Origin of the sequence: Streptomyces sp. NPDC001544 (genome assembly GCF_042894285.1) — a bacterium.
Taxonomy (GTDB): domain Bacteria; phylum Actinomycetota; class Actinomycetes; order Streptomycetales; family Streptomycetaceae; genus Streptomyces.
In genome coordinates this window covers 1-114,467 of sequence record NZ_JBIAVN010000009.1, presented here as the reverse complement: position 1 = coordinate 114,467, position 114,467 = coordinate 1, and the positions used below count along the sequence as shown (strand labels likewise).

100 protein-coding genes and 2 pseudogenes (1 of these 102 running past the window's edge) are annotated in these 114,467 nt (G+C 71.4%); 53 read left to right on the top strand and 49 right to left on the bottom strand.

Going from position 1 to position 114,467, the window contains the following annotated elements; translation table 11 throughout:
- The 4 genes in view from opcA to tkt are tightly spaced (at most 19 nt apart) and all read right to left on the bottom strand, a layout consistent with a single transcriptional unit that may run on beyond the window.
- Window positions 1-68, bottom strand: partial view of a glucose-6-phosphate dehydrogenase assembly protein OpcA gene (gene opcA, locus ACFY0F_RS23130; protein ID WP_388797355.1) — the beginning only. It extends 862 nt beyond the left edge of the window; the window shows 68 of its 930 coding nt (coding positions 1-68); its start codon is at window positions 66-68; its stop codon lies off the left edge, out of view.
- A complete protein-coding gene (gene zwf, locus ACFY0F_RS23125) occupies window positions 65-1,651 on the bottom strand; it encodes a glucose-6-phosphate dehydrogenase (RefSeq protein ID WP_388797352.1) in 1,587 nt (528 codons plus the stop codon). Before zwf ends, opcA begins: the two co-directional genes overlap by 4 nt.
- Window positions 1,651-2,793 (bottom strand): transaldolase, encoded by a 1,143-nt coding sequence (gene tal, locus ACFY0F_RS23120; RefSeq protein WP_388797349.1) that lies wholly within the window; start codon window positions 2,791-2,793, stop codon window positions 1,651-1,653. The genes zwf and tal overlap by 1 nt, the downstream gene beginning before the upstream one ends.
- A 19-nt stretch (window positions 2,794-2,812) precedes the next feature.
- Complete coding sequence (tkt, locus tag ACFY0F_RS23115; protein ID WP_388797346.1) at window positions 2,813-4,888, bottom strand: transketolase; 2,076 nt, start codon at window positions 4,886-4,888, stop codon at window positions 2,813-2,815.
- A gap of 156 nt (window positions 4,889-5,044) precedes the next feature.
- On the opposite strand from tkt, the gene ACFY0F_RS23110 reads away from it, so the two are divergent.
- The gene (locus ACFY0F_RS23110; protein ID WP_388797344.1) at window positions 5,045-5,965 is read left to right on the top strand and encodes an AraC family transcriptional regulator; all 921 of its coding nucleotides are present in this window, start codon (window positions 5,045-5,047) and stop codon (window positions 5,963-5,965) included.
- Window positions 5,966-6,037: 72 nt separating this feature from the next.
- On the opposite strand, the gene ACFY0F_RS23105 is transcribed toward ACFY0F_RS23110, so the two are convergent.
- The 4 genes from ACFY0F_RS23105 to ACFY0F_RS23090 form a co-directional block, all read right to left on the bottom strand.
- A complete protein-coding gene (locus ACFY0F_RS23105) occupies window positions 6,038-7,438 on the bottom strand; it encodes a glycoside hydrolase family 16 protein (protein ID WP_388797341.1) in 1,401 nt (466 codons plus the stop codon).
- Between the two features lie 173 nt (window positions 7,439-7,611).
- The gene (locus tag ACFY0F_RS23100; protein ID WP_388797338.1) at window positions 7,612-8,874 is read right to left on the bottom strand and encodes an Ig-like domain-containing protein; all 1,263 of its coding nucleotides are present in this window, start codon (window positions 8,872-8,874) and stop codon (window positions 7,612-7,614) included.
- Between the two features lie 158 nt (window positions 8,875-9,032).
- Window positions 9,033-9,788, bottom strand: a complete 756-nt coding sequence (locus ACFY0F_RS23095) for an IclR family transcriptional regulator (RefSeq protein WP_388797335.1) — start codon at window positions 9,786-9,788, stop codon at window positions 9,033-9,035.
- Window positions 9,789-9,815: 27 nt separating this feature from the next.
- A complete protein-coding gene (locus ACFY0F_RS23090; RefSeq protein ID WP_388797907.1) occupies window positions 9,816-10,241 on the bottom strand; it encodes a MarR family winged helix-turn-helix transcriptional regulator in 426 nt (141 codons plus the stop codon).
- 281 nt (window positions 10,242-10,522) lie between these two features.
- Here ACFY0F_RS23090 and ACFY0F_RS23085 point away from each other — a divergent pair, with 281 nt between their 5' ends.
- Genes ACFY0F_RS23085 through ACFY0F_RS23070 form a run of 4 tightly spaced genes read left to right on the top strand, consistent with a single transcriptional unit; the run spans window position 10,523 to window position 14,318 of the window.
- On the top strand, window positions 10,523-11,440 hold the full coding sequence (locus ACFY0F_RS23085; protein ID WP_388797332.1) for an SDR family NAD(P)-dependent oxidoreductase: 918 nt from the start codon (window positions 10,523-10,525) through the stop codon (window positions 11,438-11,440).
- 11 nt (window positions 11,441-11,451) lie between these two features.
- Complete coding sequence (locus ACFY0F_RS23080; RefSeq protein ID WP_388797904.1) at window positions 11,452-12,327, top strand: amidohydrolase family protein; 876 nt, start codon at window positions 11,452-11,454, stop codon at window positions 12,325-12,327.
- 12 nt (window positions 12,328-12,339) lie between these two features.
- Window positions 12,340-13,848, top strand: a complete 1,509-nt coding sequence (locus ACFY0F_RS23075) for a long-chain fatty acid--CoA ligase (RefSeq protein ID WP_388797329.1) — start codon at window positions 12,340-12,342, stop codon at window positions 13,846-13,848.
- 14 nt (window positions 13,849-13,862) lie between these two features.
- Window positions 13,863-14,318: a MaoC family dehydratase gene (locus ACFY0F_RS23070; RefSeq protein WP_388797327.1), complete on the top strand. Its 456-nt coding sequence runs from the start codon at window positions 13,863-13,865 to the stop codon at window positions 14,316-14,318.
- A gap of 40 nt (window positions 14,319-14,358) precedes the next feature.
- Here the strand turns inward: ACFY0F_RS23070 and ACFY0F_RS23065 are convergent, their stop codons facing one another.
- The 7 genes from ACFY0F_RS23065 to ACFY0F_RS23035 are packed head-to-tail and all read right to left on the bottom strand — an operon-like array spanning window position 14,359 to window position 25,073.
- The gene (locus tag ACFY0F_RS23065) at window positions 14,359-16,029 is read right to left on the bottom strand and encodes a PHP domain-containing protein (protein WP_388797324.1); all 1,671 of its coding nucleotides are present in this window, start codon (window positions 16,027-16,029) and stop codon (window positions 14,359-14,361) included.
- A gap of 27 nt (window positions 16,030-16,056) precedes the next feature.
- On the bottom strand, window positions 16,057-17,907 hold the full coding sequence (locus ACFY0F_RS23060; protein WP_388797321.1) for a LamG-like jellyroll fold domain-containing protein: 1,851 nt from the start codon (window positions 17,905-17,907) through the stop codon (window positions 16,057-16,059).
- Between the two features lie 33 nt (window positions 17,908-17,940).
- On the bottom strand, window positions 17,941-20,880 hold the full coding sequence (locus tag ACFY0F_RS23055; RefSeq protein WP_388797318.1) for a glycoside hydrolase family 2 TIM barrel-domain containing protein: 2,940 nt from the start codon (window positions 20,878-20,880) through the stop codon (window positions 17,941-17,943).
- Window positions 20,877-21,740, bottom strand: coding sequence for a carbohydrate ABC transporter permease (locus ACFY0F_RS23050; protein ID WP_388797315.1), 864 nt, complete (start codon window positions 21,738-21,740; stop codon window positions 20,877-20,879). Before ACFY0F_RS23050 ends, ACFY0F_RS23055 begins: the two co-directional genes overlap by 4 nt.
- 13 nt (window positions 21,741-21,753) lie before the next feature.
- Window positions 21,754-22,716: a carbohydrate ABC transporter permease gene (locus ACFY0F_RS23045; protein ID WP_388797312.1), complete on the bottom strand. Its 963-nt coding sequence runs from the start codon at window positions 22,714-22,716 to the stop codon at window positions 21,754-21,756.
- Entirely contained in the window at window positions 22,716-24,002 is a 1,287-nt protein-coding gene (locus ACFY0F_RS23040; RefSeq protein WP_388797309.1) for an ABC transporter substrate-binding protein, read from the bottom strand. Before ACFY0F_RS23040 ends, ACFY0F_RS23045 begins: the two co-directional genes overlap by 1 nt.
- A gap of 51 nt (window positions 24,003-24,053) precedes the next feature.
- Window positions 24,054-25,073 carry a carbohydrate kinase family protein gene (locus ACFY0F_RS23035; protein WP_388797306.1) on the bottom strand — a complete coding sequence of 340 codons (1,020 nt, stop codon included), beginning with the start codon at window positions 25,071-25,073 and terminating at the stop codon, window positions 24,054-24,056.
- A 128-nt stretch (window positions 25,074-25,201) separates the two neighbouring features.
- On the opposite strand from ACFY0F_RS23035, the gene ACFY0F_RS23030 reads away from it, so the two are divergent.
- From ACFY0F_RS23030 to ACFY0F_RS23015, 4 genes are read left to right on the top strand one after another with little or no spacing between them, the layout of a single operon-like run.
- Window positions 25,202-25,966, top strand: a complete 765-nt coding sequence (locus ACFY0F_RS23030) for a DeoR/GlpR family DNA-binding transcription regulator (protein WP_388797303.1) — start codon at window positions 25,202-25,204, stop codon at window positions 25,964-25,966.
- Window positions 25,963-27,300: a 6-phospho-beta-glucosidase gene (locus ACFY0F_RS23025; RefSeq protein ID WP_388797300.1), complete on the top strand. Its 1,338-nt coding sequence runs from the start codon at window positions 25,963-25,965 to the stop codon at window positions 27,298-27,300. Before ACFY0F_RS23030 ends, ACFY0F_RS23025 begins: the two co-directional genes overlap by 4 nt.
- 53 nt (window positions 27,301-27,353) lie before the next feature.
- Window positions 27,354-30,407 carry an alpha-mannosidase gene (locus ACFY0F_RS23020; RefSeq protein ID WP_388797297.1) on the top strand — a complete coding sequence of 1,018 codons (3,054 nt, stop codon included), beginning with the start codon at window positions 27,354-27,356 and terminating at the stop codon, window positions 30,405-30,407.
- 3 nt (window positions 30,408-30,410) lie between these two features.
- Entirely contained in the window at window positions 30,411-31,661 is a 1,251-nt protein-coding gene (locus tag ACFY0F_RS23015; protein ID WP_388797294.1) for an alpha-L-fucosidase, read from the top strand.
- Window positions 31,662-31,710: 49 nt separating this feature from the next.
- Here ACFY0F_RS23015 and ACFY0F_RS23010 read toward each other — a convergent pair whose 3' ends face one another.
- Window positions 31,711-33,399: a carbohydrate binding domain-containing protein gene (locus ACFY0F_RS23010; protein ID WP_388797291.1), complete on the bottom strand. Its 1,689-nt coding sequence runs from the start codon at window positions 33,397-33,399 to the stop codon at window positions 31,711-31,713.
- A 176-nt stretch (window positions 33,400-33,575) separates the two neighbouring features.
- Window positions 33,576-34,721: an ATP-grasp domain-containing protein gene (locus ACFY0F_RS23005; protein ID WP_388797288.1), complete on the bottom strand. Its 1,146-nt coding sequence runs from the start codon at window positions 34,719-34,721 to the stop codon at window positions 33,576-33,578.
- Window positions 34,722-35,017: 296 nt separating this feature from the next.
- Between ACFY0F_RS23005 and ACFY0F_RS23000 the strand changes: the two genes are divergently transcribed.
- Window positions 35,018-35,926, top strand: a complete 909-nt coding sequence (locus ACFY0F_RS23000; RefSeq protein WP_388797285.1) for a metallophosphoesterase family protein — start codon at window positions 35,018-35,020, stop codon at window positions 35,924-35,926.
- Window positions 35,874-36,554: a 4'-phosphopantetheinyl transferase gene (locus tag ACFY0F_RS22995; protein ID WP_388797282.1), complete on the top strand. Its 681-nt coding sequence runs from the start codon at window positions 35,874-35,876 to the stop codon at window positions 36,552-36,554. Before ACFY0F_RS23000 ends, ACFY0F_RS22995 begins: the two co-directional genes overlap by 53 nt.
- Window positions 36,555-36,618: 64 nt before the next feature.
- Here the strand turns inward: ACFY0F_RS22995 and ACFY0F_RS22990 are convergent, their stop codons facing one another.
- The 3 genes from ACFY0F_RS22990 to ACFY0F_RS22980 form a co-directional block, all read right to left on the bottom strand.
- Complete coding sequence (locus tag ACFY0F_RS22990; RefSeq protein WP_388797279.1) at window positions 36,619-36,846, bottom strand: hypothetical protein; 228 nt, start codon at window positions 36,844-36,846, stop codon at window positions 36,619-36,621.
- A gap of 137 nt (window positions 36,847-36,983) precedes the next feature.
- Window positions 36,984-37,523, bottom strand: a complete 540-nt coding sequence (locus ACFY0F_RS22985; RefSeq protein WP_388797901.1) for a toxin-antitoxin system, toxin component — start codon at window positions 37,521-37,523, stop codon at window positions 36,984-36,986.
- Window positions 37,524-37,555: 32 nt separating this feature from the next.
- Window positions 37,556-38,212: a helix-turn-helix domain-containing protein gene (locus ACFY0F_RS22980; protein ID WP_388797275.1), complete on the bottom strand. Its 657-nt coding sequence runs from the start codon at window positions 38,210-38,212 to the stop codon at window positions 37,556-37,558.
- 235 nt (window positions 38,213-38,447) lie between these two features.
- Between ACFY0F_RS22980 and ACFY0F_RS22975 the strand changes: the two genes are divergently transcribed.
- On the top strand, window positions 38,448-39,110 hold the full coding sequence (locus tag ACFY0F_RS22975; protein ID WP_388797272.1) for a hypothetical protein: 663 nt from the start codon (window positions 38,448-38,450) through the stop codon (window positions 39,108-39,110).
- A 57-nt stretch (window positions 39,111-39,167) separates the two neighbouring features.
- Here the strand turns inward: ACFY0F_RS22975 and ACFY0F_RS22970 are convergent, their stop codons facing one another.
- A complete protein-coding gene (locus ACFY0F_RS22970) occupies window positions 39,168-39,950 on the bottom strand; it encodes a cache domain-containing protein (protein WP_388797269.1) in 783 nt (260 codons plus the stop codon).
- Between the two features lie 34 nt (window positions 39,951-39,984).
- Window positions 39,985-40,713, bottom strand: a complete 729-nt coding sequence (locus ACFY0F_RS22965; protein ID WP_388797898.1) for a FadR/GntR family transcriptional regulator — start codon at window positions 40,711-40,713, stop codon at window positions 39,985-39,987.
- Window positions 40,714-40,834: 121 nt separating this feature from the next.
- On the opposite strand from ACFY0F_RS22965, the gene ACFY0F_RS22960 reads away from it, so the two are divergent.
- The 4 genes from ACFY0F_RS22960 to ACFY0F_RS22945 are packed head-to-tail and all read left to right on the top strand — an operon-like array spanning window position 40,835 to window position 44,821.
- On the top strand, window positions 40,835-41,872 hold the full coding sequence (locus ACFY0F_RS22960) for an ABC transporter ATP-binding protein (RefSeq protein WP_388797266.1): 1,038 nt from the start codon (window positions 40,835-40,837) through the stop codon (window positions 41,870-41,872).
- 26 nt (window positions 41,873-41,898) lie between these two features.
- On the top strand, window positions 41,899-43,095 hold the full coding sequence (locus ACFY0F_RS22955) for an ABC transporter substrate-binding protein (RefSeq protein WP_388797263.1): 1,197 nt from the start codon (window positions 41,899-41,901) through the stop codon (window positions 43,093-43,095).
- A gap of 3 nt (window positions 43,096-43,098) precedes the next feature.
- Window positions 43,099-43,989, top strand: a complete 891-nt coding sequence (locus tag ACFY0F_RS22950) for an ABC transporter permease (RefSeq protein ID WP_388797261.1) — start codon at window positions 43,099-43,101, stop codon at window positions 43,987-43,989.
- 16 nt (window positions 43,990-44,005) lie between these two features.
- Entirely contained in the window at window positions 44,006-44,821 is an 816-nt protein-coding gene (locus tag ACFY0F_RS22945) for an ABC transporter permease (protein ID WP_388797258.1), read from the top strand.
- Window positions 44,822-44,837: 16 nt separating this feature from the next.
- On the opposite strand, the gene ACFY0F_RS22940 is transcribed toward ACFY0F_RS22945, so the two are convergent.
- Genes ACFY0F_RS22940 through ACFY0F_RS22930 form a run of 3 tightly spaced genes read right to left on the bottom strand, consistent with a single transcriptional unit; the run spans window position 44,838 to window position 47,022 of the window.
- Complete coding sequence (locus ACFY0F_RS22940; RefSeq protein ID WP_388797255.1) at window positions 44,838-45,773, bottom strand: PDR/VanB family oxidoreductase; 936 nt, start codon at window positions 45,771-45,773, stop codon at window positions 44,838-44,840.
- Window positions 45,770-45,958, bottom strand: a complete 189-nt coding sequence (locus ACFY0F_RS22935; protein ID WP_388797252.1) for a hypothetical protein — start codon at window positions 45,956-45,958, stop codon at window positions 45,770-45,772. The genes ACFY0F_RS22940 and ACFY0F_RS22935 overlap by 4 nt, the downstream gene beginning before the upstream one ends.
- Window positions 45,955-47,022, bottom strand: coding sequence for a Rieske 2Fe-2S domain-containing protein (locus ACFY0F_RS22930; protein ID WP_388797249.1), 1,068 nt, complete (start codon window positions 47,020-47,022; stop codon window positions 45,955-45,957). The genes ACFY0F_RS22935 and ACFY0F_RS22930 overlap by 4 nt, the downstream gene beginning before the upstream one ends.
- A 301-nt stretch (window positions 47,023-47,323) precedes the next feature.
- Between ACFY0F_RS22930 and ACFY0F_RS22925 the strand changes: the two genes are divergently transcribed.
- Window positions 47,324-49,378 (top strand): phosphocholine-specific phospholipase C, encoded by a 2,055-nt coding sequence (locus tag ACFY0F_RS22925; protein ID WP_388797246.1) that lies wholly within the window; start codon window positions 47,324-47,326, stop codon window positions 49,376-49,378.
- Between the two features lie 66 nt (window positions 49,379-49,444).
- Complete coding sequence (locus tag ACFY0F_RS22920; protein ID WP_388797243.1) at window positions 49,445-50,278, top strand: phospholipid scramblase-related protein; 834 nt, start codon at window positions 49,445-49,447, stop codon at window positions 50,276-50,278.
- Window positions 50,279-50,409: 131 nt separating this feature from the next.
- On the opposite strand, the gene ACFY0F_RS22915 is transcribed toward ACFY0F_RS22920, so the two are convergent.
- Together ACFY0F_RS22915 and ACFY0F_RS22910 are read right to left on the bottom strand one after the other, a co-directional pair.
- Window positions 50,410-51,360 (bottom strand): hypothetical protein, encoded by a 951-nt coding sequence (locus tag ACFY0F_RS22915; protein WP_388797241.1) that lies wholly within the window; start codon window positions 51,358-51,360, stop codon window positions 50,410-50,412.
- Window positions 51,357-52,163 carry a phosphatase PAP2 family protein gene (locus tag ACFY0F_RS22910; RefSeq protein ID WP_388797238.1) on the bottom strand — a complete coding sequence of 269 codons (807 nt, stop codon included), beginning with the start codon at window positions 52,161-52,163 and terminating at the stop codon, window positions 51,357-51,359. Before ACFY0F_RS22910 ends, ACFY0F_RS22915 begins: the two co-directional genes overlap by 4 nt.
- Before the next feature lie 197 nt (window positions 52,164-52,360).
- Between ACFY0F_RS22910 and ACFY0F_RS22905 the strand changes: the two genes are divergently transcribed.
- Window positions 52,361-52,975, top strand: a complete 615-nt coding sequence (locus ACFY0F_RS22905) for a TetR/AcrR family transcriptional regulator (RefSeq protein WP_388797235.1) — start codon at window positions 52,361-52,363, stop codon at window positions 52,973-52,975.
- Between the two features lie 154 nt (window positions 52,976-53,129).
- Here the strand turns inward: ACFY0F_RS22905 and ACFY0F_RS22900 are convergent, their stop codons facing one another.
- Window positions 53,130-54,158 (bottom strand): DUF2510 domain-containing protein, encoded by a 1,029-nt coding sequence (locus ACFY0F_RS22900; RefSeq protein WP_388797232.1) that lies wholly within the window; start codon window positions 54,156-54,158, stop codon window positions 53,130-53,132.
- 370 nt (window positions 54,159-54,528) lie between these two features.
- Between ACFY0F_RS22900 and ACFY0F_RS22895 the strand changes: the two genes are divergently transcribed.
- Entirely contained in the window at window positions 54,529-57,207 is a 2,679-nt protein-coding gene (locus tag ACFY0F_RS22895) for an ATP-binding protein (protein ID WP_388797229.1), read from the top strand.
- Between the two features lie 129 nt (window positions 57,208-57,336).
- Here the strand turns inward: ACFY0F_RS22895 and pcaD are convergent, their stop codons facing one another.
- From pcaD to ACFY0F_RS22870, 5 genes and pseudogenes are all read right to left on the bottom strand, one after another.
- Window positions 57,337-58,464 carry a 3-oxoadipate enol-lactonase gene (gene pcaD / locus ACFY0F_RS22890; RefSeq protein WP_388797226.1) on the bottom strand — a complete coding sequence of 376 codons (1,128 nt, stop codon included), beginning with the start codon at window positions 58,462-58,464 and terminating at the stop codon, window positions 57,337-57,339.
- Window positions 58,461-59,795 carry a 3-carboxy-cis,cis-muconate cycloisomerase gene (gene pcaB, locus ACFY0F_RS22885; RefSeq protein ID WP_388797223.1) on the bottom strand — a complete coding sequence of 445 codons (1,335 nt, stop codon included), beginning with the start codon at window positions 59,793-59,795 and terminating at the stop codon, window positions 58,461-58,463. The genes pcaD and pcaB overlap by 4 nt, the downstream gene beginning before the upstream one ends.
- Window positions 59,792-60,397, bottom strand: coding sequence for a protocatechuate 3,4-dioxygenase subunit alpha (pcaG, locus tag ACFY0F_RS22880; RefSeq protein ID WP_388797220.1), 606 nt, complete (start codon window positions 60,395-60,397; stop codon window positions 59,792-59,794). The genes pcaB and pcaG overlap by 4 nt, the downstream gene beginning before the upstream one ends.
- Before the next feature lie 6 nt (window positions 60,398-60,403).
- Window positions 60,404-61,177 (bottom strand): protocatechuate 3,4-dioxygenase subunit beta, encoded by a 774-nt coding sequence (pcaH, locus tag ACFY0F_RS22875; protein WP_388797217.1) that lies wholly within the window; start codon window positions 61,175-61,177, stop codon window positions 60,404-60,406.
- 9 nt (window positions 61,178-61,186) lie between these two features.
- Window positions 61,187-61,354: pseudogene (locus ACFY0F_RS22870) on the bottom strand (3-oxoadipyl-CoA thiolase); the annotation flags it as partial.
- A 296-nt stretch (window positions 61,355-61,650) separates the two neighbouring features.
- On the opposite strand from ACFY0F_RS22870, the gene ACFY0F_RS22865 reads away from it, so the two are divergent.
- Both ACFY0F_RS22865 and ACFY0F_RS22860 read left to right on the top strand, forming a co-directional pair.
- Window positions 61,651-62,115, top strand: a complete 465-nt coding sequence (locus tag ACFY0F_RS22865) for a MarR family winged helix-turn-helix transcriptional regulator (protein WP_388797895.1) — start codon at window positions 61,651-61,653, stop codon at window positions 62,113-62,115.
- Between the two features lie 139 nt (window positions 62,116-62,254).
- Window positions 62,255-63,436 carry a zinc-dependent alcohol dehydrogenase gene (locus ACFY0F_RS22860; protein ID WP_388797214.1) on the top strand — a complete coding sequence of 394 codons (1,182 nt, stop codon included), beginning with the start codon at window positions 62,255-62,257 and terminating at the stop codon, window positions 63,434-63,436.
- A 21-nt stretch (window positions 63,437-63,457) separates the two neighbouring features.
- On the opposite strand, the gene ACFY0F_RS22855 is transcribed toward ACFY0F_RS22860, so the two are convergent.
- Complete coding sequence (locus tag ACFY0F_RS22855) at window positions 63,458-64,522, bottom strand: ATP-dependent DNA ligase (protein WP_388797211.1); 1,065 nt, start codon at window positions 64,520-64,522, stop codon at window positions 63,458-63,460.
- 73 nt (window positions 64,523-64,595) lie between these two features.
- On the opposite strand from ACFY0F_RS22855, the gene ligD reads away from it, so the two are divergent.
- Window positions 64,596-65,615: a non-homologous end-joining DNA ligase gene (ligD, locus tag ACFY0F_RS22850; protein WP_388797208.1), complete on the top strand. Its 1,020-nt coding sequence runs from the start codon at window positions 64,596-64,598 to the stop codon at window positions 65,613-65,615.
- Window positions 65,616-65,721: 106 nt separating this feature from the next.
- Window positions 65,722-66,762: a LacI family DNA-binding transcriptional regulator gene (locus ACFY0F_RS22845; protein ID WP_388797205.1), complete on the top strand. Its 1,041-nt coding sequence runs from the start codon at window positions 65,722-65,724 to the stop codon at window positions 66,760-66,762.
- Window positions 66,763-66,778: 16 nt separating this feature from the next.
- Here ACFY0F_RS22845 and ACFY0F_RS22840 read toward each other — a convergent pair whose 3' ends face one another.
- Complete coding sequence (locus ACFY0F_RS22840) at window positions 66,779-67,567, bottom strand: VOC family protein (protein ID WP_388797202.1); 789 nt, start codon at window positions 67,565-67,567, stop codon at window positions 66,779-66,781.
- A gap of 281 nt (window positions 67,568-67,848) precedes the next feature.
- Here ACFY0F_RS22840 and ACFY0F_RS22835 point away from each other — a divergent pair, with 281 nt between their 5' ends.
- Window positions 67,849-68,094: a WhiB family transcriptional regulator gene (locus ACFY0F_RS22835; protein ID WP_388797200.1), complete on the top strand. Its 246-nt coding sequence runs from the start codon at window positions 67,849-67,851 to the stop codon at window positions 68,092-68,094.
- Window positions 68,095-68,289: 195 nt separating this feature from the next.
- Here ACFY0F_RS22835 and ACFY0F_RS22830 read toward each other — a convergent pair whose 3' ends face one another.
- The 4 genes from ACFY0F_RS22830 to ACFY0F_RS22815 all read right to left on the bottom strand — a co-directional run bounded on the left by ACFY0F_RS22830 (window position 68,290) and on the right by ACFY0F_RS22815 (window position 73,112).
- Entirely contained in the window at window positions 68,290-69,264 is a 975-nt protein-coding gene (locus tag ACFY0F_RS22830) for an acyl-ACP desaturase (RefSeq protein ID WP_388797197.1), read from the bottom strand.
- Window positions 69,265-69,502: 238 nt separating this feature from the next.
- Complete coding sequence (ddaH, locus tag ACFY0F_RS22825; RefSeq protein WP_388797194.1) at window positions 69,503-70,279, bottom strand: dimethylargininase; 777 nt, start codon at window positions 70,277-70,279, stop codon at window positions 69,503-69,505.
- A gap of 134 nt (window positions 70,280-70,413) precedes the next feature.
- Window positions 70,414-72,039: an ABC-F family ATP-binding cassette domain-containing protein gene (locus ACFY0F_RS22820; protein ID WP_388797192.1), complete on the bottom strand. Its 1,626-nt coding sequence runs from the start codon at window positions 72,037-72,039 to the stop codon at window positions 70,414-70,416.
- 656 nt (window positions 72,040-72,695) lie between these two features.
- Complete coding sequence (locus ACFY0F_RS22815) at window positions 72,696-73,112, bottom strand: SsgA family sporulation/cell division regulator (protein WP_388797188.1); 417 nt, start codon at window positions 73,110-73,112, stop codon at window positions 72,696-72,698.
- 251 nt (window positions 73,113-73,363) lie between these two features.
- On the opposite strand from ACFY0F_RS22815, the gene ACFY0F_RS22810 reads away from it, so the two are divergent.
- Window positions 73,364-74,416, top strand: a complete 1,053-nt coding sequence (locus ACFY0F_RS22810) for a WD40/YVTN/BNR-like repeat-containing protein (protein ID WP_388797892.1) — start codon at window positions 73,364-73,366, stop codon at window positions 74,414-74,416.
- A gap of 71 nt (window positions 74,417-74,487) precedes the next feature.
- Window positions 74,488-74,826, top strand: coding sequence for a plasmid stabilization protein (locus ACFY0F_RS22805; protein WP_388797185.1), 339 nt, complete (start codon window positions 74,488-74,490; stop codon window positions 74,824-74,826).
- 9 nt (window positions 74,827-74,835) lie between these two features.
- Here the strand turns inward: ACFY0F_RS22805 and ACFY0F_RS22800 are convergent, their stop codons facing one another.
- Window positions 74,836-75,132: a YciI family protein gene (locus ACFY0F_RS22800; RefSeq protein ID WP_388797182.1), complete on the bottom strand. Its 297-nt coding sequence runs from the start codon at window positions 75,130-75,132 to the stop codon at window positions 74,836-74,838.
- Between the two features lie 62 nt (window positions 75,133-75,194).
- On the opposite strand from ACFY0F_RS22800, the gene ACFY0F_RS22795 reads away from it, so the two are divergent.
- Together ACFY0F_RS22795 and mmpA are read left to right on the top strand one after the other, a co-directional pair.
- Complete coding sequence (locus ACFY0F_RS22795; protein ID WP_388797179.1) at window positions 75,195-75,893, top strand: endonuclease V; 699 nt, start codon at window positions 75,195-75,197, stop codon at window positions 75,891-75,893.
- Window positions 75,894-76,003: 110 nt separating this feature from the next.
- A complete protein-coding gene (gene mmpA / locus ACFY0F_RS22790) occupies window positions 76,004-76,150 on the top strand; it encodes a morphogenic membrane protein MmpA (RefSeq protein ID WP_388797889.1) in 147 nt (48 codons plus the stop codon).
- Window positions 76,151-76,161: 11 nt separating this feature from the next.
- Here the strand turns inward: mmpA and ACFY0F_RS22785 are convergent, their stop codons facing one another.
- Window positions 76,162-77,340: a saccharopine dehydrogenase family protein gene (locus ACFY0F_RS22785; RefSeq protein WP_388797176.1), complete on the bottom strand. Its 1,179-nt coding sequence runs from the start codon at window positions 77,338-77,340 to the stop codon at window positions 76,162-76,164.
- Window positions 77,341-77,548: 208 nt separating this feature from the next.
- Here ACFY0F_RS22785 and ACFY0F_RS22780 point away from each other — a divergent pair, with 208 nt between their 5' ends.
- From ACFY0F_RS22780 to ACFY0F_RS22770, 3 genes are read left to right on the top strand one after another with little or no spacing between them, the layout of a single operon-like run.
- Window positions 77,549-78,694 carry a CaiB/BaiF CoA transferase family protein gene (locus tag ACFY0F_RS22780; protein WP_388797173.1) on the top strand — a complete coding sequence of 382 codons (1,146 nt, stop codon included), beginning with the start codon at window positions 77,549-77,551 and terminating at the stop codon, window positions 78,692-78,694.
- A 38-nt stretch (window positions 78,695-78,732) separates the two neighbouring features.
- Complete coding sequence (locus ACFY0F_RS22775) at window positions 78,733-79,947, top strand: acetyl-CoA C-acetyltransferase (protein WP_388797170.1); 1,215 nt, start codon at window positions 78,733-78,735, stop codon at window positions 79,945-79,947.
- 41 nt (window positions 79,948-79,988) lie between these two features.
- Window positions 79,989-82,172 (top strand): 3-hydroxyacyl-CoA dehydrogenase NAD-binding domain-containing protein, encoded by a 2,184-nt coding sequence (locus tag ACFY0F_RS22770; protein ID WP_388797167.1) that lies wholly within the window; start codon window positions 79,989-79,991, stop codon window positions 82,170-82,172.
- Here the strand turns inward: ACFY0F_RS22770 and ACFY0F_RS22765 are convergent.
- On the bottom strand, window positions 82,167-82,889 hold the full coding sequence (locus ACFY0F_RS22765; protein WP_388797164.1) for a MerR family transcriptional regulator: 723 nt from the start codon (window positions 82,887-82,889) through the stop codon (window positions 82,167-82,169). The genes ACFY0F_RS22770 and ACFY0F_RS22765 overlap by 6 nt on opposite strands.
- 222 nt (window positions 82,890-83,111) lie before the next feature.
- On the opposite strand from ACFY0F_RS22765, the gene ACFY0F_RS22760 reads away from it, so the two are divergent.
- Complete coding sequence (locus ACFY0F_RS22760; protein WP_388797161.1) at window positions 83,112-84,578, top strand: amino acid permease; 1,467 nt, start codon at window positions 83,112-83,114, stop codon at window positions 84,576-84,578.
- A gap of 37 nt (window positions 84,579-84,615) precedes the next feature.
- Window positions 84,616-85,111 (top strand): annotated as a pseudogene (locus ACFY0F_RS22755) (Appr-1-p processing protein).
- 140 nt (window positions 85,112-85,251) lie between these two features.
- On the opposite strand, the gene ACFY0F_RS22750 reads toward ACFY0F_RS22755, so the two are convergent.
- The gene (locus ACFY0F_RS22750; RefSeq protein WP_388797158.1) at window positions 85,252-86,742 is read right to left on the bottom strand and encodes a M1 family metallopeptidase; all 1,491 of its coding nucleotides are present in this window, start codon (window positions 86,740-86,742) and stop codon (window positions 85,252-85,254) included.
- Between the two features lie 174 nt (window positions 86,743-86,916).
- On the opposite strand from ACFY0F_RS22750, the gene ACFY0F_RS22745 reads away from it, so the two are divergent.
- Window positions 86,917-88,872, top strand: a complete 1,956-nt coding sequence (locus ACFY0F_RS22745; protein ID WP_388797155.1) for a Xaa-Pro dipeptidyl-peptidase — start codon at window positions 86,917-86,919, stop codon at window positions 88,870-88,872.
- A 237-nt stretch (window positions 88,873-89,109) separates the two neighbouring features.
- Complete coding sequence (locus ACFY0F_RS22740) at window positions 89,110-90,750, top strand: ABC-F family ATP-binding cassette domain-containing protein (protein WP_388797152.1); 1,641 nt, start codon at window positions 89,110-89,112, stop codon at window positions 90,748-90,750.
- A gap of 176 nt (window positions 90,751-90,926) precedes the next feature.
- Here the strand turns inward: ACFY0F_RS22740 and ACFY0F_RS22735 are convergent, their stop codons facing one another.
- The 3 genes from ACFY0F_RS22735 to ACFY0F_RS22725 all read right to left on the bottom strand — a co-directional run bounded on the left by ACFY0F_RS22735 (window position 90,927) and on the right by ACFY0F_RS22725 (window position 94,373).
- On the bottom strand, window positions 90,927-93,302 hold the full coding sequence (locus ACFY0F_RS22735; RefSeq protein WP_388797149.1) for a Tex family protein: 2,376 nt from the start codon (window positions 93,300-93,302) through the stop codon (window positions 90,927-90,929).
- A 103-nt stretch (window positions 93,303-93,405) separates the two neighbouring features.
- Window positions 93,406-93,537 (bottom strand): LPFR motif small protein, encoded by a 132-nt coding sequence (locus ACFY0F_RS22730; RefSeq protein ID WP_388797146.1) that lies wholly within the window; start codon window positions 93,535-93,537, stop codon window positions 93,406-93,408.
- A gap of 80 nt (window positions 93,538-93,617) precedes the next feature.
- Window positions 93,618-94,373 (bottom strand): enoyl-CoA hydratase/isomerase family protein, encoded by a 756-nt coding sequence (locus ACFY0F_RS22725; RefSeq protein ID WP_388797143.1) that lies wholly within the window; start codon window positions 94,371-94,373, stop codon window positions 93,618-93,620.
- A 210-nt stretch (window positions 94,374-94,583) separates the two neighbouring features.
- Between ACFY0F_RS22725 and ACFY0F_RS22720 the strand changes: the two genes are divergently transcribed.
- Entirely contained in the window at window positions 94,584-95,078 is a 495-nt protein-coding gene (locus ACFY0F_RS22720) for an ATP-binding protein (RefSeq protein WP_388797886.1), read from the top strand.
- 6 nt (window positions 95,079-95,084) lie between these two features.
- On the opposite strand, the gene idi is transcribed toward ACFY0F_RS22720, so the two are convergent.
- The 3 genes from idi to galE form a co-directional block, all read right to left on the bottom strand.
- Window positions 95,085-95,678 carry an isopentenyl-diphosphate Delta-isomerase gene (gene idi / locus ACFY0F_RS22715; RefSeq protein ID WP_388797140.1) on the bottom strand — a complete coding sequence of 198 codons (594 nt, stop codon included), beginning with the start codon at window positions 95,676-95,678 and terminating at the stop codon, window positions 95,085-95,087.
- Between the two features lie 326 nt (window positions 95,679-96,004).
- Window positions 96,005-96,946 carry a cation diffusion facilitator family transporter gene (locus ACFY0F_RS22710; RefSeq protein ID WP_388797137.1) on the bottom strand — a complete coding sequence of 314 codons (942 nt, stop codon included), beginning with the start codon at window positions 96,944-96,946 and terminating at the stop codon, window positions 96,005-96,007.
- Between the two features lie 118 nt (window positions 96,947-97,064).
- Window positions 97,065-98,063: a UDP-glucose 4-epimerase GalE gene (galE, locus tag ACFY0F_RS22705; protein ID WP_388797134.1), complete on the bottom strand. Its 999-nt coding sequence runs from the start codon at window positions 98,061-98,063 to the stop codon at window positions 97,065-97,067.
- Window positions 98,064-98,353: 290 nt separating this feature from the next.
- Between galE and ACFY0F_RS22700 the strand changes: the two genes are divergently transcribed.
- The 16 genes from ACFY0F_RS22700 to ACFY0F_RS22625 all read left to right on the top strand — a co-directional run.
- Complete coding sequence (locus ACFY0F_RS22700) at window positions 98,354-100,150, top strand: DUF5941 domain-containing protein (protein WP_388797131.1); 1,797 nt, start codon at window positions 98,354-98,356, stop codon at window positions 100,148-100,150.
- Window positions 100,147-100,899, top strand: a complete 753-nt coding sequence (locus ACFY0F_RS22695; RefSeq protein ID WP_388797128.1) for a sugar phosphate nucleotidyltransferase — start codon at window positions 100,147-100,149, stop codon at window positions 100,897-100,899. The genes ACFY0F_RS22700 and ACFY0F_RS22695 overlap by 4 nt, the downstream gene beginning before the upstream one ends.
- Window positions 100,887-101,948 carry an iron-containing alcohol dehydrogenase family protein gene (locus tag ACFY0F_RS22690; protein WP_388797125.1) on the top strand — a complete coding sequence of 354 codons (1,062 nt, stop codon included), beginning with the start codon at window positions 100,887-100,889 and terminating at the stop codon, window positions 101,946-101,948. The genes ACFY0F_RS22695 and ACFY0F_RS22690 overlap by 13 nt, the downstream gene beginning before the upstream one ends.
- A gap of 13 nt (window positions 101,949-101,961) precedes the next feature.
- A complete protein-coding gene (locus ACFY0F_RS22685) occupies window positions 101,962-102,705 on the top strand; it encodes a CDP-alcohol phosphatidyltransferase family protein (RefSeq protein ID WP_388797122.1) in 744 nt (247 codons plus the stop codon).
- 8 nt (window positions 102,706-102,713) lie between these two features.
- Complete coding sequence (locus ACFY0F_RS22680) at window positions 102,714-103,586, top strand: glycosyltransferase family 2 protein (RefSeq protein ID WP_388797883.1); 873 nt, start codon at window positions 102,714-102,716, stop codon at window positions 103,584-103,586.
- A gap of 98 nt (window positions 103,587-103,684) precedes the next feature.
- Window positions 103,685-104,614: an ABC transporter permease gene (locus ACFY0F_RS22675; protein WP_388797119.1), complete on the top strand. Its 930-nt coding sequence runs from the start codon at window positions 103,685-103,687 to the stop codon at window positions 104,612-104,614.
- Complete coding sequence (locus ACFY0F_RS22670; RefSeq protein WP_388797116.1) at window positions 104,607-105,398, top strand: ABC transporter ATP-binding protein; 792 nt, start codon at window positions 104,607-104,609, stop codon at window positions 105,396-105,398. Before ACFY0F_RS22675 ends, ACFY0F_RS22670 begins: the two co-directional genes overlap by 8 nt.
- A 370-nt stretch (window positions 105,399-105,768) precedes the next feature.
- Window positions 105,769-106,665, top strand: coding sequence for a squalene synthase HpnC (hpnC, locus tag ACFY0F_RS22665; RefSeq protein ID WP_388797113.1), 897 nt, complete (start codon window positions 105,769-105,771; stop codon window positions 106,663-106,665).
- Window positions 106,662-107,624 carry a presqualene diphosphate synthase HpnD gene (gene hpnD, locus ACFY0F_RS22660; protein WP_388797110.1) on the top strand — a complete coding sequence of 321 codons (963 nt, stop codon included), beginning with the start codon at window positions 106,662-106,664 and terminating at the stop codon, window positions 107,622-107,624. Before hpnC ends, hpnD begins: the two co-directional genes overlap by 4 nt.
- A complete protein-coding gene (locus tag ACFY0F_RS22655) occupies window positions 107,624-107,764 on the top strand; it encodes a DUF6380 family protein (RefSeq protein ID WP_388797107.1) in 141 nt (46 codons plus the stop codon). Before hpnD ends, ACFY0F_RS22655 begins: the two co-directional genes overlap by 1 nt.
- Window positions 107,761-109,197, top strand: coding sequence for a hydroxysqualene dehydroxylase HpnE (gene hpnE / locus ACFY0F_RS22650; protein ID WP_388797104.1), 1,437 nt, complete (start codon window positions 107,761-107,763; stop codon window positions 109,195-109,197). Before ACFY0F_RS22655 ends, hpnE begins: the two co-directional genes overlap by 4 nt.
- On the top strand, window positions 109,197-110,330 hold the full coding sequence (locus ACFY0F_RS22645; protein WP_388797102.1) for a polyprenyl synthetase family protein: 1,134 nt from the start codon (window positions 109,197-109,199) through the stop codon (window positions 110,328-110,330). Before hpnE ends, ACFY0F_RS22645 begins: the two co-directional genes overlap by 1 nt.
- 119 nt (window positions 110,331-110,449) lie before the next feature.
- Window positions 110,450-112,552: a squalene--hopene cyclase gene (shc, locus tag ACFY0F_RS22640; RefSeq protein ID WP_388797099.1), complete on the top strand. Its 2,103-nt coding sequence runs from the start codon at window positions 110,450-110,452 to the stop codon at window positions 112,550-112,552.
- Window positions 112,552-113,193: a 1-hydroxy-2-methyl-2-butenyl 4-diphosphate reductase gene (locus tag ACFY0F_RS22635; RefSeq protein WP_388797096.1), complete on the top strand. Its 642-nt coding sequence runs from the start codon at window positions 112,552-112,554 to the stop codon at window positions 113,191-113,193. The genes shc and ACFY0F_RS22635 overlap by 1 nt, the downstream gene beginning before the upstream one ends.
- Before the next feature lie 5 nt (window positions 113,194-113,198).
- A complete protein-coding gene (hpnH, locus tag ACFY0F_RS22630) occupies window positions 113,199-114,221 on the top strand; it encodes an adenosyl-hopene transferase HpnH (protein ID WP_388797093.1) in 1,023 nt (340 codons plus the stop codon).
- A 4-nt stretch (window positions 114,222-114,225) separates the two neighbouring features.
- Window positions 114,226-114,467: flavodoxin-dependent (E)-4-hydroxy-3-methylbut-2-enyl-diphosphate synthase (locus ACFY0F_RS22625; protein WP_388797090.1), on the top strand; the 242-nt coding region annotated here is incomplete at its 3' end.

Here is a 114,467-nt window from a genome sequence, read left to right as displayed (position 1 = left end):
GCGCGGCGGCCCTGCACCAACGCCTTGTTGATCTTGCTTGCCGTGGTGTCGGTCAGGTCGATCTTCATGGCCTGCGCCAGCTCCGTCCGTCTCGTGCGAGCATCTCGTCGGCTTCCTCGGGTCCCCAGCTGCCCGACGCGTACTGCGCCGGCCTGCCGTGTGCCGCCCAGTACTCCTCGATCGGGTCGAGGATCTTCCAGGACTCTTCCACTTCCTGGTGGCGGGGGAACAGGTTGGCGTCGCCCAGCAGCACGTCCAGGATGAGCCGCTCGTACGCCTCCGGACTCGACTCGGTGAACGACTCGCCGTAGGCGAAGTCCATGGACACGTCCCGGATCTCCATCGAGGTGCCCGGCACCTTGGAGCCGAACCGGACGGTCATTCCCTCGTCGGGCTGGACGCGTATGACGATGGCGTTCTGCCCGAGTTCCTCGGTGGCCGTAGAGTCGAACGGGGAGTGCGGGGCCCGCTTGAACACCACCGCGATCTCGGTGACCCGGCGGCCCAGCCGCTTACCGGTGCGCAGGTAGAACGGGACGCCCGCCCAGCGGCGGTTGCCGACCTCCAGCTTGATCGCCGCGTATGTGTCGGTCTTCGAGCTCGGGTCGATGCCCTCCTCCTGCAGGTATCCGGGCACCTGCTCGCCCCCCTGCCAGCCCTCGGCGTACTGTCCGCGGACGGTGCTCAGGCCCAGGTGCTCCGGCAGCCGCACCGACTTCAGCACCTTCAGCTTCTCGGTGAGCAGCGCCTCGGCGTCGAAGGCGATGGGTTCCTCCATCGCGGTGAGGGCCATGAGCTGCAGCAGGTGGTTCTGGATGACGTCACGGGCGGCGCCGATGCCGTCGTAGTAGCCGGCCCGGCCGCCGATGCCGATGTCCTCGGCCATGGTGATCTGCACATGGTCGACGAAGGACCGGTTCCAGATCGGCTCGTACATCTGGTTGGCGAAGCGGAGGGCCAGGATGTTCTGGACGGTCTCCTTGCCGAGGTAGTGGTCGATGCGGAAGACCTGGTCCGGGTCGAACACGTCGTGCACGATCGCGTTCAGCTCCCGGGCGCTCGCCAGATCGTGCCCGAACGGCTTTTCGATGACCGCCCGGCGCCAGGCGCCCTCCGGCGGACTCGCCAGGCCGTGCTTCTTCAGCTGCCGCACGACCTTCGGGAAGAACTTCGGCGGCACCGAGAGGTAGAAGGCGAAGTTGCCGCCCGTCCCCCGGGAGGCGTCCAGCTCCTCGACGGCCTCGCGCAGCTGCTTGAACGCGGTGTCGTCGTCGAAGTCGCCGGGGATGAACCGCATGCCCTCGGCGAGCTGCTGCCAGACCTCCTCGCGGAACGGGGTGCGCGCGTGCTCGCGGACGGCGTCGTGCACCACCTGGGCGAAGTCCTGGTCCTCCCAGTCGCGGCGGGCGAAACCCACCAGGGAGAAGCCCGGCGGAAGCAGCCCGCGGTTGGCGAGGTCGTAGACGGCCGGCATCAGCTTCTTGCGGGACAGGTCACCGGTCACCCCGAAGATGACCAGCCCCGACGGGCCCGCGATGCGGGGCAGGCGGCGGTCGCGCGGATCGCGCAGGGGATTGTCCCAGTCGGCCGCCGGTTCGACGGGCACCAGCACCTGCTCCGGTGCCGCCCCCTGCTCTTCGTTGGTGGTCATTACGCGTCAACTCCCTTGCTGTTCAGGGACTTCGTGACCGCGTCCAGCAGGTCCTGCCAGGCCGCCCCGAACTTGGCGACGCCCTCGGCCTCGAGCTGCCGGACGACCTCCTCGTAGGAGATCCCGAGCCGTTCGACGGCCGCGAGGTCGGCGCGGGCCTGCGCGTAGCCGCCGGTGACCGTGTCGCCGGTGACGGCGCCGTGGTCGGCGACCGCGTTCAGGGTGGCCTCCGGCATGGTGTTGACCGTGCCGGGCGCGACCAGATCGTCTACATACAGCGTGTCCTTGTATGCGGGATCCTTCACACCGGTGGACGCCCACAGCGGACGCTGCTTGTTCGCCCGGTCCCCGGCCAGCGCGAGCCAGCGTGCGCCGGAGAAGACCTCCTCGTACGCCTCGTAGGCCAGCCGCGCGTTGGCCAGCGCGGCCCGGCCCTTGAGTGCGAGGGCCTCCTCGGTGCCCAGGACCGTCAGCCGCTTGTCGATCTCGGTGTCGACGCGGGAGACGAAGAAGGAGGCCACGGAGTGGATGGCGGACAGGTCCAGGCCCTTCGCGCGTGCCTTCTCCAGACCGGCGAGGTAGGCGTCCATCACCTCGCGGTAGCGCTCCAGGGAGAAGATCAGCGTGACGTTGACGCTGATGCCCTGGCCGACGACCTCGGTGATGGCGGGCAGACCCGCACGGGTCGCCGGGATCTTGATCATGACGTTCGGGCGGTCCACGAGCCAGACGAGCTGGCGTGCCTCGGCGATCGTGGCCGTCGTGTCATGGGCGAGCCGCGGGTCGACCTCGATGGAGACCCGGCCGTCCCGGCCGCCGGTCCGCTCGTATACAGAATGCAGAATGTCGGCGGCGGACCGTACGTCCGCGGTCGTCAGCATCCGCACCGCCTCGTCGACCGTCACACCCCGCACGGCCAGGTCGGCCAGCTGCTCCTCGTAGTCCGCGCCGGAGCCGATGGCGGCCTGGAAGATCGACGGGTTGGTGGTGACGCCGACGACCTTCCCGGCCTCGACGAGCTCGGCGAGGCCGCCGGACTCGATCCGCCCGCGGGAGAGGTCGTCCAGCCAGACGGACACCCCCTCCTCGGCGAGGCGCCCAAGTGCTCCCGCGATCGCGGTCGCTTCGGTCACTGTGATCATCTTCCTTCGTGCGTTCGGATCAACCGCGGGCGGCGGCAAGGGATTCGCGTGCCGCGGCGGCGACGTTCTCGGGGGTGAACCCGAACTCGGCGAACAGGGTCTTGGCGTCGGCGGAGGCGCCGAAGTGCTCCAGGGAGACGATGCGTCCGGCGTCGCCCACGAAGCGGTACCAGGTCAGACCGATACCGGCCTCCACGGCGACCCGTGCCCGTACCTCCGGCGGCAGCACCCGGTCGCGGTACTCGCGCGGCTGCTCCTCGAACCACTCCACGGACGGCATCGACACCACCCGCGTACCGACGCCTTCGGCTTCCAGCAGCTCGCGGGCGGCCACCGCGACATGCACCTCCGAGCCGGTGGCGATCAGGACGACGTCCGGTGCCCGGGTGGAGGACTCCTCGAGGACGTAGCCGCCGCGCGCCGTGTCCGGGTTGGGCGCGTAGGTCGGCAGCCCCTGCCGGCTCAGCGCCAGGCCGTGCGGGGCCGGGTGGGTGGAGTGCCGGCGCAGGATCTCCGTCCAGGCGAGGGCGGTCTCGTTGGCGTCCGCCGGACGCACCACGTTCAGACCCGGGATGGCGCGCAGCGCGGCCAGGTGCTCGACGGGCTGGTGGGTGGGGCCGTCCTCACCGAGACCGATGGAGTCGTGCGTCCACACGTACGTCACCGGCAGCTGCATCAGCGCGGACATCCGCACGGCGTTGCGCATGTAGTCGGAGAACGTGAGGAAGGTGCCGCCGTAGACACGGGTGTTGCCGTGCAGGGCGATGCCGTTCAGATCGGCGGCCATCGAGAACTCGCGGATGCCGAAGTGGACGGTACGGCCGTACGGATCGGCCTCCGGCAGCGGGTTGCCCTCCGGCAGGAAGGAGCTGCTCTTGTCGATGGTCGTGTTGTTGGACCCGGCCAGGTCGGCGGAACCACCCCACAGCTCGGGGACGACCGGTCCGAGGGCCTGCAGGACCTTGCCGGAGGCCGCGCGGGTGGCGACGGACTTCCCGGGCTCGAACACCGGTACGAAGTCCGCCCATCCCTCGGGCAGCCGGCCCGCGACGACCCGGTCGAACAGCTCGGCACGCTCGGGCTGGGCCTCGCGCCACTCGGCGATCCGCTTGTCCCAGGCGGCGTGCTCCTCGGCCCCCCGGTCCAGGGCCCGGCGGGTGTGGGCGCGGACGTCGTCCGCGACCTCGAAGGTCTTCTCCGGGTCGAAGCCGAGGACGCGCTTGGTGGCCGCGACCTCGTCGTCGCCGAGCGCCGAGCCGTGGGCGGCCTCGGTGTTCCGCGCGTTCGGGGCGGGCCAGGCGATGATCGTGCGCATCGCGATGATGGAGGGGCGGCCGGTCTCCGCCTGGGCGGCCTTCAGCGCCGCGTACAGCGCGGGCACGTCGATGTCGCCGTCGTCCGTGGGCTCGATCCGCTGGGTGTGCCAGCCGTACGCCTCGTACCGCTTCAGCACGTCCTCGGAGAAGGCGGTCGCGGTGTCGCCCTCGATGGAGATGTGGTTGTCGTCGTAGAGGAAGACGAGGTTGCCCAGCTTCTGGTGGCCGGCCAGCGAGGAGGCCTCCGCGGAGACGCCCTCCTGCAGGTCGCCGTCGGAGACGATCGCCCAGATCGTGTGGTCGAAGGGGGAGGTGCCCGCCGGGGCGTCCGGGTCGAACAGGCCGCGCTCGTAGCGGGCCGCCATCGCCATGCCCACGGCGTTGGCGACGCCCTGGCCGAGCGGGCCCGTCGTGGTCTCCACACCCGCGGTGTGCCCGTACTCGGGGTGGCCGGGCGTCTTGGAGCCGTAGGTGCGGAACGACTTCAGGTCGTCCAGCTCCAGCTCGTACCCGGCGAGGTGGAGCTGGGTGTACAGGGTCAGCGAGGTGTGGCCGGGGGAGAGCACGAAGCGGTCGCGGCCCGTCCACTCCGGGTCGGCCGGGTCATGGCGCATCACCTTCTGAAAGAGGGTGTATGCCGCCGGCGCCAGACTCATCGCGGTGCCGGGATGACCGTTGCCGACCTTCTGCACGGCGTCCGCCGCCAGCAGACGGGCCGTGTCGACGGCACGCCGGTCGAGTTCGGTCCATTCGAAGCTGTCCGGTGTCTGCGTGGTCATCTTCAAGAAATCCTCTATCCGAGCGGTGGATTGCTCTGACGCGTTCGAACTTAAAAGTCAGACTTTTACGGGGGAAGGTCGCCGTGTGTCAGCCTGTGGTGAAAGTGGGACACCCCAGTGCGCTGCGACGCGCGACCGAGGCGGCACGAGAAGGACATGGCAGACAGAACCACCCAAGGCGGAGACGGCGGCGGTGTGGACGACGACGGCGGCGTGGACGGGATCAGAACCTTCCCCTTCCCGGTCGAACTCAGCGCATGCGGTGTCGGCATGCAGATCGGCCCCATGGGGACCGGCCGCACCTGGCACGCCGAGGCCCCGCTGGAGCGCGTGCACCGCATCGACTTCCACGTCGTGATGCTCTTCACCGACGGCCCCGTACGGCACATGATCGACTTCGCCGAGTACGAGGCGACGGCCGGCGACCTGCTGTGGATCCGCCCGGGGCAGGTCCACCGCTTCTCGCGCAGCTGCGAGTACCGCGGAACCGTCCTGACCATGCAGCCCGGCTTCCTGCCCCGCGCCACCGTCGAGGCCACCGGCCTGTACCGCTACGACCTCCCGCCGCTGTTGCGCCCCGACGAGGACCAGCTCGCCGGGCTCGAGGCGGCCCTCGTCCAGTTGGGGCGCGAGTACCAGGACACCACCACGCTCCCCCTCACCCTGCACACCGAGGTGCTGCGCCACTCCCTCACGGCGTTCCTGCTGCGCCTGGCGCACCTCGCGGCCGGCTCGGCCCAGGCGGCCCGGCAGCAGGCCGACACGACGTTCACCCTCTTCCGCGAGGCGGTCGAGAGGGGCTTCACCGCCAACCACAGTGTCAGCGCCTACGCCGACGCCCTCGGTTACTCACGCCGCACCCTCGTCCGCGCGGTCCGCGCCGCCACCGGACAGACCCCCAAGGGCTTCATCGACAGACGCGTGATCCTGGAGGCCAAACGCCTGCTCGCCCACACCGACCTGCCCATCGGCAGAGTGGGCGCGGCGGTCGGCTTCCCCGACGCGGCCAACTTCTCCAAGTTCTTCCAGCAGCACACGGACATGACCCCGGCGGCGTTCCGGGCGGAGCTGCGCTGAGCGTCTCGCCCGCCACTCGCGCGGAAAAGGGGCTCCACGCGTGCGTGGAGCCCCCTTTGCGCAAGCGCGCGGTCAGTGGCCGAAGTCGAACCAGTTCACATTGACGAAGTCCGACGCCTGGCCGCTGGTGAACGTCAGATAGACGTCATGGACTCCGGTCACCGAGGTGACGTTCGCCGGGACCGTCCGCCAGCTCTGCCAGCCGCCCGTATTGGCCACCGCGAAGCTGCCGACAGGGGGGTTGCCCCGGCTGTCCAGGCGTACCTCGACCAGTCCGCTCACGCCGCTCGCCGCTCCGCTCGCCACCCGGCCGTAGAACTGCCGGGCCGCCGTGGAGCCGAAGTCGACGCCCTTGTACAGCGCCCAGTCGCCGTTGGCGAGTGAGCCGATGTCCTGGCCGCCGCCGGTGTCCGTGGTGGTCTCGGTGGCCGTGCCGGACTGGCTGTCGTAGGACTCCGCCTGAATGGCACCGTAGGCGTCCCGGTTGCCGGACGGCGGGGGAGTGGTACCGCTCCCACCGGTCGACTGCGACACCTGCACGTAGTCGACGACCATCGGGGCGCCGGACCTTGTGTCGCCGTCGAGTCCGCCGCCGAGGGCGTCCGGGAAGGCGCCGCCCATCGCCACGTTCAGGATGAGGAAGAACCCGTGGTTGGTGGCGTTGGCCCAGGTGGTGGCGTCCATCTGGTTCGCCGTGACCGTGTGGTAGTCGACTCCGTCGACGTAGAAGCGGATCGCCTCGGGGCTGACCGAGCGGTCCCATTCCAGCGCGTAGGTGTGGAAGCCGGACTGGCAGGTCGTGTTCGGGCAGGCGGTGGAACTGCCGATGCCCGTGGTCTCGTTGCAGGGCCCGCCCGGGTTGGTGCCGCAGTGCATCGTCGCCCAGACCTTGTTCAGGCCCTGGACGTTCTCCATGACGTCCAGTTCGCCGACGCCCGGCCAGTTCTGGTAGTTGCCGCGGTAGGGGGCGCCCAGCATCCAGAACGCGGGCCAGTAGCCCTCGGCCGCGGTGCCCGTGACGTCCGGCATCTGGATACGGGCCTCGACGCGCAGCTTGCCGCCGGCCGGCGGCTGGAAGTCGGTGCGGTTGGTCTCGATGCGGCCCGAGGTCCAGTTGCCGGAGGAGTCGCGCACCGGGGTGATGCGCAGGTTGCCGTTGCCGTCGAGTGAGACGTTGCTCGTGCTGCTGGTCATCCTCTCGACCTCGCCGGTGCCCCAGTTCCCGGGGCCGCCCGGATATGCAGTGCCGGTGTCGTACTGCCAGTTGCGGGTGTCGACGCCGGAGCCCGCGGCGCCGTTGAAGTCGTCGAGGAAGACCTGGGTCCAGCCCGACGGGGGTGTGGGGGCGGAGGCGTGCGCGGACGGTGAGGCGACCGTGGTGGCGGCCGCCGCGAGGCCCAGCGTGCCGATGACGGCGAGGAGCGCCCGCCGCAAGGGGCGCGGTCTGCGGTGTATGCCGGAGGTGTCACTCATGGGGAGCCTCTCGGGTACGGGGATGTGCGCGGGGATGCCTTCGGGAGCGCGTGGCTTGAGAGCGCTCTCAAAGTGGGCCCAATGTGCTCCGCGTCACCGAGACCGTCAAGAGTTGTAGCGAGGAAAGTCCTTGCGGCGCTGATGAGTTCAGTGCATGAATGCCGCGGATCGGGCTAGAGCGCGCTCCCCGCCCTCCACTCCGGCCAGGAGAGGTTCCAGCCGTTGAGGCCGTTGGCAGGGTCGACGGTCCTCTCGCCCGAGTTCCTGACGATCACGACGTCACCGAGCATCGAGCTCTCGTAGAACTCGTAGCCCGGCACCGAACTGTCGTTGGCGCCCTTCGCGTCGTGCAGACCGACGCAGCCGTGGCTGGTGTTCTGGTGGCCGAACACGGCCGTCGACGCCCAGTAGTTGCCGTGCACGAAGGTGCCGGAGGTGGTCAGACGCTGGGCGTGCGGCACGTCCGGGATGTCGTACTCGTCGCCGAGCCCGACCGTCGAGGACTCCATCCGCGTCTGCTTGAACCGCTCGCTGATCACCATGATCCCCGACCAGGTGGTGTGACCGGAGTCGCCGCCGGTGACGGGGTAGGTCGCGAAGGTCCGGCCGCCCCGTTTGACGACCATCTGCTTGGTGGCCAGGTCGACCGTGCTGATCTGCTCGCGGCCGATGTGGAAGATGACGTCCTTCGACTCCACACCGTAGACACCGTCCGAACCCTCGACGTCCTTCAGGCGCAGGCTGAGGGTGATCTTCGTGCCCGCCGCCCAGTACGTCTCGGGCCGGAAGTCCAACCGGGTGTCGCTGAACCAGTGCCCGACCACCTCGACGGCGGGTTCGGCGGTGACGGTGATGGCCTTCTGCACGGCGGTCCGGTCCGTGACGGCGTGCGTGAAGTTGATCGACACCGGCATGCCGACACCGGAGGTGGAGCCCGCCTCGGGTGTGAAGTAGCCGACGAACGTCTCACCGGGCGACTTTGTGGTGAAGGCGGCCACTGTCTCCTCGGTGTCCCCTTCGGCCCTGGCCGTCACCGTGTACTTCGTGCCCGAGTACGGGTTCTTCGCCGATGTCCATTTCGTGCGGGCCTCGTTGTAGGAACCCGGCAGCGCGGAGCCGTCGTTGCCGGTGACCTCGACGGAGGCCAGGGCGCCGCCGGTGGCGGTGACTTCCACCCGGCTGGTGAAGTCGGCCTTCCTGGTGCCGGCCGCGGGCGTGACCGTGATCGTCGCCTTCTTCGCCGTCGCCCGCCGTGCCGACGCGCCCCCGCCGTCCCCGGCCCCCGCGGTACTGGTCGCGTCAGAGGCGACCGGCGAGGATCCGCAGCCGGTGAGGAGGGCGGCGGCGGGCACGGCGCCGAGGACGCCGAGGATGCCGCGCCGGGACCACTTCCGTGCCCGCTGTCCTGCTCGGTTCGATAGGTGCGAGACGCCCACGACGCGCCTTTCCGGAGTTGTCCGTCTGCTGTGTGGGCATCCTGCGCCGGTTGTCTGGGGCCACTCTTTGAATCCGAGGGGTGCTCCCTGAGATTCCGGTGAGGACAGGAGGATGCCGGCCGCCCGGCGGGAAGTGGGGGGGGCGGGGAGCGGCGAGCTCAGGGCGTGCGCTCCGGCTGCCAGCCCAGCGCCCGGGATATCCCGCGCGCCGCCAGCCGTACCGCCGGGGCCAGCACCGGCACCTGCGCGGCCTGCTGGGGTACGACGACGGACACGGCGGCGACCACGGCTCCGCCCGGCCCGCGCACGTCGGCCGCCACCGACAGCGCGTCGTCCGTCACCTGACGGTCGCTCACCGCCACGCCGGACCGCCGTACCTCGGCGAGCACCCGGCGCAGCCGTGCCGGATCGGTGATCGTGTACGGGGTGAAGGAGGTGAGCGGACCGGCGCAGTACTCCTCCTGGAAGGCGGTGTCGGCGTGCGCCAGCAGCGCGAGCCCGACCCCGGTGGCGTGCAGGGGCCAGCGCGCGCCGACCCGGATGTGCACGCCGACCGCCGAACGCCCCGAGATCCACTCGATGTAGACCACCTCGGACCCGTCCCGTACCGCCAGCTGCACGTTCTCGTGCGTCGCCTCGTACAGGTCCTCCAGATACGGCAGCGCGATCTGACGCAGCGCCAGGCCGCGCGGTGCCAGGGCCGCGATCTCCCACAGCCTGAGACCCACGTGGTAGACGCCGTCGGGGTCCCGTTCCAGGGCGCCCCAGCCGGTGAGCGCGGCGACCAACCGGTGCGCGGTGGTGAGGGTGAGCCCCGCCCGGCGGCTGATGTCCGTCAGGCACAGCGCCGGATGCTCGTGGTCGAACGCGGCGAGCACCGACAGCAGCCGGTCGGGAGCGGAGCGGGCGGTCATCACGAAGTGCCCTCCAGTGGTGCGGCCCTACGAGAGCCCGTCCTCGGCGACGCGCAGCAGCAGGGCGTGCAGTGTCTCGCGTTCGGCCGCGTCCAGGGGGCCCAGCAGTTCCCCGGTGACGCGCAGGCCCGCCTCGTCGGTGTCGCGCAGGAAGGCACGGCCCGCGCCGGTGAGGACCACGATGCGGCTGCGGCGGTCGTCAGGGGCGGGGCGGCGCTCGGCGAAACCCAGCTTCTCCAGGTCGTCGACCAGGCCGACGATCGCACTCGGGTCGTAGCCGAGCCGGGTGCTCAGCTCACGCTGCAGGGCGCCCTCGGAGGTGGCGAGGAAGCGCAGTACCGCGTAGTGGCGCAGGCGCAGGCCGGACTTCTCCAGGAAGGCGTTGAACAACTGCCCGGAGCGCAGGCCCAGCCGGTAGAGCAGATAGCCGGTGTCGGCGTGCAGCCCGCGCATCCACGGTTCGTGCTCGTCGAGGCCGGGGTCCGTGGCGTGCTGGCGGGTGATGGCTCTCTCCCTCGTCTCGGCCGGCCGGGACCTCATTCCCGGAACCTGGGAGGCCAGGATGCCCCACGCGCAGGTTCGGGACAACTATTGACGTCGACAATTATTGCTCTTAGCTTCGATCTCGTAGCCGCGCCATCCGCATGGCCGCGCCACCCGCATAGCCGCACCCGCATTGCCGCAGCACCCGCATCGCCCGTAGCCACCCGCACAGCCTTGTGAAGGGACTCCGCGTGTCCAGCATCGATCTCACCGGCAAGGCCGCCGTCGTCACCGGCAGCGGCCGGGGCCTCGGCCTCGCCTATGCCCACGCCCTCGCCGCCCACGGGGCGTCCGTGGTCGTCAACGACATCGACGAGACAGTGGCCGAGCAGGCGGTGAAGTCCATCACCGAGGCCGGCGGAACGGCCGTCGCCGAAGTCGTCCCCGTCGGCACCACCGAGGCCGCCGACCGGCTCGTCGGACGTGCGGTCGAGGAGTTCGGGCGGCTGGACATCCTGGTCACCAACGCGGGCATCCTGCGCGACAAGGTGCTGTGGAAGATGACCGACGAGGACTTCGACGCGGTGATCACCACCCATCTGAAGGGCACCTTCACCTGCGCCCGCGCCGCCGCCGTGCGGATGCGCGAGCAGGGCGAGGGCGGCACCCTCATCCTGGTCGGCTCCCCGGCCGGGCAGCGCGGCAACTTCGGCCAGACGAACTACGCCGCCGCCAAGGCCGGCATCGCCGCCATGGCCCGTACCTGGTCGATGGAGCTGGGACGGGCGAACATCACCGTCAACGCGATCGTGCCGGTGGCCGCGACTGCCATGACCGAGACCATCCCCGCCTTCGCCCCGTACGTCGAAGCCCTGAAGAACGGCGAGCCGCTGCCGGACTTCCTGCGCAAGGGCGAGGGCTTCGGCACGCCCGAAGACTGCGCGGCCCTCGTCCCCTTCCTCGCCTCCGAGGCCGCGCGGGGCATCACCGGCCAGGCCATCGGCATCGGCGGCGACAAGGTGGCACTCTGGTCGCATCCGCAGGAGGTCCGGGCGGCCTACGCCGACGGCGGCTGGACGCCCGACTCCCTGGCCGACGCGTGGGCGACCTCGGTCGGCGCCGAGCCGCAGACCGTCGGTATCCCGGCACCCAAGTTCCCGGAGGCGTGATGGACCCCGCCATGAACGTCGAGGAACTCGTCGCGATCGACGTCCACACCCACGCGGAGGTGTCCACCAAGGGCCACTCCTCGCTGGACGACGACCTGCACGACGCCTCCTCCGCCTACTTCAAGGTCGAGGGCAAGCGCAAGCCCACCCTCGCGGAGACCGCGGCCTACTACCGGGAGCGGAGGATGGCCGCCGTGATCTTCACGGTGGACGCCGAGTCCGCCACCGGCACCCCTCCCGTCCCCAACGAGGAGGTCGCCGAGGCGGCGGCCGCCAACGCGGACGTGCTCATCCCCTTCGCCTCCGTCGACCCCTTCCGGGGGAAGGCGGGCGTGAAGCAGGCGCGGCGGCTGGTCGAGGAGTACGGGGTGAGGGGCTTCAAGTTCCACCCCAGCATCCAGGGCTTCTTCCCCAACGACCGCTCGGTGGCCTACGACCTGTACGAGGTCATCGAGGAGACGGGCACCATCGCCCTGTTCCACACCGGCCAGACGGGCATCGGCGCCGGAGTCCCCGGCGGAGGCGGGATCAGGCTGAAGTACTCCAACCCGCTGCACGTGGACGACGTCGCCGCCGACTTCCCGCATCTGAAGATCATCCTGGCGCACCCGTCCTTCCCCTGGCAGGACGAGGCGCTCGCCGTCGCCACGCACAAGCCGGGTGTGCACATCGACCTGTCCGGCTGGTCGCCGAAGTACTTCCCGCCGCAACTGGTGCAGTACGCCAACACGCTACTGAAGGACAAGGTCCTCTTCGGCTCCGACTTCCCCGTCCTCACTCCCGACCGCTGGCTCGCCGACTTCGAGAAGCTGTCGATCAAGGAAGAGGTCCGGCCGAAGATCCTCAAGGAGAACGCCGCCCGTCTGCTCGGACTGACGAAACCGTGAGAGGGGCGTCAGATGCGCAATGAGGGACTGGGGTCGTGGCCCGCCCGCCGGGCCCGCAAGACCCCGCACCGCACCGCCCTGGTGCACGGTGACCGGTCCACCGACTACCGCACACTGTATGCACGCACCACGCGCCTGGCCCACGCCCTGCGCGCCCGGGGCGTCCGCCGCGGTGACCGCATCGCCTACCTCGGCCCCAACCACCCCGCCTACCTGGAGACACTGTTCGCCGCGGGCACCCTGGGCGCGGTCTTCCTCCCCCTCAACACCCGCCTGGCCGGCCCCGAGATCGCCTACCAGCTCGCCGACTCCGGCGCCAAGGCCCTCGTCTACGGGCCCTCCCACGCCGGACTCGTCGCGGGACTGCCCGGGGACACCGACGTACGGACGTACCTGGAGGTGGGCGCCGAGTACGAGGAGGCGGTGGCCGCCGCCCCCCAGGAGCCCATCGACGAGCCGGTCACCGCCGACGACACCTGCCTCATCATGTACACCTCGGGGACGACCGGCCGGCCCAAGGGCGCGATGCTCACCCACGGCAACATCACCTGGAACGCCGTCAACGTCCTCGTCGACCACGATCTGATCGCGGACGAACGCGCCCTGGTCTCCGCCCCGCTGTTCCACACGGCCGGCCTCAACATGCTCACCCTGCCGGTGCTGCTCAAGGGCGGCACCTGCGTCCTGGTCGAGTCCTTCGACGCCGAGGCGACCTTCGACCTGGTCCAACGGCACCGCATCACCTTCATGTTCGGGGTGCCGACCATGTTCGACCAGCTGGCCCGGCACCCTCGCTGGGCGAACGCGGACCTGTCCTCCCTCAGGATCCTCACCTGCGGCGGCTCGCCCGTCCCCTCCCCGCTGATCGACGCCTACCAGCAGCGCGGCCTGACCTTCCTGCAGGGCTACGGCATGACCGAGGCCTCGCCCGGCACCCTCTTCCTGGACGCCGAACACGCCGTGAGCAAGGCGGGCTCGGCGGGCGTGCCGCACTTCTTCAGCGATGTGCGGGTGGTCGGGCCGGACCTCGCCCCGGTGAGCGTCGGCGAGACCGGTGAGGTCGTGGTGCGCGGACCGCACGTCATGCCCGGCTACTGGGGGCTTCCCGAGGAGACCGCCGCCTCCTTCGCGGACGGCTGGTTCCGCAGCGGGGACGCGGCACGGGTCGACGAGGACGGCTACGTGTACATCGTCGACCGTATGAAGGACATGATCATCTCCGGTGGGGAGAACGTCTACCCCGCCGAGATCGAGGACCGGCTGCTGGCCCACCCCGACATCGTGGAGTGCGCGGTCATCGGAGTGGCGGACGACAAGTGGGGCGAGGTGCCCCGCGCGGTCGTCGTGCCCCGGGAGGGCGTCGCCCTCGACCCCGACGAGGTCCTCGCCTCCCTGGCCGGCCGTCTCGCCAAGTACAAGATCCCCAAGTCCGTGGTGGTCGCGGAGGGACTCCCGCGCACCGCCTCCGGAAAGCTCCTCAAGGCCCGGGTGCGTCAGCGCTACGGCAACCAACTCCCGTAAGGAACACGGTATTCATGAGCGTCACCGTCAACGGCCTGGACGAACTGAAGAAGCTGGCCGGCAGCGACCTCGGCACCAGCGAGTGGATCGAGGTCACCCAGGAGCGCATCGACACCTTCGCCGACGCCACCGGCGACCACCAGTGGATCCACGTCGACCCCCAGCGGGCCGCCGAGGGGCCGTTCGGGGCGCCCATCGCCCACGGCTACCTGACGCTGTCCCTGTTCATCCCGCTGTTCACCGAGCTGTTGGACGTCCAGGGCGTCACTACCAAGGTCAACTACGGGCTGAACAAGGTCCGTTTCCCCGCACCCGTCAAGGTCGGCTCCCGGATCCGCCTGGTGGCGAGGCTGGCGGAGGTCGAGGAGGTGCCCGGCGGGGTGCAGATCGCCGTGGACGGCACGATAGAGATCGACGGCGGCGGGAAACCCGCCGCCGTCCTGCAGAGCCTGTCGCGCTTCTACGCCTGACGTCTCAGGGGTCTCGGACGCCTCAGATGCCCCGGATGTCTCAGGCGCCCACCACGTCGACGAAGACCGGGTTCGAGTAGAACCAGGTGTCGGCCCACGGGTCGCCGTTCCCGAGCTCGTGGGGGACCGGACCGTGCGGGTCGACGGCCGCGCCCAGGTAGCCGGTCCCGTGCCGGTTGCCGTCGCTGCCGCGCAGCCGCACGTAGAAGGACTCCTCGCCGACGGCCAGCGGGAAGCACAGGGTGTACGTTCCCTTGCGGCCGGACACGTCCTTGGCGTGCACGACCTTCGTGTCCGGCGCCTTCCAGGTGTCGCGGTCGGCTGCCGGGCCGCGCACGGCACCCCGGATCACGTCCACATGGGCCAACTCCGGAAGGATTCCCCGTGGGTTGGCCCGGGAGGCGGTCGTCACCGTCACGTACAGGGTGATCTTCTCGCCCTTGCGGACCCGCAGCCGCCCGCCGAGGGCGACACCCCGTCCGGCGTCGCAGTCACGCTTCACCCGCACGTCGAGCCCGTCCAGCAGATGCCCGTGGTCGACCCAGACTCGGCCCGCGCGCAGCCCCGCCATCACGGCGCGGTAGCCGTACCGGGTGACGCCGACGTGGGTGCGGCTGAACTCGCCGGGCCAGAAGTCGCTGCCCGGCTGCGGGGTGTCGGTGTTCACCGGGTCGGGCAGCCTGCCGGTGTTGTCGAAGTTCCGGCCGGCCGGCCAGTCACCGTTCTTCCAGGTGTCGAAGACGGTCCGGTGGTTGTCGGAGTTGGTGGTGACCGAGAACAGCCGGCCCTCGGCCAGCATCGAGTCCCACAGCCCGCCGACGGTCGCGGTCGCCCAGTCGAAGCCGCCGTAGGTGAGGTAGGCGCCCGTCGGGTAGCCCGGCCACGACTGCGCGGACGGACTGTTCTGGTATTCGCCGCGGATCGCCGTGGGGCCGCCCCAGCCGGGGATGGCCGCGCCCTGGGCGCCGGGTGCGCCCTCCATGCCGATCATGATCTCGGGGGCGGCGTCCCGCCAGTTGCGCATCTCGTGCGGTGAGTCGATCCCGAGGCGCAGCGGGTGGTTGGCGAGGACCAGGACGTCATCGACGTACCCGGTGCGGCGTTGCTCCGCCAGCCACTGGATGGCCTTGACCGCGTGGGCCTCGTTGCGGGCGGTGTCGGTGGCTCCGGCGGAGCCCTCGGTGTAGCCGAGCAGCTTGCCGTCGTAGGCGAGCTCGAACCGCGTGAGCAGGTCCACCTCGTGCGGGCCGGGCGCGGCGAACACGGTGCAGTGCTCGGCGGCCGGGATGTACCACTCCAGGCCCTGGAAGATCAGCTGGCGCGGGTTCTCGGCGCGGGCCTTGAGGATCTCCTTGTGCTCCATCTCGGCGCCGTACTGGGCGTGTCCGAAGTTGGAGTGCTCGTTGAACACCATCCAGTCCAGGCCGTACTTGGCGGCAGCCCTGGCCTGCTGGGAGAAGGTGTACTTCGCGTCGTGGCTGTAGACGGAGTGCACGTGGTGGTCGCCGACGACGAAGGCGAGTCGCGGATCGTCGCCGCCGAGACCGCGCTGTGCGGAGGCGAGCGCGGGGGTCGCCGCCGGACCGAGGGCGAAGGCGGCGCCGAACAGGCCCGCCCGCCTCAGGAGTTGGCGACGGGACACACCCTGGGGGTCGAGGGAGGCGGGGGAGACGGCAGGGTCGGCCCAGTCGGGCAGCTGCTGCTCGGTCATGATCGTGAGGAGTCCTCTTCGAGGGCGTCAGTGGGTCATGAAGGAGGTGACGGGCAGCGCCCGCGCGACGATCCGGACGTCACCGAGGCGACCGTGCAGGATCTGGTCGATCTTCCCGGCGTACTCGTAGCCGCCGAGCAGCCAGGGCAGTCCCACGGAGGTGATGCCGACCGCGGAGGCCTTCGGGTTGCGGACGACCGGGCAGCCCTCGACGTACAGAGTGGTGTGGGTGCCGTCGTTGACGACCGCGAGGTGCCACCAGGTCTCCAGCGGGGTCTCCTGTCCCCAGTTGGTGGCGATGCCCTGCTGGTTGAGCGGGCGCATCGCCCACTGCGGCTCACGGTCGTTGGACAGCGACAGCGTGGCGAGGGGCTCGTCGGGGTCGTCGGCGGTCTTGCCGGCGGCGCCTCCCGTGCCGGTGCGGCTGACGATGCCGGACCAGGCGTTGTGGCCGGGGTCCCAGTCGGCGGGCAGCCGGTAGAACGCCTCGATGGTGTAACCGTCCGCGAAGGTGGCCTTGTTGAGCGGCGCGCCGTCGACGGTCCTCAGGTACGCGCCCTTCAGCGGGGACTTGTAGCCCTGGAACTCCAGGCTCCCGTGGCCGGGCTGGTCGGGGTGGTGGTCGGCGGACCAGTTCAGTGCGCCACTCGCCACGGTGACGAGGGTGAGGTCGTTGCCGCGCCCGGACAGGTCGCGGACGGTGCCGCCGACCGCCGTCCCGTCGTCGTGTCCGTCGAAGCGCCAGTAGGCGACCGTGCCGGGGATCAGCATCCGGGACGCGGGGCGGGCCGGGCGGGCCGGGACCGGCGCGAACCCGGCGAAACGTTTCTCGAAGTCGATCTCCACCGAGAAGCGGTCGGCGTCGCCGCTCAGCTCCATCTCCTGCCGCTCCAGCTCGTTGAGGCCCTTGGCGGCCCGGCCCAGGATCCACGGCGAGACCGTCTCCACGTCGATGACGTTCCGGTCCAGGTCGAAGTGGTAGAGGCGGATCATCGCCGCGCCGCCGAAGTAGCGGTTCTGGTAGTTCGTCAGGTGCAGGTGGACGTCGTTGCCCGCGGCGTTCTTGCGGGTCGCCCTGCCCGCGGGCCAGTAGTGGCCGTTCAGGGTGAGGAAGATCTGGTCGTGGTCCTCGACCAGCTGGTCCCACAGCTGCTGCCCGTAGGCCGACAGGGAGTCGTCCTCGACGACCAGTTCGTGCGTGGTGAGGACGACGGGCGTCTTCGGGTGCCGCGCGAGGACGTCCTTCGCCCAGGCGTACCCCTTCGCCGACAGCCGCCAGTCCAGCGCGAGCACCATCCACTCGCGCCCGGCGGCCCTGAACAGGTGGTAGGTGTTGTAGCCGTCCGGAGAGGCGCCCCCGAACGTCGGCTTGCCCTTGAAGCGCTGCGGCCCGAAGGCGTCCAGGTACGGTGTCGAGCCGCGCTGGTCGTCCGTCGACGAGTTCACGTCGTGGTTGCCGGCCAGGACGCTGTAGCCGACGCCCCGCCGGTCGAGGATCCCGAAGGCCGCGCCGATCGCGGCGAACTCGTCCTTCGCACCGTTCTGGGTGAGGTCACCGAGGTGGGACAGGAACACGATGTTGTCGTCCCTGCCGTGTTCGAGGAGATAGCGCAAGGACGCCTCCACCGGCGCCTTGTCGATGCTGGGGCCGTCGAAGAGGTACTGGGTGTCCGGCATCACGGCGAGGGTGAAGCGCTGGCTGTCGGGGTCCGGACGCCGACCGGCCGCCGGCGCCGTGGCCGCCTCGGCTTCGGCGGCCGGCAGCGCGACCCCTGCCGTGGCGGCGGCGCCGAGCAGCGCGGTGGCCCTGAGGAAACTGCGTCTGCCGGCGCCGGCCTGCGCGGCCTCGCCCTGGGGGTGGTCATGCGTCTTGCACATGTGTGCTCCGTGAGGATGGTGAAGCCGGGGAACTCAGAGAACGCGCAGCGTCCAGCTCCAGTGGTGGACACCCGCGGGAATCAGGTAGGAGGGCGCGGTGTCGGGCCCGCAGGACGCCGTGCCCAGGCCGCGGTGCGCCGCGTCGATGTGCACCACGCACCCGGGGCGCGGCACCAGTTCGTCGTGGTGGGCGGCGGCGGCCAGATCCTCGGCGCGGTAGCGGGTGACGGACACCTGGCGCGGCTCGTCCAGCTCGACCGCGAGTCCGGTGGCGTCGGGCGCCGACAGTGTGAAGCGCCGTACTCCGTGCCGGCCGCCGCTCTCCTGCGGCCGCAGGTACGGGGTGAACAACTCGTCGACGGGGGCTGAGTGGTGGGCGACGGGCGCACCGGTGCTGCGGTCCGGGTAGGACTCCCAGGGGCCCTGCCCGAACCACTCCAGCAGGTCCAGGCCGGCCACCGTCTCGAAGACCGACCCCACCCGGGCCACGTCGTCGAAGCCGTCCGGCAGTTCGGCCCACTCCGCCACCAGGATGCCGCCCTCGACGGGCGTGAACTCCTGCCGGTGCCGGATGACGCCGACGGTGCCGGCGTACTCGGCGAGCACGCTCACCCGGCCGTCCGCCCGGTCCACGGAGACCAGCTTGCGGACCAGGGCGTCGAGCCCCCACGTCCGCCAGCGCCGCGCCATGCCGCCCAGTTCGTCGTTGTCGGTCGGGGCCCGCCACAGGGACAGGGCGGGCGCCGCGGTCAGCAGCGGATGGATCAGAAGGCCTTCGGCGTCGACCTCGACGCGTCGCCGTGAGGCGGCCGGGGCAGGCAGCTCGGGGGTCGGCGGAGGCTCAGCCGCACGCAGCCGCACCTGCGGTGCGCACACCTGCGTACCACGCGGCGCCCACGCCTCGTCCCGGGCCGTCGTCACCCGCAGCGTCAGCCACGCCTCGCCGCCGTCCTCCGGCAGTTCCAGGGGCAGCGGCACCGCCGCCGTCTCGCCCGGCCGCAGATCGGGCAGTTCGGCCGGCGCGGTCAGGGTCCGGCCGTCGGCCAGGGAAAGCTCCCACTCGGCGGCCAGCCAGTCCAGGCCGCGGAAGTGCTGATGGTTGGCGAGCACCAGCCCCTCGTGCCGGAAGCACCGGATACGGACCGGGGCCGCGATCTCCCTGTGCTCGTGCAGGGCTGGCTTCGGGGTGCGGTCCGGGAAGACGACCCCGTCCGCGACGAACGCGCCGTCGTGGATGCTCTCGCCGAAGTCACCGCCGTACGCCCAGCGGTGGCCGGGCGCGGCGACACCGTTCGCATACAGCCCGGCGCCCGCGCGCCCGGCCGGTCTTCCATCGCTCACGCGCTGCAGGATTCCGTGGTCCCAGAACTCCCAGATGAAGCCGCCCTGAAGACCCGGGGTGGACTCGATGGCCGCCCAGTGGTCGGCGAGGGTGCCGTTGCTGTTGCCCATGGCGTGCGAGTACTCGCACTGGATCAGCGGTTTCGTCTGCTCGCCGGACAACGCATGCGCAACACAGTCCTCGATCGGCGCATACATCGGACAGGCGATGTCGGAGGCCACGTCCGGGTCCGCCCAGCCGCGCTTGGCGGCGCCCTCGTACTGCAGGGGCCGAGTGGGGTCGTGCCGCCGCACCCAGCCGGCCGCCGCGTCGTGGTTCGCTCCGTAGTCGGACTCGTTGCCCAGCGACCAGATGATCACCGACGGGTGGTTCTTGTCCCGGAGCACCATCCGCGAGACGCGGTCGACGAAGGCGTTCAGGTAGCGCGGGTCGTCGGCGATCTCATGGGCGTGGTCGTGCGACTCGATGTCCGCCTCGTCGACGACGTAGAAGCCCAGTTCGTCGGCGAGGTTGTACAGGGAGGGATCGTTGGGGTAGTGGGAGGTGCGGATCGCGTTGAAGCCGAAACGCTTCAGCAGGGCGAGGTCCGCGCGCATGTCGTCGTACGACACCGTGCGGCCGGTCAGCGGATGGAAGTCGTGCCGGTTGACTCCCCGGATGAACACCCGCTCGCCGTTGACCAGCAGGTCCCGGCCGACGACGGCCACGTCGCGGAAACCGATCCGGTGGCGGTAGGTGTCGGCGACCGTGCCGTCCGCGTGGTGCAGCCGGACGGTCAGGCCGTACAGCTCCGGCAGCTCGGCGTTCCAGGTGCGTACCTCGGGCACGGTGGCCCGCAGCCGCGCCTCGCCGAGGAAGTCGGAGACCCGCTCGTCCGCGGCGTTGACCCGGTCGAACCCGGCGTCCTGGGCGATGGGCTGTTCGTCGAGGTCCCCGCTGACGTACCACCCCTCGGGCAGCGCCCCGCCCCCCGCGTCCCGCACCTGGCAGTCCACGGTGAGCTCACCGTCCTGCCGTGCCCGCACGGTGACGTCGGCCAAGTGCAGCGGGTCCGTCGCGTACAGCAGCACCGACCGGGTGATCCCGCCGTGCCACCAGTGGTCCTGGTCCTCGATGTGCGAGGCGTCCGACCACTTCACCACCGTCAGCCGCAGCACCGCCGTCGAGCCGGGACGTACCAGGGCGGTCAGGTCGAAGTCGGCCGCCAGGTGGGAGTCCTTGGAGATGCCGACGGGCTGTCCGTCCACATGCACGAGCAGCACGCTCTCGGCGGCGCCGACCTGCAGGACCACCCGGCGCCCGGCCCACTCGGCGGGGACGTCGATCTCACGTTCGTAGACGCCCGTCGGGTTGGCGGCGGGCGACAGCGGAGGGTATTCGGTATACGGCATACGGACGTTGGTGTACTGCGGCAGGTCGTCCGTGTCCTGCAGGGTCCAGGCGCCGGGAACGTGTACCGACGACCAGGCACCGGCGAGCGGCGCGTCCGGTGCGGGCAGCAGCTGGAAGCGCCACTCCCCGTCCAGGGACACCGCACCCGGACGCCGGTCCACGGCGTGCATCGGCAGCCGTCCCCAGGAGGTCACCTCGGGGGCCGCCCAGGGCCGCAGGGCGAGCAGTGGATCCGTCATTTGATCGCTCCCTTGGCGAGGTCCCCGATCATCTGCCGGGCGCCGATCGCGAACACGATCAGCAGAGGGATCAGCGCGAGCAGCGCGCCGGACATGACCATTCCGTAGTCGGTGGTGCCGTGCACGCCGTTGAGCTGGGACAAGGCCACCTGGAGCGTCACGTTGTCCGGGTTGGTGAGTGCGATGAGGGGCCAGGCGTAGTCGTTCCACTGGCCCATGAAGGTGAAGATGCCGAGGAAGGCGAGACCCGGACGGACGACGGGGAGCGCGACGTGCCAGTACTGCCGCATGAAGTTCGCCCCGTCGAGCTTCGAGGCGTCGAGCAGCTCGTCGTGGATGGCGCTCTTCATGTACTGGCGCATCCAGAAGATGCCGAACGCGTTGGCCGCCGCGGGCACGATCAGCGCGGTCATCGAGCCGATCCAGCCGAGCTTCGCCATGATCACGAACTGCGGGATGACCTGGAGCTGCGTCGGCACCATGAAGATCGCCATCAGCAGCGCGAACAGCACGTTGCGGCCCGGGAACTCGAACTTGGCGAAGACGAACGCGGCCAGGGAGTCGAAGAACAGGACCAGGAAGGTCACCGAGCCCGCCACCAGCAGCGAGTTGAACATCGAGCCCAGGAAGTCGATGCTGTCGAAGAGATGGCGGACGTTCTCCAGGAAGTGCGAGCCCGGCAGCAGCTTCGGCGGATAGGAGAAGATCTCCGACGACGTGTGCGTCGACATGATCACGGCCCAGTAGAACGGGAAGGCCGACAGCAGTACGCCGACGACCAGCACCGTGTGCAGTGCGACGCCCCGGCTCCGGGTCCCCTTGACCGGCCTTGGGCGACGCGTGCCTTGGATGGATGCCATGGTGACGGCCTCCCTAGTCTTCGCCCCGGCGCTGCACCAGGCGCCAGTTGATGATCGAGAAGATGATGACGACGAGGAAGATGCCCCAGGCCACGGCCGCGCCGTAGCCGAAGTCGTTGTTGTCGAAGGTCTGCTGGAAGAAGTAGAGGACCATCGTCCGGCCCGCGTGCCCCGGACCGCCCGCGAACGTCGAGTCGTTCGAGGTGTTCTGCAGCAGGACCTGCGGTTCGGAGAAACTCTGCAGACCGGTCACGGTCGAGACGACCAGCACGAACAGCAGCGTCGGCCGCAGCAGCGGCAGCGTCACCCGGAGGAACGTCTGCACGGGCCCCGCTCCGTCGATGCGCGCCGCCTCGTACAGGTCACCGGGGATCGTCTGCAGACCGGCCAGGAAGATGATCGCGTTGTAGCCGGTCCACTGCCAGGTCATCAGGGTCGCGATGGCGACCTTGATGCCCCACGGTGTGTTCAGCCAGGCCACCTGGTCCAGGCCGACCGCCTGCAGCAGGGCGTTGACCAGGCCGAAGTTGGTGGAGAAGACCGAGCCGAAGATGATGGCGATCGCGACCACCGAGGTGACGTTCGGCAGGAAGTAGGCGATGCGGTAGGCGTTCTTGAAACGGACGGCCGAGTTCAGCATGACGGCCGTCACCACCGCCAGGGCGATCATGGGGAAGGTGGACAGCGCCCAGATGACGATCGTGGTCCCGATCGACTGCCAGAAGTCGCCGTCGCCCAGCAGGTACTGGTACTGCGCCAGGCCCGCCCACTCCATCGAGCCGAGGCCGTCCCAGCGGTGGAAGGACAGATAGAGCGAGAAGCCCACGGGTATCAGCCCGAAGGCGAGAAAGAGCAGGTAGAAGGGCGAGATCGCGGCGTAGAGATGCCAGTACTCGCGCAGGCCGCCGCGGGGGCGCGGGGGAGCCGTCTGCGCCGTCACCACCGGAGGTTCCTGCAGCGCGGGAAGGGCTGCCATCAGTAGCTCACCCCCAGGTGCTGAGCGATGCGCCGGCACTTGCTCATGGCGTCCTTCCAGGCCTTTCGGGGATCCTTGCCGAGGACGCCCACGTTCTTGATCTCGTCCTTGACGGGCTGCCCGAGCGCGATGTCGTACGGGCTGTTGTAGGCGATGGCGATCTTCTGCGCGGCGGGTCCGAAGACGTCCGTCGTGATCTGGCCGCCGAAGAAGGGGTCCGGCTCGCGCAGCTGCTTCAGGCCGTACGAGGCGGGGGTGGAGGGGAACAGGCCCGCGTCGACGTAACCCTGCGCCTGGTTGGCCGCGTTGAGCATCCAGGCGATGATCTCGAAGGCCCGCTCGGGCTCCCGGCACGCCTTGGTGATCGACAGGAACGAGCCGCCGTTGTTCGCGGGCCGCACGGGCATGTCGGCGACCCGCCACTTGCCCTTGGTCTTCGGCACGCCGTTCTTGAGGTCGTAGGTCGCCCAGGAGGCGCCCAGTTGGCTGGGCAGTTTGCCGTCCTCGACGGCCGAGAGCTGGTCCGGGGTCCCGGTCACCAGGTTCGAGACGAGACCCCGCCGCTTGGCCTCCACGGCGAGCGCCCAGGCGTGCCGCACGTGTTCCTGGTCGCCGATGAAGTGGCGGTCCTTGTCGACGTACCGCTTGCTGCCCTGGTTCACCGCGTTGTCGAAGACGCTGCCCACGTCGGTGAGCAGGGAGGCGCCCGGTATGTGCTTGCGCAGCCGCTCGCCCGCGGCGAAGAACTTCTCCCAGGTGTCCAGCTCCTTCGACACGTCCGCGGGCTCGTACGGCAGCCCCGCCTTGCGGAAGACCTCGTACTGGTAGAGGTGCGCGACGGGGCCGCAGTCGATCGGAAAGCCGATCATCGAACCGTCGTCGGCGATGCCCTGCTCCCACTTCCAGGGCAGGTACTGGCTCTTGTACTTGTCCGCCCCGAGGGTGCGGAGGTCCACGAACTGGTCGGCGTTGGGCAGGTAGGACGCCATGTCCTCGCCCTTGAGGCCCGCGACGTCGGGGACGTGGGCCCGGCCGGCCATGGTGGTGATCAGCTTGGAACGGTAGTAACCGCCGATCTTGATGGCCTGCAGGTCCACCGTGTTGCCGTAGCGGGCCTTGGCTCTCTTGACGACCGTGTCGCCGAGGCCGCCGTCCCAGTACCACAGGACCATGTTCCGGCCCGTCGAACCAGTGGGAACGGCACAGCCGGACGCCAGGCCGCCGAGCGCGGTGGCGGCCGTACCGGCCAGGCCCGCGCGCAGCAGGCCCCTTCGTGAGAGCCGCAAAGCTCCCACCGCCTTTCGGAATCGTTTCGCGACTTCGCAGATGTACGGGGGTCAGTGCGGGCGTGCGGGAGGGGTGACGGGGGCGTGTGCGACGGGAGGGCCGGGGTCGGCCGGCAGCCGGTCCGCGAGGAAGCCGTACGCCCGCCGCAGTCCGGGGTCGGCCAGCGAGCGCCACCACCGGCCGACGCCGTACCAGCCGGGGGCCGCCAGCGCGCCGCCGTGGTGCCGCACGGACAGCCCGGCGGCCAGGACGGCGAACCGCAGTCGTTCCTCGAGCGGCCAGCCGCCGAGCGAGGCGGCGACGAAGCTCGCGCCGAACACGTCGCCGGCGCCCGTCGCGTCGAGCACGTCGACGCCGAGGGCCGGGACCTCCGCGAACTCGCCGGTGGTCTGGTCGACGGCCACCGCCCCGTCGCCGCCCCGCGTGACCACGGCCACCGGCACCAGTTCGGAGAGCGCGCCGAGCGCGGCGACCGCGCTGTCGGTGCGGGTGTACGCCATCGCCTCGGCCTCGTTGGGAAGGAAGGCGTGGCACAGGGCGAGCTGGTCCAGGAGGTCGGCGGACCACTGCTGGGTGGGGTCCCAGCCGACGTCGGCGTAGATCTTGGTGCCGTTCGCGGCGGCCTTGGCGAGCCACTCGTGCGGTTCGGCCTCGATGTGCACCAGGGCCGTGCGCGCCTCGGGCGGGTCGCCCACCAGAGCGTCCTGCGAGTACGGGGGCTCCTGGCCGTGGGTGACCAGGGCCCTGTCGTGGCCGTAGGCGAGGGCCACGGTCACGGGGGTGGGCCAGCCGGCCGCCGTACGGGACAGGGTCAGGTCGACGCCTTCCTGGCCGGCGAGGACCTCGTGGCAGTGGACGCCGTAGAAGTCGTCCCCGAAGACGGTGGCCAGCGAGGTACGCAGCCCGAACCGGGACGCGGCCACCGCCAGGTTGGCTATGCCGCCGGGACCGCAGCCCATCCCCGCGGTCCAGATCTCCTCGCCGGGCGTCGGTGGTCCGCCCAGGCCGGTGAGGACAAGGTCGTAGAAGAGCAGCCCGGTCAGCAGCACATCGGGCCGGTCGTCGCCCACGGCACCGTCCTCTCGTCAGAGCTCTGCAAATTCAATGCCCGGAATCGTGCGCTGCTCCGCGAGTTTGGTCAATACCCGAGCAGAATCGAGCATAGAAATGATTGAAGATGACGAGTACTGTTCATGGCGTGCTGGCAGAACGACGACACCAACTCATCCTGCGGGCCCTGCGCTCCGGCGGGCCCGCGGCCGTGACCGATCTCTCCGAGCAGCTCGGTGTGAGCCCGGCCACGGTCAGGCGCGACCTGGTCAAACTCGAGGAGGACGGCCTGCTCACGCGCGTCCACGGCGGCGCCGTCGTCGAGGACGGCGACCAGCCCTTCGCCGAGGTCGCCGAGGTGCGGGTGCAGGAGAAGGACGCGATAGCGGAGTACGCCGCGGCGATGGTGCGGGACGGTCAGTCGGTGCTGCTCGACATCGGCACCACCGCCTACCGCCTGGCCCGCCAGTTGCACGGGCGCCGCCTGACGGTGATCACCAGCAACCTGGTGGTCTACGAGGAACTCGCCGACGACGAGGGCATCGAACTGGTGCTGCTCGGAGGCATGGTGCGCCGCGAGTACCGCTCCCTGGTCGGCTTCCTCACCGAGGACAACCTGCGCCAGCTGCACGCCGACTGGCTCTTCCTCGGCACCAGCGGAGTGCGCCCGGGCGGTCAGGTGATGGACACGACGGTCGTCGAGGTGCCGGTGAAGCGGGCCATGATCAAGGCCGGTGACAAGGTCGTCCTGCTCGCGGACTCCGCCAAGTTCCCGGGTACGGGAATGGCGAAGGTCTGCGGTCCCGAGGACCTGGATGTGCTGGTGACGAACGCGCCGGTCGACCCGGCGACCCGCTCCTCGCTGGAGGAGTCGGACGTCGAGGTGGTCGTGGCAGGAAAGGTGCAAGGGTGAGGCTGACGATTCTGGGCGGCGGCGGGTTCCGGGTGCCGCTCGTGTACGGTGCGCTGCTGTCGGACCGCGCCGAGGGCCGGGTCACGCAGGTGGTGCTGCACGACCTGGACGCCGGGCGGCTGTCGGCCGTGACCCGGGTGCTGGCCGAGCAGGCGGCGGAGGTGCCCGACGCGCCCCGGGTGACGGCGACGACCGACCTCGACGAGGCCCTGCGCGGCGCCGACTTCGTGTTCTCCGCGATCCGGGTCGGAGGCCTGGAGGGACGGGCGAACGACGAGCGGGTGGCGCTCGCGGAGGGGGTGCTCGGGCAGGAGACGGTCGGCGCGGGCGGGATTGCATATGGTCTGCGAACAGTGCCTACAGTCGTCGACATCGCGCGGCGCGTCGCCCGTCTCGCCCCGGACGCCTGGGTCATCAACTTCACCAACCCGGCCGGCCTGGTCACCGAGGCCATGTCCCGCCACCTCGGTGACCGCGTGATCGGCATCTGCGACTCCCCGGTCGGCCTCGGCCGCCGCATCGCCCGGGTGCTCGGCGCGGACCCGAAGGAGGCGTGGATCGACTACGTCGGCCTCAATCACCTCGGCTGGGTCCGGGGTCTGCGCGTCGCCGGCCGCGACGAACTCCCCCGTCTGCTCGCCGACCCCGACCTGCTCGGCTCGTTCGAGGAGGGCAAGCTCTTCGGCGTCGACTGGCTGCAGTCGCTCGGCGCCGTCCCCAACGAGTACCTGCACTACTACTACTTCAACCGCGAGGCCGTACGCGCCTACCAGGCCGCCGCTCGGACCCGCGGCGCCTTCCTGCGCGACCAGCAGGCCCGCTTCTACGAGGAGATGGCGAACCCGGACGCCGCGGCCCTGAAGACGTGGGACAGCACCCGCGCCGAACGGGAGGCGACCTACATGGCCGAGAACCGGGAGACCGCGGGCGCCGGCGAGCGTGACGCCGACGACCTCTCCGGCGGCTACGAGAAGGTGGCGCTCGCCCTGATGCGGGCCATCGCCCGCGACGAGCGGACCACCCTGATCCTCAACGTCCGCAACCGCGGCACCCTGTCCGTGCTGGACTCCGAGGCCGTCATCGAGGTCCCGTGCCTGGTGGACGCCAACGGCGCGCACCCGGTCGCCGTCGACCCGCTGCCCGGCCACGCCACCGGCCTGGTCTGCGCGGTGAAGGCCGTCGAGCGCGAGGTGCTCACCGCCGCCGAGTCCGGCTCCCGTGCGACAGCCGAGAAGGCCTTCGCGCTGCACCCGCTGGTGGACTCCGTGAACGTGGCCCGCAGGCTCGTCAAGGGCTACACGGAGGTCCACCCGGGCCTGGCGTACCTTAGGTAGACCCTCGCCGGAAAGCGCTTTCCATCCGCTTGCTCCCCTCCCTGGAGACCCTCATGCACGACGAACGCCGCAGGATCGAGGAGCGCGTGACACGCCTCCACGACCAGCGCATCAAGCCCGCGATCTACGCGGCCACCGTCCCCCTCGCCGTCGAGGCCTGGCAGGCACCGGGGGAGCCGGTCCCGTTCCAGGAGGCCGCGGCCGCTTCGTACGAGTCCTTCGAGATGGGCACCCCGTGGGGTCCGCCCTGGGGGACCACCTGGTTCCGGATGCGCGGGCAGGTTCCCGCCGAGTGGGCCGGCCGGCATGTCGAGGCGGTCATCGACCTGGGCTTCGTGGGCGACTGGCCGGGCAACCAGGCCGAGGCCCTGGTCCACCTCACCGACGGGACGCCGCTGAAGGCGGTCAACCCGCTCAACCAGTACGTGGCGATCGCCAACCCGGCGGCGGGCGGGGAGAGCGTCGACTACCTGGTCGAGGCGGCCTCCAACCCCGACATCCTGGCGAACGACTTCGCGGCGCCGACACCGCTGGGCGATGTACTGACGGCAGGCGACCGTCCACTGTATACATTCCGCCGTGCCGACATCGCCGTGCTGGACGAGGAGGTCTGGCACCTCGACCTCGACATCCAGGTGCTGCGCGAGCTGATGCTGGAGCTGGGAGAGCACGACCCGCGCCGGCACGAGATCATGCACGCGCTGGACCGCTCCCTCGACCTGCTGGACCTGGACGACATCGCCGGCTCGGCGGCGGATGTGCGCGCGGTGCTCCGGCCGGTGCTCGCCAAGCCCGCCCACGCCAGCGCACACGTGATCTCCGGCGTCGGGCACGCGCACATCGACTCCGCGTGGCTGTGGCCGATCCGCGAGACCAAGCGAAAGACCTCCCGGACCTTCTCCAACGTCACCTCCCTCGCCGACGAGTACGAGGAGTTCGTCTTCGCCTGCTCGCAGGCCCAGCAGTACGAGTGGGTGCGCGACAACTACCCGCACGTGTGGGCCCGCATCCAGGAGTCCGTGAAGAAGGGCCAGTGGGCGCCGGTCGGCGGCATGTGGGTGGAGGCCGACGGCAACCTGCCCGGCGGCGAGGCCCTCGCCCGCCAGCTCGTCCACGGCAAGCGGTTCTTCATCGAGCACTTCGGCGTCGAGACCAAGGGCGTCTGGCTGCCGGACTCCTTCGGCTACACCGCCGCCTACCCCCAGCTCGCCCGGCTCGCCGGCAACGAGTGGTTCCTGACCCAGAAGATCTCCTGGAACCAGACCAACAAGTTCCCCCACCACACCTTCTGGTGGGAGGGCATCGACGGCACCCGCATCTTCACCCACTTCCCGCCGATCGACACCTACAACGCCCGCTTCAGCGGCGAGGAGATGTCCCGCGCGGTCCGCAACTACAGCGAGAAGGGCGGCGCCACCCGGTCCCTGGCCCCCTTCGGCTGGGGCGACGGCGGTGGCGGCCCGACCCGCGAGATCATGGAGCGGGCGCGACGGCTGAAGAACCTGGAGGGCTCCCCGAGGGTCGAGGTCGAGCACCCCGACGCGTTCTTCGCCAAGGCCCGCGAGGAGTACCCGGACGCCCCGGTGTGGGTCGGCGAGCTGTACCTGGAGCTGCACCGGGCCACGTACACCTCGCAGGCCCGGACCAAGCAGGGCAACCGGCGCAGTGAACACCGGCTGCGCGAGGCGGAGTTGTGGGCGACCACGGCCGCACTGCACGCCCCGGGCTACACCTACCCGTACGAGAGCCTGGACCGGCTGTGGAAGACGGTGCTGCTGCACCAGTTCCACGACATCCTGCCGGGGTCGTCCATCGCCTGGGTGCACCGCGAGGCGGAGGCCGAGTACGCGCGGGTCGCCGAGGAACTGGAGGAGCTGACGGCGCAGGCCGTCACCGCGCTGGGCGGCGGCGGGGCCCGTGTGTTCAACACCGGTCCGTTCGCCCGTGGCGAGGTCGTCCGTACGGCCGCCGGCGCACCGGCGTACGTCGAGGTGCCGGCGGGCGGCAGCGCCCCCCTCACGGCCGTCGAGCCGCCGCAGCCGGTGACGGTGAGCGGCCGGATCCTCGACAACGGGCTGATCCGCGTGGAGGTGGCGGAAGACGGCACACTGTCGTCCGTGTACGACCTGCGTGCGCAGCGCGAGGTCCTCGCCGACCGTGGCAACCTCCTGCGCCTGCACACCGACCTCCCCAACTACTGGGACGCCTGGGACATCGACAAGCACTACCAGAACCGCTACACGGACCTGCTGGAGCCGGACTCCGTGACGGTGGTCGAGGAGGACCCGCTGGTCGGCGCCATCCGCGTGGAGCGCGGCTTCGGCAAGGGCTCCAAGATCACCCAGACGATCACCCTGCGCGCGGGCAGCCCCCGCGTCGACTTCGAGACCGACATCGACTGGCACGAGGCCGAGAAGATCCTCAAGGCGGGCTTCCCCGTGGACGTGCGCGCCCCGCACTCCAGCGCGGAGATCCAGTTCGGCCACATCCAGCGGCCCACGCACACCAACACCAGCTGGGAGGCGGCCCGTTTCGAGGTCTCCGGCCACCGTTGGGTGCACATCGGCGAGCCCGGCTACGGCGTCGCGGTCATCAACGACTCGACGTACGGCCACGACGTCTCCCGCACGGTCCGAGAGGACGGCGGTACGACGACCACGGTCCGCCTGAGCCTGGTGCGCGCCCCGCGCATCCCGGACCCGGGGGCCGATCAGGGCCGCCACCGCTTCACCTACTCCCTCCTGCCCGGCGCGAGCATCGCGGACGCGGTCGCCGAGGGCTACGCCCTCAACCTCCCCCTGCGGGTGGCGGAATCGGCGGGCGAGCCGCAGCCCGTCGTCTCGGTGGAGGGCGAGGGCGTCACCGTCGAGGCGGTCAAGCTCGCCGACGACGCCTCCGGTGATGTCGTGGTCCGCCTGTACGAGTCCCTGGGCGGCCGTGCCCGGGGCGTACTGCGCACCGGCTTCCCGCTCGCGGGCGCCCAGGTGACCGACCTGCTGGAGCGACCGCTCGAGGACGCGGAGACCGACGCCGACGGCGCGGTGACCGTGGCCCTGCGGCCCTTCCAGGTCCTGACGCTGCGGCTCAGGCGGGCGGAGGTGGACTGACCCGTGCCGATGCAGTCCTGGTTCACCGACGCCAAGTTCGGGATCTTCGTCCACTGGGGTATCTACGCCGTCGACGGCGTCCAGGAATCCTGGTCCTTCTACGACGACATCGTGCCCTACGACCAGTACATGTCCCAGCTCGAACGGTTCACCGGCGCCCACTACGACCCACGGGCCTGGGCCGACCTGTTCGCCCGGGCGGGCGCGAAGTACGCCGTCCTCACCAGCCGGCACCACGACGGTGTCGCCCTGTGGGACACCGCGTACGGCGACCTGAACCTGGGCCGCGACTACATCTCCGGTTACGCCGAGGCACTGCGCGAGAAGGGACTGAAGGTCGGCCTCTACTACTCGCACTCCGACTGGAGCCATCCCGACTACGCCACCACCCGCAAGCCGGGCCGTCCTCCCGAGCTGGAGGACAACCGGTACTCCGAGTGCTCGGCCGAGGACGAGGATCTCGATGCCTGGGAGCGGTACATCGCCTACCGTGACGGCCAGGTCCGTGAACTGGCCTCCCGCTACCGGCCCGACCTGATGTGGTTCGACGGCGAGTGGGACCGCAGCGAGGAGCAGTGGCGGATCAAGGAACTCGCCGCGCTCATCCGCTCCTACGTCCCCGACGTCGTCTTCAACGCCCGCATGCTCAGCGAGGGCGACTACGCCACCCCCGAGCAGGGCGCCCCCATAGTGCCGCCGGAGGGCCCCTGGGAGCTGTGCCTGACGATCAACGACTCATGGGGTCACCAGCACCACGACCACAACCACAAGTCGCCGGCGCAGCTCATCCGGTACTTCACCGAGACCATCGGCGGGGGCGGCAACCTGCTGCTCAGCGTCGGCCCGATGGAGGACGGCACCATCCCGCAGCCGCAGGTCGAGCGCCTCGAAGTGATGGGGGAGTGGATCCGCAAGCACTCCGAGGCGGTGTACGGGACGGTGCGCGGGCTGCCGGCCGGGCACCACTACGGGCCCAGCACGCTCTCCGCCGACCGTCGCACCCTCTACCTGACCGTGTTCGACGCCCCGCGCGCCGAGATCGGTGTCCGGGGCCTGGCCACGAAGGTCCGCAGGGTCACGGTGCTCGGCACCGGTGCCGAGCTGGGCCACCGGGTCGTCGGAGGCCTGCACGAGGCGGTCGGCGTGCTGTGGATCGACCCGCCCGCCGAGTCCGACCTCGACCCGTACGCGACCGTGCTCGCCGTCGAATTGGACGGCGAACTGGAGTTGTACCGGGGTTCAGGCCGGTTCTGACCTGCCGAGGCGGCCGGCCCTGGTGGGACCGGCCGCCGAAGCGGGGCTCTCAGCCGGTGAATCCGGCCGTGATCGAGGTGAACTGCCAGTTGTTCTGGCTGATGCCGGAGCAGTTGCTCACCACGCCGCCGCCCGCGCACGGCCGATCACGGTTGACCGACCAGAAGGCGAGCCGGGCTATGTGGTGGGAGTTCGCCCAGTCCCGGATCTGGGTCCAGATCGCCGGGGCGGTGTTCTCCTGCTGGTCGGACAGGCCGTTCATGCCGGAGATGCCGATGTGGGAGTAGGCGGTCGCGTCGTCCCACCCGAAGGTCGACTTGAGTTTGGCCTTCAGGCCCTCGGCGGCGTTCACCGTGCTGCCGTACATGTCCGAGCCGCCGCCGAAGTCGAACGGCATGATCGTGAAGACGTCGATGTTCGCGTTCAGTGACTGCGCCTGCTCGATGAGGCGGTTGCCGTAGTAGGTCGGGCCGGTGGTCGACGTGCCGAAGGTGACGATCGTCCTCAGGCCGGGGTTGGCCGCCTTGACGGTCTTCAGCGCGGTGAGGATCCTCGCCTGCACGGCCTCGTTCTCGAACTCGTCCGAATTCTCGATGTCCATGTCGATCGCCTTCAGGGAGTAGGCGTCGATCACCTTCTGCAGGGCCCCGGCGAGCGCGCTCGCGGAGGAGCAGTTGGCGCCGAGCTTGCTGCCCTGCCAGCCGCCGAACGAGGGGACGATGTCGCCGCCGGCGGAACGGATGGCGTTGACGGCGCTCTGGTCGGCGCCGCCGGTCAGCGGCCGGCTCCCGTCCCAGGCGGGGGTGCAGCCGCCGGAGTCCAGTACGAACGCCATGGTGAACCACTTGACGCCGGTCGCGCTCATCACCGTGCTCGGGTTCGGCGGATCGCCCCAGCCCTCGTACAGGTACGGCGCGGCCTGCTTGAAGCCGCTGCCACCGCCGCTGCCCGCGTCCGTGGTGACCGTCACGGAGTTGGAGGCCGCCGACACGTTACCGGCCGCGTCACGTGCCTTCACCGTGAAGGTGTACGCGGTGTTCGGCGACAGTCCGCCGACCGTCGCGCTCGTACCGGAGACGCTGAGTACCTGGTTTCCCCCGCTGTAGACGTCGTACGCGCTCACGCCCACGTTGTCCGTCGACGCGTTCCATTTCAGCGACACGCTCGAGGAGTTCTTCCCGGTGGACGCCAGGCCGGTGGGCGCGGTCGGCGCCTGGGTGTCCGAGCCGTTGCCCCCGCCGCCGGGTCCGTCCAGGCTGAAGTCGTCGGCGTAGTAGGTGCCCTGGGAGTACCAGCCGTGGACGTAGACGGTGGCGCTGGTCTGCGTGGCGCCGGTGGTGAAGGACACCGACAGTCGACTGTATGCGGAAGGCGATGTCGTCCAGGTGGAGGCGCCGCCGCTCACGCCCAGATAGACGTAACTGCCGCGCACCCAGCCGCTGAGGCTGTACGTGGTGTTCGGCTGGACGGAGACCGTCTGGCTGCACTGGGCGTTGTCGCTCGAAGTGACGGCTCCCGCAAGGGCCTTGGAGCCGCCGTGCACGGGGGAGGAGACGATCGAGCCGAGGTTCCCGCTGCAGGTCCAGGGGGAGAGGCCGCCCGATTCGAAGCCGGAGTTGGTGAGGATGTCGGCCGCGTGGGCGCTCACGGGGAGGGCGATGGCCCCGGCCAGCGCCAGGGTCGCGGAGCCGAGCAGGGCGAGGAGACGGCGTCTGGAACGCCGGAGTGTGTTGCGCACGCGATCTCCCTGAAGTGATGGGGGGTTTCGGGAGTGCACGAGGTGTGCGGGGAGTGCGGAAAGAGGTGCGCAACCAAGTTGGTATGGACCAATCATGGTGTCAAGAGGATGCGCCATGATTGGTCCAGACCGGTGGACGGTGTGCTTCAGGCCGATGCGATGCGGGCCCTCGCGGCTCAGGCCGGTGCCGCCGCGGAGGCACCCGTCTGTGCCGCGACTTCGGTGGCGGGCGCCGCCGCGGGCGAGGGCATCGTCGGCAGCAGCGGCCCGGCCTCCTCCGTGCGCTGCCGCGGGAACGACACCGGCCGCACCGGACGCGGCCCGGACACCACGGCGTAGTCCTGGCCCAGGAACGGTGGCACGATCTCGCCGGTTTCCTCACCCAGCGCCAACTGCACCGCCGCCCACGGCGCGTTGACCCCGCACAGCGACAGCTGGTGCAGGCCGCCGGCTGGGCGGGTGTTGACGTCGAGCAGCACCGGCTGCTCCCCGAACAACCGGAACTGGATGTTGGACAGGTAGTGCAGCCCGAACCCCTCCGCGATCAGCCGCGCCGGTGCCAGCCACTGCTCGTCGAGGGTGAAGCCGCGCCGCCGCCCGTTCTTGGTGCGGCCCACGGCCAGCCGGACACGGTTGTCCGGGCCCGTCAGACAGTCCACCGACACCTCCGGCTCCGCCAGGCGCGGCATCACCAGCCAGTCCACCGGCTCCTCGGCCTCTCGCACCGCCGCCACCACCAGCTCCAGCGGCACATTTGGACCCGGGAAACCGTTCAGCTGCGCCAGCGAGAACGGCGCGCGCGTGATCACCCGGAAGCCCACGCCGCCCGCTCCGGCGGCCGGCTTGAAGCATGCCTTGTGCCCGGCCGCCTCCAACTCGTCGACGGCTGCGAGGAGTTCGTCCGCCGTACGCACCCGCCACCACGGCGGCACCGGCACGCCGACCGAGGTGACCGCCTCGTACGCGGTCGCCTTGTCCTCGAACACGGCGACCCCCTCGGGGGTCGGCGCCAGCAGCACCGTGCCGGCCGCCTCGAACTCGGCCCGCTGCGCCACGATCGCCGCCTGGTGCAGGCGCGGCACGAACACGTCGATACCGCGCCGCGCGCACTGGTCCAGGGCGTACTCGACGTACCCGGCCGGGGACAGTCCCTCCGGCTCCAGGTCGGCGGTGTCGGCGGCGGCCAGCACGGGGGAGTCCGGGTCACCGTGCGTGGCATGGATCTCCACCGCGCGGTCGCTGGGATTTCTCCGCAGCTGTTCCATGAAGAACACGTTCTCCGCGTACGTGCGGTTGAGCCAGACGCGTACGCGAGAGAGCATGCATGCCGCCTTTCGGGGTTTCGGGCAGGGCGCAGCGGCCCGTGCCCGGGCAGGGGAGAGGGAGGTACACCAAACCGCCCTGCGCGAAGGGCGTTCCTGGCGGTGGTGTTGGGGCGATCATACGGCTTTCAACGGCCCCTGCGTGCAACGCCCGTGTTACGGATGCACCGGTCCCGCGCGGCGGCGCCGTGAAGCAGCGACTGAAGTGGCGCGCCCCGCGCTGGCGCGGATTGTCCTTGTCCGGCGGCCGTGCATGTGTTCTCGTGGTGTCACTGACATGATCGGAAGGGGCCAGGGTGGAGTCCACGGCCGGCGGGGCCGGGCAGTTGCTGGCCATCAGCGACCTGCACATCGGATACGCCGAGAACCGTGCACTCGTCGAGCGGATGCGCCCCGGCTCGGACGACGACTGGCTGATCGTGGCCGGCGACGTGGCCGAGACGGTCGCCGACATCCGCTGGGCCCTCGGGACCCTCGCCGGTCGCTTCCGCAAGGTCCTGTGGTCCCCCGGCAACCACGAGCTGTGGACCCACCCCCGTGACACCGTCACCCTGCGCGGCGTCCCCCGCTACGAGCACCTGGTCGAGCTGTGCCGTGAGCTGGGCGTGACGAGCCCCGAGGACCCGTACCCCGTGTGGCACGGCTCCGGCGGTCCGGTGGTCGTCGCACCGCTGTTCCTGCTGTACGACTACTCCTTCCTGCCCGACGGATGCGCCACCAAGGACGAGGGCCTCGCCTACGCGCACGGCACCGGCATCGTCTGCAACGACGAGCACCTGCTGCACCCGGACCCCTACCCCAGCCGAGAGGCATGGTGCCAGGCCCGGGTGGCCGGGACGGAACGCAGGCTGGCCGAGCTGCCCGAGGACCTGCCCACCATCCTGATCAACCACTATCCGCTGGACCGGCACCCCACGGACGTGCTGTGGCACCCCGAGTTCGCCATGTGGTGCGGCACCCGGCGCACCGCCGACTGGCACCGCAGATTCCGCGTCGCCACCATGGTCTACGGTCATCTCCACATCCCGCGGACCACCTGGCACGACGGCGTCCGCTTCGAAGAGGTGTCCCTCGGGTATCCCCGCGAATGGCGGGGGCGCCCACAGGCGCCGGGAATTCCGCGTCGTATCCTGCCGAGGGAGGTCGAGTCCGGTGATCGAGGAGCTGCTTCCGCACTCCGTCGTGGCCGTGGAACTGCACGGTGACGAGGAGCTGCGGGACGCCCCGCTCTACCCCGGGGAAGCGGCACTCATGACCCGGGCGGTGGCCAAGCGCCGCCGCGAGTTCTCCGCCGTGCGCGCCTGCGCCCGGATCGCCATGGAGAAGCTCGGAGTGCCCCCGCAGCCCGTGCTGACCGGCGAGAGCGGCGCGCCGCTGTGGCCGGACGGCCTGGTCGGCAGCATGACCCACAGCGACGGCTACTGCGCCGCCGCCCTGGCCCGCGCCACCGACCTGGCCTCCCTCGGCATCGACGCCGAACCGCACGAGGTGCTCCCGGAGGAGGTCGTCTCCTACGTCTTCCTGCCCGCCGAGGCCGAGCGGCTGGGCCGGCTCGCCGAGGAGCGGCCCGACGTGCACTGGGACCGGATCCTGTTCAGTGCCAAGGAGTCCGTCTACAAGGCCTGGTTCCCGCTCACCGGCCGGTGGCTGGACTTCTCCGAGGCCGACATCGACATCGTCCCCGAGCCCGGCCCGGACCCGGGGGGCCGTCTGCACGCCGAACTCCTCGTGCCGGGGCCCTGGGTGGGTGGTCGCCGCGTCGGCCGGTTCGAGGGCCGCTGGGGCGTCCGGCGCGGGGTGGTCATGACGGCGGTCGTGGTGCCGCATTCCTGAGCGCGCCCAGGGCCCGGGAACACCGGCCGTGCGGTCGAACGCCGCGTCCCCGGGCCCGGCCGGCTCAGGACCGCGGGCGCCGGTCGTGCAGCAGCCGGAAGAACTCTCCCTCGTTGCCCGCGAGGCCGGCGTCCGCCAGCGCCCGGTCGGCTTCGGCCAGCACGGCGGGCGGGACGGCGACCGGCCGGGGTTTGTCCGGCGGCCCGTCCAGGGCGGCGCGCACGGTGTGCAGCAGCCGCAGATATGCCTGGACGGCGGCGCGCTCACGGTCGGTCAGTACGGTGGTGGGCATCGGTCGGCTCCCCGTGGAGTGTCATGGTCCACGCGCTGCGCGGCGCGTACGCCGCTCACGGCTGCGGCGCACCTCCAGCTTGCCCCCCGCCACTGACAACGCCGCCCTGCCGCACGCCGGCCACGGTCCGGCGCGCCTCAGGCCTGGCGACGCAGATACCCCAGCGACGCCTCGATACGGCCCGCCACGTCGTCCCGCGGCACCGGGCCGCGCAGTGACGAACCCGCCAGCCGGGTACGGCACTTGCTGGCCAGCAGCAGGCCGAAGGCTTCGGCCTGCCGCTCCTCGGCCAGGTCGAAGCGGGTACGGGCGGCCACCTTGTGCACGGCGGCCTCCAGGGCCTCCTGGTCCCGGTCGTCGCCGAGCAGCCGCGACGCCACCCGTACGCCCTCGAGGCGGTGGCCGCTGTGGTCGGCCTGCATGTGCCACAACTCGTGCCCGAGGATGACCAGCTGGTGGTCGGGCGCGGTGCGCTCCTCCACGACGATCAGATCCCGGTCGGCCATGTCGAGCCACAGCCCGCTGGCGGTGCCGGGCGGGAAGGCGGCCGCACGGAACAGCACGGGCCGGCCGCGGCGGCGGCTCATCGCATCGCACAGTGCCGTGTACAGGTCGTTCGGCCGCGCCGGGGCGGGAAGGGTCAGTTCGGCGACCAACTCGCCGCACAGGCGGCGCATCCGCCGGGCGGTGCCCACTCTTCCGCGCGGTTTCACGACTCGGGCCGCTTGACGCTCTCCAGGAGCATGTCCAGCCACTCGGCGACCTTGTCGCGGTGCTGGTCGGTGGGCAGCTGCGCGGCCCGCCAGGCGATCCCGCGGACGCCGTGGTCCTGCAGCAGCCGCTCCAGCGGATCCTCGGCGAGCCGGGCCGCCGCCCGTTCACGGTCGGCCAGCTTCTGCAGCAGTTCCTGCTCGGTGCGCTGCAGGGCACCCGCGAGGGCCTCGGGGTCCTCCGCGGTGAGGAAACCGGCGTGCACGCGGAAGAAACGCTGCAGCGCGTCGCAGTGCTCCATCGTGGGACGCCGGTCGCCGTTGATCAGCGCGCCCGCCTGCTGCCGGGACATGCCCGCGCCGTCCGCGATCTCCTGCTGGGTGTACCTGCGCCCGTTGGGCTTCAGCCGGGTGCGGCGCAGCAGGTCCAGGCGCTGCAGAAACCTCGCCTGCACATCGGGCTCGCCCGCGGCCCGCCCGCCGAGCAGGGCCCTGATCACGGGGTCGGGGACGCCGCAGGCGACGGACAGCCGCCTGACGTCGAAGACCTCGGCGTGCGGCACACCGAGCCGGTCGGCGAGCGCGGTGACGCGGGCGACGACGGCCGGCAGCTGGGCGGTCGCCGTGGCGCCCGGATCCTCGTAGCCATCCGTCACCGACAGATCTCCTACGTCTCTCAGAGGCTCAACACGAGACTCACCACAAACAGTTGCCGTGAACTTCCCGGAGAGTAGCGGGTGCTTCGAACTCACATCCAGGTCTCGCCACAACTGTGGCCAATTTCAGCCGTCAACAGGCATGAAATGCCACGATAGTTGACATGACTCTTGTCGGAGCAGCAGGATCAGGGCGCCGCGTGAAGGCCGCATAGGCAAGAGGGGTGACCTCCCGATGGCACATCAGGCAGGTGGGCAGCGGCCGGCGCCGCGGCCCGTCCCCGAGGGTCTCGAGGCCCAGGCGTATCTCCAGGACTACGCCACGCTCCTGGAGGCTGTCTCCTTTCCGTCCTTCGTCGTGGACCACAGCTGGGACGTCGTCCTGGCCAACAGCGCGTATCGGACACTTTTCCGGGGCGTCGGCCCGCATCCGACGGCCATGCCGGGCGACAACTTCCTGAGGTTCGTCCTGTTCCACCCCGACGCGGCCACCGTCCTCGGTGAGCACGAGCCGAGCTGGTGCCTGCCGATGCTGGCCCACTTCAAGGCCGCCTGGGAGCGCAGCGTCCATGATCACGGGCTGCAGGCGATCCGCCGGGACATCGCCCAGGACCCGCTCATGGAGGCCGCTTTCCGGCAGGGCCTGCCGCACTGGATCCGCACCGTCGGCGAGAACGCCGGCGAGCCCGACGGGGCCGTCCGTCCGCTGCTCCACCCGGACCCGCGCTGGGGCGCCACCGAGTGCCGGATCGTCGTCGAGACCCCGAGAGCCCTTCAGGCCTTCGGCTACGCCCGTCTCACCCTGGTCCTGCGCGACTCCCGCCGCACCGCCGCGGCCCCGCGCCGCGCCCGCGCCGCGGCGAGCCATCTGACCGTCGTTCCGGCACCGGAGGCCTGACCCGGCACCGTCGGCGTTCAGGTCGCCGACGGCGCCGGGCCGACCGCCGCACGGACCTCATCCCGTCGCCACCACCAGCACCAGCGGCACACCCCGGCAGGGCACCAGTCGGGTCGCTCCACACATCTGCGCCCGCCCCCGCTCCAGCACCGCGGTGAAGTCCGGCCCCCGGGTGAGGGACCCGGCGAGGTGGGCGGGGTCCGCGGAGGCCGCCACCCGGCCGCGGGCGTTGACCAGATGGGCGGGCCCGGGCAGTCGGCGCAGCAGGGGCAGTACGACCGCCTCGAAGTGCCGCAGATAGACATCGGCCGCGGCCACGCCCGCGAACCGGCCCGCCACCCGCACGGGCGCGGACAGCGTCAGGCTGTACTCGTCGGAGCAGAGGTAGTCGACGTACGGCCCGGAAAGGGCCCGCCGTCCGGCGTCGCGGGGCAGGGCGAACCAGTCCCAGTGCGTGTAGTCCGAGTACGCCGACCGGCCCGGGTCGAGGTCGGGCAGCAGCGGCCGCAGGACGCCCTCGGCGGAGGTCTGCCACCACTCCAGCCACGCCGGCACGTCCGTGAGCAGTCCCGGCGCGGTGATGAAACCGGCCCCGGATACCAACTCGTCCCGGGCCAGCCGCAGATGCAGTCCCGGGCGCAGCGCGGCGAGGTCGGCGGTCACGGGCCTGCGGCCTTCGGCGGCCACCCGGACCAGCAGCTCCGCCGTGTCGGCGCAGGTCTCGGCGACGGAGTCGAACACCGCTTCGAGCCGGCGGGCCACCTGGGCCGAGACGCCTTCCTCCGCGCTGCCGGCCGACGTCGTGGCCGCGTCGCCGACGAGACCTGGGCTCTGGCTCATGGCGCACTCCAGCGGACGGGCCCGACCGGCCGTGCTACAGGGTCAGGCGCAGCGCGATGAGCCGCGCCGCCGACTCCTGGACGCACCGTTCGGCCTGCGTGCGGGCGGTTTCGGGGTTGCCATCCTGCACGGCCGAGATCACGGCCCGCTGACGGTCCGCCACTTCTTCACGATATTCGTCGTCGCCGAGCACGAGGCACAGCAGCGCCCCGATCTCGGTCTGCAGCGCCACCTGTTCCCGGGTGAGCCGGGCGGACTGCGCGGCCGCCGCCAGCTCCACATGGAACCGGCCGTACACCCGGCTGCGTGCCGCTGCGTCCTCGGCACGGGCCAACTCCGCTGTGGTGCGACGCAGTTGGGCGAGGTCGTCGGGTTCGGTACGGTCGGCCGCGAGGCGGGCCGCGGTACCCGACAGGGCGGCCCAGTGGTCGCCGAGGTCGCGCAGCTCCTCGGTGCTCCAGCCGCGCAGCCTGGTCTTCAGCCGTTCCTCGCCGGGGACGTCGGGCAGCGAGACGAAGCTGCCGCCGCCGCGGCCCCTGCGCGTGGTGACCAAGCCCTGCTGCCGCAGTGCCATGAGCGCCTCCCGCAGGGTCACCGTGGACACGCCGAGCCGTCCGGCCAGTTCACTCTCGCCGGGCAGCTGCTCGCCGTCGGCGAGCAGTCCGAGCTCTATGGCGTCGCCCAGCCGGTGGACGACCGCCTCGACGCGCGCCAGGTTGTCGACCGGTGCGAAGACGGCTCTACGAGCCCCGCCGTCAGTCATTCGCTTCACGGCCACCACCTTGCCCGTTGACTCAAGCTTTGCCTTGAGGGGGGTCTTGAGATCTGAACTATGACTTCATAGTTTTACTGAAACGTACCGGCCGCCAGAAAGGTTCCCGTCCATGGGGGGAAGCGCGATCCTGCTGCAGGGCCTGACGAAGTCGTTCGGGGAGACCACCGCCGTGGCCGGGGTCGACCTGGAGATCCGGGACGGGGAGTTCTTCTCCATGCTGGGCCCATCCGGTTCGGGCAAGACGACCGTCCTGCGGCTGATCGCCGGCTTCGAGACCCCGACCGAGGGCCGGATCGAACTCGCCGGACAGGAGGTCACCCGGCTCGCCCCCTTCGAGCGGGACGTGCACACCGTCTTCCAGGACTACGCCCTCTTCCCGCACATGACAGTCGAGCAGAACGTCGCCTACGCCCTCAAGGTCCGCAAGGTGCCCAAGGCCGAACGCCTGGTCCGCGCCCGCAAGGCCCTCGCCGAGGTCCGCCTCGACGGCTACGGCAAACGGCGCCCGGACCGGCTCTCCGGGGGCCAGCGCCAGCGCGTCGCCCTCGCCCGGGCCCTGGTGGGCCGTCCCCGGGTGCTGCTGCTCGACGAACCGCTCGGGGCCCTCGACCTCAAGCTGCGCGAGCAGATGCAGGTCGAGCTCAAGGCACTCCAGCGCGAGGTCGGCATCACGTTCGTCTTCGTCACCCACGACCAGGAGGAGGCCCTGACGATGAGCGACCGCATCGCCGTCTTCCACGAAGGCCGCATCCAGCAGGTCGGCACCCCGGCCGAGATCTACGAGCGCCCCGCCACGCCCTTCGTCGCCTCCTTCGTGGGCACCTCCAACCTGCTCGTCGGCGAATCCGCCCAGCGCATCACCGGCGCTCCGGGCACCTACAGCGTCCGTCCCGAGAAGATCCGGGTGCTGAAGGAGTCCGCCGACGTGGACGCACCCGACCACGCCACTGCCACCGGCACCGTCGCCGAGGTCGTCTACCTGGGCGACAGCACCCGCTTCCTCGTCGACCTCGACGCCGGCGGCCGCCTCACCGCGCTGCAGCAGAACCTGGAGACCTCCGCCGAGGACGTCGCCGCCTACCGCGGCATCCGCGTCCGTCTCCAATGGCACCGCCGCCACACGATCCAGGTCCCCGACGCCCACTGATCGCTCTTCACCACAGGGAGTACGTCGTGCGTCTCACCCGAACCCTCCAGGTGGCGGCAGCCGCCGCGTTGCTCGTGGCCGCCACCGCCTGCGACTCCTCCGACGGGGGCGGCTCCCGGGCCGCCGGCCTCAACCCGCCCGACCTCAAGGCGCGGTCCAGCATCGGCAAGGCCGAGGGCCAGGTCGATCTGATCGCCTGGGCCGGTTACGTCGAGGACGGGTCCAACGACCCCAAGGTCGACTGGGTCAGCGACTTCGAGAAGCGGACCGGCTGTCAGGTCCGCTCCAAGGTCGCCGCCAGCTCCGACGAGATGGTCAAGCTGATGAAGACCGGCGAGTACGACGCCGTCTCCGCCTCCGGCGACGCGTCCCTGCGTCTCATCGCCTCCGGTGACGCGGCCCCCGTCAACACCTCTCTCGTGCCCCACTACAAGGACGTCTTCAGCGGCCTGAAGAACGGCGCCTGGAACTCCGTCGACGGCCGGATGTACGGCATCCCGCACGGCCGCGGCGCCAACCTGCTGATGTACAACACCGAGAAGGTCGACCCGGCGCCCACCTCCTGGTCGGCCGTCTTCGACGACGCGGCGAAGTACAAGGGCCACGTCACCGCGTACGACTCGCCGATCTACATCGCCGACGCGGCCCTCTACCTCAAGGCGACCAGACCCGAGCTGAAGATCAAGAACCCGTACGCGCTCGACCAGAAGCAGTTCGACGCCGCAGTAGCCCTGCTGAAGAAGCAGAACGCCAGCATCGGCGAGTACTGGAGCGACTACCTCAAGGAGGTCTCCGCCTTCAAGAGCGGGGACTCGGTCGTCGGCACCACCTGGCAGGTCATCGCGGGCCTCGCCGCCGGCGAAGGCGCCAAGGTCAAGGCGTTCGTACCCAAGGAGGGCTCGACCGGATGGTCCGACACCTGGATGGTGTATGCGAAAGCCAAGCACCCGAACTGTGCATACAAGTGGTTGGACTGGATCGTATCCCCGAAGGTCAACGCCCAGGTCGCCGAGTACTTCGGCGAGGCCCCGGCCAACGCCAAGGCGTGCGAGGAGACCAGCGACAAGAACTTCTGCACCACCTACCACGCGGATGACGAGAAGTACTGGAAGAACATCGCCTTCTGGAACACGCCCATCGAGCAGTGCCTCGACGGCCGCACCGACGTCAGGTGCGTGCCGTACGCCAAGTGGGTGCAGGCCTGGACCGAGATCAAGGGCTGAGCGATGACCACACAGGCGAACGCCGCCGGGCACAGGACCGTCCGGCGGCTCGCCGGGACGCTGCACCGCCGCCCCCGGCTCCGGCTGGCCCTGCTGCTGACCGCCCCGCTGCTGTGGCTGGCCGTGCTCTACCTCGGCTCGCTGACCGTCCTGTTCGTCTCCGCGTTCTGGACGACGAACTCCTTCACCTCCCAGGTGGTGAAGGTCTTCTCCACCGCCAACTTCCACGCCCTGGTCACCACACCCGTCTACCGGCAGGTGATCCTGCGCAGCGTGGGCGTGGCCCTCGCGGTCACCGTCATGTGCGCGGTGGTCGCCTTCCCGCTGGCCTTCTACACCGCCCGGGTCGCGCGACCGAAGCGGCGCCCCCTGCTCGTCGTCGCCATCCTGACCCCGCTGTGGGCCAGTTACCTGGTCAAGGTGTACGCCTGGCGGCTGATCCTGTCCGAGGGTGGACTCGCCGACTGGACGCTGCGGCCGTTCGGTCTGAGCGGACCCGGCTTCGGGCTGCCGGCGACCGTGCTGACGCTCACCTACCTCTGGCTGCCGTACATGGTCCTGCCCATCCACACGGCGCTCGAGCGGCTCCCCGCCGGTCTGCTGGACGCCTCGGCCGACCTCGGGGCGCGTCCCGGGCGCACCTTCCGGTCGGTCGTCCTGCCGATGGTGCTGCCGTCGGTGGCCGCCGGGTCGGTCTTCACCTTCTCGCTCAGCCTCGGTGACTACATCACCGTGCAGATCGTGGGCGGCAAGACCCAGCTGATCGGCAACCTCGTCTACTCCGACATCGAACTCAACCTGCCCATGGCCGCGGCGCTCGGCACGGTCCCGGTGGCCGTGATCGTGCTGTACCTGCTGGCGGTGCGCCGCACGGGCGCCCTCAGCAGCCTCTAGAGAGGTCATCACCGTCATGCAGCTCTCGCGTTCCGCGCGCATCGCGCTGCGCGTCGCCGCCGGATTCGGTTTCGCAGTGATCTACGTGCCGTTGTTGCTGGTCCTCGTCAACTCCCTGAACCCGGACCGCAGCGCGAGCTGGCCGCCGCCCGGCCTGACCGCCCACTGGTGGTCGGTCGCCTGGCGGAACACGGGAGCGCGCGAGGCGCTGTGGGTGTCGGTGAAGGCGGGCCTCGGCGCCACCGCCGTCGCGCTGGTCCTCGGCACGCTGATCGCGTTCGCGGTGGCCCGGTACCGCTTCTTCGGCCGGGGCACCGTCTCCTTCGTCGTCGTCCTGCCGATCGCGCTGCCCGGCATCGTCACGGGCATCGCCCTCAACTCCGCCTTCGGTACGGTCCTCGCGCCGCTCGGGATCGGCCTCGGTCTGTTCACCGTGATCGTCGGCCACGCCACCTTCTGCATCGTGGTCGTCTTCAACAACGTCGTCGCCCGGCTGCGCCGCACCGCCCGCTCGTACGAGGAGGCGGCCATGGACCTCGGCGCGCACACGTTCCGTGCCTTCGCCGACGTCACCTTCCCGCTGGTGCGCTCGGCTCTGTTCGCGGGCGGGCTGCTCGCCTTCGCATTGTCCTTCGACGAGATCGTGGTGACCACGTTCACCGCCGGGCCGGGCATCGAGACCCTGCCCATCTGGATCTTCGCCAACATGACCCGGCCGCAGCAGGCTCCCGTGGTGAACGTGGTGGCGGCGGTCCTCGTACTGCTGTCGGTCGTCCCGATCTACGTCGCCCAGCGGCTGTCGGCGGACACGGCGACCGGAAGCCGGGTGTGAAGCCGGCCGAGCGGGGTCAGAGGTCGAGGACGAGCCTCCCGCCCCGGCAGCGGGACACGCAGATCATCATGGTGTCCCCGGCCGCCCGCTCCTCGTCGCTGAGCACCGAGTCGCGGTGCTCGGGGGTGCCCTCGAGCACGTCCGTCTCGCAGGTGCCGCAGGTGCCCTCGGTGCAGGAGTAGAGCACTTCCACGCCCGCGGCGCGCACGGTGTCGAGCACCGAGACGCCCGCGGGGACCGTGAGGGTACGACCGCTTCTGGCCAGCTCCACCTCGAACTCGCCGTCGTCGCCGACGGGTTGCGCCTTCGGCTGGAACCTCTCCACGCGCAGCACTCCGGCCGGGCACCGCGCCTCGACCGCGTCGAGCAGCGGGCCGGGACCGCAGCAGTAGACCAGGGTGCCGTCGGGCAGGCCGTCGAGCACCGGACCGAGGTCGAGCAGCCCCGTCTCGTCCTGCGGGGCGATGGTCACACGGTCCGCGTAGCGGGCCAACTCCTCGGTGAACGCCATGGACCGGCGCTCCCGCCCGCCGTACAGCAGTGTCCACTCGGCGCCCGCCGCCTCGGCCGCGGCCAGCATCGGCAGGATCGGAGTGATGCCGATACCACCGGCGACGAACCGGTAGCGGGCGGCGGACTGGAGCGGGAAGTTGTTGCGCGGTCCGCGCACCCGCACCTTGTCGCCCGGCCCCAACCGCTCGTGCACGTAAGCCGATCCGCCCCGCCCGTCCGGCTCGCGCAGCACCGCGATGCGCCACACGGCACGGTCGTCCGGGTCGCCGCACAGCGAGTACTGCCGCTCCAGGTCCGGGCCGAGGAGCACGTCGACGTGGGCGCCCGGCTCCCAGGCGGGCAGTTCCTCGCCCAGCGGGTGGCGCAGGGTCAGGGCCACGACGCCCTCGGCGGCAAGCTCCAGCCGGTCGACCACGAGTTCGGTCTCGTACACGTTCATGAGCCGGCTCCTTGCGGCGGGTGGTGGTCTTCGGGGTGGCCGAGCATCCACTCCCACATCGCGACCGGGTCCTGCGCGGTGTGCTCGGCGCCGCAATGGCAGGTGCCGTGCAGGACGTCGGTGCCCGGCAGCCAGTCGATGCGGTAGACCTCACCGGTGGCGGCCGGGTGGGCAGGCGTCGTCACTGGACCTTCTCCATGGGCTTGTCCCCCTCCTCGACCAGCCGGGCGAGGATGCGGCGGGCGGCCAGGCCGCCGGTGTCGATGTTGATGCTCAGCTCCTGGTAGCCGGTCCGCTCGGTGCCGAGCGTCCTGTGCAGCAGGTTGAGCGCGTCCACGTCCTGCATGACGACGGTGTGGTTGTTGCCCCGCAGGAACTCGGTGACCTCCTCGTCGTCGACCGCCCAGTCCCGGGAGACCATCCAGAAGTCGTACACGTGACCCTCGGCGGACGGGGTGATCGCGTAGGTGATCTCGGTGTGGAAGCCGTTCGGGTCGCTGCCGTCCTCCTGAGGCAGCACACCGACCGGCGCGATGCGGCTGTGCAGCAGGTACAGGCACGGCGCGTGGTACTCGATGTCCTGCCAGCGGGTGATGCGGCCCTCGATGCCGGTGGAACGGGCGTAGAACGGCGGACAGGCGGCGTCGTCCATGTGCCGGCCGACCCGCACGATCCCCGCGCCCTCGTCGACCTCGGTCGTGATCGGTGTCTCGGCGACCTCCGGGGTGCCGATGTAGCCGCCGTGCAGATACGTCTCGTGAGAGAGGTCGAGGAGGTTGTCGACGAGGAGGCCGTAGTCGGCGTCGATCGGCTCCATGCCGCGGACGGTGACCCAGCCCGGGGCGTCGAGGTGCCGGGCGCGCGGGATGGTCAGCGGGTCCGCGAGCGCCGGGTCACCGATCCACACCCACACCAGCGAGTCCTGCTCGACGACCGGATAGGAGGCGACGCGGGCCGTGCGCGGGACGCGCTTCTGCCCCGGCACGTACACGCACGTACCGGTGGTGTCGTAGGTGAAGCCGTGGTAGCCGCACACGATCCGGTCGCCGTCCAGCCTGCTCTCGGACAGCGGGAAGCGGCGGTGCACGCAGCGGTCGTGCAGGGCGACCGGCGTGCCCTCCTGCTCGGTGCGGTAGAAGACGAGCGGCTCGCCGAGGATGGTGCGTCCCAGCAGCTCCTCCCGGCCGACCTCATCGCTGTAGGCGGCGACGTACCACTGGTTCCTGGCGAAGGCGGTCATGTGGGGCATGGCAGCGGCTCCCGTCTCTGTGTCGTGGCAGCATCGTCGGGAAGGGCTTCACAGGGCCGCAATACGGCTTCCGCCTCACGGAAGCGCCAGTCGGCAAGGGGCGGTCGACCGACCGGGCGGACACCGTCCGCGTCACCGTGCGGGGTTTTCTTGGTGAGGTCTTGGCCCGCCGTACGGTCGCCCGTCACATGACAGCCACCGCACCCTTCCCAGACGTTCGGTGCCCTTGGAACACTCGCACCGCGCTTCCGTTGGTCACGTTCCGGCCATCCCGTGCGCCAGGATGAGAGGTCCCTCAGCCATGCCCGAAGTCAACCGGCGTCGATTCCTCCAACTCGCGGGCGCCACCTCGGCGTTCACCGCACTGTCCAACAGCATCGAGCGCGCCGCCGCGCTGCCCGCCAACCATCGCACCGGGTCGATCGAGGACGTCGAGCACATCGTCGTCCTGATGCAGGAGAACCGTTCCTTCGATCACTACTTCGGCTCACTCAGAGGTGTCCGCGGATTCGGCGACCCGCGCCCGGTGGTGACCCGCCAGGACGGGAAGCCGGTGTGGTACCAGTCGGACGGCACGAAGGACCTGCTGCCCTTCCACCCCGACGCCGACGACCTCGGGCTCGCGTTCGTCCAGGACCTCCCGCACGGCTGGAACGACGGACACGCCGCCTTCGACCAGGGCAAGTACGACAAGTGGGTGCCGTCCAAGGGCTCCACGACCATGGCCTACCTGACGCGTGAGGACATTCCCTTCCACTACGCGCTCGCCGACTCGTTCACCGTCTGCGACGCGTACCACTGCTCGTTCATCGGCTCGACCGACCCGAACCGCTACTTCCTGTGGACGGGATACACCGGCAACGACGGCAAGGGCGGCGGCCCGGTCCTCGGCAACGACGAGGCCGGCTACAGCTGGACCACCTACCCCGAGCGCCTGGAGAAGGCCGGGGTCTCGTGGAAGATCTACCAGGACGTCGGCGACGGCCTCGACGCGAGCGGCTCCTGGGGCTGGATCCAGGACGCCTACCGCGGCAACTACGGCGACAACTCGCTGCTCTACTTCAAGCAGTACCAGGACGCGAAGCCCGGTGACCCGCTGTACGACAAGGCCCGCACCGGCACCGACGCCCGCAAGGGCGAGGGCTTCTTCGACCAGCTCAAGGCCGACGTCAAGGGCGGCAAGCTGCCGCAGATCTCCTGGATCGTGGCCCCCGAGGCCTTCACGGAGCACCCCAACTGGCCCGCGAACTACGGTGCCTGGTACGTCGCCCAGGTGCTCGACGCCCTCACGGCGGACCCGAAGGTGTGGGCGAAGACGGCCCTGTTCATCACCTACGACGAGAACGACGGCTTCTTCGACCACCTGGTCCCGCCCTTCCCGCCGGCCTCCGCCGCGCAGGGCGGCTCGACGGTCGACGTCGGACCCGACCTGTTCAAGGGCGACGGCAGCCATGTCGCCGGGCCCTACGGACTGGGACAGCGGGTGCCGATGCTCGTCGTCTCCCCGTGGAGCAAGGGCGGTTACGTCTGCTCGGAGACGCTGGACCACACCTCGATCATCCGGTTCATGGAGCGCCGCTTCGGTGTGCACGAGCCGAACATCTCGCCCTGGCGGCGCGCCATCTGCGGCGACCTGGCCTCGGCGTTCGACTTCTCCCGCACGGACACCCGGCCGGTCTCCCTGCCGGACACCGACGGCTACCGGCCCCCGGACCACGACCGCCACCCCGACTACGTGCCGACCCCGCCCGCGAAACCGGCGCTGCCCAGGCAGGAGCGCGGGCACCGGGTCACCCGGCCGCTCAAGTACGCGCCGCTGGTGGACGGTTCGGCGGACACGGCGACCGGCAGGCTGACGCTCACCTTCGCCTCCGGTGCCCACGCGGGCGCCGCCTTCCTCGTCACCTCCGGCAACCGCGCCGACGGCCCCTGGAGCTACACCACCGAGGCCGGCAAGTCGGTCTCCGGCACCTGGGACGCGGCGCAGTCCGGCGGCACCCACGACCTGACCGTGCACGGCCCGAACGGGTTCCTGCGCGTCTTCAAGGGCCGCGGCAAGGGCGCCGGGCCCGAGGTCACGGCCCGGCACACCGGCGACGACGTCGAGCTCACCTTCACCAACCGGGGCACCGGCACCGCCCGGCTGAAGCTGGCGGACGGCTACGGCGGACGACCGCGGACGGTGACCGTGCGCTCCGGCGCGCACGTCCGGCTCACCGTGGACCTGTCGGCGAGCCGCCGTTGGTACGACCTCACCGTCACGTGCGACACCGATCCGGCGTTTCTGCGACGGTTCGCCGGACATGTCGAGAACGGGCGCCCCGGTGTCAGCGACCCGGCGATCGTCACGGAGTAAACGGACGATGAATACCGCATCGTGGGGACTGGTCAGGTACCGGTCAGCTCAGGGTAGTGTGCCCCGGTGACCACGCAATCGAACACTCCTGCAGGTTGGTACCCCGATCCGCACGGTGCGCCCCAGACGCTCCGTTACTGGGACGGTGCGCAGTGGACGGACCACACCAACCCGGACCAGCGGGGCGCCCAGCAGGCCGCTCCGCAGGCGGCCGTCTTTCCGCAGCAGCCGGCCGGTGACGCCAAGGTGCAGCGGCAGGTGCAGCAGCAGGCCGGAGTCGCCGCCGGCGGCCCCGGCGGTGGCACTCTGTTCACCGAGCCGGTGCTGGTGGTGAACCAGAAGGCCAAGCTGATCGAGGTGACCAACGAGTACAAGGTCATGGATCAGAACGGCCGGGAGATCGGCTCGGTGGTGCAGGTCGGTCAGAGCTTCCTCAAGAAGGTCGTCCGTCTCCTCTCCAGCCTCGACCAGTTCATGACGCACAAGCTGGAGATCCGCGACGCCTACGGCCAGCCGCAGCTGCTGCTGACCCGGCCGGGGAAGATCTTCAAGTCCAGGGTGATCGTGGAGCGCCCGGACGGCTCACCGGTGGGCGAGATCGTCCAGCAGAACATGATCGGCAAGATCAACTTCGCGATGAACGCCGGCGGCCAGAAGGTCGGTGCCATCAAGGCGGAGAACTGGCGGGCGTGGAACTTCGCCATCGTCGACCACGCGGACAACGAGGTCGCCCGGATCACCAAGACCTGGGAAGGTCTCGCCAAGACGCTGTTCACGACGGCGGACAACTACGTCCTGCAGATCCACTACCAGCTGCCCGAGCCGCTGCTGAGCCTCGTGGTGGCGACGGCCCTGACCGTCGACACGGCGCTGAAGCAGGACTCGCGGGGGCTGGGCTGACCGCGGTCTCCTGTATGCAATCCCGTATGCAGGAGACGGTCGGCGGTGAGACGGTCGGCGAGAGGCAGGCAACGGCGGCCGGTGTGTACAGAATCCCGTACACACCGGCCGCCGCCTTCGTGTCCGAAGCCCTACAGCGGAGTCAGGCGTCCTGAGCGCGACCGACGGGGCACCAGCGCCGGCTCCAGCGACGCCGTCACCGGCTTCAGCGCCAGGACGGCCGCCACGGGATGGTCCTCCTCCGCCTTGAAGGCCGATTCCGCCGCCGGTGTCACCCGGGTCAGCAGCACCACACCCCAGGACGCCAGCCCCGCCCCGGCGAGGGCGAGCAGCACACCGGCCGCGCCGCCCCGCAGCCCCTGGCCGAGCAGGCTGATCCCGATCACCGCGGCCGCGACCGGATTGGCCAGGGTCACCACTGCCAGCGGGGCGCCCAGGCCGCCCCGGTAGGCAGTCTGCGACAGCAGCAGCCCGCCCGTTGCGAACACGGCGACGAGCAGCGCGACCACGACCACTCCGATGCCGGGCCCGGCCCCGGAGTGACCGGTCGCCGCCACCGTCACCGTCTGGGTGAGCGCGGACGCCACGCCCGAGGTGAGACCGGACGCCGTCGCGTGCCGCAGTCCGGGCCGGGCGCCGGGCCGGGCCAGTACGCCGATCAATGACGCCGTCGCACCGGCGACCGCGAGCGCCTGAGCCAGGCTCAGCGCCCGCTCGGGTGCCGGACCCGACGCGGTGACCAGTAGCGCGGCGAGCCCCAGCAGTGTGAGCGCGGTGCCGCGCCACTCGGCCGGGCTGACCCGTCGCCCGGCGGCCCGCGCGCCCATCGGCACGGCCGCCACCAGGGTGAGCGCGCCGAGCGGCTGGACCACGGTCAGCGGACCGTACTTGAGGGCCACGACGTGCAGCAGCGCCGCACCCGCGTTCAGTCCGACCGCCGACCACCACGCACCGCTGCCGAGCAGCCGCAGCAGGCCCGCGCCCAGGTCGCGCGAGGCGAGGCGTTCCTGGGCGACGGCGGCCGCGGCGTAGGCGACGGCCGAGACGAGGGACAGGGCGACGGCGGCGAGATCGGCGTTCATCGGGCCGCTCCGACCAGGACCGGCTCCTTGGGGGAGACGAGCCCGCGCCGGCCGCGTCGGGGCCTGCTCACCGCACTCTCCGTGCGGTGCGGCGGATGGATCAGGGCGAGTGCCACGCCGAGCATGGCCGTCGCGACGATCGCGTCGAGCCAGTAGTGGTTCGCCGTACCGACGATCACCAGCAGGGTCACGAGGGGGTGCAGCAGCCACAGCAGGCGCCAGCGGGAGCGGGTCGCCACGATCAGACCGATCGCCACCATCAGGGCCCAGCCGAAGTGCAGCGACGGCATCGCGGCGTACTGGTTGGAGAGGTGGTCGGTCTGCGGTGGACCGTATACAGAAGGTCCGTACACGCGAGCGGTGTCGACCAGCCCCGTGCCGGCCAGCATGCGCGGCGGGGCGAGCGGGAACGTGAACGGCAGTACCAGGGCGGCGGCCGTGACCGCGGCCAGGACCCGGCGGGCCCAGACGTAGTGCGCGGGCCGCCGCAGGTACAGCCAGACCAGGAAAGCGGCGGTGGCCGGGAAGTGGACGGTCGCGTAGTAGGTGTTCGCCAGGTGGACCAGGGTGTCGCCGTGCAGCAGTGCGGACTGCACGGCGCCCTCGCCCGGAAGGTGCACGGCCCGTTCCAGGTCCCAGACGCGGCGGGCGTTGCGCAGGGCCTCACCGGTGTGACCGGTGGCCAGCTGCCGGCCGAGCTTGTAGACGAGGAAGAGCCCCGCGACGAGCAGGAGCTCACGGACGAGCGGCGGTCGCGCTATCGCGTCGGACTCCGCTTCTGCAGGCTCGGTACGGGCATCCATCCCCCGGCCCCTTCACTGACGGTGTTGCTGACTCATCGATACGTTTCCGTACCGATACGCCAGTGTACCGATACGCTCGCGTACCGGTACACTGGCGTATCGATTGACATAGGACACAGTGGAAGCGGGTTTCACCGACCGCCGTGCGCGAGCGGAGGCCCGCGCCGTGATCCGGACCGGAGTGAGGAGAAGAGCACATGACGTCGCAGGCCGCGGACGGACCGGAGACGGTCGCCGCCTCGCGCCGCTCCAAGATCACGCCCGAGCGTGAGCGGGAGTTCTTCGACGCCGTGCTCGAACAGATCCGGGAGTGCGGCTACGACTCGGTCACCATGGAAGGGATCGCCGCCAGCACCCGGTGCAGCAAGTCCACGCTGTACCGGCAGTGGAAGACCAAGCCCCAGTTCGTGGCGGCGGCGCTGCGCGCCAACCGCAAGGGGCGCTTCGCCGGCATCGACACCGGCTCGCTCGCCGAGGACCTGCGCCGGGCCGCGCGCGCCGCGGGGGACTGGTCCGGCAAGGACGCCCAACTGATGCAGGCCCTCGGCCACGCGATCACGCAGGACCCCGGACTGCAGCAGGCACTGCGTGAGACGCTCATCGACCCCGAGATCGCCGCGCTCCGGCAGATCCTCGCGCGCGGTGTCGAGAGGGGAGAGGTGCGCGCCGACCACCCGGCCCTGGAGTACGTGCCCGCGATGATGTTCGGCGTGCTGCGCGCGCGGCCCGTGCTGTGCGGCGAGTACGCCGACTCCGGCTATCTGCTGCGGTTCGTGGAGGCCGCCGTGCTGCCCGCACTCGGGCTGACCTGAGAACCGGGCCGCCGTCCACGGGATGACCGGACGGCGACCTGTACGCGCCGCACCGTGGGGACGGGGGCGGCGCGCACCGCCGGCCGGGTGGGGTTCCTCTGGAGCGGAGGGGTACCCCCCCGGCCGGCTCATGTGCCGGCCGGGGGGCGGCGGGTCAGACGTTCTGCCCGTTGCCGCCGCCCGACGACACCTTGATGCCCTTGGTGATCTCGTCGACGACCGACGTCCGGTTCCCGAAGTCGACGCCGAAGCGCACCACGACGATCCGCTTCGGGTCGGCGGGGGAGGGGAAGGCGAGCGACTCCACGTAGCCGTCGGCGCCCTTGCTGGTGACCGCCCGCCAGCGCACCAGGTAACCCTTCTGCCCGGCGACCGTGACCGCCTCGGAGGCAAGCACCTTGTGGGAGGTGATGCTGCCGTAGGTGGTACCGCCGTAGGACTGCTTGGCGTTCGCCGCGATGTCCGCCTTGGCGACCTCCTCGGCCGTCTCGCCCTTGTCGCCGAGGAGCAGCGCGGGTGCCGAGAAGGCGCCACCGGTGGTGCAGGTCTTGGTGGTGTCGCCGGGGCACTTGTAGGAGTCGTTCGAGGTCACCTGCGCGCCCGCCTCGCTCGCCTGCCCGGTCCAGCCGTCCGGCACGGGCATGCTGATGCCGTCGATCGGATCGCTGACCGTACCGCCGCCCTTGACCTTCGGAGGCTCGGACTGGCCCGGCGAGGGCGACTGGCCGCCCGGACCGCCGTCGCCGCCGTTGCCGGATCCGCCGCCCGGGCCGCCGAACGGCCCGCCCTGGCCCTCGGAGCCGCCCTGGCCGCCGGGCCCGCCCCTGCCGCCGGGACCCTGCTGCGAGCCGGCCCGGTCGCTGCCGCTGCCGCCGTCGCCGGAGAGCGCGTACACGCCGACCCCGATGCTGGTGAGTACCGCGGCCGCCACCGCGACGGCTATGCCCGTGCGAAGTCCGCGCCGGGGAGGGGCCGGCGGCTGGGCGGGATAGGCCGGGTAGGCCTGATATGCCGGCTGCGCGCCTGTCGGCGGTACCTGTGTCGGGGGACCCCATACGGCGGCCGACCCGGCGGGACGGGTCTGCTCCGTCCATGCCTTGCCGTCCCACCAGCGTTCGGTGGCGGGACCGTCACTTGTCTGCCCGGGGTCGGGGTACCACCCGGGAGGAGTCACCTGCGTCATGCCCCCACCGTATGAGGCGTCGGTGAAAGAGGGATGAGAGCCCCCGGTATCGGCCCGGTCCTTCGGCCGTGGCCGCGGTCGCTCCGGCCCGGCGCCGGTCCGCTCCCCGCCACGCGGGGTGCGGCAGCCGCCCCCCTCCTGCGGCCGGTGTCCCCGGGGCGGCGGCTCGCGCCTTCCGCAACCGGCTCCCTTTTACCGTCCGTTGACGGTGCGTCACCCCGGAGTGGCTGGTGGGAGCCGGTGGACGTCGCCCGTCCGCATCGCTGTTCACTCGTCACGGCAACAGGTGTCCCGACCGGCCTCCGGTGGGCCGACGGGAGGGCTACGCTCGAGATCTGTACTTCGTTCGGGCGACTGGGGAGGTAACGGGATGACGGAGGTACGGCCCCCTGCGGTCGCCTCGGCTCCACTGTGGGAGCGCGACGCGGAGATCGCCACCGTCACGCAGGCGCTCGACGACCTGTGCGCGGACCGTTCGTCCTCCGGGAAGCTGCTGGTGTTCCGCGGTGAGGCGGGCCTCGGCAAGACGGCGCTGCTGGCCGAGACCCGCCGTATCGCCGAACGGCGCGGCTGCACCGTGTGGTCCACCCGCGGCGGCGAGACACTGAGGTCCGTCCCCTTCAACGTGTTACGGCAGCTGCTGCAGCCCGCGCTGGTCTCGCTGCTGCCCGAGGAGGCCCGCGAGTACCTCGGCGACTGGTACGGCATCGCCGGTCCCGCCCTCGGCATAGCGGAACCCGGCGAGGGGCACGCCGACCCGCAGGGCGTGTGCGACGGACTGGTCGCCGCCGTCCGCAGGCTCGCCGGGCGGTGGTGGCCGCTCGTCCTGCTGATCGACGACGCGCACTGGGCCGACCAGGAGACCCTGCGCTGGCTCGCCGCGTTCACCGAACGCCTCGACGACCTGTCAGTGCTGGTCGTCGTGGCCCGCCGGCCCGGCGAGGTCAGCGGCGACAGCGCCCGCCACCTCGACGCGGTGGTCGAGGGCGCCCCCGTCAAGAGCCTGAGCGCCCTCACCCCCGACGCCACCGCCGGCCTCACCCGCGCCACCCTCGGACGGCACGCCGACGCCCCGTTCTGCCGGGAGGTCTGGGCCGTCACGGGCGGCAACCCGTACGAGACGGTCGAACTCCTCGCCAAGGTGCGGGACGGCGAGTTCGAACCGGTCGAGACCCACGCCGGTGAACTGCGCGCCCTGAACCGCTCGGCCCGCGGCGGCGGGATCGTCGCCCGCCTGGAGGACCTCGGCGTCGACGCGACCAAGGTCGCCTGGGCGGCCGCCATCCTCGGCACCGGTATCACCGTCGAGCTGGTCGCCCAGCTCGCCACCATGCGCGACGACGACGCCCGGCGCTGCGCCGAACAACTGGTGGGCGCCCGCATCCTCACCGAACCCGACCCCGCCGCCGCCCGCGTCGACGACGGCGAGCTGGAGTTCGTCCACCCGCTCATCGCGACCGCCGTGTACAACTCCATCCCGCCGGCGATGCGCACCGCGATGCACGGCATCGCCGCCCAGGTCGTCAGCGAGACCGGCCGGGGTGCCGCCGCTGCCTCCCGGCACCTGCTGGAGGTGCATCCGGACGAAGACGAGGAACTCGTCGAGCAGCTGCGCGAAGCCGCCCGCGAACATCTTGCCGTCGGCGCGCCGGACGCGGCCCGACGCTGTCTGGAACGCGCCCTGGTGGAACCGCCCCGGCCCGATGTCCACGCGCACGTACTGTACGAACTGGGCTGCGCCACCCTTCTGACGGCGCCCGCGACCACCATCGACCACCTGCAGGCCGCCCTCGCCATGCCGGGACTCGACGGCGACAAACGCATCGACGCCGTCGTCCGCCTCTCCCAGGCCCTGCTCCACAACGACCAGCTGGAGGAGGCCGTCCGCACGGTCGAGGCGGAGGCCGCCCGGCAGGAGCCGGGACCCGCCAAGATGCGGCTCCAGGCCGTGCACTACATGTGGGAGGGACTCCACGCATCGGACGCGGCCACCCCGGGACGCTCCGAGAACCTCGCCGCGCTCGCCCGCACCTGCACCGGCCGGGACAACTCCGAGCGTGCCCTGCTGATCCTGCGCGGCTTCGACGCCATGACGCACGGCGAGAGCGCCGAGGAGGTCGTCGAACTGTGCGACCGGGCCCTCGTCAACGGCCGCCTCGCCCCCGGACTAGGCTGGACCGACACCGAGTGGGGCATCGAGCTGCTGCTGATGCTGGCCAACGCCTACGTGTACACCGACCGCCTCGACCGCGCCGAAGCCCTCTACACGGACGCTCTGCGCGCCTACGAGACCGCCGGCTGGAGCGGCGGCCACCTCGCCCTGGCCCACGCCTACCTCGGCCTCGGCCATCGCAGGCGGGGCCGGCTCAGGGAGGCGGAGGCGTCCCTGCGGGAGTCGCTGCGCCTCGCCGAACGCGTCGGACGCGGTCTGCCCCTGTACTGGTCGGCCACGTGCAACCTGGTCGACACGCTGCTCGCCCGCGGCCATGCCGGGGAGGCCTGGGAAGTCGCCGAACAGTACGGCTTCGCGCCGCCGTACCCGTCCACCATCGTGCTGCCGGACCCGCGCTCCGTACGAGGCCGGCTGCTGCTCGCCGTCGGCCGCACCAAGGAAGGCGTCAACGAACTGGAGGCCGCGGAGAAGGCGGCCGCCGCCCGCGGCCACCACAACCCCGTGATGGTCCCGTGGGCCGTCGAGCTCGCCCGGGCCCTCGCCACCGAGGACCCGGCCCGCGCCGCCCGGCTCGCAACCGACGCCCGGCGGGACGCCGAGCGGTTCGGCACGGACACCGCCATCGGCGAGGCCCTGCGCTGCGCCGCCGCACTCGAGACGGGCCAGCGCGCGGTCCGTCTCGCCGCCCAGGCGGTCGCCTATCTGGAGGCCTCACCCTGCCAGTACGAACACGCGGCCGCCCGCGTCGAGTACGGCATCGCCGCCCGTTCCGTCGCGGAGCTCAACCGGGGACTCGCGCTCGCGCGGTCGTGCGGCGCGGACGGACTGGTGGCGCGGGCCCGGGAGGTACTGGAGACGGGACGCGGGCTGCGGTAGATCGCATACGACATTGCATACGCCTCTGGGTGCGTCTATCGCACACCACTTCGTATACGTCTTTTGTATACGTTTTCTCGCATACGTTTCTCGCATACGTTTGGCGCGTACGTTTCTCACACACAGACGTCACCCGGCGGCGCCGTCCTCCTCCGCCAGCACCCGCTGGGCCGTGGCGAACGCCTGGTTGGCCGCCGGCACCCCGCAGTACACGGCCGTCTGCAGCAGCACCGCACCGATCTCCTCCGGTGTGAGCCCGTTGCGCCGCGCCGCCCGCACATGCATCGCGAGTTCCTCGTAGTGGCCGTGCGCGACCAGCGCCGTGAGCGTGACCATGCTGCGCTCACGGCGGGAGAGCGTCGGGTCGGTCCAGATCTCGCCCCACGCATAGCGCGAGATGAAGTCCTGGAACCGCGCGGTGAACGGGGTCTGCCGGGCCTGCGCCCGGTCCACGTGCGCGTCCCCGAGCACCTCCCGCCGCACCGCCATGCCCCGCCCGGCCGCCTCGCCGAAGTGGCCGCGCAGGGCGGTCAGTACCGCATCGGGGCACTCGGCGGGCGCCAGGTGGGAGGCGCCGGGGAGTTCGACGAGCGTGGCCCCGGGCACCGCGTCCGCGATCTCCCGCAGATGGGCGGGCGGAGTGGCCGGGTCCTGCCGGCCCGCGACGAGCAGGGCCGGCACCGCGATGTCGGCGAGCCGGTCGCGCAGGTCGAAGGCGGCCAGCGCGTCGCAGCAGGCCGCGTACGCCTCCGGGGCGGCGTCGCGGTGGTCGGCGACGAGCCGCGGCACCGTGAAACCGGGCGTGAACCAGCGGGCGTCGGCGTTCTCGGCCAGCCACTCGAGGCCTTCCCGGCGGACCCGCTCGGCCCGCTCCCGCCACGGCTGTTCGCCGCCGAAGTGGGCCGAGGAGCAGATCACGGCGAGGGACGTGAGCCGTTCGGGATGGTGCACGGCGAGGTGCAGCCCCACCGCGCCGCCGAGGGACACTCCGGCGTACGCGAACCGCTCGATGCCGAGGGAGTCGGCGAGCGCGAGCACCAGCGCGGCCAGGTCGCCGACGGTCGCCCCCGGCCCGATCAGGTCGGCCGCCGAACCTCCGTGCCCGGGCAGATCCCAGCGGACCACCCGGTGGGTGACGGACAGTTCGGGGGCGAGGGCGTCCCACAGGGCGTGGGAGGTGCCGAGCGAGGGCCCGAGCAGCAGCGGGGGAGCGGAAGCGGGGCCTTCCGCAAGGCAGTTGAGTAGTGCGCCAGTCAACGTCGCTCCAGGGCACGGTCGGTGAGGGCTTCGGCGGAGCCGGTGTAACGGGCGGGGTCGGTGAGCTCGTCGAGGTCGGCGTCCTTCAGCTCCGGCTGCTCGGCGAGGAGGCCACCGAGGTCGCGGCCCTCGGCGTGCGCACGGCGGGCGAGTTCGGTGAGCAGCTCCTTCGCACGGGCCCGGCCGAGGAGCGGGGCCAGTTCGGCGGACAGTCGCTCGGAGACGATCAGCCCGTGGGTGAGGCCGAGGTGTTCCCGCATGGCCTCCGGGTGGACCCGCAGCCCGTCGGCCAGTTCGGCGAGGTCCCGGGTGGCGCCGCCCACCATGCGCAGCAGGTCCCGCAGCGGCTCCCACTCGGCGTGCCACGCCCCGGCCGGCCGCTCGTCGTCGGCGGCCAGCGACCCGTACAAAGTGGCCGCGAGCTGCGGTGCCCGCCGGGCGACGGCCGCCAGCATCGTGGCCCGTACCGGGTTCGCCTTGTGCGGCATGGCCGAGGAACCGCCGCCGGCCCCCTCGGTGACCTCGCCGATCTCGGTGCGGGACAGCGTGAGCACATCCGCGGCGATCTTGCCCAGCGCCCCGGCCGTGAAGGCCAGGCACCCGGCGAGGTCGGCGATCGGCGTGCGCAGGGTGTGCCAGGGCAGCAGGGGCTCGCGCAGGCCGGTCTCCCTCGCGTAGGCGGCGGGCAGGGCGACAAGGTCCTGGGCGCCGTACGCCGCGAAGGCCGCAAGTGTCCCGGCGGCGCCGCCGAGTTGCACCGGCAGCGCGTTCCGCACCGCCGTCGCCCGGTCCCGGGCGTCCAGCACGAGCGACCGCCACCCGGCCGCCTTCAGCCCGAACGTCGTCGGCACGGCGTGCTGGGTCAGCGTCCGGCCCGGCATCGGTGTGCCGCGGTGCTCCGCGGCCAGCGCGGCCAGCGCCCGCTCCGCGCGCGCCAGGTCGGCGAGGATCAGCTCCAGGGTGCGCGAGGAGACCAGCATCGTCGCGGTGTCCATGATGTCCTGGCTGGTCGCGCCCCGGTGCACGTAGGGGCCGTACTCCTCGCCGACGGCCTGCGTCAGGTCGGCCACCAGGGGGATGACCGGGTTGCCGCCGGCACGGGCGCGCTCGGCGAGGGAACGCACGTCGAAGCGGTCGGCCCGCGCCGCCTCGGTGACCGCCGTCGCGGCCTCGGCAGGGGCGAGGCCCAGCGCGGCCTGGGCGCGGGTCAGGGCCGCCTCCGCGTCGAGCAGGGCCCGTAGATGGGCGGTGTCGCCGGTCGCGGAGGCGGCGGGGGAACCTGCCCAGCCGGGGGCGAGCAGGCCGGGGTCGTCGGGGCCGGAGGAAGTCACTGGAACTCCAGGAAGACCGTCTCGCCTTCGCCCTGAAGGCGGATGTCGAAACGGTATGTGCCGTTGCCCTCGCCGGCGGCGACCAGCGTGGCGCGTCGCTCGTCCGTCAGCCGGGACAGCAGCGGGTCGGTGGCGTGCGCCGCCTCGTCGCCCGGCAGGTAGATCCGGGTGAACAGGTGCACCAGGAGCCCGCGCGCGAACACGCACACGCTGATGTACGGCGCACTCCGCCCCCGGGGGCCGGGCCGCAGCGTGCGCGCGTACCAGTGGCCGTCGGCGTCCGTCTGGGAGCGGCCCCAGCCGGTGAACTCCACGCCGTTGCGGCCCAGATAGCCGCCGGTGGCCGGGTCGCGCCGGATCGAGCCGTCGGTGGTCGGCACATTGCCGTCGGGGTCCGCGCCCCACAGCTCCACGAACGCGTCGGGCAGCGGCTTGCCCTCACCGTCGAGGATGTAGCCGTGCACCGTGATCGTGTCCGGGTGCCCGAGGGGCGCGATCTCCTCGCCGCCGCGGAAGGGCAGCGCGTACCCGTAGAAGGGGCCCACGGTGTGCGAGGGGGTGGGCAGCACACTCTCCGGCCTGCTGGTGTCGGTCTTCGTCATGGCGGGTCAGCGCCCTTCCTCGATCCAGGTGGCGTTCGGGCCGTCCAGCACGATGTCCCAGTGGTAGCCCATCGAGAACTCCGGTACGGACAGACCGTGGTCGTAGGTCGCGACCAGCCGCTGCCGCGCCGCGTCGTCCGTCACCGACTGGATGATCGGGTCGTAGGGGAACAGCGGGTCGCTCGGAAAGTACATCTGCGTCACCAGCCGCTGCGTGAAGGCCGTGCCGAACATCGAGAAGTGGATGTGGGCCGGACGCCAGGCGTTGAGGTGGTTGCGCCAGGGGTAGGGGCCCGGCTGGATGGTCGTGAAGTGGTAGCGGCCCTCCGCGTCGGTGATCGTGCGGCCGACGCCGGTGAAGTTCGGATCGAGCGGGGCGTCGTGCTGTTCCCGCTGATGGGCGTAGCGGCCGGCCGAGTTGGCCTGCCAGATCTCGATCAGCTGGCCGCGTACCGGGCGGCCGTCGCGGTCGAGGAGGCGGCCGGAGACGGTGATGCGCTCGCCGATCGGCTCGCCGGTGTGCTGCCGGGTGAGGTCGTTGTCGATCTCCGTGATGTCGCGCTCCCCGAAGGCGGGGGAGTGCAGCTCCACCAGCTCCGGGTCGTTGGCCACGTCGATGGTGACCGGCGGCTGCTTCGGGTGGCGCAGGACGGAGGAGCGGTAGGGGGCGTAGTCGCGGCGCGGGTGGTGCTCCACGGGCGCGCCGGCGGCGACACGCTTCTCGTACGCGGCGTGCTCGGCCGCGATCTCCTGGTCGATGTCGTGCTGGGTGAGGGACATGGTGGGGTCCTAGCGTTCGAGGACGAGGGCGCGGCCCTGGCCGACGCCGATGCGGAGGGTGGCGACTCCCGGGCCGGAGGCGCCCAGCGGATGGCCGGCGGCGATGGCGCCGCCCTGCGGGTCGAGGATTGCCTGGTCGAAGTCCGGCCGTTCGGTGAGGCAGCCGAGGACCGCGGCCATACGGCCGGCGGGGGTGCGCACGGCGTCGACGACGTACACGTCCCTCATGACCGGCTCCCTCCGGCACATCGGCCACCGCTTCCAGGGGCCGTGGCGGCCACCTTGTCCATCCGTGACGCCCCATCTCCGTGAATTAATCAGCGCACTGAGCATCCGACGAGATGCGGCACACGCTGCCACCGGCAGCACCACACCGTCAAGAGGAGGTCTGACAGGAGAGGCGTGACGGCAGACAGGGGCGTCGGTGCGCGAGTATCGTCAGTGCACCGATGAAGACGACCACGGGAGCGCACATGGCCGCGGTGGATCTCTCCACCCACCCCGGGCACCTGGCCCGACGGCTCCAGCAGGCGCACTACCTGCTGTGGAACACGATGGTCTCGGAGGAGATCACCTCGCCGCAGTTCGCGGTCCTGAACGCGCTCGTCGCCGAACCGGGCCTGGACCAGCGCACCGTCGGGGAACGCGTGGGCCTCGACCGGTCGACGATCGCCGAGGTCATCAGCCGCCTTACCCGCAGGGGACTGCTGGACAAGGTGCGCGACCCGCAGGACGGCCGCCGCTTCCTGCTGCGGCCCACCGACGACGGCCTGCGCACCCACCGCAAGCTGACCGTGCGCACCGCCCGGATGAACCAGGTCTTCCTCGCACCGCTCTCCGCCGAGGAGCAGCGGCTGTTCCTCGACCTGCTCCGCCGGGTCTCGGACGCGGCCGAGGGGCTGCGCAACCCCGCGGAACCCCTCGCCGCCCAGCCCTGAGCCGGCTGCCGGGCCCCGCCCCGGTCAGCGCTCCCCGCACACGGTTCGCGCAGGCGCCCATGGGTACCCGGCGCCACCCCGGAACCCGAACGCGTAACGGCGACCGGCGCGCACACGCGACGGAAGGGAGCGCGACACGATGAAGGCAGTGACCTGGCAGGGCAAGCGGGACGTACGGGTGGAGGACGTGCCCGACCCCCGGATCGAGGAGCCGACCGACGCGGTCATCCGGCTCACCTCGAGCGGGCTGTGCGGCTCGGACCTCCATCTGTACGAGGTGCTCACCCCGTTCATGACCCCGGGCGACATCCTCGGCCACGAGCCCATGGGCATCGTCGAGGAGGTCGGCCCCGACGTGTCCGGCCTGAAGCCGGGCGACCGCGTGGTGGTGCCGTTCCAGATCTCCTGCGGGCACTGCTTCATGTGCTCGGCCGGACTGCAGACCCAGTGCGAGACCACCAGCGAGGGCATGGGCGCCGCCCTGTTCGGCTACACCAGGCTGTACGGCGCGGTACCCGGCGCGCAGGCCGAGTACCTGCGCGTACCGCACGCCGACTACGGTCCGATCAAGGTCCCCGAGGGCCCGTCCGATGACCGTTTCGTCTACCTCTCCGACGTGCTGCCCACCGCCTGGCAGGCGGTCGCCTACGCCGACGTACCGCCCGGCGGCAGCGTCGCCGTGCTCGGCCTCGGCCCCATCGGCGACATGGCCTGCCGGGTCGCCCTGGCGCGCGGCGCCGGGCGGGTGTTCGGCCTCGACCTGGTCCCGGAGCGGCTGGAGCGGGCCCGCCGACGGGGCGTGGACACGTACGACATCAGGGACTTCGACAACGAGAAGGAACTGGTCGCCGCGATCCGTGACGAGACCGGTGGACGCGGCCCGGACGCCGTGATCGACGCGGTCGGCACCGAGGCGCACGGCAGCGCCGCCGCCCGCCTCGTCCAGCAGGCCGCCGCGGTGATGCCCCGCAAGCTCGGCGGCCCCCTCGCCGAACGCTTCAGCGTCGACCGGCTCGCCGCCCTGTACACCGCCATCGACCTGGTGCGCCGCGGCGGCACGATCTCACTCAGCGGCGTCTACGGCGGCATGGCGGACCCCATCCCGATGCTCACGCTCTTCGACAAGCAGATCCAACTGCGGATGGGCCAGGCCAACGTGCGCCACTGGAGCAGCGACATCGTGCCCTACCTCACCGACGACGACCCGCTCGGCGTCGACGACTTCGCCACGCACCGGATACCGCTGTCCGAGGCGCCGCGCGCGTACGACATGTTCCAGAACAAGCAGGACGGCGCGGTCAAGATCCTGTTCCAGCCCTGACCGGCAGGACGCCGGGGCGCCCTACGGCCCGAGGATCTCCCCGAGGTCGTAGCGCACCGGCTCCTGCAACTGGGCGTACGTGCAGCTCTCCGGGGTCCGGTCGGGGCGCCAGCGGCGGAAGCGCGCGGTGTGCCGGAAACGGGCGCCGTTCTCCATGTGGTCGTAGGCCACCTCGGCGACCCGCTCCGGCCGCAGCGGCACCCAGGACAGGTCCTTCCTGCCCGACCAGCGGCTCGGCGCCCCGGGCAGCCGGGCCGTCTCGTGGGCGGCCTCCTGAGACCACGCGGCCCACGGATGCCCGGCCACGTCGTCCATGCGCAGCGGCCGGAGCTCCTCGATCAGCTCGGCCCGCCTCTTCATCGGGAAGGCCGCGGACACGCCCACGTGCTGGAGCCGGCCCTGGTCGTCGTACAGTCCGAGCAGCAGCGAGCCGACCACGGGCCCGCTCTTGTGCAGGCGGTAGCCGGCGACCACGACGTCGGCGGTGCGCTCGTGCTTGATCTTGAACATCACCCGTTCGTCCGGCCGGTAGCGCAGGGTGAGCGGCTTGGCGATCACCCCGTCGAGACCGGCCCCCTCGAACTGCTCGAACCACTGCCGTGCCACCTCGATGTCCGTCGTCGCCGGCGCCAGGTGCACCGGCGCCGTCACCCCGGACAGCGCCCGCGCGAGCAGCGCCCGCCGGTCGGTCAGCGGCGCGTCCATCAGCGACTCGTCCTCCAGGGCCAGCAGGTCGAACGCCACGAGGGAGGCCGGGGTCCTCTCGGCGAGCATCCGTACCCGGGAATCAGCCGGATGGATGCGCTCGGTGAGGGCGTCGAAGTCGAGCCGCCCCTCACGGGCGATGACGATCTCGCCGTCCAGCACGCAGCGCCCGGGCACCCGCTCCCTGACCGCCGCCACCAGCTCCGGGAAGTACCTGGTCAGCGGCTTGCCCGTGCGGCTGCCCAGCTCGACCTCGTCGCCGTCGCGGAACACGATCGCCCGGAACCCGTCCCACTTCGCCTCGTACTGCATGTCCGGCGGGATGCTCGCCACCGACTTGGCGAGCATCGGCTTCACGGGCGGCATCACCGGCAGATCCATGCTCTGATTCTGCTCGCACATTCCGCGCGCCGCCCGGTGTGCGGGGTGTGTCCGCTGCGCCTACCGTGGCCGCATGGGTGATGCGGTGGAGCTGGAGGTGGGCGGGCGGACCGTGCGGCTGTCCAGCCCGGACAGGCTGTTCTTCCCGGAGCGCGGCTTCACCAAGCTGGACCTCGCCCGGTACTACGCGGCGGTCGGCCCCGGCATTCTGCGCGCCCTGCGCGACCGCCCCACCACCCTGGAGCGTTATCCGGAGGGCGTGGGCGGCGAGTGGTTCTTCCAGAAGCGCGCCCCCAAGGGCATGCCCGACTGGATTCCCACCGCCCACATCACCTTTCCCAGCGGCCGCAGCGCCGACGAGATGTGTCCGACCGAGGAGGCCGCCGTGGTGTGGGCCGCTCAGTACGGCACGCTCACCTTCCATCCCTGGCCGGTGCGCCGCACGGACGTAGACCATCCCGACGAACTCCGCATCGACCTCGACCCGCAGCCCGGCACCGACTACGCGGACGCCGTGCGAGCCGCCCACGAGCTGCGTGCCGTCCTCGACGAGTACGGCGGTCTGCTCGGCTGGCCCAAGACCTCCGGCGGGCGCGGCCTGCACGTGTTCGTCCCCATCGAACCGCGCTGGACCTTCACGCAGGTGCGACGCGCGGCGATCGCCGTCGGCCGCGAGATGGAGCGGCGGATGCCGGAACACGTCACGATCAAGTGGTGGAAGGAGGAACGCGGCCGCCGTATCTTCCTGGACTACAACCAGACGGCACGGGACCGCACCATCGCCTCCGCCTACTCCGTACGGCCCCATCCGCACGCCCCGGTCTCGGCACCGCTGCGCTGGGAGGAGGTGGGGGTCGCGCAACCCCGGGACTTCGACCTCGCGACGATGCCCGCCCGGTTCGCCGAACTCGGCGACGTGCACGCGGACATGGACGACCACGCCTTCTCCCTGGACGACCTGCTCGAACTCGCCCGCCGGGACGAACACGACCACGGACTGGGCGACCTGCCCTACCCGCCCGAGTACCCGAAGATGCCCGGGGAGCCGAAGCGGGTGCAGCCGAGCCGGGCGCGGCGCGGAGGGACCGCCTGACGGATCGGACTCCGCCTCACCGCTTCTCAGGGAGCTCACGAGAGCGCTCTCACCAGGGGCCCGCGGCCGGGCTATCCTGATCCGCACACCGGTGAGGAGTCCCGATTTGGCCGAGACAGCGTCACGTCCCACGCTGGAGGCCGTGGCCGCGCGGGCCGGGGTGTCACGGGCCACCGTGTCACGGGTCGTCAACGGCGGCGACGGCGTCCGGGAGCCGCTCGTCGAGCGGGTCCGGCGGGCCGTCGAGGAACTCGGCTACGTTCCCAACCAGGCGGCGCGCAGTCTGGTGACGAAGCGGCACGACGCCGTCGCCGTCGTCATCGCCGAACCGGAGACCCGGGTCTTCGCCGACCCCTTCTTCGGGCTGCAGTTGCGCGGCATCAGCAAGGAGCTGACGGCGCACGACAACCAACTCGTGCTGCTGCTCACGGAGGGCAGGGACGACCACGCGCGCGTGGCCCGCTATCTCGCCGGCGGCCATGTCGACGGCGCGCTCGTCTTCTCGCTGCACCTCGACGATCCGCTGCCCGGGCTGATCCGGGGCGCCGGCGTCCCCACGGTGTTCGGCGGGCGGCCGGGCTGGAGCGACGAGGCCGGCGGCGCGGTGTACGTGGACAGCGACAACCGGGGCGGGGCCCGCAGCGCCGTGCGGCATCTGGCCGCCCTCGGGCGCAGGCGGATCGCGCACATCACCGGGGCCCTGGACCAGACGTCCGCGGCGGACCGGCTCGACGGATACCGGGACGTCATGGGCGGCGCCGACCCCCGGCTGGTGGAGCAGGGCGACTTCACTCCGGCCGGAGGTGAACGGGCGATGCGGGAGCTCCTCGACCGCTGCCCGGAGCTGGACGCCGTCTTCGCCGCCAACGACCTCACCGCCTCCGGCGCCCTGCGCGTCCTGCGCGAGCGGGGGCGGCGGGTGCCCGAGGACGTCGCGGTGATCGGCTTCGACGACATGCTGCCCGTCGCCGAGCACACCGACCCGCCGCTGACGACGGTCCGTCAGGACATCGAGGAGATGGGCCGCCTGATGGCCCGCCTCCTGCTGGACGGCCCGGACCCCCACCGCCACGGCGAGGCCACCGCGGCCGGCGCGCCGACCGGCGTGGTCCTGCCGACGACACTGGTGCGACGCGCCACCGCTTAGCCCGCGGCCCGGCGGCTCAGCCCTCCCGCGGCGCGCTCCTGATCACCGCGAAACGAGCGCCGTACGGGTCGACGAGCCTGGCGATGCGGCCCACGCCCGCCACGTCCGTGGCGGGCATCCTGACCGTGCCGCCCAGCTCCTGCGCCCTGGCGACGACCGCGTCGGCATCCTCCACCTCGAAGTACGGCAGCCAGTGCGGCCCGTCCTCCTGCGCCGGGGCTCCGGCCAGCGGGACGATGCCGCCGAACATCGCGTCCTCCCCGGCACCGGCGGGATTGACGCAGGTGTAGGTGCCGCCGGGGAAGGGCACGGCCGATGTCTCCAGGCCCAGCACCTGGTGGTAGAACGCCGCGGCAGCCGCCTCGTCCGGCGTGTACAACTCGACCCAGCACAGCGAACCGGGCTCGCCCGCCAGGTCCACGCCCCTGGTCTGCCCGGGCTGCCAGATGCCGAACGGTACGCCCGCCTTGTCGGCGAGGACCGCCATGTGACCCTGTCCCATCACGTCGGTCGGCTGGAAGAGGACGTTGCCGTGCGCCTGCTCGGTGGCCTTGGCGGTGGCGGCCGCGTCCGGGCTCTGGAAGTACACCGTCCAGGACGGCGGGCCCTGTTCGGGTGTGGTCTGCATACCGCCGGCGACGGTCCGGCCGTCCAGCTGGAAGAAGCCGTAGCCGCCGGCCTCGGGTCCCGCCGACTGGAACCGCCAGCCGAAGAGACCGCCGTAGAAGGAGACGGCGCCGTCGATGTCGGGGGTGCCGACGTCGAGCCAGTTGGGGGCACCGTCGACGAAACGGGTGGTGAGCATGTCGCCCTCCTAGGAAGGGTCCCGTTGTCTGCACTGCCGAGTCTGGCACCGCCCACTGACAACCGCTGCCGGAACGCCGCCGCCCGCCGGACGGGGCCGCCGCCCTCCTCGGTGACCTCGCGCGTTGTTCCCGGTCCGCGTCCGGTCCGCGTCCGGTTCCGCGCGCCGCCGTGCGCCGGTGTCCCGGCGGGGAGCATCATCGTCAGGCGGCCGAAGGGGCTGAACGCCTCGTTGACCCGGTGTTGATCGAATGTTTTTCGCCGTCCGGGACGCTTCTGGCCATGCACATCGAAACCATCACCCCGGCCGACACCGCCTGGCAGGCGCAGGCGCTGTGCGCCCAGACCGGGGCGGACTTCTTCTTCCCGGAGCCGGGCAGCTCGGTCCGCGAGGCCAAGCGCATCTGCGGCATGTGCGAGATGCGCAGCGCGTGCCTGGAGTACGCCCTCAGCAACGACGAGCGCTTCGGCGTGTGGGGCGGCCTCTCGGAGAAGGAGCGGCTGGCCCTCAGGCGCACGGCACCGTGACGGGACGGGCCGCGGGACGGACCGCGTGAGGACCGAGGGACGGAACGGTGCGGTCGTCGCCCCGCCCCGGTGGTGCGGAAGGCCGACGAGGCGGTGCTGTCGGCGGCCCGTCACCGCTCCGTCCCGGCGCCGCGTGCAGGATACCGAAGGCCGACGACTTGGCGCACCGGTGCGGTGCGCCCCGCCCGCCGGGCGTCAGGCGCCGGCCCGCGCCGCCATCCGCGCCTTGCGCGCGGCCAGCTTCTCGTCGAACTTCAGGGCCTCCGCGTCCAGGCCGCCCATGAACAGGCCCAGTTCCTCCTGAGCCTGACGGCCCTCGGGGCCGAGCCCGTCGATCTCCATGATCTTCAGGAAGCGCAGCACCGGCTGGAGCACGTCGTCGTGGTGGATGCGCAGGTTGTAGACCTCGCCGATGGCCATCTGCGCCGCCGCCCGCTCGAAGCCGGGGATGCCGTGGCCGGGCATGCGGAAGTTCACCACCACGTCCCGCACGGCCTGCATGGTCAGGTCGGGAGCGAGCTCGAAGGCCGCCTTGAGCAGGTTGCGGTAGAAGACCATGTGGAGGTTCTCGTCGGTCGCGATGCGCGCCAGCATGCGGTCGCAGACCGGGTCACCGGACTGGTGGCCGGTGTTGCGGTGCGAGATGCGGGTGGCGAGCTCCTGGAAGGCGACGTAGGCGACCGAGTGCAGCACCGAGTGCCGGTTGTCGGACTCGAAGCCCTCGCTCATGTGCGACATGCGGAACTGCTCCAGCTTGTCCGGGTCGACCGCGCGCGAGGTGAGCAGGTAGTCGCGCATCACGATGCCGTGCCGGCCCTCCTCGGCGGTCCAGCGGTGCACCCAGGTGCCCCAGGCGCCGTCCCGGCCGAACAGCGAGGCGATCTCGTGGTGGTAGCTGGGCAGGTTGTCCTCGGTCAGCAGGTTCACCACCAGGGCGATCCGGCCGACCTCCGTGACCTTGGACTGCTCCTTGTCCCAGGCCTCGCCGTCGTCGAAGTGGCCGGGGAAGTTGCGGCCGTCGCTCCAGGGCACGTACTCGTGCGGCATCCAGTCCTTGGCGACCTTCAGATGCCGGTTCAGTTCCGTCTCGACCACTTCCTCCAGCGCGAACAGCAGCCGCGCGTCGGTCCATACGGACGAGCTGCCGAGGTGAGGGGAAGTGATCGTCATGGAAACTCCAGGGGGACGCCGAACAGGAGGGGGAACAAACCGACTCGGTCGGAGCCGGACCGGCGAGCGGTGCCGGAACCTACGTGACTGTAGGCTACGAATCCGTAGGTTACGAATCCGTAGGTTAAGTGTGGTGTAAAGATCGCTGATCAGGCCGCCTTGCCCGGCCGGGCCGGGGCATGCCGAAGAGCCCCGGGACACGCAGGTCCCAGGGCGACGGAGTGAACGGATCACCCGGTCAGGCGTACAGCTCCCGCAGGCGCACCGAGAGACATGTCACACATCCCTCGAGCTTCTCGAACTCGCCGATGTCCACGGTGACCACCTCGTGGCCGAGGTCGGTGAGCAGTTCGGCCGTCTTCGGCGCGCTGGCCGCCATCAGCAGCTTGTGGCCGCCGAGCAGCACCACGTGGGCGCCGGCCTCCTCGGGCACCGACAGGAAGCCCGGGAACAGCGACGGGCGGTCCACGTTGGGGATGTGCGCCAGCACCGTCCCGTCGGGCAGCGCCGTGACCGCCGACTTCAGATGCAGCACCTTGTGCACCGGCACGGGCACCACCCGCGCGCCCAGCGGCTCGAAGGCGGCCCGAAGTTGCTGGACCCCGGCCGCGTTGGTACGGCCGCCCCGGCCGACGTAGACGGTGTCTGCGACCTTCAGGACGTCGCCGCCGTCCAGCGTGCCCGGCTCCCATATCCAGTTGACCGAGCAGCCGAGCCGGGCCACGGCCTCCTCCACGCCGGCGGTCTCGTCGCGCCGGGACTCGGCGCCCGGCCGGGTGATCAACGCCACGTTCTTGTACATGACGACGGTGTCCTCGACGAACACCGAGTCCGGGCAGTCGTCGGCCGGATCCACCTCGATCGTCTCCCAGCCGTGCGTGCGCAGCGCGTCGACGTAGGCCTCCCACTGCTCGACCGCCAGCCCCACGTCGACCTTCTCCCGCCCGATGTGCGTCACCAGGCCTTCGGCGAGGCGCGGGCTGGGACGGCGGACGAGGGCCTTCTTGCTGGGCACGAGGGGTCTCCGTATCGGCGGGGCGGTCCGGCGCCCGTTCTCTGCGGCGCCGGTCCGCCATCATGCAGGGCGGCTGAGCGAGGACAAAACCATCGTTGTACTGCTGTGCCCCTCCTGAGCCGCGCCACGCGGGGCTACGCGGGATCCTCCAGGGCCTGAAGGCCGGTCTCCTTCAGTTCCCCTTCTTCCAGCAGCAACCAGCGGGTGATGCCGAGCGACTGAAGGAAAGGCAGGTCGTGACTGGCCACGACCAGCGCGCCCTCGTACGACTCCAGGGCGGTCGTCAACTGGCGCACGCTCGCCATGTCCAGGTTGTTCGTCGGCTCGTCGAGCAGAAGCAGCTGCGGTGCCGGCTCGGCGAGCATCAGCGCCGCCAGGGCCGCCCGGAAGCGTTCGCCGCCGGAGAGCGTGCCCGCCTTCTGGTCGGCGCGGGCGCCCCGGAACAGGAAGCGGGCCAGCCGGGCCCGGACCCGGTTGTTCGTGGCGTCCGGCGCGAACCGCGCCACGTTCTCCGCGACGGTCAGCTCCTCGTCCAGGACGTCCAGCCGCTGCGGAAGGAACCGCAGCGGGACGTGCGCCCGCGCCTCGCCCGCCACCGGCTCCAGCTCCCCGGCGATCGTGCGCAGCAGGGTCGTCTTGCCCGCGCCGTTGCGCCCGACGAGGGCCACCCGCTCCGGGCCGCGCAGCTCGAAGGCGCCCTCGACCCGCGGCCCGTACGTCAGTTCCAGGTCCCGCAGGGTGAGGACGTCGCGGCCGGGCGGCACGGCCGTGTACGGCAGGTCGACGCGGATCTCGTCGTCGTCCCGTACGGCCTCCACCGCCTCGTCCAGCCGCTCCTTCGCCTCGGCGAGTTTCTCCTCGTGCATGATGCGGTGCTTGCCCGCGGACTCCTGGGCCGCGCGCTTGCGCGCCCCCATGACGATCTTCGGTTCGCGTTTGCTGTCCCACATCTTCTGCCCGTACCTCTTGCGGCGGGCCAGCTTCACCTGGGCGTCGGCCAGTTCCCGCTTCTGCTTGCGCCAGTCGGCCTCGGCGACGCGCACCATGCGTTCGGCCGCCTCCTGCTCGACGGCGAGGGCCTCCTCGTACGCCGTGAAGTTGCCGCCGTACCAGGTGACCTCCCCGGCGCGCAGGTCGGCGATCTGGTCGACCAGGTCGAGGAGTTCCCGGTCGTGGCTGACCACGACCAGCACGCCCGGCCAGGAGGTGACGGCCGCGTACAGCCGCCTGCGCGCGTACAGGTCGAGGTTGTTGGTGGGCTCGTCCAGCAGCAGCACGTCCGGGCGGCCGAGCAGCAGCGCGGCCAGCCGCAGCAGCACCGACTCGCCGCCCGAGACCTCGCCGACGCTGCGGTCCAGGCCCAGGTGGCCGAGGCCCAGCTCGCCGAGGGTCGCCAGGGCGCGCTCCTCGACGTCCCAGTCGTCACCGAGGGCCTCGAAGTGCTCCTCGGCCGCGTCGCCCGTCTCGATGGCGTGCAGTGCGACCCGCTTCGCGGCGATGCCGAGCGCCTCGTCCACACGGAGCGCGGTGTCCAGGGTGACGTTCTGCGGCAGGTAACCGACGTCGCCCCCGACCCGGACGGTGCCGTCCGTCGGGGTGAGCTCACCGGCGACGAGCTTCAACAGGGTGGACTTTCCCGAGCCGTTGACGCCGACGAGTCCTGTGCGGCCGGGGCCGAAGGCGGCGTCCAGACCGTCGAAGACAGGGGTGCCGTCCGGCCAGGAGAAGGACAGGGACGTGACAGTGAGGGATGAAGACATACGGGCCTCGCGGTTGCTTGATGCGGTCAGGGTGAACGCGTGTCGAGACACCGCGAGGCGGTAGCAGTGCAGCCGGACGAGCAGGGAGAGACCCTGTGCCGGAGGACGGCTCGGACGCCGAGGTCGCACGCGCGCGTACCCACTTCGCGTGGGGCGCGGTGTCTCAGGACCTCAGACGAGCAACGTCCTTCTCCGATCGACGGCAACAGAAGCGTTGTACACCGTAGGAGGGCCGGAGGCCGCCGTCAACGGAATTACGGACCGCCCCGATGGGCGTGTCCGACACCGTGTCGGCGGCTCTCGCGGCGGGCGTGGTGGGCGTGGTGGGCGTCAACGTCGAGGAGGCGCCGTACCAGCAGGGCAGAGGCTCGTTGCGGGCGACCGCGGAGCAGGCGAGCGAAGCGAGGTGGGGGTCCCACGGTCAGGGCGCTCGTCGACGGGCCGCTCAACGTGCTGGTGCGGAACAGGGCGCGTCGCCGGTCGCGGAACTGGCCGCACTCGGCGTCGCCCGAGGGAAGTGCCGGGCCGGGATCGGCCTGGGCGGCGTACGCCGTGGCCCGCCGCGCCGCGCGGGAGCTGCTGGACGCGGGGACCTGCGGGGCACTGGCCGAGGGGCTCGACTCCGGCGAGCTCGACACACGGTTCGCCCGGAGGGACTAGCAGGCGTCGCGCATCAGCTCCGCGAGGTCGTGGTCCAGGTCGAGCTGGAGGTGCTCCAGGCCGGTGGGCACCAGGTCGTTCGTCGCCTGCAGGAAGCGGCGGATCTCACCGGTGCGCACGTGCACGACGGCGGTGCCCTCGGGGGCGTGGAACTCCAGGACGGTGCGGTCGTACCCGTACGGCCGTATCCGTACGTCACCGTGGCCCTCCGGTGCCTGCATTCCCTCCGTCAGCAGCTCGCGGGCGAAGGTCCAGCAGACCTCGACGCCCTCCAGCGTGGCCGGGGCGGGGAACGTCATGCGGACGGCGAACGGGTCGCGCCGGTCGTAGCGCAGCGTGGCGGGAATGCTCGGCATACGCGGTGCTGCGGCGACGAGGCGGGCCTCGACGGGCTGCTCGATGACGGTGGACAACGCCTTGCTCCCTCGTGACGGCTGGACGGACTTCCGGTGTGGGACCGGGCACTGGAAGAGACGACGGAACGGGCCGCTCCGTGCACACGTATCGCTAGTGACCTCTGTCACCGCGTTCATGCATGTGTGCACGGGTGCTCCGCGACAGGCGGTCTGGACGGGGCCGGGCCGGTGGGCTAGCTTCGCCCGCCATGAGGCGCTCGGGGAACGCGGGACTGACGGGACGTGGGCAGCGGCGGCGTACGGGGGTGATGGCGGCGGGGGTGTGCGGGGTGGCGCTGGCCGCGCTGACCGTCGCACCGGCCCAGGCGCACCCGCCGCGGCAGGGGGCGCCGCACTGGGCGCTCAAGGACACCGGGGCGCCGCAGGTGCGCTTCCGTGGACTGGCGGCCGTCAGTCGCGAGACCGCCTGGCTGGCCGGCACCGGCGGCACCGTACTGCGCACCACCGACGGCGGGACGAGCTGGCGCAACGTCTCCCCGCCCGGCGCGGCGGAGCTGCAGTTCCGGGACGTGGAGGCGTTCGACGCGCGGCGCGCGGTGGTGCTGGCCATCGGCGAGGGAGAGGCGTCCCGTGTCTACCGCACCGAGGACGGCGGAGCGACCTGGACCGAGTCCTTCCGCAACACCGACCCCAAGGCGTTCTACGACTGCCTGGCCTTCTTCGACCGTCGCCACGGCCTGGCGATGGGGGATCCGGTCGACGGAAGGTTCCGCATACTGTCGACCGCCGACGGCGGACGCACCTGGCGGGTACTGCCCGCCGAAGGCATGCCGCCCGCGCTGGACGGCGAGGCGGGCTTCGCGGCGAGCGGCCAGTGCCTGGTCACCTCCGGGTCCAAGGACGTCTGGCTGGCCACCGGCGGCGGCGCCCACGCGCGCGTGCTGCACTCCGCGGACCGCGGCCTGACCTGGACGGCCACCGAGACGCCGATCCCGGCGGGCGACCCGGCGCGCGGCGTGTTCGCGCTCGCCTTCCGCGACCGCGCCCACGGCCTCGCGGTCGGCGGCGACTACCGCGCCGACCAGCCCTCCCCGCAGGCCGCCGCGGTCACCAGGGACGGCGGCCGCACCTGGCAGCCGGCGGCGACGCCCCCGCCCGCCTACCGCTCGGGCGCCGCCTGGCTCCCGCACAGCCGCACCTCCGCCCTCGCCGTCGGCCCCACCGGCACCGACGTCACCACGGACGCCGGCCGCACCTGGAGGACGCTGGACACCGGTTCGTACGACACCGTCGACTGCACCCCCGACCTGGGTTGCTGGGCGGCGGGGGAGAAGGGACGGGTGGCCCGGCTGGAGCGCTGATCCGCGCCGGGCATGCGATTTCGCGGGCGGAACGGGTACCCGGTCCTCCACATCAGAGAGGAGTGACCGACATGCCACGCGGTTCCAGCCCCAAGCGGGAACGTCAGTACGAGCACATCAAGGAGAGCGCGCAGGACCGTGGCGAGAGCGAGGGACGCGCCAAGGAGATCGCCGCACGGACGGTGAACAAGGAACGTGCCCGCTCCGGTGAGTCGAAGACCGCCAGCCGCAGCTCCACGCAGGACATGTCGTCCGGCAAGCGCGGCGGTCAGCGCTCGGGCAACCGGGTCGGCTCCCACGGCCCGACCCGCGACCAGCTGTACAACGAGGCCAAGCAGCGCGGCATCGAGGGCCGTTCGCACATGAACAAGGACGAGCTGCAGCGCGCGCTGGACGCCAAGAAGGGATGACCGCGACGCTCAGCCGAGCGTCTGCCGGTGGCGTGCCAGCTCCGGAGCCGTCTTCGTGGCGATGAACTCCGTAACGCGGTACGCGCAGACACCGGCGACGACGAACGGATCCCCCGCGACGATCTCCTCGATCCGCGCGCGGTCCTCCGCGACGGCGAGGATCACCCCTCCGTCGCGGGGGTTCTTGCGCCCGGAGGCCAGGAAGACACCCTTCTCGTACTGTCCGTCGAGCCAGGCGACGTGCGCCTCGAGAGCGGCGTCGACGGCCTCGAGCGGGGCGGTGTAGGTCAGCTCCAGTACGAACATGATCGCGAGCGTACCCCCGGGGCTGCCGTCCCCGCGGGCGGGCCCGTACGCTCGGCATCACCATGACGACCGTACGGATGCCCGCGGACTGGCCCGCGACCGAGGAAGAGGCCCGCGCCGTCCAGGACGAGTTGCGTGGGCGCGTGGTCCTGGACGAGCCCGGGCCGCGCCCCGGCACGGGCCGTGTGACCGGCGTCGACGTGGCCTACGACGACGAGAGGGACCTGGTCGCGGCGGCGGCCGTCGTCCTCGACGGGGCCACCCTGGAGGTGGTCGCCGAGGCGACGGCCGTCGGCCGCGTCCGCTTCCCGTACGTGCCCGGGCTGCTCGCCTTCCGGGAGGTCCCGGCCGCCCTGGCCGCCCTCGAAGCGCTGCCCTGCCCGCCCGGGGTGGTCGTCTGCGACGGCTACGGCCTCGCCCATCCGCGCCGCTTCGGCCTCGCCTGCCACCTCGGTGTGCTCACCGGGCTGCCCACGATCGGCGTCGCCAAGAACCCGTTCACCTTCACCTACGACGACCCGGCCCTCTCGCGCGGCAGCGGCTCCCCGCTGCTGGCGGGCACCGAGGAGGTCGGGCGCGCGTTGCGTACCCGGGACGCGGTCAAGCCGGTGTTCGTCTCCGTCGGCCACCGCATCAGCCTCGACAACGCCTGCGCGCACACGCTGGCCCTGACCCCGGCCTACCGGCTCCCGGAGACGACACGCCGGGCGGACGCGCTGTGCCGCCGCGCACTGCGCGAGGCGACCCGGGACGCCCGCTAGCGCGGGCCGGCCCTGCCACGTACTCAGGGACCGGGTACGCCGTCTGAGTACGTGTACGGATGTGGCCGCCGACGACCGGCGGCAGGCTCTGCCGCATGACGACGCACCGCATGACGACACGCCGCTCCCCGAAGCCCCTGACGGACCCCGAACGGCCCGTCGAGCGCGCCGTGACGGCCGCTCTGGTCCTGTGCGTGCTCGCGGGCGTCGGATGGATCGGCGGCATGCTGTACACGGTGCTCGGGTGGTCCCTGTGAGCGGACCGGCCCTAGAACGACGCGGCCACCCGGAAGGTGATCCCCGCCGCGCGGAGCCGCTCCGTCAGCGCGTCGCCCATCGCCACGGCCGTCGTGACCTGGCCGGCGGTCGGCGGCAGGTCGTCGAAGGCCAGGGACTGGGCCGCCTCGGCGAAGATCTTGGCGGTCTCGTCGTACCCCGGGTCGCCGCCCGAGACCTCCGTGAACACGCGCCGGCCCCCGCCCTCGCCGACGAAGCGGACCGAGAACCAGCTCTTCGCCCGTTTCTCGGCGCTCGGCCCGTCCCCGGGCCTGAGCCGGCCGGACAGCCAGCGCCGGGCGGGCGGCAGTTGGGCGGCCGCGGCGACCGCGCCGACGGCCGCGACCCCGCCCAGGGCGACGGGAAGCCGGCGCACCGCCGCGTAGTGCCGGTAGCGGAAGTCCGGGCCGTACCGGTCCAGGGCCTTCGCCGACCGGCGGACGATCTGCGGGTCGATGGTCGGCAGCGGCAGCGCCCAGGCACCGACCTCCCGGGCGAACCGCGGCGCACCCGCCGGCGCCGACACCCGGCGGGCCGGCAGCCGCGGCTCGTGCCGGCCGCGTTCCCGCGCGGCCGCCAGCATCTGCCGACCCCGCGCGAACTGGTTCAGCGCCGAGGCGAGGGTGCCGCCGGAGAAGGCCGCGTCGACCGTCACATAGCCGTCCACGGTCAACGGCACGCCCTCCGGCAGCCGGCAAACGGTGAAGTACGCCCCCAGGTCGTGCGGCACGGAGTCGAACCCGCAGGCGTGCACCAGCCGGGCGCCCGTCTCCCGCGCGCGGGCGTCGTGCCGGACGTACATCAGGTCCACGAACTCCGGCTCGCCCGTCAGGTCGAGGTAGTCGGCCCCGGTGTCCGCGCAGGCGGCGACGAGCGGCTCGCCGTACCGGATGTACGGACCGACCGTCGAGGCCACCACGCGCGCGTGCTCGGCCAGCCGGCGCAACGTGCCGGGATCCTCCACATCGGCTTCGAGGACACCGACGTCCACGCCGCCCGGCAGCCGCTCGCGCAGATCCCGCAGCTTGCGCCCGCTGCGGCCGGCGATCGCCCAGCGCAGGTCCTCGGGTGCGTGCGCGGCGAGGTACTCCGCGGTGAGCCTGCCGACGAAGCCCGTGGCTCCGAAGAGCACGATGTCGTAGGGACGGTCGGTCCTTTTCAGCCTGCTCATGACACCCCTTGGTCGCGCACCCCGCACCGCTGGTCCTGAAACCCGCGCCGCTGTCGGTGGCTGAGGCTAGCGTGAGATCGCGGAGCCCGACGACCAGCCGGAGGCAGTGGATGGCCAAGCGCTTGCTCGCCCGGGCCTTGTGTCCGGTGGAACGTGTTCTTAACATCAGCGGTGTGACAGCAGTGGTGTCATACGGACTGGGGGCGGCATGACCACCGCACGGACACCAGGGCCCGGCCCGCTCGCCGGTGTGCGGGTGGTCGAACTGGCCGGCATCGGCCCCGGCCCGTTCGCCGCCATGCTCCTCGCCGACCTGGGCGCGGACGTGGTCCGCGTGGACCGCCCGGGCGGCGCCTCGCTCGCCATGGATCCCGCGTACGACATCACCAACCGCAACAAGCGCTCGGTCCTGGTCGACCTGAAGTCCTCGGACGGCCCGGCCCGCGTCCTGGACCTGGCCGAACGGGCCGACATCCTCGTCGAGGGCTACCGCCCCGGCGTCGCCGAGCGCCTCGGTGTCGGCCCCGACGCCTGTCACGCCCGCAACCCGGCGCTGGTCTACGGCCGGATGACCGGCTGGGGCCAGCAGGGGCCCCTCGCCGGCCGCGCCGGTCACGACATCGCCTACCTGGCGCCCACGGGCGTCCTCGGCATGATCGGCGACCCGGACGGGCCGCCGGCGGTCCCGGCCAACCTGCTCGGCGACTACGCGGGCGGCTCGCTCTACCTCGTCGTCGGCGTCCTCGCCGCCCTGCACCACGCGCGCGCGACCGGCACCGGCCAGGTCGTCGACGCCGCCATCGTCGACGGCGCCGCCCACCTCGCCACGATGATCCACGGCATGCTGGCCGCCGGCCGCTGGCAGGACCGGCGCCACGCCAACCTGCTGGACGGCGGCTGCCCGTACTACGGCACCTACGAGACCGCCGACGGCCGGTACATGGCGGTGGGCGCCCTCGAGCAGCAGTTCTACGACGAGTTCCTGCGGCTGCTCGACCTGACGGAACTGGCCCCGGCCCGGAAGGACTGGACACGCTGGGGGGAACTGCGCGAGAAGGTCGCCGCCCGTTTCAAGTCCCGCACCAGGGACGAGTGGACCGCCCGTTTCGAGGGCACGGACGCGTGCGTGGCGCCCGTGCTGTCGCTGCGTGAGGCCCCGCACCATCCGCACCTCGCCGCCCGGGGCACCTTCACCGGCCACGGCGGCATCACCCAGCCCGCGCCCGCGCCCCGCTTCTCCGCCACCCCCACGGCCGTCCGCACCGGCCCGGCCCGGCCGGGCGCCGACACGGCCCGGGACTGGGACCTGCCCGCGCATCCGCACCCCGACGACCTCGCCCGGGACGGCGACTGACCGCGCCCCCCGGCCCACCACCCGCGAAAGGCATACAGTTGAGCACCGAAGCGTACGTGTACGACGCGATCCGCACCCCGCGCGGCCGCGGCAAGGCGAACGGCGCCCTGCACGGCACCAAGCCCATCGACCTGGTCGTCGGCCTCATCCACGAGCTCCGCGACCGCTTCCCGGGCCTCGACCCGGCCGCGATCGACGACATCGTCCTCGGCGTCGTCGGGCCCGTCGGCGACCAGGGCTCGGACATCGCGCGGATCGCGGCGATCGCCGCCGGACTGCCGGACACGGTGGCGGGCGTCCAGGAGAACCGCTTCTGCGCCTCCGGCCTGGAGGCAGTGAACATGGCCGCCGCCAAGGTCCGTTCCGGCTTCGAGGACCTGGTCCTCGCCGGCGGTGTGGAGTCCATGTCCCGGGTGCCGATGGCCTCGGACGGCGGCGCCTGGTTCAACGACCCGATGACCAACCTCGCCGTCAACTTCGTACCGCAGGGCATCGGAGCCGACCTGATCGCCACCATCGAGGGATTCACCCGGCGCGACGTCGACGAGTACGCGGCGCTGTCGCAGGAACGGGCCGCCACCGCCTGGAAGGAGGGCCGCTTCGACCGCTCGGTCGTCCCGGTCAAGGACCGCAGCGGCCTCGTCGTCCTCGACCACGACGAGCACCCGCGCCCGGGCACCACCGCCGACTCCCTCGCGAAGCTCAAGCCGTCCTTCGCGGACATCGGCGAGCTCGGCGGCTTCGACGCGGTCGCCCAGCAGAAGTACCACTGGGTGGAGAAGATCGACCACGTCCACCACGCGGGCAACTCCTCGGGCATCGTCGACGGCGCCTCGCTGGTCGCCATCGGCTCGAAGGAGGTCGGGGAGCGCCACGGCCTCACCCCGCGCGCGCGGATCGTCTCCGCCGCCGTCTCCGGCTCCGAGCCCACCATCATGCTCACCGGTCCCGCGCCCGCCACCCGCAAGGCACTCGCCAAGGCCGGGCTGACCATCGACGACATCGACCTCGTCGAGATCAACGAGGCCTTCGCGGCGGTCGTGCTGCGCTTCGTCAAGGACATGGGACTGTCCCTGGACAAGGTCAACGTCAACGGCGGTGCCATCGCCCTCGGCCACCCCCTCGGTGCCACCGGGGCGATGATCCTCGGCACGCTCGTCGACGAACTCGAACGCCAGGACAAGCGGTACGGCCTCGCCACGCTGTGCGTCGGCGGCGGCATGGGCATCGCCACGATCGTCGAGCGCATCTGAACTCCCCGCGGATCGAACGACTTCAACGAAAGATGACTGTCATGACCGAGAGCACCACCATCCGCTGGGAGCAGGACGACACCGGTGTCGTCACCCTCGTCCTGGACGACCCGAGCCAGTCCGCGAACACCATGAACCAGGCGTTCCGCGACTCCCTGGCCGTCGTCGCCGACCGCCTGGAGGCAGAGAAGGACTCCGTCCGCGGCATCATCCTCACCTCGGCGAAGAAGACCTTCTTCGCGGGTGGCGACCTGCGCGACCTGATCCGGGTCACCCCCGAGACCGCGCAGGAGGTGTTCGACGGCGGCCTCGCCGTCAAGCGTGACCTGCGCCGCATCGAGACCCTCGGCAAGCCGGTCGTCGCGGCGATCAACGGCGCGGCCCTGGGCGGCGGTTACGAGATCGCCCTCGCCTGCCACCACCGTGTCGCCCTCGACGCGCCCGGCTCGAAGATCGGCTGCCCCGAGGTCACCCTGGGCCTGCTCCCCGGGGGCGGCGGCGTGGTCCGCACCGTACGCCTGCTCGGCATCGCCGACGCGCTCCTGAAGGTCCTGCTCCAGGGCACCCAGTACAGCCCGCGGCGCGCGCTGGAGAACGGCCTGGTCCACGACGTGGCCGCCACCCCCGAGGAACTCCTCGCCAAGGCCCGTGCCTTCATCGACGCCAACCCCGAGTCGCAGCAGCCCTGGGACAGGCCCGGCTACCGGATCCCCGGTGGCACACCGGCCAACCCGAAGTTCGCGGCGAACCTCCCCGCCTTCCCCGCCACCCTGCGCAAGCAGACGGGCGGCGCCCCCTACCCCGCCCCCCGGGGCATCCTCGCCGCGGCCGTCGAAGGGGCCCAGGTCGACTTCGAGACCGCCCAGGTCATCGAGGCCCGCTACTTCGTCGAACTGGCCGCCGGCCAGACCTCGAAGAACATGATCCAGGCGTTCTTCTTCGACCTCCAGGCCGTCAACTCCGGCGCCAACCGCCCGCAGGGCATCGAGCCCCGCAAGGTCCGCAAGGCGGCCGTCCTCGGCGCCGGGATGATGGGCGCGGGCATCGCCTACTCCTGCGCCCGCGCGGGGATCGAGGTCGTCCTGAAGGACGTGTCCCTGGAGGCGGCGGTCAAGGGCAAGGGCTACTCCGCGAAGCTGTGCGCCAAGGCCGTGACGAAGGGCCGTATCACACAGGACAAGGCGGACGCCCTGCTGGCGCGCATCACGCCGACCGCCGACGCGGCCGACCTGGCCGGCTGCGACGCGGTGATCGAGGCCGTCTTCGAGGACCCGGCGCTCAAGCACAAGGTGTTCCAGGAGATCGAGCACGTCGTCGCCCCGGACGCGCTGCTGTGCTCCAACACCTCCACCCTGCCCATCACCGTGCTCGCCGAGGGCGTCGAACGCCAGGGCGACTTCATCGGCCTGCACTTCTTCTCTCCCGTCGACAAGATGCCCCTGGTGGAGATCATCAAGGGCGAGCGGACCGGCGACGAGGCCCTCGCGCGCGCCTTCGACCTGGTCCGGCAGATCAACAAGACGCCGATCGTCGTCAACGACTCGCGCGGCTTCTTCACCTCACGGGTCATCGGCCACTTCATCAACGAGGGCGTGGCGATGGTCGCGGAGGGCATCGAGCCCGCCTCCGTCGAGCAGGCCGCAGCGCAGGCCGGCTACCCGGCCAAGGTGCTGTCCCTGATGGACGAGCTGACCCTCACCCTGCCGCGCAAGATCCGTAACGCGGCGAAGCGGGCGGTGGAGGAGGCGGGCGGCACATGGACGGCACATCCCGCCGAGGCGGTCATCGACCGCATGGTCGACGAGTTCGGCCGTACGGGCCGCAGCGGCGGCGCGGGCTTCTACGAGTACGGGGAGGACGGGAAGCGGGCCGGGCTGTGGCCGGGGCTGCGGGAGCACTTCACGCGCGAGGGCGCCGGCATCCCGTTCGAGGACATGCAGGAACGCATGCTCTTCGCCGAGGCGCTGGACACCGTCCGCCTGCTGGAGGAGGGCGTCCTCACCTCGGTCGCGGACGCCAACATCGGCTCGATCCTCGGCATCGGCTTCCCCGGCTGGACCGGCGGTGTGCTGCAGTACATCAACGGTTACGAAGGCGGCCTGCCCGGATTCGTGGCACGCGCGCGTGAGCTCGCCGAGCGCTACGGCGAACGGTTCACCCCGCCCGCGTTGCTGGTGGCCAAGGCGGAGAAGGGCGAGCGGTTCACCGACCAGGCCCGCTCATGACCGGGTGAGCCACTCTCCCAGCTCTTCCCGCAGTGACCGCTGGAACGTCGTCAGCAGCGCCTGCACCACCAGGGGATGCATGTGCGCGGACAGGGACTTCACGTCCCGGGCGGCGCGTTCGGCGACCTCGCCGCGGAAGAGCCGTGAGAGCTCGTGGGCGGCGGCGCGCGAGTGCTCGACGAGTACCTCGCGCGCCGCGACGATCGCCTCCTGGGACAGCGGTACGTCCAGGAGCTGGACGCCGAGCCGAAGCAGCCCGGTGTCGAACCGGAACGTTTCCGCGTCGTCGGCCCGGACGACGCTCATGGCCGTCAGCCGCGCCAGATCCTCGTCCGTCAGCGGCCGTCCCGCCCGCCGTTCGAGCTCTCCCCGGGACACCGTCTCCTCCGTGTCCGGCGCCCAGGACGCCACCACCGCGCGGTGGATGGCCAGGTCGTGCGGGGTGAGGTCCGGTGGCAGCTGCCGCAGGTACCGTTCGATCGCGGCCAGGGTCATGCCCTGCTGCTGCAGTTCCTCGATCAGGGCCAGGCGTGCCAGGTGCCCGGGCCCGTAGCGGCCCACCCGGCGCGGGCCGATCACCGGCGGCGGCAGCAGCCCCCTGGTGGCGTAGAAGCGGACCGTGCGCACCGTGACGCCCGCCCGGGCGGCCAGCTCGTCGATGGTGAGGGCCGGCTCGCCGGCGTCGGCACCGGCGTCCGTCTCGGCGTGGGTCGTCATGTTGAGCAGTATCGCTGTCTCACCACTGCTGTGAAACATGTGGTGAGCCATGTGGTGACCCTGTGAGAGCTGCCGCCCTGTGAGATGGGCCACCGCATATCGGGTGGACCGGTGGGAAGCAGCAGCGTTGGTCTGTGCCGCGACACGAGGGTGGTGCGGGCCGAAGTCACATTCGGACACCCGGGTCACGACTCCCGGGGGCACCAGAAAGTGGAACCACCCGTGAGCAAGGACGCCGTCCATTCGGCACAGGTCGCCGACCATCCCAGGGCGACCGGGACACCCGCGGACGCGGGTGACGCCGGTTACAGCAAGGACCTCAAGCACCGCCACGTCAACATGATCGCCATCGGCGGCGCCATCGGCACCGGACTCTTCCTGGGCGCCGGCGGCCGCCTGCACAACGCGGGCCCCGCGCTCGCCCTGGCCTACCTGGTCTGCGGCGTGTTCGCCTTCTTCGTCGTACGGGCCCTGGGGGAGCTGGTGCTCTACCGGCCCTCTTCCGGTTCGTTCGTGTCGTACGCGCGCGAGTTCCTCGGCGAGAAGGGCGCCTACGTCGCCGGCTGGATGTACTTCCTGAACTGGTCGACCACCGGCATCGCCGACATCACCGCGATCGCGTTGTACACGCACTACTGGAGCATGTTCACGTCGATTCCACAGTGGGTGCTCGCCCTGATCGCGCTCGCGGTGGTGCTGGCGGTGAACCTGATCTCGGTGAAGATCTTCGGCGAGATGGAGTTCTGGTTCTCGATCATCAAGGTCGCCACCCTCGTCACCTTCATGCTGATCGGCATCTTCCTGCTGGTCACCCAGCACCCCGTCGACGGCCGGACCCCGGGCGTGGGCGTGATCACGGACAACGGCGGAGTCCTGCCGCACGGCCTGATGCCGGTCGTCCTCGTCATGCAGGGCGTGATCTTCGCGTACGCCGCGCTGGAGCTCGTCGGCGTCGCCGCGGGCGAGACCGCCGAGCCGGCGAAGGTCGTCCCGCGCGCGGTGAACTCGATCATGTGGCGGGTGGGCCTGTTCTACGTGGGCTCGGTCGTCCTGCTGGCCCTGCTGCTGCCGGGTTCGGTGTACTCCGGCGACGAGAGCCCCTTCGTGACCGTGCTGTCGAAGATCGGCGTCTCGGGCGCGGGCGACGTGATGAACCTGGTCGTGCTCACCGCCGCCATGTCCTCGCTGAACTCCGGCCTGTACTCCACCGGCCGCATCCTGCGCTCCATGGCGATGGCCGGTTCGGCGCCGAAGTTCACCGCCCGGATGAACCGCAGCCAGGTCCCCTACGGCGGCATCCTGCTGACCTGCGCCGTGTGCGTGGCCGGTGTCGTCCTGAACTACCTGGTGCCGAGCCAGGCCTTCGAGATCGTGCTGAACGTCGCCTCCCTCGGCATCATCAGCACCTGGGTCATCATCATGGTCAGCCACCTGGTCTTCGTCCGGCGGGCCAGGGAGGGCGAGGTCACCCGGCCGTCCTTCCGGCTGCCGTTCAGCCCCGTCACCGAGATCACCACGGTCGTCTTCCTGCTGGCCTGCCTCGGCATGATGTGGAACGACCCCGAGGTCGGCCGCAAGACCCTGCTGCTGATCCCGCTGATCGCCGTGGCCCTGGTCGGCGGCTGGTTCGGGGTGCGCCGCAGGGTTGCGCGGACGGCCGAGGGCGAGCCGGCCCGGTCCCCGCAGTAGCGGGTCACGGCCACTGTCAGTGGCGGTCTCTACGGTGGTGTCATGTCGGGGGATCAGGTATGTCCGGGGTGACGCCGCCCTGCCGTCGGCCAAGGGCGTCAAGGTGATCGCCCATGTCTGCAACCACGTCGGGGCGGTGGGGCAGGGGCTTCGTGCCGGCCCTCTCCCGCCGCTGGCCGGAACCGGAGGCGGCGTACCGCGCCTGGCACCGCGACCACGCGTCGAACGACTTCGGCCCGGGTGCGGTCCAGTTCGTCCGTGTCGAGCGGTACGTGTGAGTGGCCAGCATGATCGGCCGGCGGGGCATACGGACGGGGAGCAAGGGCGTCCCGGTGCGCTACGAGGCGATCGACACGGCCCTGGGCCGCCTCGCGGACGAGGCGGCCGGACTCGGCGCGTCCGTGCACATGCCCCGCATGGGCTGCGGCCTCGCGGGCGGGAAGTGGCCCCGGATCGAGCCGCTGATCAGCGAGCGGCTGGTGAAGCGGGACATCGCGGTGACGGTGTACGACCACGGCGAGGCTCCGGGCTGAGCAGCGGGGCCGCCGTCCCGGCCCTCGGCGGCCCGTCCCCGCCTTCGTGACCCCGGTTGGTCCGGGGCCGGCCCCGCCCGCGGCGAGAACGGCCCCGGCCGGGGGGCGGCGCAGGCTCCCGCCCCCCGGCCAGGAGCGCATCAGCGCCCGTGGACGTCGTTCGTCGCCTCGATCTTCTTCCACGACTTCGGCTGTGCGGGCGCCGCCGGCTTCGCGATCGACGCGGTGCGCGCCGCGGCCGCGGCCGGCTTCGACGGCTGGAACAGCCAGGTGTCGAAGAGCGCCGCGAGGGGCTTGCCGGAGACCCGCTCGGCGTACTTCTGGAAGTCGGCCACCGAGGCGTTGCCGTACGCGTGCTCCTTCGGCCAGCCCTTGAGGATGGCGAAGAACGCGTCGTCGCCGACCTCGTTGCGAAGCGCCTGGACGGCGACGGCGCCCCGGTCGTAGACCGCGGTGTCGAACTGGTTGTCCGGACCCGGGTCGCCCGGCGCCACCGTCCAGAACGGGTCGTCGGCCGGGTGCGAGGCGTAGACGTAGTCCGCCAGCTCCTGCGTGGTGCCCTCGCCCTCGTGCTCGGACCACAGCCACTGCGCGTACCGCGCGAAGCCCTCGTTGATCCAGATGTCCTTCCAGCCCTTCAGCGACACGTCGTCGCCGTACCACTGGTGCGCCAGTTCGTGCACCACCACCGAGGTGTTGGAGCCGTTTGCGAACTGCTTCGGGCTGTAGTAGACGCGGGTCTGCGTCTCCAGCGCGTACCCGGTGGTGGTGTTCGGCACGTAACCGCCCGCCGAGGCGAACGGGTAGGGCCCGAAGTAGCCGCTGAGCCAGTCCACCAGCTCACCGGTCCGTTCCACGCTCGCCCGCGCCGCCCCGTCGTTGTCACCGAGGTCCTTGCTGTAGGCGTTGACGACGGGGACACCGCCCTCGGAGGTGCTGGTCGTGATGTCGAACTTCCCGACCGCGAGGGTGGCCAGGTACGTCGCCTGCGGCTTGTTCTGCCGCCAGTTGTACCGGGTCCAGCCGAGCTTGGAACTCGTCGACTGGAGCGTGCCGTTGGAGATCGCCTGGGTACCGTCCGGCACCGCCACCGACACGTCGTAGGTGGCCTTGTCCAGCGGATGGTCGTTGCTGGGGAACCACCACCAGGCTGCCTCGGGTTCGTCCGCCGCCACGGCACCGTCCGGGGTGCGGTGCCAGGTCGAGAACCCGTAGGCGCTCTTCGTCGACGGCACCCCGCTGTAGCGGACCACGACCGTGATCGGCGTGCCCTTCGCCAGCGGTGTCTTCGGGGTGACCTCCAGCTCGTGCTGGCCGGAGGTGGCGAAGGCCGCCTTGGCGCCGTTGACCCGGACCTCGCTCACGTCCAGCAGGAAGTCCAGGTCGAACCTGGACAGGTCCTCGGTGGTCCGCGCCAGGATGGTCGCCGTGCCCTCCAACTCGTCCGTCGCGGGCTGGTACCGCAGCCTCAGGTCGTAGTGGGAGACGTCGTAACCGCCGTTGCCGTAGTACGGGTAGTAGGGGTCGCCGATGCCGGGCGCGCCGGGGGCGTAGCTCGCGGCCGATGCCGGGATCGCCAGCAGCAGGGAGGCCGCCGCGAGTACGCCCGGGGCGAGGATTCTGCGGTGCACGTCAGCTCCAAGTCGTAGGGTGACGACAGGTCTGTCCGGAGCCTATTCAGCCCCTGTGGCCCCTGACGTGTCCACAGCACCCCTTGTCACACGATCGCCATTCGGCCGTCACGATGCTTACGACCACTCAGATGCACCCTTCTGTGCGGCAGTTGACCGGGGTACCGTCCGCGCATGCCGAAACGCACGCGCTTCACGATCTGGAGAACGTTCGCGACAGCGGCCGTCGCCGTCCTCATGGCCGCCTTCCTCACCCCGGCCGGGGCCCAGGCCGCCCGGGCACCGAAGGAGAGCCGGCCGGTCTACTCCTACGCCGACGCCGTCCGTGAGTCCGTCTGGGTCGACACCGGCCTCGACGGCGACGGCGACGGGAGGACCGACCGCGTCGCCGCCGACATCGTCCGCCCCCGGGAGGCGGCACAGCAGCACCGCAAGGTGCCCGTCATCATGGACGCCAGCCCGTACTACTCCTGCTGCGGCCGCGGCAACGAGAGCCAGACGAAGACATACGACGCGAGCGGCCACGTCGTGCGGATGCCGCTGTTCTACGACAACTACTTCGTGCCGCGCGGCTACGCCTTCGTAGGCGTCGACCTGGCCGGAACCAACCGCTCCGACGGCTGCGTCGACATCGGCGGCCGCAGCGACATCCAGTCCGCGAAGGCCGTCGTCGACTGGCTGAACGGCCGCGCCCGCGCCTACACCAGCCGCACCGGTACCGCCACGGTCAAGGCGGCCTGGACCAACGGCCGCACCGGAATGATCGGCAAGAGCTGGGACGGCACCATCGCCAACGGCGTGGCCGCCACCGGCGTCAAGGGCCTGCGGACGATCGTGCCGATCAGCGCGATCTCCTCCTGGTACGACTACTACTTCGCCAAGGGCGCCCCGCTGTACGACTCCGGCCCCGACCAGCTGTCCGACGCGGTGGAGAGCGACGGCGCCCACGCCAAGTGCGCCGCGGTGCAGCACAAGCTCGTCCACGGCGCCCCACGCACCGGCGACTGGACCTCCCTGTGGACCGAGCGGGACTACGTCAAGGACGCGGCCAAGGTGCGGGCGAGCGTGTTCCTCGTACACGGTATGCAGGATCTCAACGTCCGTACCAAGCACTTCGGCCAGTGGTGGGACGCCCTCGCCAGGCACGGCGTCGAGCGCAAGATCTGGCTCTCCCAGACCGGCCACGTCGACCCCTTCGACTACCGGCGCGCCGACTGGGTCGAGACCCTGCACCGCTGGTTCGACCACGAACTCCTCGGCTACGCCAACGGCATCGACCGCGAGCCGATGGCGGACATCGAGCGCCACCCCGACCAGTGGGTCACCTCCAAGGCCTGGCCGCCGCGCACGACTCAGGCCACCACCCTGCGCCCAACCCCCGGCTCCCAGGCGGGCGTCGGCACCCTCGGCCTGCGCAAGGGCTCCGGCACCGAGACCTTCACCGACGACCCGCGGCTGAGCGAGACCGACTGGGCCGCCCGGATCACCGAGCCGAGCCCCGAGAAGGCCGGTTTCCTCACCGAACCGCTCACCCGCGACCTGCGTCTGTCCGGATCGTCCGAGGTCACCGTCACCGCCACGCCGACCACCTCGACGGCCCACCTGTCCGCCGTCCTCGTCGACATCGGCCCCGACACCATCCGGGACTACGCCGACGCGGCCGAGGGCATCACCACGCTCACGAACCGCACCTGCTGGGGCGAGAGCACCGCCGGGGACAGCGCCTGCTTCAAGGCGACACGGGCGAAGACGGTGTCCGTCGGCTACACGGTCCTCAGCCGCGGCTGGGCCGACCTCGGCAACTACGCCTCCGACCTGAAGGGCCGTCCGCTCACCCCGGGCAAGGCGTACACCATCACCCTCGACCTCGCCGCCACCGACCACGTCGTGCCCGAGGGGCACCGCCTGGCGCTGATCGTCGCGGGCACGGACAAGGACCTCATCGACCCTCCGTCCACCACCCCGGCCCTCACCGTGGACCTGGCCCGTACGTCGGCCAGGGTGCCCCTGGTGGGCGGCGCCGCCGCGTTCGCCCGCGCCACCTCGGGCGGCACGTCCGCCTTGCCCGGGGCCACCGTCCTGGACGGCGTGCGGGCGCCGCGCACCGTCCGGCACCTGCCGGGAAGCTGACCGGCCCGGGCGGCCCGGCCGATCGTCCCGCTCCTGGCCGCGGTCGAGCACGCCCTCGACCGCGGCCCCGCTCGAGCCCTCGAACCCGGACGGCACCGCATCGCGCCGGAGCCCAAGGCGGTCAGCAGCCGGGCCTTCGTGGTCGCCCGGGCCTGAGGGAGCGTGCTGGTGGCGGCGGTGACGCGCTGAGGAACCCGGCTGAGCGAGGGGCGGCCCGGCCGTTAGGATCGGCGCCTGATGACTGCCACCCTCGTCGCCAAGAACCTCGCCGCCGGCCACGGCGACCGCTCGCTCTTCTCCGGCCTCGACCTCGTCGTGGCCCCCGGGGACGTGATCGGGCTGGTCGGTGCCAACGGCGCGGGCAAGTCCACGCTGCTGAGGATGCTCGCCGGACTGGCCGCGCCGGAGGAGGGCGAGCTCAGGCTCTCCCCGCCGACCGCGACCGTCGGACACCTCCCGCAGGAGCCGGAACGCCGGCCCGGCGAGACGGTGCGGGAGTTCCTGGCCCGCCGCACCGGCGTCGCCGAGGCCCAGCACACCATGGACCAGGCCACCGAGGCACTGGTCGAGGGCGCCCCCGGGGCCGACGACGCCTACGCGGCGAGCCTGGAGCGCTGGCTCGGCCTCGGCGGCGCCGACCTGGAGGAGCGGGCGGAGGAGGTCGCCGACTCCCTCGGCCTCGCCGTCGACCTGGACCAGCCGATGACCTCCCTCTCCGGCGGTCAGGCGGCCCGGGCCGGCCTCGCCTCGCTGCTCCTCTCCCGCTACGACGTCTTCCTGCTCGACGAACCCACCAACGACCTCGACCTCGACGGCCTGGAGCGCCTCGAACGCTTCGTCACCGGTCTGCGCGCCGGCACCGTCGTCGTCAGCCACGACCGCGAGTTCCTCGCCCGAACCGTCACCAAGGTCCTCGAACTCGACCTCGCGCAGCGGCAGATCAACCTCTACGGCGGCGGTTACGAGGGCTACCTGGAGGAACGCGAGACGGCCCGCAGGCACGCCCGGGAGGACTACGAGGAGTACGCCGACAAGAAGGCGGCCCTCCAGGACCGGGCGCAGACGCAGCGCGCCTGGATGGACAAGGGCGTGAAGAACGCGCGCCGCAAGGCGGGCAACGACAACGACAAGATCGGCCGCAAGTTCCGCAGCGAGGCCAGTGAGAAGCAGGCCGCGAAGGCCCGCCAGACCCAGCGCATGATCGAGCGCCTCGAGGTCGTCGAGGAACCCCGCAAGGAGTGGGAACTGCGCATGGAGATCGCCGCGGCCCCGCGCTCCGGCGCGGTCGTGGCCACCCTGCGGGACGCGGAGGTACGCCGCGGGGACTTCACCTTCGGCCCGGTCTCCCTGCAGATCGACTGGGCCGACCGGGTCGCGGTCACCGGGGTGAACGGTGCGGGCAAGTCGACCCTGCTCGGCGCGCTGCTCGGCCGGGTCCCCCTGGACGCCGGGCACGCCGCGCTCGGCTCGGGCGTCCTGGTCGGCGAGGTCGACCAGGCCCGCGGGCTGTTCCACGGCCCCCAGACCCTGCTGGACGCCCTCTGCGCGGCCGTCCCCGACACCGAACCGGTCGAGGTGCGCACCCTGCTCGCCAAGTTCGGCCTGAAGTCGGACCATGTCCTGCGCCCTGCCGCGAGCCTCTCACCGGGCGAACGCACCCGGGCCGCGCTGGCCCTGCTCCAGGGCCGCGGCGTCAACCTCCTCGTCCTGGACGAGCCGACCAACCACCTCGACCTGCCCGCCATCGAACAACTCGAGTCGGCCCTCGACGCCTACGAGGGCACCCTCCTGCTGGTCACCCACGACCGGCGGATGCTCGACGCGGTACGGGTGACCCGCCGCCTGGAGGTCGCGGCCGGCAAGGTGTCCGAGCGCTGACCGACCGGTGGCCGCACCGGGATCGCGTCCGCATGAACGGCTCCGGCCGGTCGCCGCAGTGACCGAGCCACGTTCCCGCCAGGGGCCGTACGCACGGCCGGCCCCGCCGCGCGGTGGGACGACGAGGGCGGTGCGGGGCCGGGCGCCCCCTGGCGGGAGAGTCCGGCCCCGGATGCTCAGCGCCGCCCGCTCTTCGGGTCGAGCAGCCCCGCGCGCCGCAGCGCGTCCGCCATCGCGCTGTTCGCGGGCGGGGGAGCCTGACGGGAGCCGCCGCCCTGACCGCCGCGGGGCTGGCGCTGCTGCGGCGGGCGTCCGCCCCGCTGCCGCCGCTCGCCGCCGCCCTGCTGGCGCTCCTGCGGGGCCGCCTCGTCGTCCAGGCGCAGGGTGAGCGAGATCCGCTTGCGCGGGATGTCCACGTCGAGGACCTTCACCTTGACGATGTCCCCGGGCTTCACGACATCCCGCGGGTCCTTCACGAAGGTTTTCGACATCGCGGAGACGTGCACCAGGCCGTCCTGGTGGACGCCGACGTCGACGAACGCCCCGAAGGCCGCCACGTTCGTCACGACGCCCTCCAGGACCATCCCGGAGGACAGGTCGGAGATCTTCTCCACACCTTCCTTGAAGGTGGCCGTCTTGAAGGCCGGACGCGGGTCACGCCCCGGCTTCTCCAGCTCCTTCAGGATGTCGGTGACGGTCGGCAGACCGAAGGTGTCGTCGACGAAGTCGGCCGGCCGCAGCGACCGCAGCACGCCGGTGTTGCCGACGAGGGAGGCGACCTCCTGCCCCGTCGTCTTCACCATGCGGCGCACGACCGGGTAGGCCTCCGGGTGCACGCTGGAGGCGTCCAGCGGGTCGTCGCCGCCCCGGATACGGAGGAAGCCCGCGCACTGCTCGTACGCCTTCGGGCCCAGCCGCGCCACCTTCTTGAGCTCCGAGCGGGACTTGAACGGCCCGTTCGCGTCCCGGTGCGCCACGATGTTCTCGGCGAGGCCGGAGGTGACCCCGGACACCCGCGCGAGCAGCGGTACGGAAGCGGTGTTGACGTCCACACCGACACCGTTCACACAGTCCTCGACCACCGCGTCCAGCGAGCGGGACAGTTTCACCTCGGACAGGTCGTGCTGGTACTGGCCGACACCGATCGACTTGGGATCGATCTTGACCAGTTCGGCCAGCGGGTCCTGCAGCCGGCGCGCGATGGAGACGGCGCCGCGCAGGGACACGTCCATGTCGGGCAGCTCCTGCGAGGCGAACGCCGACGCCGAGTACACGGACGCGCCCGCCTCGGACACCATCACCTTGGTGAGCTTCAGCTCGGGGTGCTTGGCGATGAGCTCCCCGGCGAGCTTGTCGGTCTCCCGGGACGCCGTGCCGTTGCCGATCGCGACCAGCTCGACCGCGTGCTCCTTCGCCAGCCGGGCGAGCTTCGCGAGGGCCTCGTCCCACTTGTTGGCCGGGACGTGCGGGTAGATCACATCGGTGGCCACCACCTTGCCGGTCGCGTCGACCACGGCCACCTTCACGCCCGTACGGAACCCCGGGTCCAGGCCCAGCGTCGCGCGGGTGCCCGCCGGCGCGGCGAGCAGCAGGTCGCGCAGGTTGGCCGCGAACACGTTCACCGCCTCGTCCTCGGCGGCCGTGCGCAGCCTCAGGCGCAGATCGATGCCGAGGTGCACGAGAATGCGGGTGCGCCAGGCCCAGCGGACCGTGTCGCTCAGCCACTTGTCGCCGGGGCGGCCCCGGTCGGCGATGCCGAAGCGGTGGGCGACGATCCCCTCGTACGACGAGGGGCCGTCCGTCTGCTCCTCCGGCTCCAGGACGAGATCCAGGACCTCCTCCTTCTCGCCGCGCAGCATGGCGAGGATCCGGTGCGAGGGCAGCTCGGTGAAGGGCTCGGCGAAGTCGAAGTAGTCGGCGAACTTCGCCCCCGCCTCCTCCTTGCCCTCCCGCACCTTGGCGGCGAGCCGGCCGCGCACCCACATCCGCTCACGCAGCTCACCGATCAGGTCGGCGTCCTCGGAGAACCGCTCGGTGAGGATCGCGCGGGCGCCGTCGAGGGCCGCCTGCGGGTCGGCGACGCCCTTGTCGGCGTCGACGAACGCGGCGGCCGCCGCGAGCGGCTCCACCGTCGGGTCACCGAGCAGCCCCTCGGCGAGCGGCTCGAGTCCGGCCTCGCGGGCGATCTGCGCCTTGGTGCGCCGCTTGGGCTTGTAGGGGAGGTAGATGTCCTCCAGACGTGCCTTGGTCTCGGCGCCCCGGATCCGGGCCTGAAGCTCCTCGGTGAGCTTGCCCTGCTCGCGCACCGACTCCAGGATCGCCGTCCGCCGCTCCTCGAGCTCCCGCAGATAGCGCAGCCGCTCCTCGATCGTGCGCAGCTGCGCGTCGTCGAGCATCTCGGTCGCTTCCTTGCGGTAGCGGGCGATGAAGGGCACCGTCGAACCGCCGTCCAGCAGTTCGACCGCGGCCTTCACCTGCCGCTCCCGTACGCCGAGCTCCTCGGCGATCCTGCCTTCGATGGATCCTGCTTCGATGGATCCGGGTGTCGTCACGATCCCGTACCGCCTTCTCCACTGAGGTTGCGCGGCAATTGTGGCAGGTCGCACCGACAACCGGGGATCAGGGCGGCATCCCGGCGGGGCGCCGGGCCTGTTGTCAGGCCCGGCCGCCGCGCGCGGAGGCGGAGGCGCCGCCGAAGAGCCGGGCCAGGGCCCGGAACGGCAGCGTCACCACCGTGGCGATCGCCCCGCCGATCTGGCGCAGTACGTCTGCGATGGCACGGAACACGGTCAGCTCCTTTCCTCGTGCCGGCCGCTCCGGCCGGCAGGGAACGGGTACCTCACCCGTACCGACGCATGCAGGGATGATCAGTGAGAGGAGGGCGCGCTCCAGGTGAAGCGCGGTGCCCGGCGCTCCAGGAAGGCGCGGACGCCCTCCGCGGTCTCCCCGCTGCCGCGCATCTGCCCGGTCCAGTACGCGTCGCGGTCCGTGCGGCCGTCCGCGAACTCCTTCGCCGCGGCCTGCGTCAGCTGCGAGCGGGTGACCAGGATCCTGGTGAACTCCGCGACCCGCTTGCCCAGTTCCCCCTCGGGCAGCACCTCGTCGAGGAAGCCCGTGCGCAGTGCACGCGCCGTGTCGATCAACTCGCCGGAGAACAGCAGGTACTTCGCGGTGGCCGGCCCCACCAGTGACACCAGCCGCCGGGTGGCGGACGCCGGATAGACGATGCCGAGTTTCGCGGGCGTCACCCCGAACAGCGCGCCCTCCTCGGCGAACCGCAGGTCGCAGGCCGCCGCCAGTTGCGCCCCGCCGCCCACGCAGTGCCCGCGGACGGCCGCCAGCGTCGGCTTCGGGAACGCCGCGAGGGCCTCCTCGGCGCGGACGGCGAGCCCCTGCGCCTCCTCGGGTGCATCGCGCAGGGTCGAGATGCCGGCCCCGGCGCAGAAGGTGCCGCCCTCGCCGGTGAGCACCAGCGCCCGCACGGCCGGATCGGCGGCCAGCGCGTCCAGCAGCTCGGGCAGCGCCCGCCACATCGCGGCCGTCATGGCGTTGCGCTTGGCGGGGTGGTGGACGACGACGGTGGCGACCGAGTCGGTCACGTCGTGCAGCAGCTGGGGCTCCATGAGCCGGATGCTATCCGGCTCTCCTGACACGTTCGTCGGCATGGTCACCGACGACACCGACGAACATGTCAAACCCGGACAGCACCAGTGGTGAAACGGTCGGGAAGCAACTGAAATCCGCTGACTTCTTTTCAGTTCCGCGGGTCGGCGTGGATCCCTGCCGACACTCGACGTGTGGTGACAATCGAGCGCGAGGGTGGCGACCGGACGATGGAGAACCACGGGCGTGGGGCGGCCCCGCGCCCAGAGGGAGGCGACCGGCGAGAGCCGGACCCACTGCCGTACGAAGGAGTGTGGCGGTTCACCGCCCCCGCCGTCGACGCCTCGGTCCCACAGGCGCGGCACGCCGTACGGGACCTGCTCCACCGCCAGGGCGTGCCGGCCGCGGACGACACGGTCCACGGGCTGCTGCTGATCGTCTCCGAACTGGTCACCAACGCGGTCAAGCACGCGGCGCTGCTGTCGCCGACGCTCGCCGTGGAGGTCGCCGTCGGCGCCGACTGGGTGCGGGTGTCGGTGGAGGACAACCACCCCTACCGCCCCACCGCCCTGGAGGCCGACCACGGGCAGACCGGCGGCCGGGGCCTGCTCCTGGTCCGCGAGGTGGCCGCGGAGGCCGGGGGGATGGTCGACATGGAGCACACGGCGGGCGGCGGCAAGGTGATCTGGGTCGCTCTGCCGCTCAAACCCGCACGGCTCCCGTGAACCGCCTCACCACCCGGCGGACTGGCCCGTCAGCTCCCTGATCGCCGGGCGTGCCGCGTCCAGCACGGTCATGAACCAGGACGAGAAGGTGTCGGCCGCGTGCCGCTCCTTCAGTTCGGCGGGTGTCACGAAGGCGGTCGCGCCGACCTCCTGCGGATCCGGCGCGGGCGGGGCCTGCACCAGGCCGACGAACAGGTGGTTGTACTCCTGCTCGACCAGGCCCGAGGCCGGGTCCGGGTGGTTGTAGCGGACCGTGCCCGCCTCGGCGAGCAGGGACGGGGAGACGCCCAGCTCCTCGTGTGTGCGCCGGGCCGCCGCCACGAAGGGCGCCTCACCGGGGTAGGGGTGGCCGCAGCAGGTGTTGGACCACACACCGGGGGAGTGGTACTTGCCGAGCGCCCGTCGCTGGAGCAGCAGCCGGCCGCGGGCGTCGAACAGGAAGACGGAGAAGGCGCGGTGCAGCTGTCCCGGCGGCTGGTGGGCGGCGAGCTTCTCCGCGGTGCCGATCGTCACGCCGTCCTCGTCGACCAGTTCCAGCAAAATCGCCTCTGCGGTGCCGTTCGACGAACTGTGCGTCGCGGTGGCAGGTGTGATCGGCATACCCATCCTTCGCCTCGGTCTTCGCACCTCAAGTCTGCCGCACGAATCCGGCACTCCCGTCACTTCCCGGCACGTCCGCATGTCCCGCGCGCGGCGCGGACCGCGGCCGCCCGGCCGGACACCGGGAAGCGAGACCCGGTAGGTGAGCTGCCCGACCGGGACGGCCGGGAACCGCCGGGGACGCCCGGAACAGGCGAACCCGGAGCGCGACGCACTGCCGCGCGCCTCCGGCGGCGCCCCCGGGCCGGCGGCTCCCGACGGCCCGCGGTCAGCGGCACGCCGCCCCAGCGGCACACCGTCAGTGGCACGTCATCGGCCGCACGCCGTCAGTGGCACAGCCGTGCCTCGTGCTCCGCATGACCGCTCGGCTCCAGCTGGAAGGTGCAGTGCTCCACATCGAAGTGGTCGCCCAGACAGCCCTGCAGCTCGTGCAGCATCTTCTCGTGCCCGATCGCGCTGAGCGCGTCCGAGCTCACGACCACGTGCGCGGAGAGCACCGGCAGCCCGGAGGTGATCGTCCAGGCGTGCAGGTCGTGCACGTCCTCCACGCCGTCCAGGGCCAGAAGGTGCGCCCGCACCTCCGCCATGTCGACGTCCTTCGGGGCCGCTTCCAGCAGCACGTCCAGGGTCTCGCGCAGCAGCTTGACGGTCCGCGGGACGATCATCAGCCCGATGACGAGCGAGGCGATCGGGTCGGCGGCCTGCCAGCCGGTGGTCAGGATCACGACCGCGGAGACGATCACCGCCACCGAGCCCAGCGCGTCCGCGGCCACCTCGAGGAACGCGCCGCGCACGTTCAGGCTCTCCTTCTGGCCCCGCATCAGCAGCATGAGCGAGATCGTGTTCGCGACCAGGCCGATCGCACCGAACACGATCATCAGCCCGCCCTCCGTGCCGGCCGGGGTGAAGAAGCGCTGGACGGCCTCGTACAGCACGTATCCGCCGACGCCGAGCAGGAGCAGGCAGTTCGCCAGGGCGGCGAGGATCTCGGCGCGGGCGTAACCGAACGTGCGGTTGGTGCTCGGCGGACGGGCCGCGAAGCGGATGGCGAGCAGCGCCATGCCCAGCCCCAGCGCGTCCGTGGCCATGTGCGCCGCGTCCGCGATGAGCGCCAGTGAGTCGGCGGCCAGACCGCCGGCGATCTCGAGCACCATGACGGCGAGGGTGATCGACAGCGTGACGCGCAGCGTGCCCCGGTACGCCGCGGCCGCCGTCCCGGTGGGCGGCGCGTGTGTGTGCGCATGCCCGTGGTCGTGCCCTGCACCCATGCCGTCCGCCCTTCCGCGTGCCGCCCGAGTTCACAGTGAACTACGGGGAGGGGGTATCGGGCAACGCGGCACTGAACACCGTTGTCATGTGCCTTGACCTGCGCAAACGATTCCCAGGTCAGGACACCCGGGACCCCGCGGCGGCGACGTCGCCATGGTGCGACCGCCAGCCCTGCCAGGCCGATTCCACCATCGCCCGCACCCCTCGCGACGCCCGCCAGCCGAGCACCTCGGCGGCACGCTCGGCCGAGGCGACCGCCCGCGGCGCGTCCCCGGGGCGCCGCCCCTCCACCACGGGCGCGCGGCGGTCACCGGTGACCTCACCGACGACGGAGACCAGCTCCCGGACCGAGACGCCCTCGCCCCGGCCGATGTTCAGCGTCAGGTCGCCGCGCAGGTCCCCGTCGGCCAGCCGCCGGGCCGCCGCCAGGTGGGCCTCGGCCAGGTCGGCGACGTGAATGTAGTCACGCACGCAGGTGCCGTCCGGGGTCGGGTAGTCGTCGCCGAAGATCCGGGGAGCCTCGTCGCGGGTCAGCCGGTCGAAGACCATGGGCACGATGTTGAAGACCCCGGTGTCCGCGAGCTCCGGCGCGGCCGCGCCCGCCACGTTGAAATAGCGCAGGCAGACGGTGGAGATGCCGTGCGCCCGGCCCGCCGCCCGCACCAGCCACTCCCCGGCGAGCTTGGTCTCGCCGTAGGGGTTCACCGGCGCGCAGGGGGTGTCCTCGGTGATCAGGTCCACGTCCGGGTTGCCGTAGACGGCCGCCGAGGAGGAGAAGACGAAGCGGCCGATCCCGGCCCCGGCGACCGCCTCCAGGAGCGTGGCGAGTCCGCCCACGTTCTCCCTGTAATAGTCGGTGGGCCGCGCCACCGACTCGGCGACCTGCTTGCGCGCCGCGAGATGCACCACACCCGTCACCGCGTGCTCGGCGAAGACCCGCTCCAGCGCGGCCCGGTCCGTCACACAGCCCTCGACCAGCGGCACGCCGGCCGGGAGCCGCGCGGGCACCCCGGCCGAGAGGTCGTCCAGCGCGACGACGCCCTCCCCGGCACCGCTCATGACCCGCGCCACATGCGCCCCTATGTATCCGGCACCACCGGTGATCAGCCACGTCATGGTCGCCCACCCTATGCCGACGCCGACCGCGGCGGTCCCCGATGTCCCGGATGCCCGATCCGGTGAGGTCACGCGCCCGGGGGCGGTTTGTGGGCACGCCCCGGATCACCGATGATGATCGCGGCGAAGGCCGGTGCAGACCCTGTCGACCAGCCCGTGAACGGGCGGTGAACACGGGCTTGTCGGCATCCGATAGCCTCTGCCGACATGCCGCCCGGGTGCCCAGGAAGCGGCGCCCCACCAAGCAGACGACCGGCGCACACGCGTCGGCACCCAGGGAGTGAGTTCGGTTGTCGACCGCCATCGTGACCGGCCAGCCGGTCCCCGGATCGTCGCTCGAGAGCGATCTGCGGTCCCTCGGCTTCGAGGTGCTCGGCGCAACCGACGCCTCCGACACGGAGACCCTCCTCGCGGCCGTCCCCGCGGGGGAGCGCGTGGCCGTCGTCGACGCCCGTTTCGTCGGCCACCCGCACGCCCTCCGGCTCGGACTCACCGACCCCCGCTTCCCGCTCGCCGCCGTCCCCGGCGCCGTCACCGCCCAGCCGGACGGCCGCCGGGCGCTCACCCGCGCGGTGGCACGCGAGACCTCGGCCGGAGGCGGCAGCGTCCTCGCCGTGGACAGCCTCGCCGACCGTCTGGTCCTGGCCCTCGACGCCGACGGCGCCCAGGTGCACCGCCCCGAGCTCGGCAGCCTGGTCGCCGCCGTCCCCGCCGATCCGCAGGCACGCAACGAGGCCCGCCAGGCCACGGCCGCCGTCGACGACGAGGCCGTGCGCCTGAAGTCGGCGGTGAAGGCCCGCGACGGCTTCTTCACCACGTTCTTCATCAGCCCGTACTCCCGCTACATCGCCCGGTGGTGCGCCCGCCGCGGTCTGACCCCCAACCAGGTCACCACCGCCTCCCTGCTCACCGCCCTGATAGCCGCGGGCTGCGCGGCCACCGGCACCCGCGGGGGCTTCGTCGCCGCGGGCGTCCTGCTCATCGCCTCCTTCGTGCTGGACTGCACGGACGGCCAGCTGGCCCGCTACTCGCTGCAGTACTCCACGCTCGGCGCCTGGCTGGACGCCACCTTCGACCGGGCCAAGGAGTACGCCTACTACGCGGGCCTCGCCCTCGGTGCGGCCCGCGGCGGCGACGACGTATGGGCACTGGCACTGGGCGCGATGGTGCTCCAGACCTGCCGGCACGTCGTCGACTTCGCCTTCAACGAGGCCAATCACGATGCGACCGCGAACACCAGCCCCACCGCCGCCCTCTCCGACAAGCTCGACAGCGTCGGCTGGACGGTCTGGCTGCGGCGCATGATCGTGCTGCCCATCGGCGAACGCTGGGCCATGATCGCGGTCCTCACGGCGCTCACCACCCCCCGCGTCACCTTCTACGCGCTGCTCATCGGCTGCGCCTTCGCGGCGACATACACCACGGCGGGCCGGGTGCTGCGGTCGCTGACGCGCAAGGCGCGGCGCACGGACCGGGCCGCGCAGGCGCTGGCGGACCTCGCGGACAACGGCCCGCTCGCCACACTCGTGGCGCGTGCCACACGGGCCCGCCTCGGTTCCCCGCTCCTGGTGGCACTCGCCGGCACGGCCGTCCTCGCCGTGTCCCTCTTCTCCGGGGTGACCTGGGCACCCGTCGCGGGTGCCGTCGTCTACGCCGTCACCTCGGGCCAGGCGCTGTACCGCCCCCTCAAGGGCGCCCTCGACTGGCTGGTCCCGCCGCTGTTCCGGTTCGCCGAGTACGGCACCGTCCTGGTCCTCGCGGCCCACGCGGACGTGAACGGCAGCCTTCCCGCGGCTTTCGGGCTGGTGGCCGCCGTCGCCTACCATCACTACGACACGGTGTACCGCATCCGCGGCGACGCCGGAGCGCCGCCGGCCTGGCTGGTGCGCGCCGTCGGGGGGCAGGAAGGGCGGACACTGCTGGTCGCGGTCCTGGCCGCACTGCTCACCGCCCCGCAGTTCAAGGTCGCGCTCACGGTCCTCGCCGTGGCCGTCGCCCTGGTGGTGCTCGTCGAGAGCATCCGCTTCTGGGTGGCTGCCCACAAGGGTGGCGCACCCGCCGTACACGATGAAGGAGAACCCGCATGATCGGCCTCGTGCTGGCGGCCGGCGCCGGACGGCGCCTGCGCCCCTACACCGACAGCCTTCCCAAGGCTCTGGTGCCGGTGGGCCCCGCAGGCATAGAGGGGGAACCGACGGTGCTCGACCTGACCCTCGGCAACTTCGCCGAGATCGGTCTGACCGAGGTCGCGGTCATCGTCGGATACCGCAAGGAGGCCGTGTACGCGCGCAAGGCGGCCCTGGAGCAGAAGTACGGGCTGAAGCTCACCCTCATCGACAACGACAAGGCCGAGGAGTGGAACAACGCCTACTCGCTGTGGTGCGGTCGTGACGCCCTCAAGGACGGTGTGATCCTCGCCAACGGCGACACCGTCCACCCGGTCTCCGTCGAGAAGACGCTGCTCGCCGCCCGCGGCGACGGCAAGAAGATCATCCTGGCCCTGGACACGGTGAAGTCCCTCGCCGACGAGGAGATGAAGGTCGTCGTCGACCCGGCCAAGGGCGTGCAGAAGATCACCAAGCTGATGGACCCCGCCGAGGCGACCGGCGAGTACATCGGCGTCACCCTCATCGAGGGCGACGCGGCCCCCGAACTGGCCGACGCGCTCAAGACCGTCTGGGAGACCGACCCGCAGCAGTTCTACGAGCACGGGTACCAGGAACTGGTGAACCGGGGCTTCAGGATCGACGTGGCGCCGATCGGCGACGTGCACTGGGTCGAGATCGACAACCACGACGACCTGGCCCGGGGACGGGAGATCGCGTGCCAGTACTGACCCGGCTCATCCCCTCGCCGCTCGTCGTGGACATCCGCCCGGGTGCCCTCGACGATCTGGCGGGCGTCCTCGCGGACGAGCGCATCTCCACCTCGGGCAGGCTCGCCGTCGCCGTCAGCGGCGGTTCCGGCGCCCGGCTGCGCGAGCGGATCGCCCCGACCCTGCCCGGCGCCACCTGGTACGAGGTCGGCGGCGGCACGCTCGACGACGCGGTGCGGCTGGCCGGCGACATAAAGGCGGGCCGCTACGACGCGGTCGTCGGCCTCGGCGGCGGCAAGATCATCGACTGTGCCAAGTTCGCCGCGGCCCGCGTCGGCCTGCCCCTGGTCGCCGTACCGACGAACCTCGCGCACGACGGTCTCTGCTCGCCGGTCGCCACGCTCGACAACGACGCGGGCCGCGGCTCGTACGGTGTGCCGAACCCCATCGCGGCCGTCATCGACCTGGACGTGATCCGGGAGGCGCCGGCGCGCTTCGTGCGCGCGGGCATCGGTGACGCCATCTCCAACATCAACTCGATCGCGGACTGGGAGCTGGCGAACCGCGTCAAGGGTGAGAAGATCGACGGTCTCGCCGCGGCCATGGCCCGCCAGGCCGGCGAGGCGGTGCTCCGGCACCCCGGCGGCATCGGGGACAACGACTTCCTCCAGGTGCTCGCGGAGGCGCTGGTCCTCACCGGCATCGCGATGTCCATCTCCGGCGACTCACGCCCCGCCTCGGGGTCCTGCCACGAGATCAACCACGCCTTCGACCTGCTGTTCCCCAAGCGCGCCGCGAGCCACGGCGAGCAGTGCGGACTCGGTGCCGCCTTCGCGATGTACCTGCGCGGTGCGCACGAGGAGGCGGCGCACACGGCCGAGGTGCTGCGCCGGCACGGGCTGCCGGTGCTGCCGGACGAGATCGGCTTCACGGTGGACGAGTTCGTCCGCGTCGTGGAGTTCGCCCCGGAGACGCGCCCCGGCCGCTACACGATCCTCGAACACCTCGACCTGAAAACCGACCAGATCAAGGACATCTACGCCGACTATGTCAAGGCCATCGGTAGCTGAACTCCGTCCGGTCGTGCACCCCGCGGGGGTGAAGGACCGGCGCAGCGGTGAGCACTGGATGGGACGCCTCTACATGCGTGAGGTGTCCCTGCGGGTCGACCGCTACCTGGTGAACACCAGGGTCACGCCCAACCAGCTCACGTACCTGATGACCGTCTGCGGCGTCCTCGCGGCCCCGGCCCTGCTGGTGCCGGGGATCGCCGGCGCCGTGCTCGGTGTGGTCATGGTCCAGCTCTACCTGCTGCTGGACTGCGTCGACGGTGAGATCGCCCGCTGGAAGAAGCAGTACTCGCTGAACGGGGTCTACCTCGACCGGGTGGGCGCCTACCTCACCGACGCCGCGGTCCTCGTGGGCTTCGGCCTGCGCGCCGCCGACCTATGGGGCAGTGGCCGTATCGACTGGCTGTGGGCCTTCCTCGGCACGCTGGCCGCCCTCGGCGCGATCCTGATCAAGGCCGAGACCGACCTGGTCGGTGTCGCCCGGCACCAGGGCGGACTGCCTCCCGTCAAGGAGACCGCAGCCGAGATGCGCTCCTCCGGCATGGCGCTGGCCCGCCGGGCCGCGGCCGCGTTCAAGTTCCACCGGCTGATCCTCGGCATCGAGGCGTCCCTGCTGATCCTGCTCCTGGCCGTCGTCGACCAGGCGCGCGGCGACCTGTTCTTCACTCGGCTGGGTGTCGCGGTGCTGGCCGGCATCGCGCTGCTGCAGACCGTGCTGCACCTGGTGTCCATCCTCGCCTCCAGCAGGCTGCGATGAGCGCGGGCATGAAGGTCGGCGCGGTGATCATCACCATGGGCAACCGCCCCGACGAACTGCGCGCCCTGCTCGACTCGGTCGCCAAGCAGGACGGCGATCCGGTCCAGGTGGTCGTGGTCGGCAACGGCTCGCCCGTCCCGGACGTGCCCGAGGGCGTGCGGACCATCGAACTGCCCGAGAACCTCGGGATCCCGGGCGGCCGGAACGTGGGCACGGAGGCCTTCGGGCCCGGTGGCCGCGATGTCGACATCCTGCTCTTCCTCGACGACGACGGCCTGCTCGCGCACCACGACACGGCGGAGCTGTGCCGCCAGGCCTTCGCGGCCGACCCGAAGCTCGGCATCATCAGCTTCCGCATCGCGGACCCGGACACCGGGGAGACCCAGCGCCGCCACGTGCCGCGGCTGCGCGCGTCCGACCCGATGCGCTCCTCCCGGGTCACCACCTTCCTCGGCGGCGCCAACGCCGTCCGCACGCAGGTCTTCGCCGAAGTCGGTGGCCTGCCGGACGCATTCTTCTACGCCCACGAGGAAACCGACCTTGCATGGCGGGCCCTCGACGCGGGCTGGATGATCGACTACCGGTCCGACATGGTGCTGTACCACCCGACGACCGCGCCCTCCCGGCACGCGGTCTACCACCGCATGGTCGCCCGCAACCGCGTCTGGCTCGCCCGCCGCAACCTCCCCGCCCTCCTGGTCCCCGTCTATCTCGGGGTCTGGATGCTGCTCACCCTGCTGCGCCGCCCCTCGCGCCCGGCCCTGCGGGCCTGGTTCGGCGGGTTCAAGGAGGGCTGGGCCACTCCGTGCGGTCCCCGCCGGCCGATGAAGTGGCGCACCGTGTGGCGGCTGACGCGACTGGGCCGGCCCCCGGTGATCTGACAAGCTCGACCGTGGGAAGAGGCGCCTCGCGCAGACCTCGCCAGGTCCCGCCCCCACGATGCACTCGAAGACGTATTCGAAGACGAAGGTTCCAACCCGTGAGTGAGACAACGCACGACGGTGGCATCGCGGTGAGCGCGGCCCCGTCGCCCGACGAGGGACTGACGGCGGCGCGGCTCGCCGCCAAGTACGGGTTGACCGTCAGCGGCGCCCGGCCCTCGCTCGTCGAGTACGTGCGCCAGCTGTGGGGGCGGCGGCACTTCATCCTCGCCTTCTCCCAGGCGAAGCTGACCGCCCAGTACAGCCAGGCCAAGCTCGGCCAGCTCTGGCAGGTGGCCACACCCCTGCTGAACGCGGCCGTGTACTACTTCATCTTCGGCCTGATCCTGCACGCCAGCCGGGGCATGTCCCAGGACGTGTACATCCCGTTCCTGGTCACCGGCGTCTTCGTCTTCACCTTCACCCAGAGCTCGATCATGTCGGGTGTCCGCGCGATCTCCGGCAACCTCGGCCTGGTGCGCGCCCTGCACTTCCCGCGCGCCTCGCTGCCCGTCTCCTTCGCGCTGCAGCAGCTCCAGCAACTGCTGTTCTCGATGATCGTGCTGTTCATCGTGGCCATCGGCTTCGGGAGCTACCCGGGCCTGTCCTGGCTGCTGATCGTGCCGGTGCTGACGCTGCAGTTCCTGTTCAACACCGGGCTCGCGCTGATCGTCGCCCGCATGGGCGCCAAGACGCCCGACCTGGCCCAGCTGATGCCGTTCATCCTGCGTACCTGGATGTACGCCTCCGGCGTCATGTTCTCGATCAACAAGATGCTCGAAGGACGCTCCCAGGCCGTCGCCCGCGTCCTCGAGGTGAACCCGGCCGCCGTCTACATGGACCTGATGCGCTTCGCCCTCATCGACGGCTACGGCGCCGGCAACCTCCCGCCGCACGTGTGGGCCATCGCGCTGTTCTGGGCGGTGGTCGTCTTCGTCGGCGGCTTCGTGTACTTCTGGAAGGCGGAGGAGCGGTACGGCCGTGGCTGAGCAGCAGACCGAGCAGCACACCGGGGAGCGTCGCCCCACCGTCATCGCGGACGACCTGCACATCGTCTACCGCGTCAACGGCGCCAAGACCGGCAAGGGCAGTGCGACCGCCGCGCTCAGCCGCATCATGAAGCGCGGCGAGGAGAGGGGCGTGCGCAAGGTGCACGCCGTACGCGGTGTCTCCTTCGTCGCCTACCGGGGCGAGGCCATCGGCCTCATCGGCTCCAACGGCTCCGGCAAGTCGACACTGCTGCGCGCGGTCGCCGGCCTGCTCCCGGCGGAGAAGGGCAAGGTCTACACCGACGGCCAGCCCTCGCTGCTGGGCGTCAACGCCGCCCTGATGAACGACCTCACCGGCGAGCGGAACATCATCCTCGGCGGTCTCGCCATGGGCATGTCCCGGGAGGAGATCAAGGAGCGCTACCAGGACATCGTCGACTTCTCCGGCATCAACGAGAAGGGCGACTTCATCACCCTGCCGATGCGCACCTACTCCTCGGGCATGGCCGCCCGCCTGCGCTTCTCCATCGCCGCCGCCAAGGACCACGACGTCCTCATGATCGACGAGGCGCTGGCCACCGGCGACCGCAAGTTCCAGAAGCGCTCCGAGGAACGCATCCGGGAGCTGCGCCAGGAGGCCGGCACCGTCTTCCTGGTGAGTCACAACAACAAATCCATCCGTGACACCTGCAACCGCGTGCTGTGGCTGGAGCGCGGCGAGTTGCGGATGGACGGCCCGACCGAAGAGGTCCTCAAGGAGTACGAGAAGTTCACGGGCAAGTAGGAGCCCGTACCGCCCGATCCGACCAGTGCCCCGCCGGACCCCCCGGCGGGGCACTGCGTCTGCAAAGGAAGCGTCAACTCGGGCCCACCCCGGGAATCTTGACGCCAATCGGTGTGTTGTTGTGATCTGCGGGACACCCCGACGACCCTCGTCGCGCTGTACAACGTAAGCTGTACCGGCCCCGGAAAGCGGCAAGTGGGGCGATAATACGCGACACCCTCCGCCAGGGCCGCCCTACGGGCGGCCGGGCGGCGTGTCCGAAATAGTGAGTATCGGGTCGGCGGTGTAGAACGGGAGATGTGACGGCAATGGCTACGGAAACTCCCCAGCTCAACGCAGCATGTGCCGTCCCCGCCACGGGCAGCGCGCGGTGACGGGAACCGACGCGGCGCGCCATGTCGAGCGCGCCACCCTCGACAAGGCCGCGGGCGAGAACTTCCCCGTGGCACCGTTCTTCCTGCCCCGGGCCTGGCGCGACGACCTCATGGCCGTCTACGGCTTCGCCCGCCTCGTCGACGACATCGGCGACGGCGACCTCGCACCCGGCGGCGCCGACGCCCGGTTGCTCGGCGTGTCGGCCACCGAGGCCGAGGACCGCCTCGTCCTCCTCGACGCCTTCGAGACCGACCTGCGCCGCGTCTTCGACGCCACCCCGAGCCACCCCCTGCTGCGCCGCCTCCAGCCGACCGTCCGGCGCCGCTCGCTCACCCCCGAGCCGTTCCTCGGCCTGATCGCCGCGAACCGCCAGGACCAGCTCGTCACCCGGTACGAGACCTACGACGACCTGCTCGCCTACTGCGAGCTGTCCGCCAACCCCGTCGGCCGTCTCGTCCTCGCCGTCACCGGTACCGCCACCCCCGAACGGATCCGTCTCTCCGACCGGATCTGCACCGCGCTCCAGATCGTCGAACACCTTCAGGACGTCGCCGAGGACCTCGGCCGCGACCGGATCTATCTGCCCGCCGAGGACATGAAGAGATTTCACGTCCAGGAGGCGGACCTCGCCGCGACGACCGCGGGCGCGGGGTTGCGCGCGCTGGTCGCGTACGAAGCGGAACGCGCCCGCGATCTGCTGAATGAAGGCGCCCCTCTGGTGGGTAGCGTCCACGGCAGGCTGAAGCTGCTGCTCGCGGGGTTCGTGGCGGGGGGAAGGGCGGCGATCGGTGCGATCGCCGCCGCCGAACACGACGTACTTCCCGGCCCGCCCAAGCCCGGCAAGGCTCAGTTGCTGCGCGAGGTGGGCCTGACTCTGCGAGGAGAGGGGTGATCCGGACCGTGGAGTCCGTGCCGCACGTGTCCGCACCGGTACTCGCCGCCTACCGTTACTGCGAGGCCGTGACCGGGCAGCAGGCCCGCAACTTCGCGTACGGCATCAGGCTGCTGCCGCCGCCCAAGCGCCGCGCGATGTCGGCGCTGTACGCGTTCTCCCGGCGCGTGGACGACATCGGCGACGGCGCGCTGGCGGACGACGTCAAGACCGCGCGGCTGCAGGACACCCGGGCGCTGCTCACCCGGATCCGCGAGGGCGAGGTCGCCGAGGACGACACCGACCCGGTCGCGGTCGCCCTCGCCCACGCCGCCGAGGCCTTCCCGATCCCGCTCGGCGGGCTGGACGAACTCATCGACGGCGTCCTCATGGACGTACGCGGCGAGACCTACGAGACCTGGGACGACCTCAAGGTCTACTGCCGCTGCGTGGCCGGCGCCATCGGCCGCCTCTCGCTCGGCGTGTTCGGTACGGAACCGGGGGCGCGCGGCGCCGAGCGCGCACCCGAGTACGCCGACACCCTCGGGCTTGCCCTGCAGCTCACCAACATCCTCAGGGACGTCCGTGAGGACGCCGAGGACGGCCGTACCTACCTGCCCACCGACGACCTCGCCAAGTTCGGCTGCTCGGCGGGCATCGGCGGACCCACGCCACCGGCAGGGTCCGACTTCGCGGGCCTCGTGCACTTCGAAGTGCGACGGGCCCGCGCCCTCTTCGCCGAGGGCTACCGCCTGCTGCCCATGCTCGACCGGCGCAGCGGCGCCTGCGTCGCCGCCATGGCCGGCATCTACCGCCGTCTGCTCGACCGCATCGAGCGCGAGCCGGAGGCCGTGCTGCGCGGCCGGGTATCGCTGCCCGGCCGGGAGAAGGCGTACGTCGCCGTGCGCGGCCTGTCCGGGCTCGACACCCGGCATGTGACCCGCCACGTCTCCCGGCGGACCGTCAGGAGGCGTGCCTGATGGAGCTGACGGGCGCGGAGGACCCCACCCCCGGAGTGCGGCACGCAACCCTGCGGTGCCGCGCGGCGTCCCTGACGGTGACGGCCGGCCGTACCTCGTTCCCGCAGTACGGCGGACCTGCACAGGGGGGCGCACGATGACCGACGGAACCCGGTCCGACCGGCCGTCCGCCGACCGGCACACCGTGCCCGGGCACGCCGGACGTGCCGCCGTGGTGGTCGGCGGCGGCCTCGCCGGCATCACCGCGGCGCTCGCGCTCGCCGACGCGGGCGTCCGCGTCACCCTGCTGGAGGGCAGGCCGAGGCTGGGTGGCCTCGCCTTCTCCTTCCGCCGCGGCGAGCTGACCGTGGACAACGGACAACACGTCTACCTGCGCTGCTGCACCGCCTACCGCTGGTTCCTCGACCGTATCGAGGGCGCGGCGCTGGCGCCCCTGCAGGATCGTCTCGACGTGCCCGTTCTCGACGTCACCAGACCCGAGGGCCGACGGCTCGGCAGACTGCGCCGCGACGCGCTGCCCGTACCCCTGCACCTGGGCCGGAGCCTCGCCACGTACCCGCATCTCTCGCTCGCCGAGCGGGCCGCGGTCGGGCGGGCCGCGCTCGCGCTCAAGGCGCTCGACCTTGCCGACCCGGCGCTGGACGCAACCGACTTCGGCGGCTGGCTGGCCGCGCACGGCCAGTCGGCGCGTGCCGTGGAAGCCCTGTGGGACCTGGTCGGGGTCGCCACCCTCAACGCGGTCGCGGGCGACGCCTCGCTCGGGCTCGCCGCGATGGTGTTCAAGACCGGTCTGCTGTCCGACCCGGGTGCGGCAGACATCGGCTGGGCCCGGGTGCCGCTGGGCGAACTGCACGACCGTCTCGCCCGCAGGGCGCTCGACTCCGCGGGCGTGCGTACCGAGGTCCGTTCACGCGTCACCTCCGTCTCCATCGACGAGAACGGAACCTGGAACGTTCAGGTTCCCGGCGAAACGCTCCGGGCCGACACCGTCGTGCTCGCCGTACCGCAGCGCGAGGCCCACGACCTGCTGCCGCCCGGTGCCCTCGACGCCCCCGAGCGCCTGCTCGCGATCGGCACCGCGCCGATCCTCAACGTCCACGTCGTCTACGACCGCAAGGTGCTCACCAGGCCCTTCTTCGCCGCCCTGGGCACACCCGTGCAGTGGGTCTTCGACCGCACGGAGGCGTCCGGCCTCGCCAAGGGCCAGTACCTCGCCCTGTCCCAGTCGGCCGCGCGGGACGAGATCGACGAACCGGTCGCCGCACTGCGCGAGCGCTACCTCCCCGAGCTCCGCCGGCTGCTGCCCCGTGCGCGCGGCGCCGAGGTGAGGGACTTCTTCGTGACCCGGGAGCGCACGGCGACGTTCGCTCCCACCCCCGGCGTCGGGCGCCTCAGGCCCGGCGCCCGCACCAAGGCACCCGGCCTCTACCTGGCCGGAGCGTGGACCGCCACGGGGTGGCCCGCGACCATGGAGAGTGCGGTCCGCAGTGGAGTGAGCGCGGCCGACGCCGCGCTGAGCGCCCTGGGACGGCCCCGCCCGAGTCACCTCTTCGCGTTCGAGGAGGCGGCCTGATGCCCGAACGGCCCGCGGCGGCCCCCCGCACCCCCGGCACCGCAACAAGAGGAGTAACCGTGCCCACTGTGCCCCCGGCCGACAAGGCCGTTTCAGAGACCGCGGTGGACGTCGCCGCGCTTCTGGAGCGCGGCCGGACCCTGGCCACCCCGGTGCTGCGGGCGGCCGTCGACCGTCTGGCGCCCCCCATGGACACCGTGGCCGCCTACCACTTCGGCTGGATCGACGCGGCGGGCAACCCGGCCGACGGCGACGGCGGCAAGGCCGTGCGCCCCGCCCTCGCCGTGCTCTCCGCCGAGGTCACCGGCGCCGCACCCGAGGTGGGCATCCCCGGCGCGGTCGCCGTGGAGCTGGTGCACAACTTCTCCCTGCTGCACGACGACCTGATGGACGGCGACGAACAGCGCCGGCACCGCGACACCGTCTGGAAGGTGCACGGTCCCGCCCAGGCGATCCTCGTCGGCGACGCCCTCTTCGCCCTCGCCAACGAGATCCTGCTGGAGCTCGGCACGGTCGACGCGGGCCGTGCCACCCGCCGGCTGACCACCGCCACCCGCGCCCTGATCGACGGTCAGGCCCAGGACATCTCCTACGAGCACCGCGACCGCGTCAGCGTCGAGGAGTGCCTGGAGATGGAGGGCAACAAGACCGGCGCCCTGCTGGCCTGCGCGTCCTCCATCGGCGCGGTGCTCGGCGGGGCCGACGAGCACACCGCCGACACACTCGAGAAGTACGGCTACCACCTCGGCCTCGCCTTCCAGGCCGTCGACGACCTCCTCGGCATCTGGGGCGACCCGGAGGCCACCGGCAAGCAGACCTGGAGCGATCTGCGCCAGCGCAAGAAGTCCCTGCCGGTCGTGGCCGCGCTCGCGGCGGGCGGAGACGCCTCCGTGCGGCTCGGCGAGATCCTCGCCGCGGACGCCAAGAGCAGCGACTTCGAGAACTTCTCCGAGGAGGAGTTCGCGGCCCGCGCCGCCCTCATCGAGGAGGCGGGAGGCCGCGAGTGGACGGCCGAGGAGGCCCGCCGCCAGCACACCATCGCCGTCGAAGCCCTCGACACCGTCGACATGCCCGACCGGGTCCGCGCCGCGTTCACCGCGCTCGCCGACTTCGTCGTCGTGAGAAAGAGATGAGCACTTTTCGTCGCACAGCCCTCGCATAGTCGCCGGCCGGTGCCGCGTCCCGCACCCGCGCACCGGCCGACGGCGGACCCACAGCAGCACGACTCGCACGACTGCACGAAGGGGAAGCCATGACAGCGACGACCGACGGAAGCACCGGGGCCGCACTGCCGTCCCGCGCTGCCGCGGCCAGTGACACCGACATCACCACCCCCGCGGCGGCCGGGGTGCACGAAGCCGCCGCACGCGCCGCGCGGCGCGCCACCGACTTCCTCCTGTCCGTGCAGGACGCCGAGGGCTGGTGGAAGGGCGACCTCGAGACCAACGTCACGATGGACGCCGAAGACCTGCTGCTGCGTCAGTTCCTGGGCATCCGCGACGAGGCGACCACCGCCGCGGCCGCGCTCTTCATCCGCGGCGAGCAGCGTGCGGACGGCACCTGGGCCACCTTCCACGGCGGCCCCGGTGAACTCTCCACCACGATCGAGGCCTACGTCGCCCTCCGCCTCGCCGGCGACGAGCCGGACGCCCCGCACATGCGCAGGGCCTCGGCGTGGATCCGCGAGCGGGGAGGTATCGCCGCCGCCAGGGTCTTCACCCGTATCTGGCTGGCCCTGTTCGGCTGGTGGAAGTGGGAGGACCTGCCCGAACTCCCGCCGGAACTCATCTGGTTCCCCAAGTGGTTCCCCCTCAACATCTACGACTTCGGCTGCTGGGCCCGGCAGACGATCGTGCCGCTGACCATCGTCTCCGCCAAGCGTCCGGTGCGTCCCGCGCCCTTCCCGCTGGACGAACTGCACACCGACCCGGAGAACCCCAACCCGGCGGGTCCCCTCGCCCCGCCCGTGAGTTGGGACGGTGCCTTCCAGCGACTGGACAAGGCGCTGCACCAGTTGCGCAAGGTCGCCCCGCGCCGGCTGCGCCGGGCCGCGATGCACGCCGCCGCCCGCTGGATCATCGAACGGCAGGAGAACGACGGCTGCTGGGGCGGCATCCAGCCCCCCGCGGTGTACTCGGTCATCGCCCTCCACCTGCTGGGCTACGACCTGAAGCACCCGGTGCTGCGGGCCGGCCTGGAGTCGCTGGACCGGTTCGCCGTGTGGCGCGAGGACGGCGCCCGCATGATCGAGGCCTGCCAGTCGCCGGTGTGGGACACCTGCCTGGCCACCATCGCCCTCGCCGACGCGGGACTCCCCGCCGACCATCCGGCGCTGGTGAAGGCCGCCGACTGGATGCTGGGGGAGCAGGTCGTACGGCCCGGCGACTGGTCGGTCCGGCGGCCCGGACTCCCGCCGGGCGGCTGGGCGTTCGAGTTCCACAACGACAACTACCCCGACATCGACGACACCGCCGAGGTGGTCCTCGCCCTGCGCCGGGTGCGGCACCACGACCCGGAGCGGGTGGAGAAGGCGATCGGGCGCGGGGTGCGCTGGAACCTCGGCATGCAGTCGAAGAACGGCGCGTGGGGCGCCTTCGACGTCGACAACACCAGCCCGTTCCCCAACCGGCTGCCGTTCTGCGACTTCGGTGAGGTCATCGACCCGCCCTCGGCCGACGTCACCGCGCACGTCGTCGAGATGCTCGCGGTCGAGGGACTCGCGCACGATCCGCGCACCCGGCGCGGCATCCAGTGGCTGCTCGCCGAACAGGAGCCGGACGGCTCCTGGTTCGGCCGCTGGGGCGTCAACTACGTCTACGGCACCGGCTCGGTGGTGCCCGCCCTGACCGCGGCCGGCCTGCCGGGTTCGCATCCCGCGATCCGCCGGGCGGTGGCCTGGCTCGAGTCGGTGCAGAACGACGACGGCGGCTGGGGAGAGGACCTGCGCTCCTACAAGTACGCCGAGGAGTGGAGCGGCCGGGGCGCGTCCACCGCCTCCCAGACCGCGTGGGCGCTGATGGCGCTGCTCGCGGCGGGGGAGAGGGCCTCGAAGGCCGTGGAACGCGGCGTCGAATGGCTCGCGGCCACCCAGCGGGAGGACGGCACCTGGGACGAGCCGTACTTCACCGGCACCGGTTTCCCCTGGGACTTCTCCATCAACTACCACCTCTACCGGCAGGTCTTCCCGCTCACCGCGCTCGGCCGCTATCTGAACGGCGAGCCCTTCACCGACAAGCCCGTCACCCGGCCCGCCAAGGTCGAGGCTCCCCTCGTCACGGTCGAGGTTCCCCTCGTCAAGACCGAGGTCCCCCTCGTCACGGCCGAGGCTCCCCTCGCCGAGGCCGAGGGGAGCTGATGAGCACCCGGCCCGCGCCCGCCCCGCTGCTGATCGCCTGCGCGCTCGGCATCGAGCACCTCGCCCTGCGCAGGCGCGACCGCGGAGGCGGGGGCGGGCCGGTCACCGTCCTGCGCACCGGCATGGGGCCGAAGGCGGCGCAGCGGTCCGTAAGCCGCCGTCTGGCCGAACCGGGGTTCACCGGGGCGGCCGTCCTGGCCACCGGATTCTGCGCGGGACTCGCCCCCGGGATGCACCCCGGCGACCTGGTCGTGGCCGAGGAGACCCGTGACCCGCGCGGGACCGTCGGCTGCGTCGGCACGGACCTGCTCGTCAAGGAACTCGCGCGGATCCTCCCCGGCCGCACCGTGCACACCGGTCCACTCACCGGCTCCGATCACGTCGTCCGTGGTCAGGAACGGTCCGATCTGCTCTCGACCGGCGCGATCGCGGTCGACATGGAGTCGGCGGCCACACTCCTGAGCGCCGTCCGCGCGGGCGAGCGCCCGGTTGCGGCCGTACGGGTGGTCGTGGACGCTCCAGAACATGAACTCGTCCGGATCGGCACGGTGCGCGGTGGAATATCGGCTTTCCGCGTTCTTCGATCCGTCCTTCCGGCTTTCTACGAATGGCACCGTTCTTCGCTGCTCCCCCGGAGGTGAGCCAGATGGCCATGCCGCTGCGTCAGTCCATCAAGGTCGCTACATACCTGGCCGAACAGAAACTCCGTAAGCGGGACAAGTTCCCGCTCATCGTGGAGCTCGAGCCCCTGTTCGCCTGCAACCTCAAGTGCGAGGGCTGCGGCAAGATCCAGCACCCGGCCGGAGTGCTCAAGCAGCGCATGCCGGTGGCGCAGGCCGTGGGGGCGGTGCTCGAATCGGGTGCGCCCATGGTGTCCATCGCCGGTGGCGAGCCGTTGATGCACCCGCACATCGACGAGATCGTGCGTCAGCTGGTGGCGAGGCGGAAGTACGTCTTCCTGTGCACCAACGCGATGCTGCTGCGCAAGAAGATGGACAAGTTCACGCCCTCTCCCTACTTCGCGTTCGCGGTGCACATCGACGGGCTGCGGGAGCGGCACGACGAGTCGGTCGCGAAGGAGGGCGTGTTCGACGAGGCGGTGGCGGCGATCAAGGAGGCCAAGCGGCGCGGCTTCCGGGTGACCACCAACTCGACCTTCTTCAACACGGACACCCCGCAGACGATCATCGAGGTGCTCAACTTCCTCAACGACGACCTCGAGGTCGACGAGATGATGATCTCGCCCGCCTACGCCTACGAGAAGGCACCCGACCAGGAGCACTTCCTGGGCGTGGAGCAGACCCGGGAGCTGTTCAAGAAGGCCTTCGCGGGCGGCAACCGGCGCCGTTGGCGGCTCAACCACTCGCCGTTGTTCCTGGACTTCCTGGAGGGCAAGGTCGACTTCCCGTGCACCGCCTGGGCGATCCCGAACTACTCGCTCTTCGGCTGGCAGCGGCCCTGCTATCTGATGAGCGACGGGTACGTGCCGACGTACCGTGAGCTCATCGAGGACACCGACTGGGACAAGTACGGCCGCGGCAAGGACCCGCGCTGCGCCAACTGCATGGCGCACTGCGGCTACGAGCCCACCGCCGTGCTGGCCACCATGGGATCCCTGAAGGAGTCCCTGCGCGCCATGCGCGAGACGGTCTCAGGGAACCGGGACTGACGCGATGACCGCCGTCCCCTTGGGCGTTCCCGAGGTACCGGTCCGGCCGGTGGCGCCGCGGCGCGTGTCGCGGCGGATCCAGGTCGGGCCGGTGGCGGTCGGGGGCGGGGCCCCGGTGTCGGTGCAGTCGATGACGACGACCCGTACGTCGGATGTCGGGGCGACGCTGCAGCAGATCGCGGAGCTGACGGCGTCGGGTTGTCAGATCGTGCGGGTGGCGTGTCCGACGCAGGACGACGCGGACGC

Coding starts and splice junctions, on each gene's coding strand:
- zwf (WP_388797352.1), bottom strand. CDS start 1,651: ATGACCACCAACGAAGAGCAGGGGGCGGCACCGGAGCAGGTGCTGGTG.
- tal (WP_388797349.1), bottom strand. CDS start 2,793: ATGATCACAGTGACCGAAGCGACCGCGATCGCGGGAGCACTTGGGCGC.
- tkt (WP_388797346.1), bottom strand. CDS start 4,888: ATGACCACGCAGACACCGGACAGCTTCGAATGGACCGAACTCGACCGG.
- ACFY0F_RS23110 (WP_388797344.1), top strand. CDS start 5,045: ATGGCAGACAGAACCACCCAAGGCGGAGACGGCGGCGGTGTGGACGAC.
- ACFY0F_RS23105 (WP_388797341.1), bottom strand. CDS start 7,438: ATGAGTGACACCTCCGGCATACACCGCAGACCGCGCCCCTTGCGGCGG.
- ACFY0F_RS23095 (WP_388797335.1), bottom strand. CDS start 9,788: ATGACCGCCCGCTCCGCTCCCGACCGGCTGCTGTCGGTGCTCGCCGCG.
- ACFY0F_RS23090 (WP_388797907.1), bottom strand. CDS start 10,241: ATGCGCGGGCTGCACGCCGACACCGGCTATCTGCTCTACCGGCTGGGC.
- ACFY0F_RS23080 (WP_388797904.1), top strand. CDS start 11,452: ATGAACGTCGAGGAACTCGTCGCGATCGACGTCCACACCCACGCGGAG.
- ACFY0F_RS23075 (WP_388797329.1), top strand. CDS start 12,340: ATGCGCAATGAGGGACTGGGGTCGTGGCCCGCCCGCCGGGCCCGCAAG.
- ACFY0F_RS23070 (WP_388797327.1), top strand. CDS start 13,863: ATGAGCGTCACCGTCAACGGCCTGGACGAACTGAAGAAGCTGGCCGGC.
- ACFY0F_RS23065 (WP_388797324.1), bottom strand. CDS start 16,029: ATGACCGAGCAGCAGCTGCCCGACTGGGCCGACCCTGCCGTCTCCCCC.
- ACFY0F_RS23060 (WP_388797321.1), bottom strand. CDS start 17,907: ATGTGCAAGACGCATGACCACCCCCAGGGCGAGGCCGCGCAGGCCGGC.
- ACFY0F_RS23055 (WP_388797318.1), bottom strand. CDS start 20,880: ATGACGGATCCACTGCTCGCCCTGCGGCCCTGGGCGGCCCCCGAGGTG.
- ACFY0F_RS23050 (WP_388797315.1), bottom strand. CDS start 21,740: ATGGCATCCATCCAAGGCACGCGTCGCCCAAGGCCGGTCAAGGGGACC.
- ACFY0F_RS23045 (WP_388797312.1), bottom strand. CDS start 22,716: ATGGCAGCCCTTCCCGCGCTGCAGGAACCTCCGGTGGTGACGGCGCAG.
- ACFY0F_RS23020 (WP_388797297.1), top strand. CDS start 27,354: ATGCACGACGAACGCCGCAGGATCGAGGAGCGCGTGACACGCCTCCAC.
- ACFY0F_RS23005 (WP_388797288.1), bottom strand. CDS start 34,721: ATGCTCTCTCGCGTACGCGTCTGGCTCAACCGCACGTACGCGGAGAAC.
- ACFY0F_RS22990 (WP_388797279.1), bottom strand. CDS start 36,846: ATGCCCACCACCGTACTGACCGACCGTGAGCGCGCCGCCGTCCAGGCA.
- ACFY0F_RS22985 (WP_388797901.1), bottom strand. CDS start 37,523: ATGCGCCGCCTGTGCGGCGAGTTGGTCGCCGAACTGACCCTTCCCGCC.
- ACFY0F_RS22975 (WP_388797272.1), top strand. CDS start 38,448: ATGGCACATCAGGCAGGTGGGCAGCGGCCGGCGCCGCGGCCCGTCCCC.
- ACFY0F_RS22970 (WP_388797269.1), bottom strand. CDS start 39,950: ATGAGCCAGAGCCCAGGTCTCGTCGGCGACGCGGCCACGACGTCGGCC.
- ACFY0F_RS22965 (WP_388797898.1), bottom strand. CDS start 40,713: ATGACTGACGGCGGGGCTCGTAGAGCCGTCTTCGCACCGGTCGACAAC.
- ACFY0F_RS22960 (WP_388797266.1), top strand. CDS start 40,835: ATGGGGGGAAGCGCGATCCTGCTGCAGGGCCTGACGAAGTCGTTCGGG.
- ACFY0F_RS22950 (WP_388797261.1), top strand. CDS start 43,099: ATGACCACACAGGCGAACGCCGCCGGGCACAGGACCGTCCGGCGGCTC.
- ACFY0F_RS22945 (WP_388797258.1), top strand. CDS start 44,006: ATGCAGCTCTCGCGTTCCGCGCGCATCGCGCTGCGCGTCGCCGCCGGA.
- ACFY0F_RS22940 (WP_388797255.1), bottom strand. CDS start 45,773: ATGAACGTGTACGAGACCGAACTCGTGGTCGACCGGCTGGAGCTTGCC.
- ACFY0F_RS22930 (WP_388797249.1), bottom strand. CDS start 47,022: ATGCCCCACATGACCGCCTTCGCCAGGAACCAGTGGTACGTCGCCGCC.
- ACFY0F_RS22925 (WP_388797246.1), top strand. CDS start 47,324: ATGCCCGAAGTCAACCGGCGTCGATTCCTCCAACTCGCGGGCGCCACC.
- ACFY0F_RS22915 (WP_388797241.1), bottom strand. CDS start 51,360: ATGAACGCCGATCTCGCCGCCGTCGCCCTGTCCCTCGTCTCGGCCGTC.
- ACFY0F_RS22910 (WP_388797238.1), bottom strand. CDS start 52,163: ATGGATGCCCGTACCGAGCCTGCAGAAGCGGAGTCCGACGCGATAGCG.
- ACFY0F_RS22905 (WP_388797235.1), top strand. CDS start 52,361: ATGACGTCGCAGGCCGCGGACGGACCGGAGACGGTCGCCGCCTCGCGC.
- ACFY0F_RS22900 (WP_388797232.1), bottom strand. CDS start 54,158: ATGACGCAGGTGACTCCTCCCGGGTGGTACCCCGACCCCGGGCAGACA.
- ACFY0F_RS22895 (WP_388797229.1), top strand. CDS start 54,529: ATGACGGAGGTACGGCCCCCTGCGGTCGCCTCGGCTCCACTGTGGGAG.
- pcaG (WP_388797220.1), bottom strand. CDS start 60,397: ATGACGAAGACCGACACCAGCAGGCCGGAGAGTGTGCTGCCCACCCCC.
- pcaH (WP_388797217.1), bottom strand. CDS start 61,177: ATGTCCCTCACCCAGCACGACATCGACCAGGAGATCGCGGCCGAGCAC.
- ACFY0F_RS22865 (WP_388797895.1), top strand. CDS start 61,651: ATGGCCGCGGTGGATCTCTCCACCCACCCCGGGCACCTGGCCCGACGG.
- ACFY0F_RS22860 (WP_388797214.1), top strand. CDS start 62,255: ATGAAGGCAGTGACCTGGCAGGGCAAGCGGGACGTACGGGTGGAGGAC.
- ACFY0F_RS22855 (WP_388797211.1), bottom strand. CDS start 64,522: ATGGATCTGCCGGTGATGCCGCCCGTGAAGCCGATGCTCGCCAAGTCG.
- ligD (WP_388797208.1), top strand. CDS start 64,596: ATGGGTGATGCGGTGGAGCTGGAGGTGGGCGGGCGGACCGTGCGGCTG.
- ACFY0F_RS22840 (WP_388797202.1), bottom strand. CDS start 67,567: ATGCTCACCACCCGTTTCGTCGACGGTGCCCCCAACTGGCTCGACGTC.
- ACFY0F_RS22835 (WP_388797200.1), top strand. CDS start 67,849: ATGCACATCGAAACCATCACCCCGGCCGACACCGCCTGGCAGGCGCAG.
- ACFY0F_RS22830 (WP_388797197.1), bottom strand. CDS start 69,264: ATGACGATCACTTCCCCTCACCTCGGCAGCTCGTCCGTATGGACCGAC.
- ACFY0F_RS22820 (WP_388797192.1), bottom strand. CDS start 72,039: ATGTCTTCATCCCTCACTGTCACGTCCCTGTCCTTCTCCTGGCCGGAC.
- ACFY0F_RS22810 (WP_388797892.1), top strand. CDS start 73,364: ATGGCGGCGGGGGTGTGCGGGGTGGCGCTGGCCGCGCTGACCGTCGCA.
- ACFY0F_RS22805 (WP_388797185.1), top strand. CDS start 74,488: ATGCCACGCGGTTCCAGCCCCAAGCGGGAACGTCAGTACGAGCACATC.
- ACFY0F_RS22800 (WP_388797182.1), bottom strand. CDS start 75,132: ATGTTCGTACTGGAGCTGACCTACACCGCCCCGCTCGAGGCCGTCGAC.
- ACFY0F_RS22795 (WP_388797179.1), top strand. CDS start 75,195: ATGACGACCGTACGGATGCCCGCGGACTGGCCCGCGACCGAGGAAGAG.
- mmpA (WP_388797889.1), top strand. CDS start 76,004: ATGACGACACGCCGCTCCCCGAAGCCCCTGACGGACCCCGAACGGCCC.
- ACFY0F_RS22785 (WP_388797176.1), bottom strand. CDS start 77,340: ATGAGCAGGCTGAAAAGGACCGACCGTCCCTACGACATCGTGCTCTTC.
- ACFY0F_RS22780 (WP_388797173.1), top strand. CDS start 77,549: ATGACCACCGCACGGACACCAGGGCCCGGCCCGCTCGCCGGTGTGCGG.
- ACFY0F_RS22770 (WP_388797167.1), top strand. CDS start 79,989: ATGACCGAGAGCACCACCATCCGCTGGGAGCAGGACGACACCGGTGTC.
- ACFY0F_RS22765 (WP_388797164.1), bottom strand. CDS start 82,889: ATGACGACCCACGCCGAGACGGACGCCGGTGCCGACGCCGGCGAGCCG.
- ACFY0F_RS22745 (WP_388797155.1), top strand. CDS start 86,917: ATGCCGAAACGCACGCGCTTCACGATCTGGAGAACGTTCGCGACAGCG.
- ACFY0F_RS22740 (WP_388797152.1), top strand. CDS start 89,110: ATGACTGCCACCCTCGTCGCCAAGAACCTCGCCGCCGGCCACGGCGAC.
- ACFY0F_RS22725 (WP_388797143.1), bottom strand. CDS start 94,373: ATGGAGCCCCAGCTGCTGCACGACGTGACCGACTCGGTCGCCACCGTC.
- ACFY0F_RS22720 (WP_388797886.1), top strand. CDS start 94,584: ATGGAGAACCACGGGCGTGGGGCGGCCCCGCGCCCAGAGGGAGGCGAC.
- idi (WP_388797140.1), bottom strand. CDS start 95,678: ATGCCGATCACACCTGCCACCGCGACGCACAGTTCGTCGAACGGCACC.
- ACFY0F_RS22710 (WP_388797137.1), bottom strand. CDS start 96,946: ATGGGTGCAGGGCACGACCACGGGCATGCGCACACACACGCGCCGCCC.
- galE (WP_388797134.1), bottom strand. CDS start 98,063: ATGACGTGGCTGATCACCGGTGGTGCCGGATACATAGGGGCGCATGTG.
- ACFY0F_RS22695 (WP_388797128.1), top strand. CDS start 100,147: ATGATCGGCCTCGTGCTGGCGGCCGGCGCCGGACGGCGCCTGCGCCCC.
- ACFY0F_RS22680 (WP_388797883.1), top strand. CDS start 102,714: ATGAAGGTCGGCGCGGTGATCATCACCATGGGCAACCGCCCCGACGAA.
- ACFY0F_RS22655 (WP_388797107.1), top strand. CDS start 107,624: ATGGAGCTGACGGGCGCGGAGGACCCCACCCCCGGAGTGCGGCACGCA.
- hpnE (WP_388797104.1), top strand. CDS start 107,761: ATGACCGACGGAACCCGGTCCGACCGGCCGTCCGCCGACCGGCACACC.
- ACFY0F_RS22645 (WP_388797102.1), top strand. CDS start 109,197: ATGCCCGAACGGCCCGCGGCGGCCCCCCGCACCCCCGGCACCGCAACA.
- shc (WP_388797099.1), top strand. CDS start 110,450: ATGACAGCGACGACCGACGGAAGCACCGGGGCCGCACTGCCGTCCCGC.
- ACFY0F_RS22635 (WP_388797096.1), top strand. CDS start 112,552: ATGAGCACCCGGCCCGCGCCCGCCCCGCTGCTGATCGCCTGCGCGCTC.
- hpnH (WP_388797093.1), top strand. CDS start 113,199: ATGGCCATGCCGCTGCGTCAGTCCATCAAGGTCGCTACATACCTGGCC.